100 protein-coding genes, 1 tRNA gene and 6 pseudogenes (1 of these 107 cut by a window edge) are annotated in these 112960 nt (G+C 67.7%); 45 read left to right on the forward strand and 62 right to left on the reverse strand.

Annotated features, from left to right (window positions below; translation table 11 throughout):
* A pseudogene (locus MKL11_RS11330) lies at positions 1 to 929 on the forward strand (glycosyl transferase); the annotation flags it as partial.
* Between the two features lie 46 nt (positions 930 to 975).
* A complete protein-coding gene (locus MKL11_RS11335; protein WP_243943294.1) occupies positions 976 to 1770 on the forward strand; it encodes an ABC transporter permease in 795 nt (264 codons plus the stop codon).
* Positions 1771 to 2106: 336 nt separating this feature from the next.
* Here MKL11_RS11335 and MKL11_RS11340 read toward each other — a convergent pair whose 3' ends face one another.
* The 3 genes and pseudogenes from MKL11_RS11340 to MKL11_RS11350 form a co-directional block, all read right to left on the reverse strand.
* Positions 2107 to 2490 (reverse strand): HNH endonuclease signature motif containing protein, encoded by a 384-nt coding sequence (locus MKL11_RS11340; protein ID WP_243943297.1) that lies wholly within the window; start codon positions 2488 to 2490, stop codon positions 2107 to 2109.
* Complete coding sequence (locus MKL11_RS11345; RefSeq protein ID WP_243943299.1) at positions 2490 to 2762, reverse strand: hypothetical protein; 273 nt, start codon at positions 2760 to 2762, stop codon at positions 2490 to 2492. The genes MKL11_RS11340 and MKL11_RS11345 overlap by 1 nt, the downstream gene beginning before the upstream one ends.
* Positions 2763 to 3784: 1022 nt before the next feature.
* Positions 3785 to 3943: pseudogene (locus MKL11_RS11350) on the reverse strand (IS3 family transposase); the annotation flags it as partial.
* 705 nt (positions 3944 to 4648) lie between these two features.
* Between MKL11_RS11350 and MKL11_RS11355 the strand changes: the two are divergent.
* Together MKL11_RS11355 and MKL11_RS11360 are read left to right on the forward strand one after the other, a co-directional pair.
* Positions 4649 to 5539: a hypothetical protein gene (locus MKL11_RS11355; RefSeq protein ID WP_243943301.1), complete on the forward strand. Its 891-nt coding sequence runs from the start codon at positions 4649 to 4651 to the stop codon at positions 5537 to 5539.
* Entirely contained in the window at positions 5515 to 6045 is a 531-nt protein-coding gene (locus tag MKL11_RS11360; protein ID WP_243943303.1) for a hypothetical protein, read from the forward strand. The genes MKL11_RS11355 and MKL11_RS11360 overlap by 25 nt, the downstream gene beginning before the upstream one ends.
* A 203-nt stretch (positions 6046 to 6248) precedes the next feature.
* Here the strand turns inward: MKL11_RS11360 and MKL11_RS11365 are convergent, their stop codons facing one another.
* Positions 6249 to 6599: a hypothetical protein gene (locus tag MKL11_RS11365; protein WP_243943305.1), complete on the reverse strand. Its 351-nt coding sequence runs from the start codon at positions 6597 to 6599 to the stop codon at positions 6249 to 6251.
* An 849-nt stretch (positions 6600 to 7448) separates the two neighbouring features.
* Positions 7449 to 8693 carry a capsule biosynthesis protein gene (locus MKL11_RS11375; RefSeq protein WP_243943307.1) on the reverse strand — a complete coding sequence of 415 codons (1245 nt, stop codon included), beginning with the start codon at positions 8691 to 8693 and terminating at the stop codon, positions 7449 to 7451.
* 716 nt (positions 8694 to 9409) lie between these two features.
* Between MKL11_RS11375 and MKL11_RS11380 the strand changes: the two genes are divergently transcribed.
* Positions 9410 to 9826: a restriction endonuclease gene (locus MKL11_RS11380; protein ID WP_243943308.1), complete on the forward strand. Its 417-nt coding sequence runs from the start codon at positions 9410 to 9412 to the stop codon at positions 9824 to 9826.
* 367 nt (positions 9827 to 10193) lie between these two features.
* A complete protein-coding gene (locus tag MKL11_RS11385) occupies positions 10194 to 10598 on the forward strand; it encodes a response regulator (protein WP_243943310.1) in 405 nt (134 codons plus the stop codon).
* 266 nt (positions 10599 to 10864) lie between these two features.
* Here the strand turns inward: MKL11_RS11385 and MKL11_RS11390 are convergent, their stop codons facing one another.
* From MKL11_RS11390 to MKL11_RS11400, 3 genes are all read right to left on the reverse strand, one after another.
* The gene (locus tag MKL11_RS11390; RefSeq protein ID WP_243943312.1) at positions 10865 to 11383 is read right to left on the reverse strand and encodes a MucR family transcriptional regulator; all 519 of its coding nucleotides are present in this window, start codon (positions 11381 to 11383) and stop codon (positions 10865 to 10867) included.
* 437 nt (positions 11384 to 11820) lie between these two features.
* Positions 11821 to 12084 carry a hypothetical protein gene (locus MKL11_RS11395; RefSeq protein WP_243943314.1) on the reverse strand — a complete coding sequence of 88 codons (264 nt, stop codon included), beginning with the start codon at positions 12082 to 12084 and terminating at the stop codon, positions 11821 to 11823.
* 10 nt (positions 12085 to 12094) lie between these two features.
* Entirely contained in the window at positions 12095 to 12412 is a 318-nt protein-coding gene (locus MKL11_RS11400) for a hypothetical protein (RefSeq protein WP_243943316.1), read from the reverse strand.
* A 366-nt stretch (positions 12413 to 12778) separates the two neighbouring features.
* On the opposite strand from MKL11_RS11400, the gene MKL11_RS33075 reads away from it, so the two are divergent.
* Positions 12779 to 12901, forward strand: coding sequence for a hypothetical protein (locus MKL11_RS33075; protein WP_279600430.1), 123 nt, complete (start codon positions 12779 to 12781; stop codon positions 12899 to 12901).
* Between the two features lie 118 nt (positions 12902 to 13019).
* Here the strand turns inward: MKL11_RS33075 and MKL11_RS11405 are convergent, their stop codons facing one another.
* The 5 genes from MKL11_RS11405 to MKL11_RS11425 all read right to left on the reverse strand — a co-directional run bounded on the left by MKL11_RS11405 (position 13020) and on the right by MKL11_RS11425 (position 21217).
* Complete coding sequence (locus tag MKL11_RS11405) at positions 13020 to 14249, reverse strand: EAL domain-containing protein (RefSeq protein ID WP_243943318.1); 1230 nt, start codon at positions 14247 to 14249, stop codon at positions 13020 to 13022.
* Between the two features lie 463 nt (positions 14250 to 14712).
* Positions 14713 to 15072 (reverse strand): DUF3307 domain-containing protein, encoded by a 360-nt coding sequence (locus tag MKL11_RS11410; protein ID WP_243943866.1) that lies wholly within the window; start codon positions 15070 to 15072, stop codon positions 14713 to 14715.
* Between the two features lie 125 nt (positions 15073 to 15197).
* Positions 15198 to 17969: a VCBS domain-containing protein gene (locus tag MKL11_RS11415; RefSeq protein WP_243943320.1), complete on the reverse strand. Its 2772-nt coding sequence runs from the start codon at positions 17967 to 17969 to the stop codon at positions 15198 to 15200.
* A gap of 508 nt (positions 17970 to 18477) precedes the next feature.
* Positions 18478 to 20655, reverse strand: coding sequence for a CHASE2 domain-containing protein (locus MKL11_RS11420; protein ID WP_243943322.1), 2178 nt, complete (start codon positions 20653 to 20655; stop codon positions 18478 to 18480).
* A gap of 148 nt (positions 20656 to 20803) precedes the next feature.
* Positions 20804 to 21217, reverse strand: coding sequence for a hypothetical protein (locus MKL11_RS11425; protein WP_243943324.1), 414 nt, complete (start codon positions 21215 to 21217; stop codon positions 20804 to 20806).
* Between the two features lie 143 nt (positions 21218 to 21360).
* On the opposite strand from MKL11_RS11425, the gene MKL11_RS11430 reads away from it, so the two are divergent.
* Together MKL11_RS11430 and MKL11_RS11435 are read left to right on the forward strand one after the other, a co-directional pair.
* Positions 21361 to 23115 (forward strand): type I secretion system permease/ATPase, encoded by a 1755-nt coding sequence (locus MKL11_RS11430; protein ID WP_313900745.1) that lies wholly within the window; start codon positions 21361 to 21363, stop codon positions 23113 to 23115.
* Positions 23115 to 24470 (forward strand): HlyD family type I secretion periplasmic adaptor subunit, encoded by a 1356-nt coding sequence (locus MKL11_RS11435; RefSeq protein WP_409565845.1) that lies wholly within the window; start codon positions 23115 to 23117, stop codon positions 24468 to 24470. Before MKL11_RS11430 ends, MKL11_RS11435 begins: the two co-directional genes overlap by 1 nt.
* A 424-nt stretch (positions 24471 to 24894) precedes the next feature.
* On the opposite strand, the gene MKL11_RS11440 is transcribed toward MKL11_RS11435, so the two are convergent.
* From MKL11_RS11440 to MKL11_RS11460, 5 genes and pseudogenes are all read right to left on the reverse strand, one after another.
* Positions 24895 to 25404, reverse strand: a complete 510-nt coding sequence (locus MKL11_RS11440; protein WP_243943326.1) for a DUF4142 domain-containing protein — start codon at positions 25402 to 25404, stop codon at positions 24895 to 24897.
* A gap of 286 nt (positions 25405 to 25690) precedes the next feature.
* Positions 25691 to 26095, reverse strand: a pseudogene (locus MKL11_RS11445) (integrase core domain-containing protein); the annotation flags it as partial.
* 447 nt (positions 26096 to 26542) lie between these two features.
* Positions 26543 to 26632, reverse strand: a tRNA-Ser gene (locus MKL11_RS11450).
* Positions 26633 to 26769: 137 nt separating this feature from the next.
* Positions 26770 to 29037: a glycogen debranching protein GlgX gene (gene glgX, locus MKL11_RS11455; protein ID WP_243943328.1), complete on the reverse strand. Its 2268-nt coding sequence runs from the start codon at positions 29035 to 29037 to the stop codon at positions 26770 to 26772.
* Positions 29038 to 29194: 157 nt separating this feature from the next.
* Entirely contained in the window at positions 29195 to 30172 is a 978-nt protein-coding gene (locus MKL11_RS11460; protein WP_243943330.1) for an ABC transporter substrate-binding protein, read from the reverse strand.
* Positions 30173 to 30406: 234 nt separating this feature from the next.
* Between MKL11_RS11460 and MKL11_RS11465 the strand changes: the two genes are divergently transcribed.
* The 8 genes from MKL11_RS11465 to MKL11_RS11500 all read left to right on the forward strand — a co-directional run bounded on the left by MKL11_RS11465 (position 30407) and on the right by MKL11_RS11500 (position 37611).
* Positions 30407 to 31183, forward strand: coding sequence for an IS5 family transposase (locus tag MKL11_RS11465; protein WP_243943872.1), 777 nt, complete (start codon positions 30407 to 30409; stop codon positions 31181 to 31183).
* A 215-nt stretch (positions 31184 to 31398) separates the two neighbouring features.
* Positions 31399 to 32826: a phosphomannomutase gene (locus MKL11_RS11470; protein WP_243943332.1), complete on the forward strand. Its 1428-nt coding sequence runs from the start codon at positions 31399 to 31401 to the stop codon at positions 32824 to 32826.
* Between the two features lie 81 nt (positions 32827 to 32907).
* Positions 32908 to 33243: a hypothetical protein gene (locus MKL11_RS11475; RefSeq protein WP_243943334.1), complete on the forward strand. Its 336-nt coding sequence runs from the start codon at positions 32908 to 32910 to the stop codon at positions 33241 to 33243.
* Between the two features lie 64 nt (positions 33244 to 33307).
* Complete coding sequence (locus MKL11_RS11480; RefSeq protein ID WP_243943336.1) at positions 33308 to 34060, forward strand: FkbM family methyltransferase; 753 nt, start codon at positions 33308 to 33310, stop codon at positions 34058 to 34060.
* A gap of 50 nt (positions 34061 to 34110) precedes the next feature.
* Complete coding sequence (locus MKL11_RS11485) at positions 34111 to 34395, forward strand: hypothetical protein (protein WP_243943338.1); 285 nt, start codon at positions 34111 to 34113, stop codon at positions 34393 to 34395.
* Positions 34396 to 34583: 188 nt separating this feature from the next.
* Positions 34584 to 35615 (forward strand): TRAP transporter substrate-binding protein, encoded by a 1032-nt coding sequence (locus MKL11_RS11490; RefSeq protein ID WP_243943340.1) that lies wholly within the window; start codon positions 34584 to 34586, stop codon positions 35613 to 35615.
* Positions 35612 to 37252, forward strand: a complete 1641-nt coding sequence (locus MKL11_RS11495) for an acyl-CoA synthetase (RefSeq protein WP_243943343.1) — start codon at positions 35612 to 35614, stop codon at positions 37250 to 37252. Before MKL11_RS11490 ends, MKL11_RS11495 begins: the two co-directional genes overlap by 4 nt.
* 200 nt (positions 37253 to 37452) lie before the next feature.
* Positions 37453 to 37611, forward strand: coding sequence for a hypothetical protein (locus MKL11_RS11500; protein WP_243943344.1), 159 nt, complete (start codon positions 37453 to 37455; stop codon positions 37609 to 37611).
* Between the two features lie 13 nt (positions 37612 to 37624).
* On the opposite strand, the gene tkt is transcribed toward MKL11_RS11500, so the two are convergent.
* From tkt to MKL11_RS11550, 10 genes are all read right to left on the reverse strand, one after another.
* Positions 37625 to 39616 (reverse strand): transketolase, encoded by a 1992-nt coding sequence (tkt, locus tag MKL11_RS11505; protein WP_243943346.1) that lies wholly within the window; start codon positions 39614 to 39616, stop codon positions 37625 to 37627.
* A 155-nt stretch (positions 39617 to 39771) separates the two neighbouring features.
* Entirely contained in the window at positions 39772 to 41664 is a 1893-nt protein-coding gene (locus tag MKL11_RS11510) for a TRAP transporter large permease subunit (protein WP_243943348.1), read from the reverse strand.
* Between the two features lie 13 nt (positions 41665 to 41677).
* On the reverse strand, positions 41678 to 42694 hold the full coding sequence (locus tag MKL11_RS11515) for a TRAP transporter substrate-binding protein (protein WP_243943350.1): 1017 nt from the start codon (positions 42692 to 42694) through the stop codon (positions 41678 to 41680).
* A gap of 202 nt (positions 42695 to 42896) precedes the next feature.
* Positions 42897 to 43778, reverse strand: coding sequence for an NAD(P)-dependent oxidoreductase (locus MKL11_RS11520; RefSeq protein WP_243943352.1), 882 nt, complete (start codon positions 43776 to 43778; stop codon positions 42897 to 42899).
* Entirely contained in the window at positions 43769 to 44791 is a 1023-nt protein-coding gene (locus MKL11_RS11525; RefSeq protein ID WP_243943354.1) for a transketolase family protein, read from the reverse strand. Before MKL11_RS11525 ends, MKL11_RS11520 begins: the two co-directional genes overlap by 10 nt.
* Positions 44788 to 45651 carry a transketolase gene (locus MKL11_RS11530; RefSeq protein WP_243943356.1) on the reverse strand — a complete coding sequence of 288 codons (864 nt, stop codon included), beginning with the start codon at positions 45649 to 45651 and terminating at the stop codon, positions 44788 to 44790. Before MKL11_RS11530 ends, MKL11_RS11525 begins: the two co-directional genes overlap by 4 nt.
* 10 nt (positions 45652 to 45661) lie before the next feature.
* Positions 45662 to 46411 (reverse strand): SDR family NAD(P)-dependent oxidoreductase, encoded by a 750-nt coding sequence (locus MKL11_RS11535; protein ID WP_243943358.1) that lies wholly within the window; start codon positions 46409 to 46411, stop codon positions 45662 to 45664.
* A gap of 211 nt (positions 46412 to 46622) precedes the next feature.
* Positions 46623 to 47519, reverse strand: coding sequence for a LysR substrate-binding domain-containing protein (locus MKL11_RS11540; protein WP_243943360.1), 897 nt, complete (start codon positions 47517 to 47519; stop codon positions 46623 to 46625).
* A 71-nt stretch (positions 47520 to 47590) separates the two neighbouring features.
* The gene (locus tag MKL11_RS11545) at positions 47591 to 47881 is read right to left on the reverse strand and encodes a hypothetical protein (protein ID WP_243943362.1); all 291 of its coding nucleotides are present in this window, start codon (positions 47879 to 47881) and stop codon (positions 47591 to 47593) included.
* A gap of 116 nt (positions 47882 to 47997) precedes the next feature.
* Positions 47998 to 48447 (reverse strand): hypothetical protein, encoded by a 450-nt coding sequence (locus MKL11_RS11550; RefSeq protein ID WP_243943364.1) that lies wholly within the window; start codon positions 48445 to 48447, stop codon positions 47998 to 48000.
* Positions 48448 to 48764: 317 nt separating this feature from the next.
* Between MKL11_RS11550 and MKL11_RS11555 the strand changes: the two genes are divergently transcribed.
* From MKL11_RS11555 to MKL11_RS11565, 3 genes are all read left to right on the forward strand, one after another.
* Positions 48765 to 49346, forward strand: a complete 582-nt coding sequence (locus tag MKL11_RS11555; RefSeq protein ID WP_243943366.1) for a hypothetical protein — start codon at positions 48765 to 48767, stop codon at positions 49344 to 49346.
* A 116-nt stretch (positions 49347 to 49462) separates the two neighbouring features.
* A complete protein-coding gene (locus MKL11_RS11560) occupies positions 49463 to 49732 on the forward strand; it encodes a hypothetical protein (RefSeq protein WP_243943369.1) in 270 nt (89 codons plus the stop codon).
* A 144-nt stretch (positions 49733 to 49876) separates the two neighbouring features.
* The gene (locus tag MKL11_RS11565; RefSeq protein WP_243943370.1) at positions 49877 to 50140 is read left to right on the forward strand and encodes a hypothetical protein; all 264 of its coding nucleotides are present in this window, start codon (positions 49877 to 49879) and stop codon (positions 50138 to 50140) included.
* Between the two features lie 104 nt (positions 50141 to 50244).
* Here the strand turns inward: MKL11_RS11565 and MKL11_RS11570 are convergent, their stop codons facing one another.
* The 7 genes from MKL11_RS11570 to MKL11_RS11600 form a co-directional block, all read right to left on the reverse strand.
* On the reverse strand, positions 50245 to 51141 hold the full coding sequence (locus tag MKL11_RS11570; RefSeq protein WP_243943371.1) for a dihydrodipicolinate synthase family protein: 897 nt from the start codon (positions 51139 to 51141) through the stop codon (positions 50245 to 50247).
* Between the two features lie 127 nt (positions 51142 to 51268).
* Positions 51269 to 52270, reverse strand: coding sequence for a branched-chain amino acid ABC transporter permease (locus tag MKL11_RS11575; protein ID WP_243943373.1), 1002 nt, complete (start codon positions 52268 to 52270; stop codon positions 51269 to 51271).
* A 9-nt stretch (positions 52271 to 52279) separates the two neighbouring features.
* Positions 52280 to 53182, reverse strand: a complete 903-nt coding sequence (locus MKL11_RS11580) for a branched-chain amino acid ABC transporter permease (protein ID WP_243943375.1) — start codon at positions 53180 to 53182, stop codon at positions 52280 to 52282.
* A gap of 294 nt (positions 53183 to 53476) precedes the next feature.
* Positions 53477 to 54697: an ABC transporter substrate-binding protein gene (locus tag MKL11_RS11585; protein WP_243943377.1), complete on the reverse strand. Its 1221-nt coding sequence runs from the start codon at positions 54695 to 54697 to the stop codon at positions 53477 to 53479.
* 44 nt (positions 54698 to 54741) lie between these two features.
* On the reverse strand, positions 54742 to 55452 hold the full coding sequence (locus tag MKL11_RS11590; RefSeq protein ID WP_243943379.1) for an ABC transporter ATP-binding protein: 711 nt from the start codon (positions 55450 to 55452) through the stop codon (positions 54742 to 54744).
* Complete coding sequence (locus MKL11_RS11595; RefSeq protein ID WP_409565852.1) at positions 55445 to 56212, reverse strand: ABC transporter ATP-binding protein; 768 nt, start codon at positions 56210 to 56212, stop codon at positions 55445 to 55447. The genes MKL11_RS11590 and MKL11_RS11595 overlap by 8 nt, the downstream gene beginning before the upstream one ends.
* A gap of 73 nt (positions 56213 to 56285) precedes the next feature.
* Complete coding sequence (locus MKL11_RS11600) at positions 56286 to 56984, reverse strand: GntR family transcriptional regulator (protein ID WP_243943383.1); 699 nt, start codon at positions 56982 to 56984, stop codon at positions 56286 to 56288.
* Between the two features lie 176 nt (positions 56985 to 57160).
* Here MKL11_RS11600 and MKL11_RS11605 point away from each other — a divergent pair.
* A pseudogene (locus MKL11_RS11605) lies at positions 57161 to 57349 on the forward strand (hypothetical protein); the annotation flags it as partial.
* A gap of 1098 nt (positions 57350 to 58447) precedes the next feature.
* On the opposite strand, the pseudogene MKL11_RS11610 reads toward MKL11_RS11605, so the two are convergent.
* The 12 genes and pseudogenes from MKL11_RS11610 to MKL11_RS11660 all read right to left on the reverse strand — a co-directional run.
* Positions 58448 to 59251: pseudogene (locus MKL11_RS11610) on the reverse strand (biotin-dependent carboxyltransferase family protein); the annotation flags it as partial.
* A gap of 12 nt (positions 59252 to 59263) precedes the next feature.
* Positions 59264 to 59593: a carboxyltransferase domain-containing protein gene (locus MKL11_RS11615; RefSeq protein ID WP_409565846.1), complete on the reverse strand. Its 330-nt coding sequence runs from the start codon at positions 59591 to 59593 to the stop codon at positions 59264 to 59266.
* 38 nt (positions 59594 to 59631) lie between these two features.
* Positions 59632 to 59781 (reverse strand): annotated as a pseudogene (locus MKL11_RS33540) (carboxyltransferase domain-containing protein); the annotation flags it as partial.
* Positions 59778 to 60539, reverse strand: a complete 762-nt coding sequence (locus tag MKL11_RS11620; protein WP_243943385.1) for a 5-oxoprolinase subunit PxpA — start codon at positions 60537 to 60539, stop codon at positions 59778 to 59780. The gene MKL11_RS11620 and the pseudogene MKL11_RS33540, both read right to left, overlap by 4 nt.
* A gap of 51 nt (positions 60540 to 60590) precedes the next feature.
* The gene (locus MKL11_RS11625; RefSeq protein WP_409565847.1) at positions 60591 to 61298 is read right to left on the reverse strand and encodes an ABC transporter ATP-binding protein; all 708 of its coding nucleotides are present in this window, start codon (positions 61296 to 61298) and stop codon (positions 60591 to 60593) included.
* Positions 61288 to 62031, reverse strand: coding sequence for an ABC transporter ATP-binding protein (locus MKL11_RS11630; protein ID WP_243943387.1), 744 nt, complete (start codon positions 62029 to 62031; stop codon positions 61288 to 61290). Before MKL11_RS11630 ends, MKL11_RS11625 begins: the two co-directional genes overlap by 11 nt.
* A 4-nt stretch (positions 62032 to 62035) precedes the next feature.
* Positions 62036 to 63076 carry a branched-chain amino acid ABC transporter permease gene (locus MKL11_RS11635; RefSeq protein ID WP_243943389.1) on the reverse strand — a complete coding sequence of 347 codons (1041 nt, stop codon included), beginning with the start codon at positions 63074 to 63076 and terminating at the stop codon, positions 62036 to 62038.
* A 1-nt stretch (position 63077) separates the two neighbouring features.
* The gene (locus tag MKL11_RS11640; protein WP_243943390.1) at positions 63078 to 63956 is read right to left on the reverse strand and encodes a branched-chain amino acid ABC transporter permease; all 879 of its coding nucleotides are present in this window, start codon (positions 63954 to 63956) and stop codon (positions 63078 to 63080) included.
* A gap of 117 nt (positions 63957 to 64073) precedes the next feature.
* Positions 64074 to 65318, reverse strand: coding sequence for an ABC transporter substrate-binding protein (locus MKL11_RS11645; RefSeq protein ID WP_243943392.1), 1245 nt, complete (start codon positions 65316 to 65318; stop codon positions 64074 to 64076).
* A gap of 40 nt (positions 65319 to 65358) precedes the next feature.
* Entirely contained in the window at positions 65359 to 66168 is an 810-nt protein-coding gene (locus MKL11_RS11650; protein WP_243943877.1) for a putative hydro-lyase, read from the reverse strand.
* A 107-nt stretch (positions 66169 to 66275) separates the two neighbouring features.
* A complete protein-coding gene (locus MKL11_RS11655; protein WP_243943394.1) occupies positions 66276 to 67172 on the reverse strand; it encodes a LysR family transcriptional regulator in 897 nt (298 codons plus the stop codon).
* A 537-nt stretch (positions 67173 to 67709) separates the two neighbouring features.
* A complete protein-coding gene (locus tag MKL11_RS11660) occupies positions 67710 to 68141 on the reverse strand; it encodes a hypothetical protein (RefSeq protein WP_243943396.1) in 432 nt (143 codons plus the stop codon).
* A 97-nt stretch (positions 68142 to 68238) separates the two neighbouring features.
* Here MKL11_RS11660 and MKL11_RS11665 point away from each other — a divergent pair, with 97 nt between their 5' ends.
* Positions 68239 to 74379 carry an autotransporter outer membrane beta-barrel domain-containing protein gene (locus MKL11_RS11665; RefSeq protein ID WP_243943399.1) on the forward strand — a complete coding sequence of 2047 codons (6141 nt, stop codon included), beginning with the start codon at positions 68239 to 68241 and terminating at the stop codon, positions 74377 to 74379.
* A 610-nt stretch (positions 74380 to 74989) separates the two neighbouring features.
* Here the strand turns inward: MKL11_RS11665 and MKL11_RS11670 are convergent.
* Positions 74990 to 78721, reverse strand: a complete 3732-nt coding sequence (locus MKL11_RS11670; protein ID WP_243943401.1) for a vitamin B12-dependent ribonucleotide reductase — start codon at positions 78719 to 78721, stop codon at positions 74990 to 74992.
* Between the two features lie 514 nt (positions 78722 to 79235).
* Between MKL11_RS11670 and MKL11_RS11675 the strand changes: the two genes are divergently transcribed.
* Both MKL11_RS11675 and MKL11_RS11680 read left to right on the forward strand, forming a co-directional pair.
* Positions 79236 to 79652 carry an NADH:ubiquinone oxidoreductase subunit NDUFA12 gene (locus tag MKL11_RS11675; RefSeq protein WP_243943404.1) on the forward strand — a complete coding sequence of 139 codons (417 nt, stop codon included), beginning with the start codon at positions 79236 to 79238 and terminating at the stop codon, positions 79650 to 79652.
* Between the two features lie 210 nt (positions 79653 to 79862).
* The gene (locus tag MKL11_RS11680; RefSeq protein WP_243943406.1) at positions 79863 to 80519 is read left to right on the forward strand and encodes a DUF2155 domain-containing protein; all 657 of its coding nucleotides are present in this window, start codon (positions 79863 to 79865) and stop codon (positions 80517 to 80519) included.
* Here MKL11_RS11680 and aat read toward each other — a convergent pair.
* The 4 genes from aat to MKL11_RS11700 all read right to left on the reverse strand — a co-directional run bounded on the left by aat (position 80516) and on the right by MKL11_RS11700 (position 84324).
* On the reverse strand, positions 80516 to 81196 hold the full coding sequence (gene aat / locus MKL11_RS11685; RefSeq protein ID WP_243943409.1) for a leucyl/phenylalanyl-tRNA--protein transferase: 681 nt from the start codon (positions 81194 to 81196) through the stop codon (positions 80516 to 80518). The two genes, MKL11_RS11680 and aat, sit on opposite strands and share 4 nt — an antisense overlap.
* 88 nt (positions 81197 to 81284) lie before the next feature.
* The gene (gene accC, locus MKL11_RS11690; protein ID WP_243943418.1) at positions 81285 to 82637 is read right to left on the reverse strand and encodes an acetyl-CoA carboxylase biotin carboxylase subunit; all 1353 of its coding nucleotides are present in this window, start codon (positions 82635 to 82637) and stop codon (positions 81285 to 81287) included.
* Positions 82638 to 82893: 256 nt separating this feature from the next.
* Entirely contained in the window at positions 82894 to 83367 is a 474-nt protein-coding gene (gene accB / locus MKL11_RS11695) for an acetyl-CoA carboxylase biotin carboxyl carrier protein (RefSeq protein WP_243943420.1), read from the reverse strand.
* A 159-nt stretch (positions 83368 to 83526) separates the two neighbouring features.
* On the reverse strand, positions 83527 to 84324 hold the full coding sequence (locus MKL11_RS11700; RefSeq protein WP_243943422.1) for a DsbA family protein: 798 nt from the start codon (positions 84322 to 84324) through the stop codon (positions 83527 to 83529).
* A 135-nt stretch (positions 84325 to 84459) separates the two neighbouring features.
* Here MKL11_RS11700 and MKL11_RS11705 point away from each other — a divergent pair, with 135 nt between their 5' ends.
* Complete coding sequence (locus tag MKL11_RS11705) at positions 84460 to 85119, forward strand: DUF1345 domain-containing protein (protein ID WP_243943424.1); 660 nt, start codon at positions 84460 to 84462, stop codon at positions 85117 to 85119.
* 76 nt (positions 85120 to 85195) lie between these two features.
* Entirely contained in the window at positions 85196 to 86350 is a 1155-nt protein-coding gene (locus MKL11_RS11710) for a pyridoxal phosphate-dependent aminotransferase (RefSeq protein ID WP_243943429.1), read from the forward strand.
* A gap of 4 nt (positions 86351 to 86354) precedes the next feature.
* Here the strand turns inward: MKL11_RS11710 and MKL11_RS11715 are convergent, their stop codons facing one another.
* Positions 86355 to 87053: an HAD family hydrolase gene (locus tag MKL11_RS11715; RefSeq protein WP_243943431.1), complete on the reverse strand. Its 699-nt coding sequence runs from the start codon at positions 87051 to 87053 to the stop codon at positions 86355 to 86357.
* 128 nt (positions 87054 to 87181) lie between these two features.
* Here MKL11_RS11715 and MKL11_RS11720 point away from each other — a divergent pair, with 128 nt between their 5' ends.
* The 7 genes from MKL11_RS11720 (at position 87182) to MKL11_RS11750 (ending at position 93905) form a co-directional block, all read left to right on the forward strand.
* Positions 87182 to 87646, forward strand: coding sequence for a hypothetical protein (locus MKL11_RS11720; RefSeq protein WP_243943440.1), 465 nt, complete (start codon positions 87182 to 87184; stop codon positions 87644 to 87646).
* A 130-nt stretch (positions 87647 to 87776) separates the two neighbouring features.
* Positions 87777 to 88490, forward strand: a complete 714-nt coding sequence (rpiA, locus tag MKL11_RS11725) for a ribose-5-phosphate isomerase RpiA (protein ID WP_243943442.1) — start codon at positions 87777 to 87779, stop codon at positions 88488 to 88490.
* Positions 88491 to 88520: 30 nt separating this feature from the next.
* Positions 88521 to 89099, forward strand: coding sequence for a DUF2059 domain-containing protein (locus MKL11_RS11730; protein ID WP_243943443.1), 579 nt, complete (start codon positions 88521 to 88523; stop codon positions 89097 to 89099).
* Positions 89100 to 89305: 206 nt separating this feature from the next.
* Positions 89306 to 90559, forward strand: coding sequence for an O-antigen ligase family protein (locus tag MKL11_RS11735; protein ID WP_243943444.1), 1254 nt, complete (start codon positions 89306 to 89308; stop codon positions 90557 to 90559).
* A complete protein-coding gene (gene gor, locus MKL11_RS11740; protein WP_243943445.1) occupies positions 90556 to 91938 on the forward strand; it encodes a glutathione-disulfide reductase in 1383 nt (460 codons plus the stop codon). The genes MKL11_RS11735 and gor overlap by 4 nt, the downstream gene beginning before the upstream one ends.
* Before the next feature lie 55 nt (positions 91939 to 91993).
* Positions 91994 to 92314: an RNA polymerase sigma factor region1.1 domain-containing protein gene (locus tag MKL11_RS11745; protein ID WP_243943446.1), complete on the forward strand. Its 321-nt coding sequence runs from the start codon at positions 91994 to 91996 to the stop codon at positions 92312 to 92314.
* A gap of 208 nt (positions 92315 to 92522) precedes the next feature.
* Positions 92523 to 93905 carry a class II 3-deoxy-7-phosphoheptulonate synthase gene (locus MKL11_RS11750; RefSeq protein WP_243943447.1) on the forward strand — a complete coding sequence of 461 codons (1383 nt, stop codon included), beginning with the start codon at positions 92523 to 92525 and terminating at the stop codon, positions 93903 to 93905.
* Positions 93906 to 93952: 47 nt separating this feature from the next.
* On the opposite strand, the gene MKL11_RS11755 is transcribed toward MKL11_RS11750, so the two are convergent.
* Entirely contained in the window at positions 93953 to 96826 is a 2874-nt protein-coding gene (locus MKL11_RS11755) for an EAL domain-containing protein (RefSeq protein WP_243943448.1), read from the reverse strand.
* A gap of 298 nt (positions 96827 to 97124) precedes the next feature.
* On the opposite strand from MKL11_RS11755, the gene MKL11_RS11760 reads away from it, so the two are divergent.
* Positions 97125 to 97418 (forward strand): plastocyanin/azurin family copper-binding protein, encoded by a 294-nt coding sequence (locus MKL11_RS11760; protein ID WP_313900747.1) that lies wholly within the window; start codon positions 97125 to 97127, stop codon positions 97416 to 97418.
* Positions 97419 to 97655: 237 nt separating this feature from the next.
* Here the strand turns inward: MKL11_RS11760 and MKL11_RS11765 are convergent, their stop codons facing one another.
* Positions 97656 to 98942: an efflux RND transporter periplasmic adaptor subunit gene (locus tag MKL11_RS11765; protein ID WP_243943452.1), complete on the reverse strand. Its 1287-nt coding sequence runs from the start codon at positions 98940 to 98942 to the stop codon at positions 97656 to 97658.
* A gap of 93 nt (positions 98943 to 99035) precedes the next feature.
* Positions 99036 to 99740 (reverse strand): sulfate transporter family protein, encoded by a 705-nt coding sequence (locus MKL11_RS11770; RefSeq protein WP_243943454.1) that lies wholly within the window; start codon positions 99738 to 99740, stop codon positions 99036 to 99038.
* 127 nt (positions 99741 to 99867) lie between these two features.
* On the opposite strand from MKL11_RS11770, the gene MKL11_RS11775 reads away from it, so the two are divergent.
* From MKL11_RS11775 to MKL11_RS33545, 3 genes are all read left to right on the forward strand, one after another.
* Entirely contained in the window at positions 99868 to 101217 is a 1350-nt protein-coding gene (locus tag MKL11_RS11775) for a flavin monoamine oxidase family protein (protein WP_243943456.1), read from the forward strand.
* Positions 101218 to 101307: 90 nt separating this feature from the next.
* On the forward strand, positions 101308 to 101940 hold the full coding sequence (locus tag MKL11_RS11780; protein ID WP_243943458.1) for a cyclic nucleotide-binding domain-containing protein: 633 nt from the start codon (positions 101308 to 101310) through the stop codon (positions 101938 to 101940).
* A gap of 128 nt (positions 101941 to 102068) precedes the next feature.
* A complete protein-coding gene (locus MKL11_RS33545; RefSeq protein WP_409565849.1) occupies positions 102069 to 102536 on the forward strand; it encodes a GIY-YIG nuclease family protein in 468 nt (155 codons plus the stop codon).
* Here the strand turns inward: MKL11_RS33545 and MKL11_RS11790 are convergent.
* Positions 102487 to 103485 (reverse strand): 2-hydroxyacid dehydrogenase, encoded by a 999-nt coding sequence (locus MKL11_RS11790; RefSeq protein WP_243943460.1) that lies wholly within the window; start codon positions 103483 to 103485, stop codon positions 102487 to 102489. The two genes, MKL11_RS33545 and MKL11_RS11790, sit on opposite strands and share 50 nt — an antisense overlap.
* Before the next feature lie 362 nt (positions 103486 to 103847).
* Here MKL11_RS11790 and MKL11_RS11795 point away from each other — a divergent pair, with 362 nt between their 5' ends.
* Positions 103848 to 104411 (forward strand): SH3 domain-containing protein, encoded by a 564-nt coding sequence (locus MKL11_RS11795; RefSeq protein ID WP_243943469.1) that lies wholly within the window; start codon positions 103848 to 103850, stop codon positions 104409 to 104411.
* Positions 104412 to 104443: 32 nt separating this feature from the next.
* Complete coding sequence (locus tag MKL11_RS11800; RefSeq protein WP_243943471.1) at positions 104444 to 104869, forward strand: DUF2267 domain-containing protein; 426 nt, start codon at positions 104444 to 104446, stop codon at positions 104867 to 104869.
* A gap of 93 nt (positions 104870 to 104962) precedes the next feature.
* Here MKL11_RS11800 and irr read toward each other — a convergent pair whose 3' ends face one another.
* Positions 104963 to 105478 (reverse strand): Fur family transcriptional regulator Irr, encoded by a 516-nt coding sequence (gene irr, locus MKL11_RS11805; protein WP_279600432.1) that lies wholly within the window; start codon positions 105476 to 105478, stop codon positions 104963 to 104965.
* A gap of 223 nt (positions 105479 to 105701) precedes the next feature.
* Between irr and fabA the strand changes: the two genes are divergently transcribed.
* The 5 genes from fabA to MKL11_RS11825 all read left to right on the forward strand — a co-directional run bounded on the left by fabA (position 105702) and on the right by MKL11_RS11825 (position 109189).
* Entirely contained in the window at positions 105702 to 106238 is a 537-nt protein-coding gene (fabA, locus tag MKL11_RS11810) for a 3-hydroxyacyl-[acyl-carrier-protein] dehydratase FabA (protein ID WP_243943473.1), read from the forward strand.
* Between the two features lie 143 nt (positions 106239 to 106381).
* On the forward strand, positions 106382 to 107608 hold the full coding sequence (gene fabB, locus MKL11_RS11815; protein ID WP_243943475.1) for a beta-ketoacyl-ACP synthase I: 1227 nt from the start codon (positions 106382 to 106384) through the stop codon (positions 107606 to 107608).
* Positions 107609 to 107667: 59 nt separating this feature from the next.
* Positions 107668 to 107790 carry a hypothetical protein gene (locus MKL11_RS33080; protein WP_279600433.1) on the forward strand — a complete coding sequence of 41 codons (123 nt, stop codon included), beginning with the start codon at positions 107668 to 107670 and terminating at the stop codon, positions 107788 to 107790.
* A gap of 193 nt (positions 107791 to 107983) precedes the next feature.
* Positions 107984 to 108814 (forward strand): enoyl-ACP reductase FabI, encoded by an 831-nt coding sequence (gene fabI / locus MKL11_RS11820; protein ID WP_243943477.1) that lies wholly within the window; start codon positions 107984 to 107986, stop codon positions 108812 to 108814.
* 126 nt (positions 108815 to 108940) lie between these two features.
* Positions 108941 to 109189: a flagellar protein gene (locus MKL11_RS11825; protein ID WP_243943479.1), complete on the forward strand. Its 249-nt coding sequence runs from the start codon at positions 108941 to 108943 to the stop codon at positions 109187 to 109189.
* 11 nt (positions 109190 to 109200) lie between these two features.
* Here MKL11_RS11825 and MKL11_RS11830 read toward each other — a convergent pair whose 3' ends face one another.
* From MKL11_RS11830 to MKL11_RS11845, 4 genes are all read right to left on the reverse strand, one after another.
* Positions 109201 to 109917 (reverse strand): YoaK family protein, encoded by a 717-nt coding sequence (locus MKL11_RS11830; RefSeq protein ID WP_243943481.1) that lies wholly within the window; start codon positions 109915 to 109917, stop codon positions 109201 to 109203.
* Between the two features lie 350 nt (positions 109918 to 110267).
* Positions 110268 to 110654: a hypothetical protein gene (locus tag MKL11_RS11835; protein ID WP_243943483.1), complete on the reverse strand. Its 387-nt coding sequence runs from the start codon at positions 110652 to 110654 to the stop codon at positions 110268 to 110270.
* 107 nt (positions 110655 to 110761) lie between these two features.
* Complete coding sequence (locus MKL11_RS11840) at positions 110762 to 110995, reverse strand: hypothetical protein (RefSeq protein ID WP_243943485.1); 234 nt, start codon at positions 110993 to 110995, stop codon at positions 110762 to 110764.
* A 149-nt stretch (positions 110996 to 111144) separates the two neighbouring features.
* Entirely contained in the window at positions 111145 to 111777 is a 633-nt protein-coding gene (locus tag MKL11_RS11845) for a carboxymuconolactone decarboxylase family protein (protein WP_243943486.1), read from the reverse strand.
* Positions 111778 to 111929: 152 nt separating this feature from the next.
* Between MKL11_RS11845 and hrpB the strand changes: the two genes are divergently transcribed.
* A protein-coding gene (gene hrpB, locus MKL11_RS11850; RefSeq protein WP_243943488.1) for an ATP-dependent helicase HrpB crosses the window boundary here: on the forward strand, positions 111930 to 112960 show its 5' end (the start). It continues 1423 nt past the right edge of the window; the window shows 1031 of its 2454 coding nt (coding positions 1-1031); the start codon lies at positions 111930 to 111932; its stop codon lies beyond the right edge, outside the window.

Consider the following 112960-nt stretch of genomic DNA (forward strand, 5'->3'; position numbering starts at 1 on the left):
ACGACTTCTCGCCGGTGTGCCACCGCAACCACCTGGTGATGCCGGACGGGCGCTATTGCGGCCTGGCGCCGGTGCCGGTGTGCCGGGACTGCCTGGCCGCGGACGCGGACGGCTACGAGGAGCCGGACCCGGCGGAGCGCCGGGCCGCATTCGGGCGGTTTTTGGCCGGTGCGGCGCGAGTGTTCGCGCCGTCGGCCGACACGGCGGGCCGGATCGGGGCGGTGTATCCGGATCTGGCGATCACGGTGCGGCCGCATGTCGAGCACGACCGGCGCGTGCGATCCACCGCCCTGCGCAGACCGGGCCGCGTGCGCCGGGTCGCCGTGCTGGGTGGAATCAGCATGCCCGAAGGTGGCCTTCTGCTCCAGGCCCTGGCCGCAGACGCGCTGAAAAGGAATCTACCGCTGCGGTTTGCGATCGTAGGCTTCTCCGATCCGACACTCACGGATGGCCTGAGGCGGGCCGGCGTCACCGAGACGGGCCGCTACTCTACCGACGACCCGACGCTCGATCGGGTCGCCCGGGCGGCCCTGCAGATCGCCGAGACCGGGCAACACTGGGCGGACGATGAGATCCTCGACCTCCTGCCGATGGCTTCCGCCGACTTAATCCTGCTACCGGCGATCTGGCCGGAGACTTATTCGTATACCCTGACCCTGGCTCTGCGAACCGACATGCCGGTGGTGGCCTTCGACCTCGGCGACCAGGGCGACCGGCTGCGCGCCCATCCGAAAGGCCACGTCCTGCCCTACGCTCTCGCCAGACATCCAGGGACACTGAACGACCAACTGATGGCGATCGACATCTCGGTCGGCGGGCCGATCTCCGCGCCCGCTCAAGCGGCCGAATATGAGGACCTGATGGGCGACTACTACGCCCTCGACAACGTAAGGCAGGTCCCTTCGGCACATCCGAACAACGCACTTTAGCCCAGTTTTTCGACGAAGCAGGCGGAGAAACGCAGAGGCCACCCCGATGTCCGCTCTCCTCACGGCTCAAACACAGAAGAGCCCGGTCGAGTCCTATCTGCACGTCCTGCACGCTCTGATTCTGCGCGACATGCGCACGCGTTTTGGAGCGTCGATTTGGGGCTATGCCGTGGTGGTTCTATGGCCCTGCGTCCACGTCTTCATGTTGATCTCGATCTACACATTCCAGAAGTTGGCTGCGCCCCTTGGCGATAGCAGGCCGCTATTTTTCGCTACGGGCGCGGTCCCCGTCCTGGTTTTTCAATATATCTCCCGGGAAGTGATGAAATCCGTCATCATGAATCGCCCGTTGACGTACTATCCTCAAGTTAAGCTTTTTGATTTAGTTTTCTCCCGCATACTGGTCGAAATTGTTACCGGATTTCTGGCTCTGCTTGTCGTTACCTCAGTATTAGTTGTCTTGGGTACAAACCCTATCCCAGCAAATCCGATCGCTGCTGTTTCTGGCTACGTGGCCGCGATCATTTTAGGGATTGGCGTCGGGACAATCAATGTCGCGATCATAGGGTTTTTTCCCGGATGGATGATCGGCTATGCGCTTTTTAGTATTATCATGTATGTGTCGAGCGGAGTCATGTTTCTGCCAAGCTTCATGCCTGATAAGGTCTATTATTGGATGAAATTTAATCCGGCCCTGCAATGCGCGGAATGGGTACGGTCAGCCTACTATCCATATGCCGGCATTCAAGTGGATTATTTATACGTCATTATGTTTGGCCTGACTTCAGCAAGCATCGGCCTTCTGCTCATCAAGCACGTAGTTAGCAAACTTAATTCTTGATTGACCGAGAGATCATGCAAATCGGAGCTCGAATTATTTCAGATCGAAAGCATGAGTGCAAAGCATCTCAGGTGCTTCTGCGGTCAAACGCATTTCGCATGGGCGATCAGTCCGACCGCACGCTTCGGACATCAGGGGGCAAGTGCCTCCGAAAGGACGCGGATCATCGTCCTCAAATCTATCTTGCCGGACGGAACGCTATGGCAAATCGCTGGACCGGCAGGACAGTCGCTGATCTGGCCCGGTCCAAAAGATCGGTTAGGTCAAATTAGACCTCACCATACCGATAATCACGCGGCTATCTGTGGCGTGAAGTGGGCGGGAGCACTATTGGTCTTACTTATCTAGCCTTTCGCCTGTGTCCCTGCGGACGACCCCACCACCGATCAGCCGCTTGAACGGGCTGGCCTTGCCGCCCGGAAGTGAGCGGCGATGCGCATCCGTGATACCTGTATGTCGGTCGCGTACTCGGCGTAGCCGCGCGATCACTCCGACGTCGACCACCGTCTTGGCCGCATGACAGGGCTTGCATAGCACCTGACAATTTTCGAGCGACGCGTCCTCCGTCAATGCTGCTGGCACGATGTGGTCGTAGTGGAACCGCCCGACTTGCAGGGCGCACGGACAGTGGCTGCCGTCGGTCAGCACACCCTCACACCGACCCTCCGCTCGGGCGAGGGCCGCGCGCAGCACCGCTTTGCTGAATTCCCGGCGGGGCATCACACCCCTCCTGCGCCGGCGGTCGCGATCAGTCCACTCAGGTCTGTCGCGATCGCCGCGCGTTCAGATCCGGTCTCGGCCAGCCGGTAGGCGTGCAGCTCGCACGCCCCGCGTGTTGCGCAAGCGGCGAGCCACCCGAGAAAACCGGGATCGCCGGCTTGGCAGACGCGAACAGCGACAATCGAAGCCTGTCCCTGCTCGTTGCGGCGCACTGCCAAGACGACCGCAGGATCTTCAGCGACGAGATCAACGGTGTCGAGCGGCTGGACCACAACGACATAGCGTCGGCCCGAGTGCCCCCGCCAAGCGCTCATGGCGAGGACAGGGGCGCCACGGAGGCCCGCGCTCGTGCGTAAGCGCTCCTCACGGATCGTCGAGCGTGCCGCTCGGTCTGACTTTAGCTCGCGCAGTGCGGCTGCCCAGGAGATGCTGCGGTTTGACATGGCCGCCCTCACGCCGAGAAGGAGGAGGGCGGTGCCAAGTACCGGTTCGATACCCAGCAGCAGCGCGGACTCAGGGTTCGGCAACCGAGCGGTGATACGGGGCGGGGGCGGGGGAAATCGGGGATATGCATGGCACCCATCGAGTTCGCGGCAGGATCGGCCCCGCCACTGCCCCGACCCCGCACGCGGCCCAGTAGGCCTGCAGGGTAATGCCATCCATTGAATGTCTCGGTCCGGTCGCGGACAGCGTACCTCAGTCGGCCGGAATGATGGCACTCATGTTGGTCACCATTCTGCCGTTGAGCTACAGGTTGCCATACCGGTCATCCGTCTCCTGGTGTGGAGCGGCAATGAATAAGCGCACTCAGTCTGAGGCTCAGATCTGATTACTGCGAAGGCCTCAGCGATGTCCGATAGCGCCGCAGCACCGGTTAGCCGCCCCCTTTGCGTGCAGCCAGATATGCATGACAGTCTGACATTTCTCATGATGTTTTCTCATTCTGCATCGTAGAAGCTGGCTGCTTCGTGGCACGATGAGTAGCGCTCCATTCGACCGAGCAGTCCAGTCGAATATGACCGCCGCGATAAGGAATATTCCAGCGGCGATCTGATCGGCCTTATCGACCCAAAATAATCCGCACTTAGGTCCTGCCTCTCACCGAAACCGCTTGCTCAGTCCAGACGACCACCATCAATCGATCAATTCCGATCGGCTTCAATCGAGCCAGGGTGCGGCGCGAGAGTTACAAGCCCCGGCATGGGCACACCCCCCATTTCTCTGTCCAACGGCAGCGTTCACGAGAGCCGACCGCAGAATTCGCCGGCGTAACCTTGGACCGTCAGGGTCAGCCCACCGCCAGGTACGGCCAACCTTCCCGCGTCCAGATGCAGGAAATGTCCGCGCCCCATTTCTGATCAGGCCGAGCTGCCGTGAAGTCCTGATCGAGGCGGTTGCGCGGGACCGGGGAGGCGTGGCCGCTGTCCGTCGCGCGCCGGGGGCGACGCGGTTGCGCGGGAACGACTAGGACCGCGAGGCTGAGGCACCCCAGACCGGGCTGCCCGAGGTGGCGCTAGGGGCACTAGCTCGGCGCTGGAGCGGGAGAGATGACGCAGTCTCTGCAGCCGAGATTGCCATACTGAGTGTTATTGCAGGGCGAGAATGAGGTTCCGGACAGCTCCGCAAAACATACGTAAAAACCTTATTCTCAGCCCTCGAATCAGATTTTTATGGGCCAATCAACGATACAGGCTGTGGATTGCTCTGATTAACCGTATTTTTGGTTTGTATCCGCAATGATTATAACTTCTGGTCTGAGATCAATAGGAATTGAAACGAGATACAGCAATGAAATACGTAGGTATATGCTCTTGCTTTGCAATAGCGCTTAGTTCCTGCAGTCCCGCTTCGGCCGGGAATGGAAATGCTCTCGCCGGCGGGTGGAACGGCGAGATATCTGGAAGTGCGCTACGCTTGGCCCCTGCGACCGCACCGGCGACCCATGGTAGCCCATCCTCTGCACCAGCCTTTGTCAGTGGAAGCTCTGGCGGATCCCTCTTCGATTTTGGCTTTGGAGGCAGCTCAAGTCATAGCTCAGGGGGCGCGCCTTCACCTGAGGTCAACGCCATGCTCGGCTTGATGCTGGCCGGCAGCACTGTGGCCTTCCTGCGCCGTAGGAAGAGCGGCAAAGCCAAGTCAGCAGCGTGATGAGCCTGGCGTGGTCGAAGTTCTCACACGGTGCGCGTCCGCCAGCCTGATCGGAAGGGCACGCGCGCTAACCTCGTTCCTTCCCGTCCACACCGCCAGTTGGTCTCTGCTGGTGTTCTCGGCTGGTACTGTCCTATCGGCCGTGCTGCAGCGGCACCTGCTCGAAGAGACACAGACCACCCAGCATCTGGTCGAGTTCAACGTCGGCGAGGCGTTCGGGCTCGCCGCGATCCTGTCGCTGATGCTCTCTGGCCCGCATAAGATCCCGACGCTGGCTGGGTCCGATATCGCCGTCCTGCTGCTCTCCGCGCTGGCGTGGTTCGTGCCGGAGCAGCACGGCGTCTACCTCGCCATGACGCTCGCCGGATCGTGGTTTCTCCTGAAGAGTCGCTCCCACCCGCGGCTGGCCGGCATCGGCCAGATCTGGTTGGCTCTGTCTGTCTACGAACTCTGGGGCAAGCTCCTCTTCAAGATCGCCTACCAGGCGATCGAGGTCATCGAAGTGGGCATGATCTACAGGGTTGGACGCCTGTTCTACACCGATCTCGGTGTCGAGGGGGCGAGCCTGAGCGTTCGGCCGGATTGGTCGATCGTGATCCTCGAGGGGTGCTCGTCCTTTCACAACCTCTCTCTGACGGTGCTGATCTGGCTGTCCATCCTGAAGATCGCCGAGCAGCCGGCTAGCCAGACGGCGTTCCGCGCGCTGGGAATGAGCGCCTGCCTGGTCGTCGCGATCAACCTAACGCGCATCTTGCTGATGGTGCCGTCGCGCGAGACCTTCATCTTCTGGCATGACGGCGCAGGATCGTCCGTGGTGGCGCTAGCCTCCGTGCTGGCAGCCATCGCCCCTATCCTACTGGGCGCGGAGAGGCGCACATGCCCGCTCAGCCCGCGAACCTGACGCCCTGGGCACGCAGCGGCCTGGCCCTCCTGTGCCTTCTCATGGCTGTCTCGGTCGGGGTGCGGATCTACGCATACCGGCAACAGTCGGTGAGCGGCACGGCGGTCCGGGAAGCTGCCGGCGCCCCCGTGGATCTCGGCAAGGGCGTCCTGTTACCGCGCTCGGTCGCTCAGCATCGCAGCGTGCAGGTCAGCTCATGCCGAGAGCCGGCGTCTGTCGAGTTCGTGCAGGCCAGCCCCTACGGGTCCGACCCGTCGCTCCTGGGCGTACCTCGCCCTAACGATCACGTCTTCTACGTTTATCGCGGCTGGAACCTCGGCAGCCGCTTCGCCACGGCCAGCCTCAACGCGATCTACTTCACCCGTCGGGCCTATGCCCGACTGGCGATGCAGAAGCTCCCCGCGACGGACGACATGGCCGTCAAGATCATCGTGCCAGCGGACTGCGATGCCTCACCCGACGACGTGCTGGCGGCGTTGAGGCGTGAGGCGCGTTCCTCGGATTGATCGGGCTCGGGCGATCGGCTTCTGCGCCTCGCCCCACACTGGCGCGCCACCGATGAGCCGTCGGCAAACCGGAGCGGCTGCGCCGAGACTGCGTCAACGGTGATCATGGGAGAGCCCCCGCGCTGAGGCGGCCGCGGGAACGTCGTCGCGGCTGCCGATGCGGTGCTCATCGATTTGCTGGAACGTGCCTGCCGCTGTATCCGTCAGGTCCCGATGCGCATGTCAGCGCGCTCTCGCGCATCATCCTCAGCGGCCGGGATCCCCATCAGTACGCGCGAAGGATGGGTATGCACGATCCGAACGTTTTTCGGCGCCCAGGTGCGCCCCAGGCAAACAGCGTAGATCCAGCGATCCCATAGATTTTTGTTTTGATTGTTGAGCGATCTTTGCCTTTCTTTAGCCTTAGCGTTAAATTTCCTAGTCTCTTCAGCCTTTTCGTCGCTATTTATATCAGAACTGATTCCCCGATTGTCTCGCCGAGGCTGTGCATGCTGTGCGACAGCCGGAAATGAAAAATCACAGATCAGAAGCGAAATCAGTATCACAGTGCGCATCAGATGCTCCAAGAGCCTCGTTGGCACCCCCTTGTTGACGCTGTGACGAAGCTGGAAACTGAGAATTTTCAAGCGATACGAAAATAACGGCGCGAAATCACCATTCGCCAATGGGGCGCTGTAGCAGGTGAGAAGCTACGACCTGCGCTTCGCTGCGCCAAAGCTTCTACATCTCGCCAAGCGCCAACTCGCTATCAACGGGTGATCGTCGCCATGCTGCAGGCCAAGGAATCGGATGCCATCGCCCAAGTGCGGGCTCTGGCGTGCTATTGTCGTACGAGCTTCGGTTCCGGCTTAGCGGTTCGCACGAGGCCCTGGATCCCCCGCAGAGGACGACCCGCCGTCTCGGCGATCTCAGCCTCATGCTGCTGGATGAGATTGCAGGCCGGCTGATCGCCATCCAGGCCGCTAAACCCTCCATCAGCATACGCCGGTTCGAGGCCGGGCTGCCATCCTCGGAGACGACGACGAACAGGACGGAGCCTCGCTCTTGCGGGAGTGACTTTATGCGCTCGGCCATGTCGGGCTGATATCCGTCCGAGCCCACGCGGTTAGGTCACTCCGTGGGCTGAACCAACAAACTGAATGGGCGCTGCCGCGGTTTGAGAGAAAGAATATCCCCGTCACGATGACAGGTTGGATTGAGGGCCAGCGGGCATTCCCGGCTCAAGCTCTTGGCCCAGACATCAGTGGTAACATCATGTGGCGGGCGATGGTTTGTTGCTCAGGGCGGCGATGCTTTTGACCATCGGCGTGTTTGCACATACGATTAAGGCGGCTGCCAAGCATTACGCGACACAGATGCTCGCTCCAATGGACTCCGCCCAAAATTTAACCGAATCAAATTTATCAGCTCATCATTGTCTTGCGGACGAACACCGCGGCGGCAAATAAGACAGCAGATCCCGCGGCGACCAGGCTTATCATCAGAGCACGCCGGGGTTCCGTGGCAGAATTTGCCTTTACCGGCGCGGTGATCATATTAAAAAACTGAGGCTGCCGAGCGACCAAAATGCGTGCCCGGTCATAGGCCTTCCGAACCTCTTCGGCGTACTTGATCGCCCCCTTCCGTTCGTGTTCGAGAGCCTCGAACTGCGTCAGCGCGCTGGCGAGCTGACGTTTCTGGTTCGGATCCTGCCCCGTGGCTTGCCGCTCGATCCGAGCGATGTTGTCGTCGAGATCCCTGATCTGCTGCTTGATATCGATGATCCGGCGGGATTCAGGTCCGAGATCCCGCTGGCCGATCGAGAGTTGGACGGCCAAGTTGATGCGGGCACCTCGCAACTCTGAGACGAGCTTCAGGTTGGCCTCGTTCGATTTTTCAGCGTCGAGCAGACCTTCGCGATTGCGCAGATCAGTCTGGGCGATTTCCAGCTTGGCGACGCGATCCTGAGCGATCTTCAGCTCGCGCGTGCTCTCGACCAAGGCATCCTCACGCGCCGGCATGCTGAGGTTGCCCAGCATCCGCTCGGCATCGTTCAGGATCGCTTGCGTGATCGCCAGCGACTCGTCTGGATCGAAGGCCTCCACCGTGAGCCCCATGATGCCCGAGGCCGACTCGACATCGATGGACACCCGCCGCTTCCAGTAGCGAAGGGCTTTCTCGATCGGCTCTTCAGGATCGAGGCGGGACGCGAAATCGACGCTGTTGCGTCCGAACCACTCGCGGATCGGCATCTGAGCCTCCATCGCCTCCAACATCGGCCGGCTCAGGATGTATTCCTGGGTGATCAGCGTGTCTTGCGCGATCGTCGAACTCACCACGCCGGCATTGGTACCGACAGCATCGGGGGCCGCCTTGTCGGCCGTGCCAATCGAGGGGCGGATGGCGAACTTCACCTCGGTCACGTACCGATCCGAAGCGATGAGGCCATAGTACAGAGCGCCAGCCAGTGTCGGCACTACGAAGCAGACCGCGAACAGGATCAGGATCCAAGGATCGCTCTTGACGTGGCTCTGGTAGGACGTGACGCCCTTCTTACGGTCCCGAAAGCTCGGCACGTTTGGGAACTGGCGCAGGACCTTGGCGATCGCCCTCTGATTCTGAGAGGAGGCGACGGGCTTTCCGCCGACCTTCCGAGCTTCCATATTCATGGACCAGTCCCAGGCGCTGGCGGACCGCGAAGTGTCGAGACTGAACCGGATACCCGGCGGCCTCTGTGCAGTTGCGTGCGTGGGCACTCCCATCAGCTCGCGGCGAAAGCATGTCGGCCACGGCGCTGTCGGATCAGGCTGTCGGCATGCCTCTCCAAGCGCGAGCGGTAAGAGGACGCCACTTCGCGGAACCTCAGCTGCGATCAGCTCAAACACTCCGTATCGAGGCCGATCGAACCGAGACAGCCTCAGGGCGATCAGAGATCGCACCGCCTGAGGCTAAGAACATATCCGACCAAAGGATTGATTTGCCATCGCATAAACACAGGCGAGCAGCTTGGAACGAGTTCGAAACAGACATTTCCGATTCATATAACTGGCTGATAATTGAAAATCTCATCAGCTAATAAAGTCTCGCCGCTATGTTCGCGTCGTGTCTGACCCTATGGGTGGTGGCAGCTCTGCTGCTCATCACCTACCTCTACCTGCACGCCCGCACTTCCACAGCGTGACGCGAAACATTGCGCCCGGACGCCTAGCGCCTGGTCATCGAATGCAGCTGGATGGAACGGCACGCCAAGAGCCGAGCGGAGTTCAAGATGCGCTGGGGCATGGAACTCAGACAGCGGTACAAACTATCCGTCTCCCGCCCCCTCCGGATCATTTTCAGGTTCAGTAGCTTCCAACGCGCGCTGCACGCTGAGTCTCAAGGGATCATGGACGCCGAGATCGTCTCTTGGACCTTTCTCGATCACGCGAGTTTCTCCCCGGCGAGCTACGCGGCCCTGACGCTGCGGTGCCTGAAGGCGATGGGCTGGCGACTCGACCATCAGGACCGGGAGCATTTCGTTCTCCTCCATGATCGCAGGCGCGTCGTCGTCCGGTTTGAGTGGACGGATCGGGACCTCGAATGCCTCGCCGTCCACGAAGTCGCGACGGCGGCCCAGCATAACAGTTGCCAGGCCGCCTGCGTGATCACCAACGGCCGCTTCAGCGGCGCGGCATCCGCCATGGCGGCAGAATTCGGCGTGGTCGCGCTGCACTGCTCGCAGCTGGACCTCCTGACGCCGCAACGCGCACCTGCGCCGATGATCCGACCGACGTCGAGGTCTGATTTACCTCTCGCGGCCTGATCGCGGGTCTGCCAGAATCTGCGCGGGGCAGGGCGGCCGGTGAGATCGGCCATTCCGCCGTCATTCGGCGGCGAGACACCGGTGCGCCTCGCACCGCCGCTTCGCGTCGGGTGCTCGGTGACACCACCCGATACGGTTCGCTGACCTCGCTCTGGCAGGCAACGCCAAGAAGGTTATGCGTAGCCGCACCTACCGTATCGGCCGGTCAGCACGATCAAGCGCACGCTATGGGCTGGCGGCGCGACCGCAGATGGTCGATGCCTCGTACAGATTTTCACAAGACTTGCCCTCTACGATGGCCCGATTCAGACGGCGGTGGGCCAGGTCAGCGCGCCCTCTCGAAGGCGCGCCTTCGCCTCGAGAGTTCATGCCTTATTCCGGCTTTCCGCCCGTCCTCCTCGTTGACGATGTGCCGATGATCATCGAGGTCGTGCGTGCCGTGCTCAGTCAGCTTGGCTTTCGCGACATCGATGCGGCGTCCGATGGCACGGCGGCCCTCCAGTACCTGCGGCAGCGCCGCTACGGCCTAGTGCTGTCCGACTGGAACATGCTGCCGATGACCGGGTACGAGCTGTTGCGCCACGTGCGCACCGATCCGTCTTTGCGGGAGACGCCGTTCGTGATGATGACGACGCAGGCGCAGGCCGATTGCTTCCCAGCCGCGCGCCGGGCTGGCGTGAACGCCTGCTTGATCAAGCCGTTCACGCCCTCGAAGCTGCGTGAGACGATTATCGCGGTGTGTGGCAATGCTCGACCGGATGGTACGGTTTAGGCACACTGATCTGCAGCTCGACACGAGCCTCATCGCAGCCTTCGTTGACTCGCCCCCCCTGGATCCTGCCAGCGACACGGCTCGAAGCCCGAACGCCAGCAGAGTAGTGTACTACCCTCTCTTGCGAGGAACACGCCGGCCACACGTGAACAGGGCGAACACGGCGGCCGTCGCGCTCGCGAACGGGAGCCGGTGTGTGCTCGACCGTCGCGATAGGCCGGAAAAGGGCAACGTCGGCGGAAACGGGCGGCCCGCTCTCTCTGACCTCAGGCGTCAGTGGTTTCCTTGGCCTTGCGCGGCCGACCCGCGCGCTTTGGCTTCTCTGAGACGGCTGCCGCGGGTGCAGCGGTCTTCGGGGCGACTTTCTTGCGCTGCTGACCGAGGCCGAGGCTCTTGGCGAGCGCCGAGCGCTGCTCGGAGTAGCTGGCGGCCGTAGACGGGTAGTCGCGCGGCAGCCCGTAGCGCTCCCGGTACTGCTCGATCGTCATGCCGTTGCCGGTGAGGTGGCGCTTCAGCGTCTTGTACGGCTTGCCGTCGATGAAGCTGATCAGCGCGTCGGGGGTGATCGATTTCCGGATCTGCGACGGGGTCAGCCTCTCGACCGTTGGAGCCTCGGGTGCGCTGCCGTGGCCGAGCCCTGCCAGCGCAGCGTGCGTGTTGGCGATTAAGTTCGCAATCTCGCTCGGCTGCAGGTGATTATTCGAGACGTAGGCGGACACGAGGCCCGCCGTCAGCTCGATAAAATCGGTCGGTCCACGCTCGATCGTTTCCACGTTTTCGTCCACGAAATGCACCTACGTTCGAAGAAATCTGACACTGTGACGAGGGCGGATAGAAATCAATACAATTTCGGATGAATCACAAGTTATTGTGGGTGCGCAAGGTAGAGTCAATGTGCCGCCCCGATACCGGGAGTGCAGCTTAATTTCTCCCCGATCACGTTGTTGCGTTTTTCAAACGCGCCAAGCATCGGGCCGACAATCTAGAGTGGCGCCAACAGATAACCACAGCAGCTGAAACGAAAGGCCAACCGCGGATCGCTTGGCCGATCGACGACGGCGCCGCCCAGCTAGCGACCTACACCAGCGTGCTGGCCGACATCTTCCCCGTGAAGGGGCTCGTCGGCACGGGGCCCGATCGCCCGAGAGCGCACCTATCGGTCTAGTTTGACCGTGGAGATCCCGTAGCGAGGGCGTCGATCCATCATCAGCCGCCGGTGGGGTCAGTGCACCACCCTGCTGACGGCGGCACCAAACGATGCGAGCCCCTCCCTCTCGACGACCTCCATGAAGGCGCGGTAGGCGTCCTGCTCGGTCGCGAAACACCCCCGCCACTCGGTTGTACCGCTGGACATGTGGACGACGGCCAGCTGCCACGGATCTTGCGTACCCGCGAACCGATACATCTCCACGTCGACCGTCTCACCGTCGCGGGTGAACGAACCCGATAGGACGGAGTGCTCGAAGTCGCGATCCTCGTCTCCCAAGTCGGCTCCATCAGGGTCGCTTAACATCACTGAGGAACTGGCTCATGTGCACCACGACATCATCGCCGTTGCCCCCCGCCTCCGTGTCCCCTGGGGCCCCTTCAGCTTGGTCGGCGCGCTTGGCGATTTCCGTCAGAACCAGTTCCACCGACGGTGGCCACGCCACGCCCTTGTCCTGGAGCACCTGGGTGGCCTGGACGAGCATATAGAATTGCTTCGGCTGGATCGTCGTACCAGCGACGTGCTGGTCGAGAATGCGGTCAGCCAGCGCTGTCGCCAACCCAGCGACCTCGGCCAGCTTGTCGGGTGGCGCATCGGCGTCCGTCACATCAAAAAGCCCTTCGTGCGTTCGACATGACGCCTCGGTCTGGCTCTCTCAGGCGCTTCGCGCTGCCGCCAGCACGCCCGGCCGCCTTGTCTAATCGTAAGCGGTCGATCCCAGTGCATATCCACAGCGCCGCGTCCCGCTCCAATTTGCGCAGCGTCCTCCCGCTGACAAGTCAATTACGGCCCACGTAGATCAACGCGCGGAATAAGCGCATCCATCGCCGCGCGGCCGCATCCGTTCCCATCCATGTAACGGCTCTGACGGCCACCAGATGCAGCTCGCGATATATCCATCAAGATGATCACATCTGCCAAAGCAGATCCTCATCGATCTCATGATTTTCTCCCGTGAGGGGAGGCTGTGGCCATGACGATCATCGCCTCGATCAACGGGGTCAGCCTCGTGCGCGCTACGGAGATCGTTCAATCGGCGCGCGCTGATGCCACGCTCGAGCGCCGTCACGAACCTTACGCGGTCTCGATCGATTGAGATTGGGGGACAAAACCGCGGGGATAGACGGTTCCTAACTGGACAGCGCCATATCGTGGACATTCGCGTCCAACCCCAGTCAGTTTTTACTGTCAAATTTGCAATGAAAATTATTGCGCTACCGAGGCAAATCTACAATTAAATCTACAGCGTCCTCAAACTGCATGGGCTTACCGTAAAGATAGCCTTGGCCATACACACATCCCATTCTATCAAGCGCCTGGGCTTGTTCCGGCCGCTCGATGCCCTCCGCAACGACTGGCAGTCCCAGCTCGTCAGCGAGCCGAACAATCATCTGTATAATCTTGAAGCTTTTTGGATCGTCCAGCATCGATCTGACGAAGCCGCGATCGATTTTGATAGCCGTAGCAGGCAGCGTACTCAAATAATTCAACGATGAATATCCCGTCCCAAAGTCGTCGATAGCGACTCCAAATCCGTATTCACGGAGCTTGCAAAGGGTCGCGATTGAACGATCAGGGTCTTTTATCAGACCGCTCTCTGTGACCTCAAACCGTAGTGAGCTGGCTTCAAATCTTCCCTCCCGAACGAATTTCTCGAGCAATTCGAGAAACCCACCCTCAAAAAGATCTTGCGCCGCAATATTTAAGTTCAAAAAAAGCTTTTCGCGCCCAGTACCATCGGGCCTATTTACAACGGGCAACTGAGGAATCAGCTCGGCGACCATCCTCAAGGCGGCCAGCGTTAGTCGAGATATCAGCCCCGACGATTCTGCAACTGGGATGAACTCCGAAGGCGGGAGCAGGCCTCTTTCCGGATGCTGCCATCGCATCAGCGCTTCGAACCCGACGGTATATCCCGTATCGAGGCTCACGATCGGCTGGAAGACCATGAAGAACTCCGCCCGATCTATGCCCGACTGAATTTCCTGCTCGAGCCGCAACATTTCGATGGCTTCGCGGAAGTATGGGGATGGGTTGTGTGTGTCAGGGGGAGGCGGGCAGGCCGATCGTCCGCTCGCCCCCTCGAGCCGCGCAACCGTTGCCCGGTAGCGCTCAAGCACGACGCTCAAGCACATGCGGAGGATGGGGTCCGTCCCAGAAATTCGCCGCGCCAGTTGTTCTCGCGTGATGACGATTAAGACGCTGTCCGCGAGCGCCCGAACGGTGGCCGAGCGTTTTCCTCCATCGAGGATCGCCATCTCGCCGACGACCTCGCCTGGCCCGCGACACGCCAACACGAGATCGCCGTCCGAGCGCGTCGCAAAAATCTCCAGGCGCCCCTCCTCGATGAGGTAGGCGGCATCGCCCGAATCCCCCTCTCTGAAAAGAGTGACACCGGCGCAGAGGTGCACGCGATGCAATGACGGCGGCGACACGACGGGCACGATGACTCGCGGCTAGAGATCGACCAACCTAGTGCACTGATGCCGACGGACGCACCAAGGGCACAGAACTAACCAACTGCATTATATTAATAATTCTGGATGCGCCATGCACCATTTGAGAGCGTCAGTGCACTAGGGCGAAGAAAGCCTCACAGAAACCCCTAAAGGAACCATCCTACGGCGCGATCCGAGGACGCCTTGTTGAGGATCGATGCAGATGCCCGCAGCGCGAGGACGGCTATAGCATTCGATTGCTTTCACACGCAGGCGCGATTTGCAAAATCCAGTCGGGCTCGTCGGTGAGGCAGATCTGCATGTTCGGGCGGGCGCCCCTCAGCGGATTATCGCGCATGTCTAGCAAACCTAAATGTCGCCCGAGCATTGACGCGCCGTCTGCCAGACGGAAGGCATGCCGTTAAGAACCGGTAACGGGCTCGCCCCGACACGGCGGTGAGCGATGCGGTTAGAGCGCTACCATCAATAACGACAGGACGATATTTGTAGCCTGATGCAGGAATTGATCGAAGCCGATCAACCACCAGAACCGCACGTCCGTGATCGAGAACTGAAATCGATGTGCGCAGAGCGTCTTGCCGCGATCGATCAGCCAGTGGACGGTCAAATCGATCCCGCTCAACCACCATAAGCTTGGTCGAAATATCGCCACGATCGCCAAGGTGCCGAGGGCGTGTACCCCGGCATGAGCGGCGAGCGGGGGTCCCCAGCCACGCAGCCGCTCCTTACCACGCGCCATCCATTCGGTTTGGACCAAGAAGTCCGCGATGAAATGCTTGGCCGCCATCGCGGTCAGGAGGGCGCCCATCGTCAGCACGGAGCCGTCGGTCTCAAACAGTCGCACAGCTTGGCGCCCCGGGGGATGGAGGCGCAAAGCTATGTACGAAGGTGGTCAAGAAGCGCCTAACCGCCGAGGAATCGACGCGGACGCGCTCACACGATGTGAAGATCGCCAGCATGCGCCGTCAGCGCCTGCTTCGTGACATTCAGAAGGGTGAGGCTGTCACCCAGTGGGTCGGTGATGACGACGCCGCCGATGCCATCGTGGGCCGCCGCCAAGACGGCGCTGACGGAGTTGAACACGGCGTGGTCGAACTGAAGGACGTCCTTGCCGACGTCGAAGCCGTGGACGGTATCATGCCCGAATTGTCCGCGGAACACGAAGGTGTCGGGCCCTGCACCGCCGGTCATGACATCATCACCGGGCCCACCGATCAGCGCTGTTGGCCCATTGCCCGCGGTGAGGTGATCGGCGCCGTTGCCGCCGTCGAGAACCGTCGGACCGTTCGATCCGGACGAGATTTGGCCGGTCCCGTCATTGATCCCAGTCGCATTTACGTAAGTCATGCTCGGATCACCGACGGTAATCGTCAGGCTCGCGCTCGAACTTCGCCCCTGCTGGTCGGTGACGAAGTAGTTGAAAACGTCCTGTGCGACGGTGCCTGACGGCAGCGCGCCGGTATACGCGTGGTAACTATAGCTGCCATCGCCAGACAGCGTCAGGATGCCGTAATCGCCCACCAGGGGAACGGCGAGGGGACCGATCACTGGGACCGCTAGCCCGGTGTTGACGCTGGCGACGGCGATCACGTTCAGGCTTGCACTCGAGCCGTAGCCCGTGTCGTTGGCGAGCACACCGTGCTGCGCATCCACCGTGATGGCTCCCCCCTTGGCGACACCGCTGATGTCGTCCAGGGCGAACGGAGCCGGCGATACGGTCGCCGCTGCCCCCGCCAAGTGGATGACGACGTCCTGTGTGGCGACGCCACCATGGTGGTCGTCGACCCCGATTGACGAGGTCACACTGGCCGTCTGGCCGGCGCCGAGGAAGGTGAACGCCGCGTCCGCGAGATCGTAGCTCCAGGCGATAGAGCCCGCGTTCGTGCTACCGCCGGACGCTCCGATCGTGAAGGCATGCTCTAACACCGCGGTTTGCGCGGTGGTGAGGTTCAGGGTGTGGCCCGAGGCATCGAGCACGCTGATCGTCTGCGCGACGACCCAGGCCGTCGGACGATCCGTGAGATCGGGGTCGGTGAAGTGCAGGCTGCCCGCGGCGTGCTCGACACCCGATCCCACGGGGGTCGGCAAGCTCAAGGTCGCTCCGGGCGTCGCCCCCCCGTCGAACACCGGGGCATCGTTCACCCCGGTCACGGTCAGGGCGAGCGTGGCCGTGGCGGTGTGGCCGCTCAGGTCTCGCGCCGTGTAGGTGAAGCTGTCGATCCCGGTCCCGCCCGCGGGCAACGCGGCGGCGTGATCGGCGCTGTAGCTGTAGCTGCCGTCGCCGTGCACGGTCAGGTCGCCGTACTGGCCGGCGAGCGTCAGCGGACCGGATACCATCGCCACGCTCGCCCCACCGACGGGACCGGCGGAGGCGACCGAGGCCCCCGGGACGTTGGCCAGAAGGCCGTGGGCGGGATCGGCGTTCAACCGCGCGGTGGCGATCACCGCGCCCGCGGCGTCGGCCACGGAGAGCGGATGGTCGGGGGTCGGCACCGTTGATCCGGAGCCGACACCGACGGCCGTCCCGATCCCGGCCGACACGGAGCCTGTCACGCTTGGATCGGAGGGCTCCACAGCCGCGCCAACGACCGGGGTACTGAGATCTGCCGAGCTCGCAACCGTTTGTGCAGATGGTGTCCGCTCGGAAGGGGCTGTGTGCGGCTCAGATGCTGGGCTCTGTATCTCCGGACGTACCTGCACGCTCGCTTGCGGCTCCGAGACCGCAAGCGTCGCTGGCGCTGGGGCGGGGATTGCCGCCGCGATCGGCTCGACTTGGGAGGACGCAACCGCGCCACCCCCTAAGCTCGAAGCACCGGATTGCACAGACGAATGGGTTTCCGTGGCTGGCTGCGTCGGTATCTGGACGGCGGCGCCCGTCGAATGTAGCGCGGCCTCTTGCACCGTAGCGAGGCTCGTGGGGACGGTGACGTCCTGAGCCCTCGCGCCCTGCGCCTCTGTGGAGGCGAGAAGCGGCGTTCCCGTCGTAGGCTCGGCCTGGGCATGGTCACCGGGCGATCCCTGCTGTGTGGGCGCGGCCGGGAGCGGTATTATCGTCGGGGGTGCGACGAGGTTCGGGGGACTCGACGACCCCGCCGCCGGTGCGTGGGTCTGCGGCGGGGTTGAGGTCGGGCTCGGCGCGGTGACGAGGGGGGTCTGGACCCCGCTCGCGACGGTCGCGAAGACGCTCTTCAGAAACCCGGACTCGTGATCGGTCTCGACCGCGGTCTTCGCGACGCTGTTGATCGCGATCTGACCCTGCCCGTTCGGGGTCACGGTGGTGACCGTGGCGGGATCCGACACGGTAAACAGGACATGATTGGGATCGTCGCGGTCGAACACGTCGTAGCGTCCGGTATGTCCGTCCGGCTCGGTCATGACCGAGAACTTGACCGCTCCGTGATCGCTCGCGATCTCGACGTGCACCGCCGTCCCGCGAATGCCCATGGTGGCGGACGGGGTGACGACCTTCATGTCGCCCGACTTCGCGGTCTGACCGGCGACGAAGGTGATGATGCCTTGGACGAGGCTGAACAGGGCGCTGTTCCCGGCCGCCCCGGGCTGGAAGTTCATGCCATCGACGACCATCCGGGATTCGCCGTCGAGGTTGAACGCGGTCCCGTCGACGAAGGTGAGCCCGAGCTTGCCGCCGTCATCCGTCCGGACCACATCGCCTTTGAAGATCGGGTCGCCCGGGTGCAGCACCACCGTGACGCCGTTGCGCAGCGCCGAGGCGCCGCCGCTGGCACTCTCGACCCGGCCGATCGCCCTCGGTGCCTCCGGGGCGTTCTCGCCGACCACCCGAGCCTCCTGGGCGCCGACGAGGGAGGCGATCAGCGCGTCCGGAAGCAGAGCGCCGTCGGGCGAGCGCAACACGGGATGGGTGGTAGCGTCGAAGTAGTCGTGGATCACGACGCGGTGGTGTGCGTCCGACACGACGAGATCCGATTGGACACGCGCATAGCGCCCCTGAAACAGGAGCTCGGCATCGACCACGATGTCCGAACCGCTGCCACCCGGGTGTTCGACGACGCTGACCAGACCGAAGGCTCCGGACGATCGGGAGAGATCGGTCGGATCGTGTGTCGGCAGCATCGACGCCTCTGGAATTTGGCGACGGGACTCGTCGCCGTGTGTCACTCTGCCTGGCGCTGCTTAAGGATCCGGTGATGGCGCCGGCGAATCTCGAGGCGGCCCTTCCGGATCCCGGCGCGATTCAGGCGGCCCGGTTCAAGACCACGTCACTCTCGCCGGCGTCCAACCGGCCGGCATGGAACGCCGCCAAGGGGTCCTGGGGATCGTCGGCGTGCACCCGGCGCATCTGGTCGGATGCGCCGGGATCCCGGCGTACGAGCGCCGCGAATGCCGCATCGTACCGATCGAAATGGGCGGTATTCGCGCCGGTCGGGGCGACCACGGTATAGATCTCGGTCGCCACAGCCTTGCCTTTCAAGACGATCCCGCCGACCGCGCGGAAGCGCATGCCGGTGACCGTACCGGTTCGCTCGACGGTCGCCTGCGAGACGCAGATCGACGTGCCGAAGCGCTTGTTGATCGCTTCCAGCCGTGCCGCGGTGTTGATGGCATCCCCGTGGGCCGTGTAGTCGAAACGCCGCGCGCCGCCGAAATTACCCACGACCGCCGGGCCGGTGTTCACGCCGATCCGCGTCACGCCGAAGCCGCTCGTGTGCTGCGCGGCGAAGCCCCGCGCGAACGCATCGATCTCGAGGGCACAGGCGACCGCCCGGGACGCGTGGTCGGGTTGATCGAGCGGCGCGTTGAACATCACGTGGACGGCGTCGCCCACGATCTTGTCGATCGTGCCGCCGTGACGAAAGGCGACGGCGCACACACCGTCGAGATACGCGTTCAAGGCTTTGACCAGTTCGGACGGCTCGGAGCGCTCGGTAAAACTCGTGAACCCTTCGACGTCGGTGAACAGGAACGTCATCTCCCGCTCTTCCCCACCCAGTCGGAGCCCGGATGGGTCGCGCGCCAGGGTCTCCACGAGGTCGGGGGACAAATATTGTTTGAAGGCCGTCCGCAACGCGCGCGCCTCACGCTCCGCGACGTAGTGACGGGTGAGGGCGGCGGCCACGAAGGCTAGGGGGGGCAAACCCAGCAACAGACTGGCATCGATGAGCACGCCGCATCGATACGCGGCCCAGGCGGAGCTGGCCGCTCCCAGGACCACGGCGGCGAGGAGGCCGATGGACCAGCGCAGGCGCGCGACCGCGACGAGGCCTGCCGCCGCCAAGGCGCCAGCGACCGCGAGGACCGTCTCGATCGACCCCGCCCAGTACGGGCGAACCAGGATGTCCCCGCGCAGGATCTGCTCGATGGCGCCCGCGTGGATGTTCACCCCCGGCTCGAAGCCGTCGAACGGCGTCGCGCGCCGATCGACCAGGCCGAGGGCGCTCGCCCCGACCAGGACGATCCGCCCGGCGACCCGCTGGCGCAATGTCTCCCACCTCGTTGAATCGCGCCTTGCTGCGAGTACCTCCGCGGCCGACACGCTCGAGCGCTCGCCCCGCTCGGAGAAGCGCAGTCGCATCGAGCCGTCGGCTTCCAACGGGATCCTCCGGCCCGCGAATTCGAGATCATAGCCGACGATCGCCCCGGTCATGCCGGCGGATCGCACGCCCCTCAACAGGACCGGGGTCGATGGCGAATGGGCGAGGCGAAGGACGGACAACACCAGCGAGGGTATCGGCGCATCCTCCAGCTTGAGGACGAGCGGCATGCGCCGGATGATCTCGTCGGTCTCCCCGGCGACCATGAAGCTCCCTTGATCGGCGGCGGCCAGCTCAAGCGCCGGCAGATTCCGGATCGCCCCGTAATAGGGCGGGAGAGCCTCGAGTTGGGCCGCGTCCTGACGGAGGAGGCCACCTGCCTTCGGTCGCCCGGCCCCGTTCGGGTCCCGGATCAGACCGAAGCCGGCGACGACGCGACCGCGGGCGAACACACGCGCGAGAACGTCGTCGTTGTCCGGCAGCGGTCGACCGATCGCGCCGTCGGACCGCACCACGGCGAGACCGAGCCGGGAGGTCCAGTCGGCCGCGAGGCGACGGGGGGAGGTGCGATCGGCCTCCGAGAAGACGATGTCGAGCCCGATCGCACGGGCGTCGATGTCCTGCAGGATCTCGATCAGCTCCGCCACAGTATCGCGCGGCCACGGCCATTGCCCGATCTCAGCCAGCGACGCGTCATCGATGTCGATCACGACGACGTCGTCCCGGCCGCCATCGGAGAGCGGGCGACCGGCCCCCCGCTGGAGTGTGTCGAAGGCCAACGCCTGCAACCGGAGAAACGGGGTCGGGTAGGAGGCGCGTGCTCCAAGAACGGCGAACGTCACCGCCAGCGCGGCGAGCACCGGCGACATCCGCCGGATCATGGGCCCTCTCCCCAAGGAGCGGTGAGCTTTAAAAAAGAGTCCTTGCGGCATCCCTGGCACCGTCGATGATAGGGGATCGTTTGGCCCGACCGGCGTGCTCCTTCGCCTGGACGGGTGAGGATCATCGGAAGCGCGCGATCGCCTAGTCCTAGTCCGGGACGATCAGGCGGGCGAGCAGGATCCGTTGCAGGGACCGCACCCCGATGCGCCGATGCTGTGAGCCGGCGACCATCTGTCGAGGATGCTTGTGAGGCTTGGCGGCGCCGGATCTCGCGGTCGCGGCCTCTGCGACGGCTCCGGCACCCGAGCGATCGACCGTCGGTGGGATGCGGACGTGAACGACGGGCAGGCAACCGATGCAGATCGAGCGGATGATCCGCTCAGCTGAAACCTGCTGGCGCGCCTGGAACGCATCCATCCGCGCCTGAGCGGCTCGATTCGCCTCCGTGAGACCTCCGCGCTCGATGGCACTCGCGCACCACCCGACCTCGTTACCGAGGAACGCGGTGAGGGTGAAGACGGCTAGCAACGCCGTCGCTCGTGGCACTGAAATACGGAACATGGAGCCGGCTCATCGCGACAGGACCATATTCCGTCCCTAAACCCGGATTTTCACAACACGGTTAATAGTCCATTGATCTTTGCTACTCACCACCGGAAGGGGTCGACGAGGGTCGTCGGCGGACCGAATTTCGGGGTGGGCCGGTGTCTAAATCGCATGTCGCCTGTGAAGTCTCCGGGGCGCTCAAGCGCTGTCGCGCGGGCTTCCTCGGCGTCGCGTTGCTGAGCGGTCTCATCAATCTGCTCATGCTGACCGGCTCGTTCTTCATGTTGGAAGTCTACGATCGGGTGCTGCCGAGCCGCTCGCTACCCACCCTGGTCGGTCTGATCGCACTCGCGTTGCTCCTCTACGCGTTCCAAGGGGGGTTGGAGATCCTGCGCGGTCGCATCCTGGCCCGCGCCGGCGCGCTGCTCGATGAGACCCTGGGCCAACGCGTCCTCGAACTCATTCTGCGGGCCCCCCTCAGGACGCCACCGGGCGTGGTCCCGTCGGATACGACGACGCTCGGGGAAGGCCTCCTGCCGCTGCGCGATCTCGATACGCTGCGCGCCTTCCTGAGCGGATCAGGTCCCGGCGCCCTGTTCGATCTCCCGTGGATACCGGTGTATCTCGCCGTCTGTTTTCTATTCCATCCTCTGATCGGCGCTGCGGCCTTGGCGATGAGTGCTGTGCTCGCGGCCATCGCCCTGTTGTCGGAACGCGCGACCCGCGGTCCCCTCCAGGCGTCGACCGCTCATGGCGCCGTCCGCCTCGGACTGGCCCAAGCCGGGCGGAGGAACGCCGAAGCCGTGGCCGCGCTCGGAATGCGCGAGCGCCTCGTCGCCCGCTGGTGCCGCGTCAACAGCCGCTACGGGACGACGGTTCTGACGACCACCGACATGACCGCTCTCCTCAGCCACCTGGCTCGGACGCTACGCACGGCGCTTCAATCCGGCGTTCTGGCGATCGGTGCTTGGCTCGTCATCCGCGGGGAGGCGAGCGGCGGGATCATCGTCGCCGCCTCGATCCTCGTTTCACGAGCGCTGGCCCCTGCAGAACTCACGATCGCCAATTGGAAGGGCTTCGTCGGAGCACGCCAAGCCTGGGGACGGCTCGCCGCTGGATTGGCGCGCGTTCCCCCGGAGGCTCTTCCGCACCGTCTGCCCGCCCCCGCGGCCAACCTGTCCGTCGAGGACGTGAGTCTCGTGCTGCCCGGCACCGGGCGCTGTGTGATCCAGGGCGCGACCTTTTCGGTGGGGGCGGGACAGGGCTTGGGGATCATCGGCCCGTCCGCGTCCGGCAAGTCGTCGCTGGCCCGGGCCCTCGTCGGAGTGTGGCCGCCGATGCGCGGCGCAGTCCGTCTCGACGGTGCGAGTTTGGATCAGTGGACGAGCGCGAGCCTGGGGGCCCACCTCGGCTATCTCTCCCAGGAGGTCGAGTTGTTCGCCGGTACGATCGCTGAGAACATCGCTCGGTTCGAGCCTGATGCGCCGCCTGAAGCCGTAGTCGAAGCCGCGCGTTCCGCCGGTGTCCACGAGCTGATCTTACGCCTACCGCGCGGCTACGATACCGCGCTCGGGGAGGGGGGGACGGGTCTGTCGGCCGGACAACGCCAGCGCATCGGCTTGGCGCGGGCGCTCTACCGCGATCCGTTCCTGGTGGTCCTCGATGAACCCAACGCCAATCTCGACGCCGAGGGAGAGCTCTCGCTGACCCGCGCCATCCTCGGGGTGCGCCTGCGCGGCGGTATCTGCATCGTCGTCGCCCATCGCCCCTCGGCGCTGGCCGGCGTCGATATGGTCCTCGCGGTAGCCGACGGACGCGTACGGGCGTTCGGGCCCAAGGATCAGGTGCTCGCGCGCGTCCTGCAACCGGGTCCGGTTCCCGACGAGACAACTCCGCTCCGGGAGGTCGCTTGATGAGCTTAGGATCCGCCCTCGCACCCGAGATCCATCTCGGGGCACCACTCGAACCGGGCTACGCCACCGCTCGCTCGATCCGAGCCCATCTTCTCGTCGGCATCGGCCTGTCGCTGGCTCTCGTCCTGGGGATCGGCGGCTGGGCGTCCGTCACGCAGATCGCCGGCGCGGTGATCGCGCCGGGCCAAGTGGTGGTCGAAACGGATGTGAAGAAGGTCCAGCACCCGACCGGTGGGGTCGTCGGCGCGCTCTATGTCCAGGACGGCACGCACGTGAAGGCCGGCGACGTGCTCGTGCGCCTCGACGAGACGCAGACCCGCGCCAACCTGGATATCGTGCTCAAGGCGTTGGATGAGCTCGCGGTGCGTCGGGCGCGCGACGAAGCCGAGCGCGACGGTGCGACGGCGCTCGCGATCCCGCCCGGCATCGCCACGCGGGCGGCGAGCGAACCTGACGTTACCCATCTGCTCGAGGGTGAGACGCGGTTGTACAGGGCCCGCTTGGCCGGCCGCGAGGGGCAGCGCGCGCAGATGCGGGAGCGCGTCAATCAACTCAGGGAAGAGATCGCCGGGCTGATCGAGCAGGCCGCCGCCAAGACCCGTGAGATCGCGCTTATCAAGGATGAGCTCTCAGGCGTTCGCGATCTCTACGCCAAGAATCTCGTCCCCCTGTCGCGCGTCACGGCACTCGAACGCGATGCGACACGCTTGGAAGGGGAGCGGGGCCAGCTCACGGCCTCCACCGCGTCGGCCCGCGGGCGGATCGCCGAGACGGAGTTGCAGATCCTCCAGATCGACGGCGACATGCGTACCGAGGTCGGCAAGGATCTGGGCGAGATCCGCGCGAAATGGTCGGAACTCGTCGAGAAGCGCGTCGCCGCCGAGGATCTGCTCAAGCGCATCGAGTTGCGAGCACCGCAAGACGGCACCGTGCACCAGATGAGTGTCCACACGGTCGGCGGCTTGGTGACGCCGAGCGAGCCCGCCATGTTGATCGTTCCCGACGCCGATCGGCTGCTGGTCGAAGCCCGCATTCAGCCGTACGACATCGACAGCGTCCACCTCGGTCAGCGGGTCCTGGTCCGGTTTCCGGCGTTCAACGCCCGTACAACCCCAGAGATCGACGGCGAACTCACCCGCGTTTCCGCCGATATCAGCCAGGATGCCAAGACAGGCGCGAGCTTCTACACGGTACGCATCGCCCTCACCGCAGAGGATCTCGCACGTCTCGGCGGGGTGCGCCTCGTACCGGGAATGCCGGCGGAAGCCTACCTTCAGATCGGCGAACGTTCGGCGCTGAGCTATTTGATCAAACCACTCTCGGATCAAATTACAAAGGCATGGCGCGAACGTTAGTGTGACCCTGACCCAGCAAACTGGTCCGCGCGGAGCGCAAGTTTTCCGGACATCCTGAACCTTGAAGGAGCGCGGATGCCATGCCACGCAGACGCTTCACGAACGAACAGATCGCCTTTGCCCTGCGGCAGGCGGAGAGAGGTACAGCGCTCCCCCGATCGGCGCGATGCTGGGCCACGCCGGGCACGACGTCACCTCGCAGTACATCCGCCATCTCGACGCGATGTTGATTGCAGCGGCGGATCGGGTCGCGATGCAGAACGCGCGGGAGCGATGAGCGACACCGAGCAGCAGTCCGGCTCCACGAGATGACCAGAATGGGTTCGCAGCGTCGGCGGGCCAGTGAATAGTCTCGGCCGAAGGCTGGGCGAGCCATGATGATATGGCTGCCCGGCCGGTACACGTTCCGCTATCTCAAGCGCCCTCAGTTCGTCTTGGCGCCGAGTTCGCCGAGGTGGCGTTGAACGATGCGATGGGTCTCGGCGGCAAAGGCCTTGAGGTCCGGATTGGTCCCGCCCTTGGCTTCCTTCGCGAAGGCGGCGCCGTCCGCGTCGTGGATCGCCTTCATGTCCTTGACATAGGCGGAGTCGAACGCCGCACCCGACAGGCCTTTCATCCGATCGAGCCGACCCTGGAACTCGGCGTTGAGCGTGTCCGGGAAAGACAGACCCGCGCCTGTGGCGATGGACTTCAACTTGTCGCCGACAAGGGCGTGGTCGTGAGACTCGGTGTTGCCCTGGTCCTTGATGTCCTGTCGGGCCCCTTTGCTCTCAGCGAGCTTGCCCAGTTCGACCTCGTACATTCCACCCTGCGAGACCTTAGCGACGAAGGCTTTGTCCTCGTCAGAGATGGTCGCAGCCCCTACCGCGGCGACGCTCACGAGCGATAGGGCGGCGGCGAAGCAAAGACGTGTAGCCGATTGACTGTAGGGCATGGGATGGAGCTCCTGTGGCCCGCAATAAAACCGGAGTCGAAGGTATACGATGCATCACGCTTCGGTGATGCGTTTATAAGATACATTCAGGCCTTCAATGCTGATATCGATGATGCGACCCCAGCGACCAGGATGAAGGCACCGTGCACGGTTCGGTTTTGCCGCAGTAGCCCTGCGCCGTGATCAGCAATCCGCCTGGATCCAACCTCCGCAAAACTGCCGATGTCACCGATGACGAGATCACCGCCGTGGTCGATACGGTGCTGGCGGACCTCGCGACCGAGGCCTAGCCACTGGCGAAGGGCCGGATCCTCGACTTGGTGGCAGCCGTGGCCAACTGACCTGACCGGTATTTTGGACCGGGCCTGCTGAGAAGCTCCTGCATGGTGACGGCCATGGATAGCCGGAAGGCCAGATCCGGCACGCTGACAGGCGCGGGCGGACGATCGCCCAGCGACGAATGCGGTCGGACGCGGTTGTATGTGTTCTGCCATAGACCGATCACGATCTGCGCCTCCTTCAGCGAGTTAACGATCTCCTGGCGCAGGCACTCGTCGCGCAGCTTGCGGTTGAAGCTCTCGCAAGACCCGTTCTCCCACGGCGAACCGGGAGCGATGTACTGGATCTGCGAGCCAGTTTTGGCGACCCATTTACACAACGCATTCGAGACCATCTCGGGGCCATTGCCGCAGTTGAAGCGCCTGTTGCGCGCCCGGTCGCAGCCGGAGGCGACTGGGCCGCGCCCGCCCTGACCGTCGGAGCCTGGAAAACCCGGGCCGAAGCGATCCGCCACGCGCGGAAGCAGGCCGCGTCCGAAGCGGCGGAAACCCATCGCCGGCGCGAGGCCGAGGAGGCCGAGAAGCAGCACCGCATCCGGCTCGACGCCCTGGCGCGGCGCGGCGATGCGGTCTGGCCCCAGATCGAGGACGAGATCAAGCGCCGCAGCCCGAACGGCTACGCAAAAGCTGCCGACCTTTTGTCAGACCTGAAAATTCTGCCTGCCGAACGCGGCTCGACTGCGGATGTCGACACGCGCCTCTCCGAAATTGGTGAGCGGCACGCCCAGAAGGGCCGCTTCATCGAACGGCTCACGGCCGCGGGGCTATAGGCGCAAACCGTCGCGTCAGGGCAGTCTAGATGGCGGAGGGAGCGGGATTCGAACCCGCGATACGGTTTCCCGTATACACACTTTCCAGGCGTGCGCCTTCAACCACTCGGCCACCCCTCCGGCCGCGGACAGGGCGCCCGGGCGCTCAGGCGCCGGGCGCGACCAGGGCCGCGCGGTGGGGTGCTGTTAGCCGGGTGCGCCGCCGGGCGCAAGGTAATGGTGCCCGGGCGGGACGAAAACCGTCCCGCCCGCTCGTTTTACGCCTCGGGGTCGAGGTGGAAGTGCACGCTCTCGACATTGGCGCGCTCGAACGCCTGCATCACGTGCTGGTAGGAGCGCTCCATCTCGGTGGCGTCGTCGCCCGGGGTGTCCTCGGGTTTGAGCACGAACATCAGCAGCGAGCGCCCGGTCACGTCGTAGCCGGTGCCGAACGAGAAACTCTCCACGTCCTGGCTGTCGGGCAGGTTGGTGTCGAGCAGCCGGGTCCAGGCCGCACCGCCCACCGATTCGGGCAGGGTGAACGTCACCAAGTCGTGGTGGGCGTTGAACATGATCAGCAGGGTCGCGTCGCCGCCGCGGCGGTGCAGGCCAGTGGCCTGGGCGCGCCCGTCGAGCTGGACCGCGAAGGCGCGCGCGCCGCCGTCGGACCAGTTCTCGCTGGCCATCTCGCCCCCGTCCGGGCGCAGCCAGGTGACGTCCTTGACGCCAAATTCCTCGTCGTAGCCGCCTGTGAGGAAGCGTCCGCGGCTGAGGATCGGCAGGGCGTTGCGCAGGATGACCAGGCGCTGGGTGAACTCGGCGAGATCCCGCTGCTCGTCCCCGATCGCCCCCCAGTCGAGCCAGGAGACTTCGTTGTCCTGGCAATAGGCGTTGTTGTTGCCGTTCTGGGTGCGGGCGAATTCGTCGCCGGCCAGCAGCATCGGGGTGCCGCGGGACAGGAACAAGGTCGCCAGCATGTTGCGCATCTGGCGCAGGCGCACCGCCTTGATCTCCGGGTCGTCGGTGGGGCCCTCGACGCCGTAATTGTTCGAGAGGTTGTGCGAGTGGCCGTCGCGGTTGCCCTCGCCGTTCGCCTCGTTGTGCTTCTCGTTGTAGGCCACCGTGTCGTGCAGGGTGAAGCCGTCATGGGCGGTGAGGAAGTTCACCGAGGCCCAGGGCTTGCGGCCGCGCTTGTCGAACTTGTCCGCCGAGCCGGAGACCCGGGCGGCGAGGTCCGGGAGCAGGCCGGGATCGCCCCGCCAGTAGGCGCGCACGTCGTCGCGGAACCGGTCGTTCCACTCGGCCCAGCCGGGCGGGAAGCCGCCGACCTGATAGCCGCCCGGGCCGCAATCCCACGGCTCGGCGATCAGCTTGACGTTGTTGAGCACCGGGTCCTGCCGGCAGGTGTCGAGGAAGCCGCCGCCCTCGTCGAAGCCGTAGGGCTCGCGGCCGAGGATCGTGGCGAGGTCGAACCGGAAGCCGTCGACCCGCATCTCGGTGGCCCAGTAGCGCAAGCTGTCGGTCACGAGCTGCAGCACCCGCGGATGCGACAGGTTGAAGGTGTTCCCGGTGCCGGTGTCGTTGATGTAGTAGCGCGGCTCCCCCGGCATCAGCCGGTAGTAGGAGGCGTTGTCGACGCCCTTGAACGACAGGGTCGGGCCCTTCTCGTTGCCCTCGGCGGTGTGGTTGTAGACCACGTCGAGGATCACCTCGAGGCCGGCGCCGTGGAAGCGCGAGACCATCTCCTTGAACTCGGAGAAGGCGAAATCCGGCACCGCCGCGTAGCGCCGGGCGGGGGTGAAGAACGAGATCGTATTGTAGCCCCAGTAATTCACTAGGTTCTTCTGCTGCAGGTAGTCGTCCTGCACGAAGGAATGCACCGGCAGCAGCTCCACCGAGGTGACCCCCAGGCTCTTGATGTAGTCGAGCACGTCCGGGGTGCCCAGGCCGGCATAGGTGCCGCGCAGCTTCTCCGGCACCCGCGGGTCGAGCTTGGTCATGCCCTTGACGTGGGCCTCGTAGAAGATCGTCTTCTCCCACGGCACATGCGGCTTGCGGTGCCGGCCCCAGGTGAACGCCGGGTCGATCACCCGCGAGCGGCGGTTGAACGGGGCGCTGTCGCGCTCGTCGAAGGTCAGGTCGTCGCCCGATTCCATCTGGTAGCCGAACAGGGCCGGGTTCCAGGTGATCGAGCCCACCAGTCCCTTGGCGTAGGGGTCGATCAGCAGCTTGTTGTGGTTGAACCGGTGGCCGGCCTTGGGCTCGTAGGGGCCGTGGACCCGGTAGCCGTAGATCGTGCCGGGCCGCGCATCCGGCAGGTAGCCGTGCCAGATCTCGTCGGTGTATTCGGGCAGCGCGATCCGCTCGATCTCGCGCTCGCCCTGGTCGTCGAACAGGCAGAGCTCGACCTTGGTGGCGTGGGCCGAGAACAGGGCGAAGTTGACGCCCAGCCCGTCCCAGGTGGCGCCCAGCGGATAGGGCTGGCCTTCCTGGATGCGCGTGCGGGTCGCGCGGGACGAACTTGTCGAACGGGTCGGGTCGGCCATGGGAGCTCCGGTGCTGGCAGCCCGGAACGCCGGCCGGAGCGCCGCGGGACGCCTCGGCCGGTGTCCCGGACTGCAACGCAAACGTCCCGGGCACAGCGAAGCTCCCGCCGGGGCGGGTGATTTTTGCGGTGCGAATTGGGGGGCGGCGGGGCCCGCCTCAGTTCGCGTTCGGGGCCGGCGCGGTGAAGCTGCGGTCGAGGACGCGGCTCACGTCGAGCCGCTTGCCCAGGATGCCGTAGCGGGTGGCGCGGTCGGCGGCCTCCTGGACCTCCTGCACCACGCCGTCGTCGATCCCGATCGGGCTGGTCCGCTGCGCCGAATAGGCCGCCAGCAGCACGTTCTCGGGCAGGCGGGTCAGCGCGGCGGTGCTCCTGGCGTATTCGGGAAGATGGTCGAGCGACCAGAGCCGGGCCCTGTTCAGGCGCTCCAGCAGGTCCTGCACGGCGGCGCGCTTGGTGGCGATCGCGCTGTCGGAGGCGACTACGAACGTGATGGTGGGCGTCAGCCCCTCGCCGTCGGCGATCACCCGGGCCTTGTCCTGGAGGGTCGCGAAGGAGACGTAGGGCTCCCACACCGCCCAGGCATCGACCGAGCCGGCCACCAGCGCCACCTTGGCGTCCACGGGGTTGAGCGGCGCGAAGGTGGCGTCCTCCAGCTTGATCCCCGCCTTCTCCAGGGTCGCGTCGATCAGGAACTGACCCCAGCCGCCGCGGGTGCCGGCCAGGCGCTTGCCCTTCAGGTCGGCGGCCGACCGGATCGGCGACTCCTCGCGCACCAGGATCGCCTGGCTCCGCGGGTCCGACTTGATGCCGCCGATCGCCTTGATCGGGGCGCCGGCCGCGTAGGCGGTAAGCAGCGACAGGTCGCCGGTATAGCCGACATCGAGTGCGCCGGCATTGAGCGCCTCCAGGATCGGCGCCGCGGCGGGGAATTCCGACCAGACGATCGTGTAGGGTAGGTCCTTCCCATAGCCGGAGATCTCGAGCAGCGAGCGGTTGCCGCCCTTCTGGTCGCCGACCCGCAGCACCACCGGCTCGGCCACGACGGCCGGGGCGGCCGACAGCACGAGGGCAGCGGCGAGCCAGGCGGCGGTGCGCCGGCGGGTGAGGCAGGGGGCGTCGGAGCGGAGGGGCATGAGGCCTGTCGTGTGGCTCGGCGTAGCGTGCGCGAGTGGTCCAGCGGAGCGGCGAAGTCTATGGACGTGTCCTCCGCGCACAAGGAAACGATGATCTGTATTGCGAGCGGATCGAGTGAAGGTGTTTCGCGCGATCGGCTCCAGCGAGAAGATGGATGTCGTTGCGGCGCGGTGCTCGTCTGCAGCGTGTTAAGAACTGGATGCGGCGTCGGTGTGTTATGGGGATGAGCCTGGATCGCCCCCTATCCGTCCGACGGGTCCGATGAGGAATGGGCGCTGGTGCGGGAGAGTTCGGGACAGCGCGACCATGAGTTGCGCGAGGTGTTCAACGGCCTGCGCTTCATCGTGAAGACGAGGGCGCCGTGGCGGTTCATGCCGCACGACTTGCCGCCGTGGGCGGCGGTGTACCAGCAGACGCAGCGCTGGCTGGCTGCGGCGTGCTTCACCGATGTGGTTGGGGATCTACGGGCGGTTCTACGGATGGCAGGGGATCGCAAGCCGGAGCCGTCGGCGGTGATCCTGGACAGCCGGACGCTGCGACCCTCGCCCGAGAGCGGCGAGCGGTCGGGCTACGACGGGGCCAAGCGCAAGCGCGGTTCGAAGGTGCATCTGGCGGTCGACACGCCAGGCCACGTGGTAGCGCTGCATGTCACCCCGGCCGATGCCGACGATCGCGGCGAGGTCAATCGCCTGACCGGCGCGGTGCAGGCGGAGACGGGCGGCACCGTGGAGACCGGCTTCGTCGACCAGGGCTATACCGGTGAGCGAGCAGCCGAGGCGGGCCGGGCGCACGGGATCGCCCTGGAGGTGGTCGAGGCGCCCGAGGCCAGGCGCGGCTTCGTGCTGCTGCCACACCGCTGGGTGGTCGAGCGCTCGTTCGCCTGGGCGACGCGCTATCGACGCCTGATTAAGGATTACGAGCGTTATGCCAGCACGCTGGCAGGACTTCACAGGGTCGCCCTCGTCTGCCTCATGCTCAAACAAGCCGGACGACTGATGACAGGTTCATAACACATTTTATGGCTGACCAGCGCAGTCAAACAGGCTGGGGAAAAAGGCCGAACGTCTCGCCCGGCGAACGAAGTAACGGCGATCGGGGGCAGGCATGAGGTTGAGGACGGCATCCGCGTCGAACCTCACGGCCTTGACCGCAGACGTTGTGAAGAAGCACGATTCACGGCATCAGTCGTCCGAGCACATCTAGCGCTGAAGCCGATGGAAACGCCGTGAGCAGCTTGAAATTCGGGACGAGTGGCTTGCGGGGTCTCGTAACGGATCTCGTGGGCTGGCCGAGCTACGCATACACCAGCGCGTTCTTTCGATCCGTCTCGGCGGGAGAGGGGCGCCGCCAGGTCGTGATCGGTCGGGACCTCCGTGACAGCAGCCACGGCATCGCCGCGACGGTGGCGCGTGCTGCGGCGGCTTCCGGCTTCGAGGCGATCGACTGTGGCGCCCTCCCGACCCCGGCCCTCGCGCTCGAAGCGATGCGGCGCGGCGCCTATGCCGTCATGGTCACCGGCAGTCACATCCCCGAGGACCGCAACGGCCTGAAATTCTATCGGCCCGACGGTGAGATCACCAAGGACGACGAGGTCGCCATCCTGGCAGCCCTGGGGGATGTCACAGCCGTCGGCGAGATGCCGACATTGGCTGCGGCACCATCGGAACCCGGTGCTGTCGAGCGCTACCATCGGCGCTACAGCGAAGCCTTCGCGCCCGAGATCCTGAAGGGCCTGCGCATCGCGGTCTACCAGCAGAGTTCGGTCGCGCGCGACCTGCTGACCGATCTGCTCGCCAGCTTCGGGGCGCACCTCACGCCGATCGGCCGGTCGGAGACGTTCGTGCCGATTGATACCGAGGCGCATCGGCCCGAGGACATCGCGTTCATCCGCGAGGTCATGGCGTCCGGCGACTTCGACGCGCTCGTGACGACCGACGGCGACGCGGACCGGCCCCTGGTGGCCGATGGCGCCGGGCGGATCGTGCGCGGGGATGTGCTCGGGCTGATCACCGCCCGCTACCTCGGCGCCGATACGGTTGTGGTGCCGGTTACAGCCGGTTCGGCGCTGGAGCAATCCGGTGGCTTCGGCCGGGTCGTGCGCACCAAGGTCGGCTCGCCCTTCGTCATCGCCGGCATGGAGCAGGCGACGGGAGCCGGGGCGCAGGCCGTCGTGGGGTTCGAGGCGAATGGCGGCTTTTTGCTCGGATCGGATGTCGCCCTCGGGAGCCAGATCCTGCCCGCGCTGCCGACGCGGGACGCGGTACTGCCGATCCTGGCCGCACTCGCGGCAGCGCGCGCGGCCGGTACGTCGCTGGCCGATCTCGTGACCTCGCTCGATGCCGGGGAGATGGCGAGCGACCGGCTTCCGAACACGTCCTCGGAGCGAAGCGGCGCCTTTCTCGAGCGCCTCCGCGAAGAGGCCTTCCGAGGCGAATTCCTCCGGCCGATCGGTTCGCCGCAATCGGTCGATGAGCAGGATGGCATCCGAATCGGGCTCGACGGCGGACGGTCGATCCATTTCCGGGCCTCGGGCAACGCTCCGGAACTGCGATGCTATGCGGAGGCCAAGACGGCGCGGGACGCCCAGGATCTCGTCCGCTGGGGTCTGACGGCAGCGGCGGCCGCCATGACGGAACAGGCCGGACGATCGTGACGATCGTGACAGCCAGTGGCTGCGTCACGATCGGTTCCCGCATCCCGGCCTGATACCGCTCCGGGCCTCAGAGACTGTCCTATGACGAAGACCCCCGTCCACGACATCGACACCCACTACATGCGCCGGATCCAGCAGCAGCAGATCGAACTGGCGCTCATCAAGGGTGAGCGCGACACGGCCGTGCGGGACCGCGATCTGGCGCGGGCCCATTCCGAGGCCATGGCCAAACTGGTCGATGCCGTGCTGGCGAGCCTCCGGCCCTACGGGTTCAGCCGCAAGCGCTTCGTGTTCGCCATTCGCAACGCGGCGCGCGCCATCCCGGACCGAGAGCCCGATTCACTCCAGCACGCCGTCCTGTTCGACGGCTCGAACCGGATCCTGGGGGGCCAGCCTTCCGGCAGCCTCCGGCGCTGAGCGCGCACAATCCGAACACGTCCCCGTATCGATCGATCGCAGTCAACAGGTGGAACACAGGTCCATGGATGTCGAGCTCCTGACAGTGTTCAACGCCTTGATCGATCTCAGGAACAATCTGGATACGGAGTCCCATCTCCTCAGCGCCGAGATCGAATTCCTGGCCTTCGCCACGAAGATGGCCCCGTACTCCAACGCCCAGCTGCTGCAGGACCTGTGGGTCCTGTACGAGCTGAAGGAGAAGCGGAACGGCTATTTCGTCGAGTTCGGCGCCTGCGACGGCGTCAGCCTCAGCAATACGCTCCTGCTCGAGAAGACCTTCGGCTGGCAGGGCGCCCTCGCGGAGCCGGCCCGGGCTTGGCACGCGGCGCTCTACAACAACCGCAACTGCTACATCACCGACAAATGCGTCTACAGGACCGACGGGGTCGAGGTGCTGTTCAACGAGGTCGATATCGGCGAGCTGTCGGGCGTGAACGACTTGGTCGAGGGCGATTTCCACGCCCGGTTCCGCCAGGAGGGTCTGCAATACCCGGTGCAGACGATCTCCCTGGAGCGCTTCCTCGCGGAGGCCCGCGCGCCCAAGCACATCGACTATATGAGCCTCGACGTCGAAGGCGGGGAGTTCGACGTGCTGCAAAGCTTCGATTTCACGCGCCACGACATCGCCTTGATCAGCGTCGAGCACAATTTTTCGGACAGCCGCGACAGGATCCATGCTCTGCTGACTGGGCTGGGATACCGTCGGCGGTTCCGACAACTGTCTCTTTTCGACGATTGGTACGTGCGTCCCGATCTCGTCGCCGCGCACGCCTGACGGAGCCCTCTGTCGTGTCCGCGCAGACAGCGATCGAAATTCTCGATTCGATGTTCGACCTGTTCAAGCAGATGGGCAGCGGCATCGCGCTCGATCTGCAATGGCTCGCGATCGCGCGGCGGCTCCAGCAGGTGCGCGCGGAAGTCGTCTGGTCGGCCGATCTAGCCTTCGTGGCGACGAAGCTGAAGGCGCATGCTGCCCACTACGCGACGACCTATCAGCCGCACGGGGGATCGGAGCGGATCCGGAAAGCGAACGCCGACACGCTCGACAAGGTCGTCGCGCACTATTCGATCCTGCGCGCCCATCTGGAGCAGCAAGTGCCGGCCTCGTAGGCTTTGGATCGGGTCATCCGCCGCGCTGCCGCCCTGACAAGTCGCCCACTCCGACAGCCGAGCCGGAACGCCCCCGTTGACTGGGGCCGGACAGCGGCTATCGAAGCCTCAAGACGCAGAGAGTCCGCGCACGAACGTGGACCCTGAGGAAACGCCGGGCCCCCGTGCCCATGCTAGGAGGGCCGCCCATGTCGTCGCCATTCCACCTGTCCCGCCGCCGGTTCCTGTCCGCCGGTTCGACGGCGGTCCTCGCCGGAACCGTGGCGATGCCGCACGTGGCCCGGGCGCAGCGGGCGGACTTCACCTACAAATACGCCAACAACCTGCCCGACACGCACCCGATGAACATCCGCGCCCGCGAGATGGCGGAGGCTCTGCGCGTCGAGAGCGGCGGTCGGTTCGATCTCAAGATCTTCCCCACGAGCCAGCTCGGCTCGGACACCGACACGCTGAGCCAGCTGCGCTCCGGCAGCGTCGAGTTCTTCACGATGTCGCCGCTGATCCTCTCGACCCTGGTGCCCAACGCCTCGATCAACGGCATCGGCTACGCCTTCCCGGATTACGACGCCGTGTGGCCGGCGATGGATGGGGAACTGGGCGCCTGGGTCCGCCAGCAAATCGCCAAGGCCAACCTCGTGGCCATGGAGAAGATCTGGGACAACGGCTACCGCCAGACCACCTCCTCGACGCGGCCGATCGCCAGTCTGGACGACTTCAAGGGTTTCCGGATCCGCGTGCCGGTCTCGCCGCTCTGGACCTCGATGTTCCGTGCCTTCGACGCGTCGCCCGCCTCGATCAACCTCAACGAGACCTACTCCGCCCTCCAGACCAAGATCGTCGAGGGCCAGGAGAACCCGCTGGCGGTGATCGCCACGACGAAGTTCTACGAGGTGCAGAAATACTGCTCGCTCACCAACCACATGTGGGACGGCTACTGGTTCCTGGCGAACCGCCGCGCCTGGGAGCGGATCCCCGAGGACCTGCGCACGATGGTCGCCCGGCACATCAACGCGGCCGGGATGAAGGAGCGGGCCGACGTCGCCAAGCTCAATGCCGGCCTGCAGGACGACCTGACCAAGAGCGGCCTCGTGTTCAACAAGCCAGATCCGGAGCCGTTTCGCGACAAGCTGCGCAAGGCCGGCTTCTATGCCGAATGGAAAGGCCGCTACGGCGAGGAGGGCTGGTCCCTCCTGGAGAAGGCCTGCGGGAAGCTCGCATGAGCGGCCCGGCGGGACCGGCGCCGCGCGGCGGCGTCGCGCCCTGTTCGCGGCGGGTGATGAACCTCGCCCATTTTCTGCGCCGGGCGGCCCGACGCTGGCCCGACGCGATCGGCCTCGCCTGGGGCGACCGGAGCTGGAGCTGGGGCGCCCTCGATGCCCGGGTCGACGCCATGGCGGCGGCGCTGGCGGCCCAGGGCGTCACCAAGGGCGACCGGGTGCTGGTCCAGGCCCGCAACGGCAACCAACTGTTCGAATCGATGTTCGTCTGCTTCCGGCTCGGCGCCGTCTGGGTGCCGACGAATTTCCGGCAGACGCCCGCGGAGGTCGCCTATCTCGCCCGCGCCAGCGGCGCCTCGGCGCTGATCTGCGGCACGGAGTTCCCCGACCACGCCGCCGCGATCCGCGCGGCCGCGCCCGAGCTGGGGCTGGTGGTCGAGATCAGCGGCTCCGCCTTCGGGCTGGATTACGACGCTTTGGTCACCGAGCACGCGGGGGAGGCGGCCCCGACCGCCGATGTCCTGCACGACGACCCGTGCTGGTTCTTCTTCACCTCGGGTACCACCGGCCGGCCGAAGGCGGCGGTGCTCACCCACGGCCAGATGGCCTTCGTGATCACCAACCATCTCTGCGACCTGATGCCGGGCACCACGGAGGCCGACGCGTCCCTGGTCGTCGCGCCGCTCTCGCACGGGGCCGGCATCCACCAGCTCGCGCAGGTCGCGGCCAGCGCCAAGACGGTGCTCACCGGCGGCGCACGCCTGGACCCCGCGGAGGTCTGGTCCCTGGTGGAGCGGTGGCGGATCACCAACCTGTTCACGGTGCCGACCATCGTGAAGCTGATCACCGAGCACCCGGCGGTCGCGGCCCACGACCATACGAGCCTGCGCCACGTGATCTATGCCGGCGCGCCGATGTACCGGGAGGACCAGAAACGGGCGCTGCGGGCGCTCGGGCCGGTGCTGGTGCAGTATTTCGGGCTCGGCGAGGTGACCGGCAACATCACCGTGCTGCCGCCCCGTCTGCATTCCGCCGAGGACGGGCCTGGGGTGAAGGTCGGCACCTGCGGGTTCGAGCGCACCGGCATGCAGGTGCAGATCCAGGACGGGGAGGGCCGGGAATTGCCGGCGGGCGAGACCGGCGAGATCTGCGTCTGCGGCCCGGCGGTGTTCGCGGGCTACTACGACAACCCGGACGCGAACGCCGCAGCGTTCCGCAATGGTTGGTTCCGCACCGGCGATCTCGGCCATCTCGACCCGGAAGGGTTTCTGTTCATCACCGGCCGCGCCTCCGACATGTACATCTCGGGCGGGTCGAACGTGTACCCGCGCGAGACCGAGGAAAAGCTCCTCAAGCACCCGGCGATCGCCGAGGCCGCGATCCTGGGCGTGCCCGACCCGGCCTGGGGCGAGGTCGGCGTGGCGGTCTGCGTCACCCGGCCCGGGGCCGAGATCGGCGAAGCCGCGCTGATCGCGTGGCTCGCCGGTGAGGTCGCCCGCTACAAGCTGCCGAAGCGGGTGTTCTTCTGGGACGCGTTGCCGAAATCCGGCTACGGCAAGATCACCAAACGGGCGATCCGCGAAGGGCTCGAGGCCCGCGGCTGCCTGCCCCTCGACGCAGGTTCCGCTGCCGAACGGTGAGGGCGCGGACGCCTGCATTCGCTGCACTCCACCGGCCAGATACAGCCTCCAGACCAGCTCAATGAAGATTCCGTTTGCGCTGCATGCTTTCGCTGCATGGCAGGCCGCTTGAGAACCCCCTGACGCGCGATCCCGGGCGGGCGCATATTGCACCGCAGCAACCGGGCGCATGGCCCGGTCCTCGTTCGGGATTAGGCACGATGGCGACCCTCGCGTATCTCGTTGGCTTTCGCACCGAGCGCTCGCTCCTCGGCCAGGTCGCCGACCGCCTCGAAGGTGCGTTGAAGCGCGTCGCCAACGGTCGCTATGCCGAGCAGCGCGCGCGCATCGCGCGCACCGGCGGCGCCGGGATGATCTGACCGACCGTTAGCCTCAACCCAGGCGCGCCCGCGCGGCCTCCACCACCGCCTCGGCGGTGATACCGAAGTGGCGGAACAACGCTTCGGGCGCGCCCGACGCGCCGAAGCCGGTCATGCCGACGAAGCCGCCCTCCTCGCCGATCCAGCGGTCCCAGCCGAAGCGCAGGGCCGCCTCAACGGCGACCCGGACCGTGTCCCGCGGGATGACCTGCCGGCGATAGGCCTCGTCCTGCGCCGCGAACGCCTCCCAGGACGGCATCGAGACCACCGCGGTCGGGACGCCCTCCGCCTGCAGCACGTCGCGGGCCGCGAGCGCCAGCGCCACCTCCGAGCCGGTACCGATCAGCGTGACCCGCCGCGTCCCCTCGGCCTCCGCCAGCACATAGGCGCCCCGGGCGCTGCGATTTTCAGGCCCGCCCGGCTGGCGCAGGGCCGGAAGCGGCTGCCGGGAGCAGATCAGCGAACTCGGCCCGTGCCGGTTGGCCAAAGCCATCGCCCAGCATTCCGCCGTCTCGACCGCATCCGCGGGGCGCAGCACCAGCATGTTCGGGATCGCCCGCAGCGAGGCGAGGTACTCCACCGGCTGGTGGGTCGGGCCGTTGCGGCCGATGGCAATCGAATCGTGGCTGTAGACCGTGATGACCGGCAGGTTCATCAGCGCCGCCATCCGCAGGGACGGGCGCATGTAATCCGAGAAGACCAGGTAGGTGGCGCCCACCGGCACCAGGCCGCGATGGGCCGCGATGCCGTTCATCATCGAGCCCATCGCGTGCTCGCGGATGCCGTAATGCAGGTAGCGCCCGGAGCGGTCCTGCGCCGTGAAGGCGTGGAGATCGCCCTTGTGCCGGGTCGGGCCTTCGAGATCCGGGGCGCCGGAAAACAGCTCCGGGATCGCGTCCGACAGGGCGGCGACGATTTCGGCGGAGACCTCGATGCTCGGGCGGGCCGCGCCGGCGGCGGCGAAGCGGTCGCGTAAGGCGCGGAGCGCATCGCGCCACGTCTCCGGCAGCCGGCCGGCGCTCACCCTGTCGAACTCCGCCCGGACCGGGGCGGGCAGGGCCTCGCGCCGGGCCTGCCAGGTCGCATAGGCCGCGCGGTTGCGCTCGGCGACACCCCTGCGCCACGCCGCAGCCACATCGTCGGGCACCGTGAAGGCCGAATGGTCCCAGCCCTTCGCGGCCCGGGCCTCGGCGAGATCGGTCTCGAACACCCGCCCGCCATGGGCGCCGCGCTGGCCCTCCAGCCGGGGCAGGCCGCGGCCGATCACCGTCCGGCAGGCAATCAGGGTCGGGCGCGGATCGGCCTGGGCCAGAAGGATCGCCGCGGAGACGGAGTCGACGTTGTGGCCGTCCGCGTCGATCACCTGCCAGTCGGCGGCGCGGAAGCGGGCGCGCACGTCCTCCGAGATCGACAGGTCGGTGGCGCCGTCGTCGGTGATCCGGTTGTCGTCCCACAGGAAGGTCAGCTTCGACAGGCGCAGGTGCCCGGCGAGCGAGATCACCTCGTGGGCGACGCCCTCCTGCAGGCAGCCGTCGCCGACCAGCGCGTATGTGCGGTGATCGACGAGTTCGGGGCCGAACTCCGCGGCGAGCTTGGCCTCGGCCACGGCCATCCCGACGGCGTTGGCGATGCCCTGTCCGAGGGGTCCGGTGGTCGCCTCGATGCCGAGCTCGGGGGCGATCTCCGGATGGCCGTGGGTGTGCGAGCCGAGTTCGCGGAAACGCCGGATCTGCTCCATGGGCAGGCCGGCATAGCCGGCGAGGTGGAGCGCCGCATAGAGCAGCATCGAGCCGTGCCCGTTCGAGAGCACGAAGCGGTCGCGGTCCGGCCATTCCGGATCGGCCGGGTTGCACTTCAGATGACGCGTGAACAAAGCCACCGCGATCTCGGCGCAGCCGAGGGGCGCGCCGGGATGCCCGTCCCCCGCCCGCTCGATGGCGTCGAGGGACAGGAAGCGGATCGCGTCCGCCATCCGGGCGGTGAGGGCTTCTTGGGTCTCTGGCATGGCGGTGGCTCGGCGTTCAGGCGTGCGTCGGGGTTTCCAAAGGGCGTGCCCTTTGGCGGGTGATCAGGGCAGCGCCCTGATGCAGCGGACTTCGCTATTCAGCAGGCCTTGCCCTGCACCCACGAAAGGTCTCGGACCTTTCGAATCCGGGATTTTCAGAGGAACCCGATCGAGAACCAGGGGACCAGGATGATGACGACGAGGCCGATCAGGAGGGCCAGGATGTAGCCGACGATCGGGCGCATGCCCGCGTCCGGGTGGATCCGGCTGATCGCGCAGGCGGCGTAGTAGCCGACGCCGAAGGGCGGGGCGAACAGGCCGATGCCCATCGCGAGGATCACCACCATCGCGTAGTGGACTTCGTGCACGCCGACCTGCCGGGCGATCGGGAACAGCAGCGGGCCGAACAGCACGATGGCCGGGATGCCCTCCAGCACCGAGCCCAGCACGATGAACGCGCCGGCCGACACGAACAGGAAGCCGACGGCGCCGCCGGGCAGGCTCTTCATCGCCACCGCCAGGGTCTGCGAGAAGCCCGACTGGGTCAGCGCCCAGGCCATGCCGGTGGCCGCGCCGATGATCAGCAGGATCGCCCCAGACAGGGTCGCGGTCATCACCAGCATCGGGTAGAGCCGCCGCCAGTCGAACTGGCGGTAGATCAGCAGACCCGCCAGCACCGCGTAGACGATGCCGATGGTCGAGACTTCGGTGGCGGTGGCGATGCCCTCGACCACCGCGAAGCGGATCACGAAGGGCAGCGCCAGGGCCGGCACCGCCACCAGGAGCGACCGGCCGATCACCCCGCCGGAGGGCCGGGCGACGTGGCTCAGATCCTCCCGGCGGTAGCGCCACCAGACCAGCGCGCAGAGGGTCACGGCCAGGACCAGGCCCGGCAGCAGGCCGCCGGTGAACAGGGCCGTGATCGACACGCCGGTGACCGAGCCGATGGTGATCAGCACGATCGAGGGCGGGATCGTCTCGGTCTGCGCGCCGGTGGTGGCCAGCAGCGCCACGAGGTCGCCCTCCTTGGCGCCCCGCGCCTTCATCTCGGGAAACAGCACGGGTGCGACCGCGGCCATGTCGGCGGCCTTCGAGCCGGAGATGCCCGAGACGAGGTACATGGCCCCGACCAGCACATAATGCAGGCCGCCGCGGACGTGGCCGAGCAGCGAGGCCAGGAACCCGACCATGGCCCGGGCCATGCCGGTCATCTCGATCAGCAGGCCGAGGAACACGAACAGCGGCACCGCGAGCAGGATCAGGTGGCTCATGCCCTCGTCCATGCGCCCAACCACCACCATCGACGGCGCGCCGGTGGTGAGCGTGATGTAGGCGTAGGTCGACAGCCCGAACGCAAAAGCGATCGGCACGCCGGAGAAGACCAGGGCGCCGACGCCGAGGACGAAGAACAGCAGCAGGTTGAGGTTGCCCAGGCCCGCGAACACGGGCTGCAGGGCGACGAGCCCGGCCGCGATGGCGCCGCCCAGGGCGAGCGCCCCGACGGTGAGGCGCCAGTCGGCGGTCTCCAGCAGGCGGATCAGCGCGACCAGGAGCATCAGGCCGAAGCCGATCGGCAGGGCGGCGGCGCGCCAGGCGTTGTTGAGCTCCAGCGCGGGGGTCTGGACGAAGCTCTCCTCGCTGGCGAACTCGAAAGCCGGCTCCAGCAGCAGCGCCACGAAGATCAGGCCGGCCACCAGGGCGACCGTCTCCAGGAAGGCGCGCAGGCGCGGGCCGCACATCGCCACGATGGCGGTCATGCGCATGTGCTCGGCGCGGCGGAAGGCGACCACGGCGCCCAGCATGGCGAGCCACAGGAACAGGATCGCGGCCAGCTCGTCCGACCAGACCAGCGGCTCGCGGAACACGTAGCGGCTGACCACGCCGCCGAACAGCACGCCGATCTCGGCCAGCACCAGCAGCGCCGCCGGGATCTCCACGAGGTAGCCGAGGGCCGCGTCCAGCTTGCGCAGCCAGCTCCGGGCGCGGAGCGGCGGTCCCGCCAGCTCAAGCCCTGCCGCGCTCTCGACGGCCGCGATGTCGATCTGCATGGCGTCCCGTCCCTCAGGTGAGCTTGCCGGACACGTCTTCGAGATGCGCCCACGCCGCATCGCCGTACTTGGCCTTCCAGTCCCGGTAGAAGCTCGTCCGGCCGAGCGCCTCTCGGAAGCGCGCGCGGTCGACATCGACGAAGGTGATACCCTTGGCGGTGAGGCTCTCGCGTAAGGACAGGCTGAGCTTGGCGACATCCGCGCGTTGGTCAGTGCCGGACCGGTCGAATTCGCGCGCAACCGTCTGGCGCAGATCCTCCGGCAGGCGCTGCCACGCGCGTTTGTTGCCCAGGATCCAGTAGCCGTCCCAGACATGCCCGGTGAGGCTGCAGGATTTCTGCACCTCGTAGAGCCGGGCCGTGGCGGTGATGGCGAGCGGGTTCTCCTGGCCCTCGACCACCTTGGTCTGCAGCGCGGAATACAGCTCGTTGAAATTGATCGGCGCCGCACCGGCATCGAGCGCCTTGAACAGCGAGGTCAGCATCGGCGCAGGCGGCACGCGGATCTTGAAGCCCTTCAGGTCCTCGGGCGTCCTGATCTCGCGGGTCGAGGAGGTGATCTGCCGGAAGCCGTTGTCCCAGACCTTCGAGATCGTGAGGATCGGCGTCTTGGCGATCTCGGCCCGGACGTAATCGCCGAGCCCGCCATCCATCGCCGACCAGACCGCGTCGTAATCCTTGAACGCGAAGCCGGTGTTGGGCAGGCTTGCGGCCGGCACGAAGGTGGCGAGGATCGAGGTCGCGAGGTTGAAGAACTCGACGCTGCCGTTGCGCACCTGCGCCAGCAGGTCGGTGTCGGAGCCGAGCTGGTTGGCCGGGAACAGCTTGATCTCCAGGCGCCCGCCGGTCGCCTCGCGGATCCGGTCGAGAGCCTCCTGCGCCCGGACGTTGACCGGATGGGTCGGGTCCTGGCCGGTGGCGAGCTTGTAGGAAAACTCGGCGGCCTGCCCGCGCCGGGTCAGGTTGCCGAAGACCGGAACGGCGGCCGCACCGGCGAGCAGGCTGCGGCGGCTGAAACGCGTGTCGCGCATGATTTCACTCCCTGGGTCGTTCCGAGCCGCGCGATCCCCGCCGTTATCCGGTCATGTGGATCGTGCGCCCCTCCGTTATTCGGCCCTGGATACGGGTCCCGGTGCCGTCTTCGTGCGTCTCGCGCGCCGCTTCTTCTCCGGCGCGGATCATCCGAGGTCCACGGCGCGCGGACAAGCCGCGCCGGCCCGCAAGCCCCTACATTTACGTGCCGTTGAGCGCGCGATAGGCGCGCACAACCTGGCTGTCGTCGACCGCGCCGTCGCCCCGGCCCGAGGTCGAGACGAAGAGCTGATGGGCCAGCGCCGCGAGCGGCAGGGCCGCGCCGGCGCTGCGGCCGGCCTCCAGCACGATGCCGAGATCCTTGACGAAGATGTCGACCGCGCTGGTCACCTCCGGCTCGGCCTCCAGCATCCGGGGCCCGCGGTCGCGCAGCATCCAGCTCGACGCCGAGGAGCCCGAGAGAATTTCCAGCACCACCGCGCAATCGACCCCGACCCGCCCGGCCAGGGCCATCGCCTCGGCGGCGGCCGCGATGTGGACGCCGCACAGCAGCTGGTTCACCGCCTTGACGGTGGCGCCCTGGCCCGGCCGCTCGCCGACAACGAAGATCCGGTCGCCGAGCGCGTCGAGGACCGGGCGGATCGCCGCCAGCGTCGCGGCTGGGGCCGCGGCCATGATCGTGAGCTTGGCGGCCTTCGCCCCGACGACGCCTCCCGAAACCGGGGCATCCACGAACCGGCGGCCGGTGGCGCAGACGCGAGCTGCGATGGCCTCCACCGCCCCCGGCGGACAGGTCGCCATCAGGACGACGATCCCGTCCGGGGCGAGGGCGTCGAGGGCGCCTTGCGCGAACAGCACATCGTCGGCCTGAGCGGCGTTCACCACCATCAGCAGGAGCGCGTCGGCGCCGTCGGCTGCCTGCGCCAGGGTCTCGGCCGGCTCGCCGCCTGCGGCCATCAGGGCCGCGCGGCTCTCCGGCCTGATGTCGTAGCCGCGCACCGAAAAACCCGCGGCGACGAGGTGGCCTGCCATCGGCAGGCCCATGGCGCCGAGGCCGACGAAGGCGAGGCGGCTCACAGCCATCCGCGGATGCTCCGCGCCATGGCGGCGGCCGAGATCCCGTAGCGGTCGTGGAGCGTCGGCAGGGCGCCGGCGTCGAGGAACTCGTCCGGCAGGCCGATCTGGCGGAAGCCGCGCTCGGGCATCGTGCCGTTGCGCATCAGCAGGCCGGCCACCGCCTCGCCGAGGCCGCCGATCACCGTATGGTTCTCGGCCACCACCAAGAGCCGGCCGCCGCGCCGGGCCTCCTGCAGGATCGTCGCCTCGTCCAGCGGCTTGATCGTCGGCACGTGCAGCACCGCCACGTCGATCCGGTCGTCGCGCAAGGCGTCCGCCACCTCCAGCGCCCGCATGGTCATCAGGCCGGAGGAGACGATCAGCACGTCGCGTCCGTCGCGGATCGTCTTGGCCTTCCCGAGCTCGAACGTGTAGCCGTACTCGTCGAGCACCAGCGGGACATTGCCGCGCAGGAGCCGGAGGTAGACCGGCCCCTTATGGGCGGCCATGGCCGGCACGACCTGCTCGATCTCGTGCGCGTCGCACGGGTCGATGATCGTGAGGTTGGGCATGCCGCGGAAGATCGCGAGGTCTTCCGTCGCCTGGTGGCTCGGGCCGTAGCCGGTGGTCAGGCCGGGCAGGGCGCAGGCGATCTTGACGTCGAGATTCTCCTCCGCGATCGCCAGGCAGATGAAGTCGTAGGCCCGCCGCGCCGCGAACACCGCGTAGGTGGTGGCGAACGGCGTGAAGCCTTCCCGGGCAAGCCCCGCCGCCGCGCTCATCAAGAGCTGCTCGGCCATCCCCATCTGGTAGAAGCGCTCGGGATGGGCCTGCGCGAAGATGTGCAGATCGGTGTATTTTGACAGGTCCGCCGACAGGCCGACGATGTCGGGCCGCGTCTTGGCGAGTTCGACCAGGGCATGGCCGAAGGGCGCGGCCTTGGTGCGCTGCCCGGGGGCGGCCAGCGAGGCGATCATCGCCGAGGTCTTCAGGCTGCCGCCCTCGCGAGGGGCAGGCTTCTCGTATTTCGAGCGTCTCACCGCACCCTCCCTTCGTCCAGGATCGCCAGCGCCCGCTGCCATTCGTCCGGCTCGACGCGCAGGAAGTGATTGCGCTCGCGCGCTTCCAGGAACGGCACGCCCTTGGCCATGCGCGTGTCGCAGATGATGATCCGGGGTTGCGGCCCCGGATGGTTCCGGGCGGCGTCGAAGGCGGCCACCAGCGCGTCGATGTCGTTGCCGTCGACCCGCTGCACGAACCAGTTGAACGCCTCGAATTTCGGGGCCAGCGGCTCGAAGTTGAGCACCCCCGTGGACGCGCCGTCGGCCTGCATGCCGTTCACGTCGACGAGGCCGATCAGGTTGTCGAGCTTGAACGAGCCCGCCGACATCGCGGCCTCCCAGGTCGAGCCCTCGTCGAGCTCGCCGTCGGAGAACAGGTTGTAGACGACGTTCTTCGAGCCCTTCCGCTTGAGGCCCAGCGCCATGCCGACCGCGATCCCGAGCCCGTGGCCGAGGGACCCGCCGGTGATCTCCATGCCGGGCGTGTAGGCGGCCATGCCGGACATCGGCAGGCGGCTGTCGTCGCCGCCATAGCTCGTCAGCTCGTCCTCGGAGATGATCTCCGCCTCGATCAGCGCGGCATAGAGGGCGATGGCGTAGTGGCCGATCGACAGCAGGAACCGGTCGCGGCCCTCCCATTCGGGATCCTCGGGCCGGTAGATCATGGCGTGGAAGTAGCTCACCGCCAGCACGTCGCTGATGCCGAGGGCCTGGGCGATGTAGCCCTGGCCCTGGACCTCGCCCATGCGCAGGGCGTGGCGGCGGATGTGGTAGGCGCGCTCGCTGAGCGGGACGTTGGAGCCCGCGCGGGGCCGTTCGGTCGGTGACGACGCGGTCATGGCGCTGCCCTCAATGGATCAGCATGCCGCCGTTCACGTCGATCACCGCACCGGTGATGTACGCGGACAGGTCGGAGGCGAGGAACAGGCAGGCGTTGGCGACGTCGTCGGCGACCCCAAGGCGCCCGAGCGGGATGCCCTTGGCGATCTCGACCTTGAGCTCAGGGGTGAGCTTGCCGCCGGTGATGTCGGTCTGGATCAGGCCGGGCGTCACCGAGTTCACCCGGATCCCGTCGGGGCCGAGCTCCCGAGCCATGGCCTTGGCGAGGCCCAGCACGCCGCCCTTGGCGGCGCTGTAATGCGGGCCGCCGAAGATGCCGCCGCCGCGCTGGGCGGAGACCGAGGACATGCACACGATCGCCCCCGAGCCCTGGCCGCGCATGCCCGGGATCACGGCTTGGCTCATGTAGAGGGTGCCGCGCAGGTTCACGTCGGTGACCGCGTCGTAGTTCTCCGGCGCGATCTCCATGATCTTGAGCGGCTGGGTGATGCCGGCATTGTTGACCAGCACGTCGATGCGGCCGAGGCGCGCCACGATCTCCTCGGCGGCGCGGGAGCAGGCGGCCCGGTCGGTCACATTGCAGGCGAGGCCGATATGGCCGGCCCCGATGTCGCGGGCGGCCTCCTCGGCCTGGCCGGCATCGAGGTCGAGCACGGCGATGCGGGCGCCGTACTGCGCGAACAGGCGCGCCGTGGCCTTGCCGATGCCGCGGGCGGAGGCCGCCCCGGTGATCACGCAGACCCGATCGTTCAACAGCATGGGACCCTCCCGGCGTTCCGCGCTGGTGCGGAATCGAAGCCTGTCGTCGCGACGGAGGCGACCGGCCGGCGACCGCGATCCGGGGATCGGGAGCCTTGCGGTGACGTTTCCTCGCGTCTTGTTCGTTGCGGCGACATTGGCCCGGGGCGGCCTTCGCGACAAACGCGAATTCTGCATCCGCAGGTGACTGAGATTCACCTGTTTACGCGTTTCAGGCGAGCTCGGTGTCCAGCTCGATCGCGAGTTCGCCGGCGAGCCAGCGGGCGAAGACCCGCAGGGGCGCCCGGCGGCGGGCATCGGCCGGGCAGACGAAATGGTGGCCGGTGTAGCGGATATCCTCTGCCCGTCCGGCGAGCGGCGCGACCAAGCGGCCGGCGGCGATCTCCCGCTCCGCGAGGCGGGTCGATTCGAGGGCGACGCCGAGCCCGTCCGCGGCGGCTGCCAGGGCGAGAAAACTCCGGTCGAACCGGATGGCGGCGGTCGGCGGCGGGGCGAGCCGGTTGCGCTCGAACCAATGACTCCAGCGCACCTGCTTGTTGTCGCTCTGGATCAAGGTCTGCGCGAACAGGTCGGCGGGACCGGCGATCCGGGCGGCGCGCGCGGGATCGCAGAGCGGCGTCACCGTCTCGAGCCCGAGCGGCATGCGCACCAACCCCTCGCCCCGGGGCGGGCCGTAGACGATGTCGGCGTCGAACTCGTCGGTGATGAAGCGGGCGTAGTCCATGCCGGCCGCCAGGCGCACCTCGAAGCCCGGATGCTCGCTGAGAAAGCGCGCCAGCCGCGGCGCCAGCCACTGGGCGGCGAAGCTCGGCGCGCAGTGCAGCCGCAGCAATTGCGGCCCGCGGTTCGCCACGAGGTCGAGGCCGCGGTTCAATTCGGCGAAGGCCCGGCCGACATGGTCGCACAGGGCCTCGCCGGCCGGGGTCGGGGTGATGCCCTGCCCGATCCGCTCAAACAGGGCGACGCCGAGGGACTCCTCCATCTTGCGCACGGCGTGGCTGACCGCGCTCGGCGACAGGTTCAATTCGCCGGCCGCCGCCTTGAACGAGCGTCGCCGCGCGGCGGCTTCGAAGATCCGGACGGCGGACAGGGGAACGGGCGGACGCATTCGAAGCAGAATGGGCCCGGGCTAACCGTGCTGGCAATGGCCGCGAAGCAGACCCCGCCGAACGGCTCGCCTCAAGCCGCCAGAGCCGTTCTGACGTCCCGGCCCTGCGCCTGATCCATGATCTCGCCGATCCGCTCGCCGACGGCGATGGCGATCTCCGCCGAGGCCGCGCCTTCCGAGCCCTGCTGGCAGATCCGGGTGAGGACGTCGGTCACGCGCTGTTCCATGACGGTCAGGATGGCCGCAGCGGCCGCGGGCTGTGCACCTCGGAGCACGGCCGCGAGATCGCAATAGGCGTCCTGGAGGAGCCGCAGCGTCAGGCGCTCGACAGCCTGTTCGTCTTCCGCCTTCAAGGCACCCATGCCACGCCTCCCTCGGGTCGCTCGATACACGGTGGGGCGGACGCGTTAACGGCGCGTAAACCGGCCGCGCCGCGCGACGCGATCGGCTAACCATGCCGGATCGGGGCAACCCGGGATCAGCACCCGGAGCAGATGCCGCTCGCGGCATCCCGACCGCCCTTCAACAGGCGGTCCATCATTGCCTCGCGGTCGTAGGTCGGCGTCGCGACACCCGTCGATGCCGGCCTGCCCGCCGAGGCGAGAACCGGCGGCTTCAGGAGTTCGCCGGGGCGCAACGCTTCCCAGGTCATGCGGCTGCGCCGGGACGTATCCAGGGCCGCGTTCGGGTTCAGGCCGCGCGGCTCTACCGCGGCGACCGGGACCGTCATGGTCCCGGGAATGACGATGCGCGGCAGGTCGACGACCGATTCGACTTGCGCCTCCGGAACCACCGACACCGGCTCCACCGGGGCGGATAAAGCGGTGCGCGGCAATGCGCTGTAGGCGGTCGGAACGTTCGGCAGACGCGAGCACGCCCCCGCCAGCAACACCAAACCTAAAGTCGCAATCCGCTTCACAGAGATCATGTGCGCCCAGATGCAAGACCCGGCCGAAATCTCCGGCCGCAAGACACTGAATTAATCACATATTAAGCCGTTTGTCCAATCGACCTCTGGCAACATGACTTGCGAATAGCGTGAAACCATCGATTGATAACCGAAAATCAGGCAATGATCTTGGGAAGCTCAAATCCGGGCATCCGAAGCATCGCCGGTACGGGCGGCCCGAAACCGCGCCCTTGCCATACGTATTGAGTACCGAAGACCCAAGAAAATGGTTTGCTCGACCGCGCCCTCGGGGCAACAAGAAGCTTGGCGGCGCTGGACCGTCGCCGAGATGGGTCATGAAGAGCGTTGTACACTCCTTGGCAGCCGCGCTTGCTGCATTCGCCGTCGCGTTGCCGTCCTTGAGCGCGGCCGCCCCCGCGAGCCCGACCGCGGGCCAACCCGGTACAGGCGTCGATCGCAGCGCGCTCATCGCCGAGCGACAGCAGCGGACCTGGCAGCAGCTTTCGGGCTCCATCTGCACCGGCTGCATCACCGCGGCCAACCGCGTCGCGCCCGTCAGCTATGACAAGCCGAGCCTGATCGCGCTGGCGCAGCCGGTCCCGCGCCTTGAGACGGTCGCACGCCGCCCCCGGGCGACGGTGCGGCTCGCCCAGCTGCGGAAGCGCTACGCCCGGCTCCAGCGGCGCGACCGCCGCAGGTTCGCGGTACGGGCGCATCCCCTCCGGCTGGCGAAGCGCCTGCATCCGCGGAAACTCGCGCAGTTCCACACGGCGCCGGTCACATGGCCGGTGGGGTCGATGCCGGTCGCGTACCGGTTGCTCGAGCGTCCCGTCGAGCAACCGTGGGTGCCGCAGGACGATAACCGGTGGCATGCGACGATCCTGCCCGCGTCGTCTCTGCACCCGCGGCGATCCTGATACGCTGCGGAGCTGCGCTCCGCCGCATTTCGGGATGGGCCCCGAAACGCCGCACGGCAGCCGGGGAGGGGGATTGAACCCCGCCACCCGCATCACGTTGTGCGGGTGGAGCCTCCATGACCGTCATCCGCCTCGTTGCCGCCGGCCTCGCGGTCGTGTTCAGCCTCAGTGCCGCGCGGGCGGCGGACGGCGATCTCACCGACAGCATCGACCGGCCTACCGCGGCCGAGCCGGTTCAGGATGCCGCGGCCAGCGCCGCCGACGCGCGGCCCGCCGCGGTGACCCTGCCCGAACAGCGGGTGACCATGCCGGCGCCGGTACAGAAGCCGTTGCCGCCGCTGAAACCCCTGCCGAAATGGGATCCGCACGTCTGCATCGGCTGCTGAGCGCTTCCCGATGCGGTCGGCATCGGTTCGTCAGCACGGGCTCAGCAGAGGCGACCTGATGCATCAGGTCGCTGGCTCCGGGCGGAACTCGGCGACGTCCGAACACGTCGACTCGGTGAACCCCAAACCCTTGAGAGCCTGACCATGCGCGCCCTTCTCCTCGCCGGCCTCTGCCTCTCTCCGATCGTCGCGACCCCCGTCCTGGCGCAGGTGCAACAGGGCAATTCCAACGCGGCCAACCAATCTATGGAATACAACAGCCAGATGCGCTCCCTGCGGCAGGAGCAGACGACGCAGGGCAACACCCTCCAGATGAACATCGAGCGGAACCAGGCCGCGACGCCGGCCCCCAATACCGGGCCGAACGCGATCGGCCCGATCGGTGGCGGCACCGGCGTCGGCCGCTGAGCCGGCGGCTTGTCCCAAACGATCGCAGGATCGCAGATTAACCGCCCCGGAAGGCCGACGCGGTGAACCTGCCAGGGTATCCGTCTGCGGATTCCCGGCAGCCGTCACGCCGCCGCGGGCAGGGCAGGGCGGCTCTCGATCGCCTCGCGCACGACCGCCTCGACCTCGGCGCGCCGAGCGCCGGACAGGGGCTTGCGCGGACCGCGCACGTGCTCGGTCGAGTTGATCGCGAGGGATTCAGCGAGCTTGATGTTCTGGACGAGATACGTCGAGACATCGAGGTCGAGGAGCGGCCGGAACCAGCGGTAGATCGCCAGCGCCTCCTTGATGCGGCCCGCCTGCATCAGCCGGTAGATCGCCACCGTCTCGGAGGGAAAGGCGCAGACGAGGCCGGCGACCCAGCCGCAGGCGCCGACCGCGAGGGCTTCCAGGGCGAGATTGTCGACGCCGGTCAGGACGGCGTAGCGGTCGCCCAAGCGGTTGATGATCTCGGTGGTGCGGCGGATGTCGTCGGAGGATTCCTTGATGGCGACGAAGCGCGGATCTGCGGCCAGGTCCTCCATGATCTCGGGGGTCACGTCGACCCGGTAGGCGACGCGGTTGGAATATATCATCACCGGCAGGTCGCCCGCGGCCGCGACGGCCCGCAGGGCCTCGACCGTCTCGGCCGGGTCGGTGTGATAGATCGGGCTCGGCACCACCATGAGGCCGCTGGCCCCGGCCTTGGCCGCCTTGGCGGCGAGGTCGCAGGCCTCGCGGGTGCCCGCCTCCGACACGGTCAGCAGGGTCGGCTTGCCCTGGGTGACCGACTGGGCCCGCTGGAGCACTTCGATGCGCTCGTCGTGGGACAGCATCGGCCCCTCGCCGAGGGATCCGCAGACGATGATGCCGTCGCAGCCCGCCTCCATCTGGAAGGCGAAGCAGCGCTCCATCTCGGCATGGTCGAGGCTGCCGTCGGGCTTGAACTTGGTCGTGACGGCGGGGATGACACCTGTCCACATGGTCGATTTTCCTTTTGTGTCAACGCGTTGAACAGCACCGCGCCTGGGTTGCGCGGCCATGGCTTCGCCCACGCCTCGCGCGGCGCGGCGGCGAAATCGGCCTGCCCGTCGGGGCAGGGGGCGCGGCTCAGGCCGCCTCGACGGCCGGTGCCTCCGCGCGGGTGGCGGTCAGGACCGGACGCGTCTTGCCCCGCTCGGCCCGGCGGCGGCGCAGGTGCAGGAACTCGCCGACGATGCCGCGCCGGAAGAACGAGACGCAGACGATGAAGATCAGGCCGATCACCACGGTCACGAGGTCGCCGATGGTCGCGAGGTAGTTCTGCAGCCCGACCACCAGCCCCGCCCCGAGCAGCGGCCCGAAGATCGTGCCGACGCCTCCGAGCAGAGTCATCAGCACCACCTCGGTCGAGGTGTGCAGCGAGACGTCGTTGAGGGAGACGAGCTGGAACACCAGCGCCTTCATCGCCCCGGCATAGCCGGCGATCGCCGCCGAGATCACGAAGGCCAGGAGCTTGAACCGGTCGGTGTCGTAGCCGAGCGAGGTCGCCCGGGCCTCGTTGTCCCGCACCGCCTGCAGGATCTGGCCGAAGGGCGAGTGGACCACGCGGTCGACGAACAGGAAGCCCGCCGCGAACAGCGCCAGCGTCACGTAGTACATCACCGTGTCGGAGGAGAGGTCGAGCCCGAACAGGCTGCCGCGCGGGATGCCCTGGAGCCCGTCCTCGCCGCCGGTCCAGCGGATCTGCACCGCCAGGAAGTAGACGATCTGCGAGAGCGCCAGGGTGATCATCGCGAAGTAGATGCCCCGCCGCCGGATCGCGAGGCCGCCGATGGCGAAGCCGACCAAAGCCGCCGCGGCGACGCCCGCTCCGAACGCCGCCGGCATCCCCAGCGGGTGGTTGCCGAAGCGGATCATCAGGGCGCCGGTGACGTAGCCGGCGCTGCCCAGGAAGGCGGCGTGCGCGAAGGACACGAGCCCGGTGAAGCCCAGGAGCAGGTTGAAGGCGCAGGCGAACAGCCCGTAGCACATCACCTTCATCACGAAGACCGGGTAGATCAGCCCCGGCACGAACGGCACGACCAGGGCAAGCCCGATCAGGACCAGAAAGATCTTGACGGTGTTCGACATCGGCTCCCCTCAGGCTTCGCGGCCGAACAGGCCGGCCGGACGCACCAGCAGGGCCAGCGCCATGATGACGAACACCACCACGGTGGAGGCCTCGGGGTAGACCACCTTGGTCAGCCCCTCGATCAGCCCGAGGGCGAGGCCGGTCATCATCGCGCCGAGGATCGAGCCGAGGCCGCCGATCACCACCACGGCGAAGACGATATTGAGCAGGTTGCCGCCCATCAGCGGCGTCACCTGCATGATCGGCGCGGCCAGCACCCCGGCGATGCCGGCGAGCGCCACGCCGAAGCCGTAGGTCAGGGTGATCATCACCGGCACGTTGATGCCGAAGGCCTGGAGCAGGCGCGGGTTCTCGGTGCCGGCACGGAGATAGGCACCGAGCTTGGTCCGCTCGAACAGGTACCAGGTGCCGAAGCAGATCAGCAGCGAGGCCACGACCACGAAGACGCGGTACTTCGGCAGCAGCATGAAGCCGACATCGACCGGCCCCTGCAGGATCTCCGGTGGCTCGTAGCCCTGGCCGGAGACGCCGAACGCGTACCGGAACGCCCCCTCCATCACCAGAGCAACCCCGAAGGTCAGGAGCAGGCCGTAGAGGTGGTCGAGATGGTAGAGGCGGCGCAGCAGCGTGCGCTCGATGACCATGCCGAACAGGGCGACGCAGAGCGGCGCCAGCACAAGCGCGACCCAGAAGTTGATCTGGAAGTCCGGATAGCCGAGCCAGGGCCCGATTTGGGTCAGACCGATCCAGGCCAGGAACGCGGCCATCATGAACTGCGCCCCGTGGGTAAAGTTGATGATGTTGAGCAGCCCGAAGATGATCGCGAGCCCCATGCTCAGCAGGGCGTAAAAGCAGCCGCCGATGAGGCCGATGGTGAGCTGGGCCATGAAGGCCTGGAGGGTGATGTCCATGGCGGGGTCACCGGCGAGTTTGAGGGATCGGGCGGTCTTTTGGGGGATGCGCCACAAGGGCTACGACTACACAGGGTGGAGGCACAGTCGCTCTTGCAGGGCTCGACGTGCCCCCCTCTCCCGAGCGGGAAAGGGTTGGGGTGAGGGGCCAGGTCTTTCCGGAGATGTCGCATCCCTCACCCTGTCCCTCTCCCGCACGGGAGAGGGGACCTTCGCCTTCCACGCGCAACGATGTGACGGCGTCCGCCATGCAACCTTTGTCGCTCGGTGCCACCAGGGGGAGGGTTTCTCGCCTCAGCCCTTGGCGTTGAGCGGGCAGGAATCGGACGGCTTCGGGAACACGTCGTCGCCCTTCAGGACCGATCGGACGTTGTAGAAGTCCCAGTCGCGCTTCGATTCCGCCGGCTTCTTCACCTGCAGGAGCAGCATGTCGTGGACGAGGGCGCCGTCGGCGCGCAGCTTGCCGTTGCGGATCACCGCGTCGTCGATGGTCATGGTGCGGAGCTTGGCCATCACGGCGCCGGCCTCGTCGGTGCCGGCCGCCGCGATCGCCTTGAGATAGCTCAGCGCCGCCGAGTAGACCTCCGCCTGCGAGGCGCTCGGCATACGCTTCATCTTGGCGAAGTATTTCTCCGCGAAGGCGCGGGAACGGTCGTCGTAATCCCAGTAGAACGCTTCCGTGAGGTACATGTCCTGGGCCTTGGCCAGCCCGAGGCTCTTCACGTCGGTGATGTAGGTCAGCAGTGGGGCGATCACCTGCTTGTCGCTGCGCCCGATGCCGTACTCGGCGGCCTGCTTGACGGCGTTGACCGTGTCGCTGCCGGCATTGGCCAGCGCGATCACCTGCGCGCCGCTCCCCTGCGCCTTCAGCATGAAGGAGGAGAAGTCGCCCCCCGGGAAGGGGTGGCGCGAGACGCCCAGCACCTTGCCGGCCTCGGCCTCGACCACCGCGGAGGCATCCTTCTCGAGGGAATGGCCGAAGGTATAATCGGCGGTGACGAAGTACCAGGTCTTGCGGCCGGTCTTCAGCAGCGCCTTGGCGGTGCCGGCCGCGAGCGCGTAGGTGTTCACCATCCACTGCGCATTGAGCGGCGAGCACTTCTCGTTGATCGCCGCCATGGCGACGCCGGCCGAGAGCATCGTCACCCGGTTCTTCTGCTTGGCGATCTCCATGACGGCGAGCGCCGTCGAGGAGGTCGGGAAATCGGCGATCATGTCGACCTTGCCCTGGTCGAACCATTCCCGTGCGAGGTTGGCGGCGATGTCGGGCTTGTTCTGGTGGTCGGCCGCGATGAGCTCGACGGGGGCGTTCAGGACCTTGCCGCCCATCTCGTCGATGGCGATCTGCGCCGCTACGGCCGAGCCGCGCCCGGTGAAGTCGGAATAGATCCCCGACAGGTCGTTGAGGATGCCGATCTTGACGACGCCGTCGCTGATCGCCTCGGCGGCGAGCGCCGGGAGGGCCGCCGACGCGAGCGACGCGCCGAGCACGTAACCGATGAACCGTGACCGCATGTTCCTGGCCTCCTGTTCGTCCCGACTGTTCAATCGTGCAGGCCTCACACGCCGAGCAGGCGCCCGACCTCGGCCTCCCGGGCCGCCACTTCGTCCGCCCGGATCTCGGCCGCGACCCGCCCGTGCTCGATCACGTAGTGGCGGTCGGCGAGATGCCGGGCGAAGTGGAAGTTCTGCTCGACCAGCACGATGGTGAAGCCCCGGCTCTTGAGCAGGGCCACCGCCCGGCCGAGGGCCTCGACGATGACCGGGGCGAGCCCCTCGGTGATCTCGTCGAGCAGCAGGATGCGGGCGCCGGTGGTCAGGATGCGGCCGAGCGCCAGCATCTGCTGCTCGCCGCCCGAGAGGCGGCCGCCGCCGCTATCGGCCCGCTCGGCGAGGTTCGGGAACAGCGCCAGCACCTCGGCCACGGACATCCCGTCGGGCCCGAGGCGGGGCAGGAGGGTGAGGTTCTCCTGCGTGGTCAGCGAGCGGTAGATGCCGCGCTCCTCCGGGCAGTAGCCGATGCCGAGCCGGGCGATCCTGTGCGTGCTGAGCCGGATCGTCTCCTGCCCGCGCACCCGCACCGAGCCGGCGCGGTGGTCGGTCAGGCCCAGGATGGCCTTGAGGGTGGTGCTGCGCCCGGCGCCGTTGCGGCCGAGCAGGGTCACGCACTCGCCCTCGCGCACCGTGAGGTCGATGCCGTGCAGGACGTGGCTCTCGCCGTACCAGGCTTCGAGCCCGCAGATCTCCAGGGCGGTGGCGGCTTCAAGCATGTCCGCCCCCGAGATAGGCCGCCTTCACCCCGGGATCGGCGGAGACCGCTTCGTAGCTGCCCTCGGCCAGGATCTCGCCGCGCTGAAGCACAGTGATGGTATCGCAGAGATCGGCCACCACCGACATGTTGTGCTCGACCATCAGGATGGTGCGGCCGACGGCGATCCGCCGGATCAGGCGCTTGATCCGGTCGACGTCGTCGAGGGCCATGCCCTGGGTCGGCTCGTCGAGGAGGAGCAGGGGCGGATCGAGGGCCAGCGTCGTGGCGATCTCGAGGGTGCGCTTGCGCCCGTAAGACAGGTCCGCGGCGTTCGTCTCGGCGTAGTCCGCCAGGCCGACATCGGTCAGGAGCGCCATGGCCCGGTCGTCGAGGACGGACAGCGACCGGATTGAGCGCCAGAACCAGTACTGCGTCCCGAGGCGCCGCTGCAGGGCGACGCGGACGTTGTCACGCACGCTCATGTGCGGGAAGGTCGCCGAGATCTGGAACGAACGCACGATCCCCCGCCGGGCGATGGCCGCCGAACTCTCGTGCGTGATGTCGGTGCCCTCGTAGAGGATGCGCCCGCCGGTCGGCGTGTGGACCTTGGTCAGCAGGTTGAAGAACGTGGTCTTGCCGGCACCGTTGGGGCCGATGAGCGCGTGAATTGCATGGCGGCGGACCACGAAGTCGACCCCGCGCACGGCCGTGAAGCCTCCGAATGCCTTGGTCAGCCCCTCCGTCACCAATGCGTGCTCAGCCACGACGCCCTCGCCGATTCGGTTTTTGTAGATTGTATAAAATCTGCAAACACGTCAAGGCCTCTGTTCCGCGGCGTCTGCGGGGAGCCCCTCACCCGGACCCGGCATGGGCATGCCGATAGATCGCCACGAGCGAGACGGCGGCATGCGCGATATGAGCCCTCAAGAGGTCGGCCGCCTCGGAGATCCGGCCGGACTCGCAGAGCGCCACGATCTGCGTGTGCTCGTGGTCGGCGCGGGCGGTGTCCCCGGAGGCGGACAGCTGGAGCCGTGTCGGGCGGTCGCAATCCTGGAGCAAGCCGGCGACGATGCTGAGGGAGCGGGGGCGATCGGCGTAGCGCAGCAGATCAAGGTGGAAACTCCGGTTCAACTCGCCCCACCGGTCGACCTGACCGGCCGCGAGCGCCGCGCCGTACCCGTCGGTCAGGCTGCGCAGCCTCCGGTAATCCGCCTCGGAGAAGCGGCGCGCCGAGAGCGCCAGAAGCGGCGGTTCGAGCTGCTCGCGCAGACGAAAGATGTCCTCGACCTCCTCCACGGACAGGCCGGTGACGACGGCCCCCCGATGCGGCACGATCCTGACCAGCCCCTGGGCCTCCAGCTGCAGCAGCGCCTCCCGGACCGGGATGCGGCTGATGCCGAATTCCTCCGCCAGCGCGTCCTGGCGCAGCTGGATTCCGGGCGCGAACTCGCCGTTCAGGATGCGCTGCCGGAGCGATTCGGTGACCGCCGCGGAGACGGTCTTGTGGCGCAGGCGGTCAGGGGCGGGCGGCGGGGAAGCCGGAGCGGGCATAGGCACCTCGAAACGAGGGTAGATTTTATCCGGAAATGCTGCGTGGCGACAAACAGGGTGTTCGGAGTCAGGCTTGGGGTCTTGTTATGAACCGGATACGGGGTTGGAGCGTTACGGGGACGTGCCTGGCTCGCTTCTCCTAATCGATTCGGCATATCCGATGGCGCCGCTGAGCGGTGGAGCGATCCTTCGCTTAGGTGACGCGCTGTCGGCGCTTGGTCAAGAACTACGAGCGATACGCTACCACTCTTGCAAAATTAGTCATCGTTGCCCTCGTCTGGCTCACGATCAAACGAGCCGCAAGACTGATGAGAATTTCAAAATACGCTCGAGATCGTAACACTAATGCGTATGAGCAGGCTTAAATTCATGTAATAATGTAAAGCTTGCTCGTGGAAACTGTTCCCGAGCCGCCAGCCATAATTCCAGAATCACATTCACAACGACATATGGCTTGATCGGAGCTGTTACAGCATGGCCGAACATAAATGCCACAAATCATCGCTTCAAGTTTCGTATTAGCCGTCTCAAGTCAATAAACACCACTAATTTTATCAATCTGGATATAATCTAAATTGCACAATTCAAACACAACGGCACCATCTAAACGAGACTAAAACTGTGTTTCGGCTTGCGGAATTTCATATTTTCAGAATGCTCCGAACGCCTCGGGATGCTTATGCAGCCTCTCCAGACATATCTCGCCAAATGCAGCCGCATTGGCACCGGTCAAACAAATAATCTTTGAGTAATGAGTTCACGGTTCAGTGCTCATGTCGAAGGTTCTTGTCCGAGAGATGGATTCGTTACGGGACATAAACGGGCAGGGTGGCAACGTCCACTTCATCAAGTCTACCGCTCAAAAGCAAATCGGTAGAAAGTCACTCATCCCGATCATTGGGAACCACATCTCTACACCGCAAGAGACGCACTTCAGTTGGTCTGCCCCTCAAAAACGACGCATGCGTCGAACCTATAGCCGCGCGATACCGGTTATCGGGTTGCTTTCCCGACACTTATGATCGGCAGCTTCGGCCGCATGTAAGCCGCAGAGATCGCTGTCGGCATTTCCCGAAAGCGGATGTTCGTGGGCCATCGGACAACTTCGGCTTGGGGCTCAAAGCCGAACGGCCGGTTCTGCACCCATTGGCGAGCCAACATGGCGTAGTCTGGTCGACAGCCGTCCGACGGTTTCGGATCGGCGAGCCGCCGAACCGGACGGAAGGATGTGGTCCTCTGCCCTGTGAACGGCCTGAAGTGGGGAAGGCGACGGCGGACGGCCGCGTGGCAGCGCGATCTCGCTTCGGAACGCGGCGGCGGCACACATGCGTCACCGAGCTGAGACACGCCTATCGATGCCCGTGCCCCCAATCCCGCCCGTCGGTGACGCCGTCGACGAGGTTGAAGCCGAGCAGGACCGGCGCCCGCGGGACCGGGCCGCGCAGGAATTCCACCTCGGTGCGTCAGGCCGCTACCGCATCAGCGATCGATACCGCCCGGAAGGCGATCCGCGCAATGTCGCGGACCTGAGCCAGCCGCCCAAGATCGGGTCCGATCACGGTGGCGATCTTCGGATAGCCGCCGGTGGATTGCCGGTCGGCGATCTGGATGATCGGCAGGCCGATGCCCGGCACATGGATCGCGCCCATCGCCACCCCGCCGGAGACGATGTCGTGCCCCTCCGCGTGCAGCAGCGGCGCTCCGTCCAAGAAGCAGGCCATGCGGTCGCAGCGCGGCGAGACGGTCCAGGGACCGGCGAGGAAGGCGGCGATCTGTCCGGGAGCGAAATAGTCGTTCTGGGGCCCAGCACCACGCAGATCGTGTCCGGAGCGCGAGTTGAGCCAAGGGGCGATCAGCCTGTGGGGTGCGTGCTCGCCAGGGCGGCTAAGCATCACTGGGATCCGGTCGCTCGCGGCCGACCCACGCCCGTTGAGACCGCCGACGCCGGAGCGCGTGTGGGTCGCCGGGGAGCCGAGCACCGGGGTGGGATCGAGCCGGCCCTGGACGGCCAGGTAGCCCCAGGACCCGGTGTCTCCGGCGCGCACGACCAGGCTCCGGCCCGGCTCCAGCGTGAGCGCGACGGCGGGCGGCAGCGGCGCGCCGTCGAGGGCGATGCGGAAGCCCGTCGAGGCGAGCGCAAGGCCGAGGGGGCCGCCCTCGACCGCGACCGTAACTCCGCCGTTGGAGATCTCGACTGCCGCCGCGTCGAACATGTTGCCAGCCGCCCGATTGGCGGTGGCGTACATCAGCGGGTCAATCGGCCCGGCGGCGGTGAAGCCTCAGCGCAGGGTACAGTGCCGGCCGCCGTCCTGCAGGGTGATGGCAGGGCCGACGGCCTCGACGATGAGAGCGCTCATGCAGCGACGCCCTTCCGAGCCGCGGGCTGCCAGCGCGTCGAGGGTTGCCGCGTCCACCAACTCGAACCGGATCGCGTCGCCGGCCGCCACGAAGAAGCTCTCGGCGCGCTCTGGAGCGTAAAGCCGGGACGGGGTAGCGCCGGCCACGTACCAACCGGTGGGCATCGGCACGGTGGCGATCGCGGCGAGGCCACCGCCCGCGACCAGGGCGTTGCGCGGGTGCGGCGGGCGCGGGCTCGCGCGCCTCGGCATCGCGAGGTTGCGAGGTCGTTCGGGAGACCGCCGAGATTGGCGAAGCCCGGAGCAAAGCCGTACATGTAGACCCGGTAGGTCGCCCCGGCATGGAGCGGGACCACCACCTCGGGCGACAGCCCGGCACGCCTGGCGAGTTCGACGACATGGGCCGCCTCGCCCGCGTCGAGGAGGCGGGGGACGCTCATGGCCGGAACGGGGCGAGCGTCACGCCGCCGGCCTCCAGAACGGTACGGACGGCACGCGCAGTGGCCACCGCGTGGGTGGTGTCGCCATGGACGCAGATCGAACGGACCGGCGTCGGCAATTCCCGGCCCGACGCGGTCAGGATGATGCCCCCCTGCACCATGCGCAGCACCCGGTCGGCAGCCGCATCAGGGTCCGTGACGAAGGCGCCGGGCTGGCTGCGCGGGATCAGCAGCCCGTCCTCGGTGTAGCCTCGGTCGGCGAAGATCTCCTGGTGGACCTCGAGCCCCGCGGCCTCTCCGGCTGCCACCTGCGCGCTTAGCGCGATGGCGAGCAGGGCGAGGTTCGGATCGACGGCCCTGACCGCGCGGGCGACCGCGTCGGCTACCGAACGCTCCTCAGCCGCAATGTTGCCGAGCGCTCCGTGCGTCTTGACGTAGGTGATGCGGTGCCCCGCATAGGCGGCGAGTGCCTGGGCTGCTCCGACCTGATACGCCACCAGCCGCTCAATCTCGTCGGGGCTGAACGGAATGCGGCGTCGGCCGAAGCCCCACAGATCGGGGAAGCCCGGATGCGCGCCGACTGCGACCCCTCTCTCCTTCGCCAGGGCGAAGGTGCGGGCCATGATCTCGGGATCGCCCGCGTGCAGGCCGCAGGCGACGTTGGCCGAGGTGACCACGTCGAGGATCGCCGCGTCGTCGCCGCAGGCATAGGCGCCGTAGCCTTCGCCGAGGTCGGAGTTGAGGTCCACGCGGGTCATCGCCCGTTCTCCTATCTTACCGTGTACCAGCGAGGCCGGCACGGGCTGCTCTCAGATTCCGAGATAGGCCCGCCGCACCTCCGGATCGTCGCGCACCTGCGCTGCCGGCCCGGAGAGGATGACGCGCCCGGTCTGGAGGACGTAGGCGCGGTCGGCGATGGCGAGGCTCTCCGCGAGCCGCTGCTCGACAAGCAGAACGGTCACGCCGGCGTCGCGGATCACCGTGACGGCGGAGAAGATCTCGTCGACGAGCTTGGGCATGATGCCCTGCGAGGGCTCGTCGAGCATCAACAGGCGCGGGCGGGTCATCAGCGCGCGACCGATGGCCAGCATCTGCTGCTCACCGCCGGAAAGGGTCCCGGCCCGCTGCGGTAACCGCTCCTTAAGCCGGGGAAACAGTGCGAAGACCCGTTCCAGCGGCGCCTCACGGTCGGCCTTGCTCCGGTGCAGGTAGCTGCCGAGCCGCAGATTGTCGGCGACCGAGAGGCGCGGGAACAGGCGCTTGTTCTCGGGCACGTAGGCGACGCCGCGAGCGGTGATGCGGTGGCCGGGGAGCCCATCGAGGCGGGCGCCATCGAAGCGTACGGCGCCGTCGCACGGCCGCTCGAGCCCGGCGATCGACTTGAGCAGTGTCGACTTGCCCGCGCCGTTGGCGCCGGCCACGACGACGATTTCGCCCTCGGCCACGCCCAGCGACACGCCCTGGATCGCGAGCAGGCCCTGGTAGGCGGTGGAGAGTCCATCGACTTCAAGCAGCACGGTGCCGCTCCCCGAGATAGGCTGTGATGACCCCGTCGTCCCGCACCACGTCAGCCGGCAGTCCCTGGGTCAGGACGCTGCCGAGGTGGAGCACCACGGCCCGGTCGACGAGCGGCATCACCACTTCCATCACGTGCTCGACCATGATCACGGTCACGCCCGTAGCCGCTACGCGCCGGATCAGCGCGACACCGGCCTTGGCCTCGGACGGTGTGAGGCCGGTGAGCACCTCGTCGAGGAGGAGCAGGCTCGGGCCGGTGGCGAGCGCGCGGGCCACCTCCAGGCGGCGCTTCTCGGGCGGCGTCAATTCGCCGGCCACCGCCTCGGCGCGGTGGGTCAGCTCGACGCGCTCCAGGGTGTCCAGGGCGGCGCGGCGGGCGGACGCGGCGGTGGGGTGGCGGGCGAGCGCGCCGACCGTGACGTTCTCCAAGACGTTCATCGAGTCGAAGGAGCGTGGCACCTGGAAGGTGCGTGCGATGCCCCGGCGGCAGCGCTCGGCCGGCGGCAGTCTGGTGATGTCGGTCCCCTCGAACAGAATGCGCCCCTTGCTCGGGCGGTAGACACCCGAGATCAGATTGAACAGGGTGGACTTGCCGGCCCCGTTCGGACCGATCAGCCCCAGGATCTCGCCTCTGCGCACGTCGAGGGTCACGTCGCGGTTGGCGACGAGGCCGCCGAAGGCCAGCGTCACGTCGTCGACGCGCAGGATCGGGCCGCTCGGGTCCGGGCTCACGGGATCACCCCTCCTCGTTGCGCGCTGCGCGCGTACGCTTGAACAGGCTGAGCACGCCCTCGGGGCGGGCGATCGCCACGACCATCACGAGACCGCCGTAGAAGATCAGATCGATGCCGCTGCCGGTGCCACCCAGATAGGAGCGGCTGATCTCGGTGATCGGGATGAGGATCGCCGCACCCACCAGCGCGCCCCACAGGGTGCCGACGCCGCCGAGCACGGCGGGCAGCGCGAAGAGGAGGGAGAAGCGGAAGCTCATCACGCTCTCTGGATCGATGTAAGAGACGTAGGACGCGTAGAGGCCGCCGCCGACCGCGGTGAAGAAGGCCGAGATCGCCGCCGCCGCCATCTTGGAGCGGAACACCTCGACGCCGAGGCTCTGGGCGGCGGCCGGGTCGTCCTTGACCGCGCGCCAACCGTAGCCCCAGCGCGATTCCGCGACGCCGAAGGTGACGAGCCAGGTCGCGACGAACAGGCCGAGGGCGAGATGGGCATACGGGATCTTGTCCCGGGCGAACTGGAGGGTTGCCCAGCTATCCGGATTGAACGGCCACTGCACGCCCATCGCCCCCCCGACAAAGTCCCAGTTCTGCACGAGAAGCAGCCCGGCTTCGGCGATGACGATGGTGGCGATCGAGAAGTAATGGCCGCCGAGGCGGAAGCAGGGCCAGCCGATGGCGAGGGCCACCAAGGCCGCGAGCATTGCCCCGAGCCCGAGGCCCAACCACGGCGACACGCCGTACGTCACGAACAGGATGCTCGTGGTATAGGCGCCGATGCCGAAATACAGGGCGTGGCCGAGCGAGATCTGTCCACAATAGCCGCCCAAAATATTCCAGCTCTGCGACAGGGCCGCGTAGAGCAGGGTCAGGACCAGTACGTTCTGGAGGTAGACGTCCCGGATCGCGTAGGGCAGCGCGGCGAGGCCGGCGAACACGAGCGCGCCGACGTAGAGGCTGCGGCGGCGCTTGGCCGCAAAGCGCCGGGCAGCGTCGTCCAGGCCCGGGGAGACCGCGGGAGCGGCAATCAGGGGCGTGCCGGTCATGTCAGAGCCTCCCGAACAGGCCCTGGGGCCGCACCAGAACCACGAGAAGATAGAGGGCGTAGACGCCCACCGACTTCATGGAGGGCGGCAGAACCACGGCGGTCGCCGCCTCGACCAGCCCGACGATCAGGCCTGCGGCCAGCGCGCCGAAGACGCTGCCGAAACCGCCGAGCGCCACCGTTACGTAGGCGATCAGCGCGAAGGCGCCCCCGACGCCGGGATGGATGTAGTAGAACACGGTGAGCACGGCGCCCGCGAGACCGACGAGCGCCGCGCCGAGCCCCCAGCCGAGGGCGAAGATCCGGTTGCGGTCGATGCCGACCAAGGCGACGGCGCCCTGATCCTCGCGGGTCGCCTCCAGGGCCCGACCGAAATCGGTCCGCGTCATCAGGAGGAACAGGCCGCCGAAGGCCGCCAGCGAGACCAAGGCTCCGAAGACCTGCGGCCAGGGCAGGTAGACGCCACCGAGGTCGAGGGTCTTCCCTCCGAGCCAGGAACCCTGGAGGCTGCGGTAGTCCGGTGTGAACAGATATTGCGCCACGCCCTGGAGCAGGATCGCCAAACCGAAGGTCGCGAAGATCTGCACCATGCCCTGGTTGGCCTTGGCCCGCATCGCGAAGCGGACCACGCCGAAGTAGATGGTGCCGCCCAGCACGAACATCAGCGCAGCGACGAGCGGCATCAGCACGATCGGATCCAGCCCGGATACGAAGACGAGCCCGAAGGTCGCGTACATCGCGAGCATCAGGAATTCGCCGTGGGCGAAGTTGACCACGTCCATCAGGCCGAAGATCAGCGACAGGCCGACCGCGACGAGGCCGTAGATCAGCCCGGTGAGCAACCCGCTCGCCAGCACCTGCACGAGGGCTTGCATCGTCATCGGCGTGATCCCACGCAGGTCCGAGGAAGGGATGATCGAGGGCTGATCGGGCTCACGCGCGGGCGCTCGCTCCGCGCGTGGGGGGCGGCGAGCATGCGCCGAGCGCGATCCGTTCAATCAGACGTTCATGGGCCAGATCGCCGGGGCGACGGCGGCGGCTTCGGGAAACACTGTCACGAACTTGGTGCCGACGTACTGGATCAGGACCGGCGTCGCGTCAGGGTTCTGGCCGCCCGCGTCGAAGATCACCGTCTTCCAGGGCATGATCGTGCGCGTGCCGGGAATGTCGGTCGCCGCGAGGGCCGCGCGCAGCTTGGCGCCGTCGGTTGAGCCGGCACGGTTGAGCGCGTCGGCGAGCACGAGCATCGCCGTGAACTGCCGCGAGGTGTTATCGTTCAGGTCTCGATCGGCGCGCTTCCTGTACATCGCGTTGACGACGCCGACCGAGGGGCGCTTGGCGGCGAGGTCGAGGGAGAAGCTCGCGCGCGAGATCAAGCCCTGGAGCTTGTCGCCGACCGCATCGTACACGGATTTCTCGGAGAATCCCGCCGCCTGGGCGATGATGGCCTTCGGCTTGTAGCCGAGTTCGCCCATCGTCTTGGTGAGCAGGATGGCATCGTTGGTGTAGCAGGTCGGCAGCAGCACGTCGGCACCCGCGGACTTGAGCGCCTGTACTTCCGCGGTCAGCGAGGGCGAGTTGCTCTTGTATTTCACGTCCGCGGCAATCTTGTAGCCGCGCTCATTCGCGAGCTTGCGCTGCACGTTGGACGAATCGATGCCGTAGATCGTGTCCTCGTAGAACAGGGAGACCGAGTCGATCGTCTTGCCCTGCTTCCGCAGGCCGTCCATGAAATCGAACATCGCCGCGGAGAACATCTCGTCGTTGGCGGCCGGGCGGAAGAAGTACTTCAGGTTCCGGCGGCTCAGGCTCGGCGAGGAGGAATCGGCGCAGACGAAGGGCACACCGTAGCGCTCGCACACCGCGCTCACGGTTGCCGAGACGCTGGACTGGTAGGCGCCGACGATCGCGATGACCTTGTCCTGGGTGATCAGGCGCTCCGCCTCGGCGCGGCCCTTCTGCGGGTCGCCCTGGTGGTCGGCGATGACGAGGCGGATCTTGGCGCCACCGAGCCCGTCGAGGCCGGCGCCCTTGGCGGCGGCCAGGTCGAGGTCATGGTTCTCGTTGATTACGTCGAGGGCCGTCTCGAAGGCGCGGCGGGCATCGACACCGTTCTGGGCGCTGGCACCGGACAAGGCGTAGAGCACGCCGACCACCGCCTCGTCGGCGGCCGTTGCGCGGTGGGACCCGAAGCCCGCGAGCGCCAAGACGCCAGCGGCCAGAACTTCGCGACGACGCAGCATGGGGCGTTCTCCAAAGGGTACGGGAGCCGGAATGCGGGATTCACGCCATCGCGAATTCGGTGTTGAGCCGGTCGGTGATGAGCATGCAGCCCGGCGCGTGGGTGATCGCGAAATCTGGGCGGGCCGATGCGATCACCGACTGGGGGGTGACGCCGCAGGCCCAGAACACCGGAATCTCGTCATCGCCGATCCGCACCGGGTCGCCGTAATCGGGAGTGCCGAGGTCGTGGATGCCGATCAGGTCTGGCCGGGCGAGGTGGACGGGCGCGCCGTGCACCCGGGGATAGCGGGCGGTGATCTCCACCGCGCGGATCGCCTGCGCCGGGGTGAGCGGGCGCATCGAGACCACCATCGGCCCGGCGAACGGCCCGGCCGCGACACACGGAATGCTCGTCCGGTACATCGGTACGCGCACGCCCATCTCGACGTGGCGCAGGGGCAGTCCGCCTTCGACGAGGGCTGCCTCGAACGAGAACGAGCAGCCGATGACGAAGGCCACGAGGTCGTCGCGCCAGAGGTCGGCGACCTCCGTCCGCTCCCCGACCACGGCGCCGTCACGCCAGACGCGGTAGCCAGGTACGTCGGTGGCGAGATCGAGGTCGAGACCAAGGTCCGGGATCGTGCGGCTGCCGGGTCGCGACTCGCCGATCACCGGGCATGATTTCGGGTTGCGCTCGGCGAACAGGCGAAAATCGTCGGCCAGCCGCTCGGGAAAGACCGCGAGATTGCCCTGGACGTAGCCGTCGGCGACGCCCGCCGTGCTGCCGGGGATCCTCCCATCGCGGCAGGCGAGCCGGCCCTCGCGGCCGCTCCACATTGCCCGAGCCGTCGGATCGCTCGCGGACATCATCGCCGTGGACGCCATCACCGACCTCCTCTGCCTTCGTATGCGGCAAGCCTATCTGATGGGCACTAGAGATCGAATTATCTTTTTTCATCGAAATCCATAAGTTTGACTTATGGATTTCGACACCAGGCGACGGCGATACTGCGGGCGATCTTGGCGGCCGCCGCCGCGAGCCGGTTATCCGGTACGTTCTCGTAGGTTGCGGTGAAATCGATGTCCGGAAGGCACACGGTCGTGTCGACGACGCGCAGACGCCCATCCGCCAGCTCGTCGCGGACGGTCTCGGCCGGGATCACTCCGACGCCGATGCCCTCCACCGCCATGCGTACGATCGTCGAGAGCGAGGCGCTGCTGTAGAGCCGCGGCGGCGGCAGGTTCGAGCACGCCAGAAGCTCGCGCAGCTGGGCGTAGGGATTGGTGTTCCGTGGATAGGTGATCACAGGGTGCCGCACCAGTTCTGCCAAGCCGATCTCGCCGTCGCCGAAATCGAGGCCGGGCGCGGCGATCCAGGCTATCGAGAACCGGCAGAGAGGGAGGTTGATCAGGTCCGGCGCCGTGATGGGCCCGACGAGGAAGGCGAGGTCGAGCTCGTGGCGTGCGAGGGCGTCGCGCATGTTCGGGGAAACATCGACTGAGAGGTCCACGGCCACGCCGGGATAAGTCCGGCTCATCGCCTCAATGAACCGCATGAGCCACGTGTGGACCAGGGTCTCTGATGCGCCGAGCCGCAGCACTCCGGTCGTCGCGGCGGGATTGGCGATGGCGTCCATCATCTCGGTGCGCAGGCGCAGGAATCGCTCGGCATAGCTCAGGAGTTCACGACCCTTGGGCGTGAGGACGACGGCCCGGGCACCGCGCTCGAAAAGCGGCAGGCCCAACTCCCGTTCCAGCGCGGCGATCCGCTGTGAGACCCCGGGCTGCGTCATGTTCAATCGCTCGGCCGCGCGGCTGAAGCTGCCGAGGGTGGCGGCCCAGTAATAGACGTCGAGGCTCTTCAAGTCCGGCATGGCGGTTCGGATGCAGGGCGTGGGCCGTTCAGGACGGGCACCCTACGCACAGGTGCGATGGAATACCCACGTCGTCGGCCTGTCCATAAATCTGTTCCCGCCGCGACGCGCCTGACCATCGCGACCTCCGCGACCTGGATGCCGCCAGACCGATCAGTCAGCGTCGAAACCTTCATGATCCTGCCACCCACACCGTGGGGAACTGCGTCGGCGAGCCCCGATGCGCGATCCAGCCTTTGAGAACAAAAGCAGTTGTGGCCCGCCTCTGCTCGTCCCGCAGCAAGCGCGGTTCTGGATGCCAGCGAGCGGAGTTTAAAATCAAATCAAGCAACGCGTCAGGACCTTAAAGCTAAAGTCCCGGTAGTACCGCCAGCTCCAACCTGTGGACTGAGCGTCAGCGACGTCCGCTTCGGAGATGTCTGTGACGTACCTCGAATGACCGCGATGGCCGCAAAGCCGTCATGCGTCGTGATCCAAGCGGACGGCCGGTTTCTCGACGTGGCTTCCCGAAAGCAGTCCAGCAGTAACCCGTCCGTTTCAGTCATCCGAATTTTTCTCAACAGCCCATGAAATCGGACGTTCTGACAAAATATAGATTTTTATCAGCATAAAATGCCCAAATATCGGAAACATTGACACCTGAGTTGTAATATTAATTACAAAATTGCCATATCGAACCAACAAAATGTCTGATGCTTGCTGATCTGTAAGGCTGCCGTTGGTGAAATCCGTCATAAAATCTTCATTAACCGTAGCAATGAGAGGTTGATCTTGCGTCGAAGACATGTCGATGCATGGCGATCCGATGCGCCGAAGCCCCTGACTTTCCCGATGATGGCTAAGCGTTTTTGCAAAGCCATGCGGGCGATGAGCCTCATTTCCGATGTCGTTCCTGCAAGCCCAACCGTCCGTCCCAACCTGCGATCGGAAGATCCGCGACGGGGGCCAACTTTCGGTCACGACCGTCACCGTCGTGGCGCTGCTCTTGGGTTCGACCGCGCATGGCGCCGAGCGACCTCGGCCTCAGGTGACGATGGGCGTCGACGGCCGAAACGGCGAAGCCAATGTGCTTTCGTCGAACGTCGCCGCGACACGCGGTCAGAACGGCGGCGACCTGAGCTTGATCGACATCGATACCGCCGTCGCCGGAAGCGACGGCGCCGCGACGATCCAGAGCGGTTCGGTCGGTGGGAAGGGGGGCCGGGGCGCGGCGATCGTCGGATTGGCATCCGTTCCCGGCGCCCGCGGCGGTCGCGGCGGTTCGGTCGCGGTGACGCTCGGAGAGGACGTGGCCGGGCGGGGCGAACAGATCACCGATGGTGCGCAGACGGACTTCAAACCGATCCCCCGGTTCTGGGTTTATTCCAGGGGCGGAAACGGCGGCGACGGCCAGAAGGATGTCGGCGGCGGCGGCGATGCCGGGTCGGCCAGCCTGACTCTGTCGTCGCGGGTCTCGACCGAAGGGCAGGCCTTTCTCGGGGTCCGGGTCAGCGCGGTCGGCGGCAATGCCGGCTTCGGCGGCACCGACGCGGACCAGACCGCGTCCAGACGGGGCGGTTCCGGCGGTCCGGCCGCGCTCACGGTGACGCGATCCGGCCAGGTGATCACCGACGGCGTCGGGGCGACGGCCGTGATCATCGAATCCATCGGCGGCGCGGGCTCGATCCGCGGCAGCGGCACATTCTACAGCAACCCGTTCGTGACGCAGGGTGGCGAAGGCGGCACCGCGCGTCTCGACATGTCCGGGACGATCAGGACTTCCGGCGACTACGCCCTCGGCGGCCTCGTCCAGAGCATCGGCGGCGACGGCGGGAGCCAGCCCGATGCCGGTGGGCAGCCCGGTGCCCGGGGCGGCGACGGCGGTACGGTCACGGTGAACCAACGCGGCACGATCGTCACCGAGGGTGATTACGCCCTCGGCCTGGTCGCACAATCCGTCGGTGGCCCGGGCGGCGAGGGCGGCGGCAGCGTCTTCGGCGGCGGCAAGGGCGGCAATGCCGCCACCGGCGGCGCGGTGACCCTGACCAACAACGGCACGGTGACGACGTCCGGCGCGGGGGCGACCGGTCTCGTGGCACAGAGCATCGGCGGCGGCAGCGCCCTTTCAGCTCTGCCGCTGTCAGCCCTCGAAGTGGTGTCCAAGACCATCGGCGGCGGAGCCGGCGGCATCTCGTACTGGTTCGGCCGCGGCGGTGCCGGTGGCACGGGGGGCACGGGCGGTCCTGCCACGATCATCAACGACGGGGGCCGGATCACAACCGAGGGCGAGACCGCTTTCGGGGCCCTGGCGCAGAGTATCGGCGGCAGCGGCGGCACCGGCGGCGGCGCCTTCCCGGCGGGCGCCTTCTTCTCGGTCGGCCTCGGTGGGAGTGGCGGCGGCGGGGGCGATGGCGGCCTCGCCCGCTTCACCGGCCTGGGCGGCGCGATCGAGACCGGCGGAGACGGATCGACGGCCGTGCTGGTGCAGAGCATCGGCGGCGGCGGCGGGGTGGGCGGCGACGTCAAGAGCGTCGCGGCCGGCGCAGTGATTTCGGCCTCGGTGGCGATCGGCGGCAGCGGTGGGAAGGGCGGCAACGGCGGCGAAGCACAGATCGACAGCAGCACGACCGTGACCACCGCCGGTTACGCGGCGAACGGCCTGTCCGTCCTCAGCATCGGCGGCGGCGGCGGGGTCGGGGGCGTCGCAAGCGCGACGGCGATCACGGCGCCCCTGGTGACGCCGAGCGGCAAAGCGCTGCCGAGCTTCGCCTTCTCGGCCGCGATCGGCGGCTCGGGCGGGGATGGCGGAAACGGCGGCACCGCGGGCGTCGTCAATACCGGCCCGGTCACGACCTACGGCAACGCGGCAATGGGCCTTCTGGCCCTGAGCGTCGGCGGCGGTGGCGGCATCGGCGGCGATGCGGCGGCCTATGCGCTGGCGGTCGCGCCGCCCGGCGAGATGGCCGTGTCCGTGTCAGCGACGCTGGGCGGTACGGGCGGCGGGGGCGGCAATGGCGGCACCGTGAAGGTCGAGAACCGCGGCGTGGTGCAGACCTCGGGGGACGGTGCCTTCGGCATCGAGGCCCAGAGTATCGGCGGCGGCGGCGGCAATGGCGGTGGCGCTACCGCGACGAGCAACAGCATCAGCCTCCGGCGGAACATCGACGTGTCACTGGCCATCGGCGGCACCGGGGGCGGGGGCGGCACCGGCGGCACGGTCACCGTCACGCAGGCCGGGACCATCACGACCGGTGGCACCTACGCCGCCGGCATTCTCGCCCAGAGCATCGGCGGTGGCGGCGGCAACGGAGGCACGAGTTCGACCCTGGCGGCCCCCGGCTTCTCCCTCGACAAGACCGTCAACGACCTCCTCGGCAAGCTTCCCATCGCCGATGCCCTTACGGTGACGACGACGATCGGCGGCGGGTCCGGCACCGGCAACCGCGGCGGCCTCGTCACGGCCACGAACCAGGGCGCGATCACCACCAGAGGTTCGGATGCGCACGGCATTGAGGCGCAGAGCATCGGCGGCGGCGGCGGCAATGGCGGCGGCGCGTCGGGGTCGGCCGCGGGCAAGCTCGCCGTCAGCCTGAAGCTCGGCGGCAAGGGCGGTATCGGCGGCGGCGGCGGGGACGTGGCCGTCACCAACACCGCAGCCGGCGTGATCACCACCTGGGGCGACGGTTCCCACGGGATCCTCGCACAGAGCATCGGCGGCGGCGGCGGCACGGGCGGCAGCATCGCCGCGCGCGCGGACTCCGATCCCGACGCCGTGGGCGCGCTCTGGCAGCAGATCAAGCAGGCGATCGGTGTCGCCGATTACGAAAAATGGGCGAAGGACAAGAGCAACAAGGACGACAAGAGGGCGCTCGACCAGTTTCTCAAGGACATCAAGACCAGCGATACGTACAAGAGCCTGGCCGACAAACTGAAGAATTCGGATTTCGGCAAGGCGCTCAAATCCTACAGCGGCAGCATCAACGGCTACCTGGACGCGCAGAAAAAGGGCGCCGCCAAGCTGCGCGATCTTTCGCTGACCCTGGCGCTCGGCGGTGATGGCGTGCAGGGCGGGAGCGGCGGCACGGTCTCCATCGAGAATGCCGGCACGATCGCGACGCGGGGCATCGGTTCCCACGGCATCGTCGCGCAGAGCATCGGCGGGGGCGGCGGTCAGGGCGGGCTCTCGTTCGCAGAGGCCACCAATAGGGCCAACGGCACGGTGACGCTCGGCGGCTCGGGAGGCAGCGGCAACACCGGCGGCACGGTCAAGATCGTCAACACAGGCCTCGTCGCCACGGCGGAGGACGCCGCCTACGGCCTCTACGCGCAGAGCATCGGCGGTGGCGGCGGCAATGGCGTCGCCGGCGGCGTCGCCAACAGCTCCGCGAATAAGGGCCTGACCCTCAACCTGACCGTCGGTGGGTCCGGCGGGACCGGGGCGCATGGCGGATGGGTCCAGGTCGAGAATCGCGGCACGGTGACCACAACCGGGACCGAGGCGCATGCCGTGGTCGCGCAGAGCATCGGCGGCGGCGGCGGCAGCTTCTACGCGCCGTCCGCCGAGACGGCCGACGCGCAAGGCGATACGCCCGCGGCGGAGGACGGGACGGCAGCCTCCGGGAAGGGGCAAACCAAGCGCGACACCAAGAGCGACGCCCAGGCGCTGACAGACGCGCTGCTCTCGGCGCTCGATATCGAGCGGATCGCCCCTCCTGAGGATCCGGCCGGCGTGTCAGAGAAATCCGGAAGCCTGACGCTCGGCGGCTCCGGACGCATGGCGGGCAACGGCGGCAGCGTGACGGTCGTCCAGTCCGGCACGATCGCCACGAGCGGCTTCGGAGCCGTGGGTATCCTGGCCCAGAGCATCGGCGGCGGCGGCGGCCTCGCCTCGGTCGCGGCCGGCCCGGGCGGCCACAGATACACGTTCGGGATCGGCGGCGCGGGGGGCGCCTCGGGGAATGGCGGTCCGGTCACGGTGAATCTCACCGCGGACGCGCAGGTCTCCACCACCGGAAGCGCGGCGCCGGCCCTGCTGTTGCAATCGATCGGCGGCGGCGGCGGCTATGGCGGCGCGCATCAGGTGATGGGCTACGCGGTTCCCTATGCGCTTCGGGACGGGTCCAGCGGCGATGGCGGGGCCATCCGGGTGACGCTGGACGACGGCGCCGTGATCCGCACCACCGGCGCGCAGTCCCACGGCATCCTGGCCCAGAGCCTGGGCGGCGGCGGCGGCCTGCTCCTCGACCTGTCCGGCCCGGCCATTTCGGCTTCGGCGGCGTCGGGCCAGAGCAGGCCTGGCTCCAGCGGACGGGGCGGCGACATCGACATCAGGTCGACCGGGTCGATCATCGCGTCGGGCCTGGATGCCTACGCGATCTTCGCGCAATCCGGGGTCCAGCGCACCGACGGCAGCCTCGAGCCCGACCCGGCCCGGGGCGGCCGGATCAGCATCCGAGTGGACGGACTCGTCACCGGCGGCAGCGGCCCCGGGGCGGCGATTCGCGTCGATGGCGGTCGCTACACCACGATCGACATCGATCAGCGCGCCGTAGTCAGCGCGGCCTCGGGCCGGGCCATCGTCGGTGCGTTCAGCGCCGGCGAGATCAACAACCGTGGCACCGTGATCGGCAACGTGGACCTGGCCGGCGGTCAGACAGGGGGCGTCACCTTCATCAACGGGGGCTTCCACAACACGGGTGCGACGTCGGCGATCCTACGCACCGGGCCCGAAGGCGTCATCGCGCTGGGTCCGAACGGCCGCCTTAACAACAGTGCCATCCTCGACATCGGCGGGGTCGGTGCGCTCGCCCGGGCGACCGTGACCGGCGATTTCGAGCAGAGCGCCTACGGGCGCCTGCTGGTCGACATCGCACCCCTGGCGCCGCAGGGGGCCCTGCGCAGCGACGTCCTGACGGTCACCGGCACCGCCTCCCTGAAGGGCGTGGTCGAGCCGCATCTCATCGACGGGCTGCTGCCCGGCCGGTACACCTTCCTGCGGGCCAGCCAGATCATGGATGCCAGCGCCATCGCCACCGGCGGAAGCACCCACTCGGGCGCGGTGCCGATCTCCTGGGCGCTCGTGTCGACGGGCGACAGTATCGCCTTGACCCCACAGGCCCATTTCACGGCGCCTCTGGGCGTGACGCTCACCTCGGACCAGCGCAGCGTCGCCCAGGGCCTGCAGGACGCCTGGGACGGCAACACCACCAAGCTCGGAACCCTCTACGGACGCTTCCTCTCAGTCGACAGCCAGAAAGCCTATGCCGCCGCCCTGGACGAGTTGAAGCCCGAATCGAACCAGGACATCCTGACCGACCGGACGCTCGACACCCGCAAGGGCCTCCAGCGGGCCATGAGCTGCCCGGCCTTCACCGGCACCGGCACGCTCCTGCGTGAGGGCGACTGCGTCTGGGGCCGCATCACCAGCGCCCACACCACCCAGTCCGCGACCGTGGACGACGGCGGCTACCACCAGAGCGCGCTCAGCTACCAGAGCGGTCTCCAGACCGAGTTCGCCCCGGACTGGTTCTTCGGACTCACCGGCGCCTATACCCGCGCCATCCAGAGCGACCCGGACCGGATCACCGGGACGACCAGCGATGCCGGCGACGTCTCGGCCGCGCTCAAGCACCAGATCGGCCCCTGGCTCCTCGCGGCCTCGGCCAATCTCGGCTATTCCTGGGCCGACAACAAACGGTTGATCGACTTCGGCGGCATCACCGCGACGGCGCGCAGCAAGTCCGGAATCTTCACCGCGGGCGGGCGGTTGCGGGCGAGCTATCAGGTCCTGTTCGGGGACTGGTACCTCAAGCCCTACGCCGATCTCGATCTGCTCTACAGCTACAGTCCGGCCTATTCCGAGACCGGCGCACCGGGCTTCAACCTCGACATGCGCCCGGTCGCCAAGACGCTGGTGGCGTTCAGCCCGATGCTGGAGATCGGCGGCCGGATCGACCTCGACGACGCGCGCTGGGTCCGGCCCTTCGGCACGCTGGGCGTGACGCTCCTTTCAGACGACCACTTCACGGGCAAAGCGAGCTTCCAGGGCACCGGCGCACTCGGGCTGTTCGCTACGGAGTCGGCGATACCCGATCGGCTCGGCGAGCTGGGACTGGGTTTCCAAGTCAGCCTCGGTGGCGGCATCGAGGTAACCGGCGAGTATCAGGGCCAAGTCGGCGACCACTTTCTCTCGCATGCCGGGACCGCACGCATGCAGCTTCGGTTTTGAGGGCCGGGCATGGTTGGATTTAAGGCTGCCGATGTCATCCCCCAGGGCACGCCTGCTCCACGGCGACTTGGTATGCTCGCGGCTTACGTCACCTCGTGGCTCGGCCAGACCCGAGCCCTGCCCGCGTAGTACTTGTCGAGCGCTATCGTCAGACATCCAAAAGGATTCGACGACGACGGCCGAGCACGCGGACCCGAATTAGGCCAAGGGCCGAAAAAAGGCCGTTCCGGTCGCGCACAGCCGCGGGGGTTTCGAACTCCTGCGCGATGCGGACGACATCTTCCTGCCGAGCAAGCTCTTTCTCGCGTCGGGCTCTGTGACGTCAAAGGTGTTGGGCGGCGGCATGGCTCGCTCGGTATGTGCAGCCCGAATTTGGCGGGATACGGCACGATGTCAAATGAGCAGATCCAATCGAAGCGTAAATGGCTTACGAAAACCGCCGTCGAAATTTGTGCGTCCACATACACGAACGAGAGAAGGGCGCGAAGCTTTCGCATCGCGCCCTTCCAGAAAGCAACTCTATGCTTCGAAGCGACCTAGACTATGGTTCTCTAGGTCGATTCTATGCTTCGTTTCACAACACGCTACAAAAAAAGTCGCGGCGCAACCGCTACGAGCAGCCTGTCGTGCCACCGCACGTGTCGCACTTCAGGCATGTGCCGTTGCGGACCAGCGTAAAGTTCGCGCATTCGGGGCAGGCCTCACCGACATAGCCCTTCATCTTCGCCTCGGCGCGGCGGTCGGCGACGGTGCGCTCGGCCTTGGCGAAGGGGAGGGTGTCGGCGATCGTTTCGGCCTGGGCGGCCAAAGCCGGCTCAGCCTTCAGCGCCGAGGTGCCGTGGATCGCGTGGACTGTCCCGCCGGCTGGGGCCGACTGGCCGGTGCTGGCGGCGCCGACGCCGACCGTTCCGCCCGCCGGGCCGCCCTGGATCAGGGTGAGCCGGTCGGCCGAGCCGCGCAGCAGGCCGCGCGAGACCACCGAGGAGGCCGGCGCGGGCTTGGGGCCCTCGCGGGTGGTGTCGGCCGCTTCGCCGCCGCCGAGCACCGTGCCGCCGATCTCGGCGGGGCTGACATGGGCGAGGTCGGCGCGGCCGAGATACGACACCGCGAGCTCGCGGAACACGTAGTCGAGGAGCGAGGTCGCGTTCTTGATCGCGTCGTTGCCCTGCACGAAGCCGGCCGGCTCGAACCGGGTGAAGGTGAAGGCCTCGACATACTCCTCGAGCGGCACGCCGTACTGGAGGCCGAGCGAGATCGCGATGGCGAAGTTGTTCATCAGGCTCCGGAAAGTCGCGCCCTCCTTGTGCATGTCGATGAAGATCTCGCCGAGGCGGCCGTCGTCGTACTCGCCGGTGCGCAGGTAGACCTTGTGGCCGCCGACCACCGCCTTCTGGGTGTAGCCCTTGCGCCGGGACGGGAGCTTTTCCCGCGACCGGATGTGCTCGACCCGCTCGATCACCCGCTCGACGATTTTTTCCGCGACCTGGGCAGCGCGGGCCGCGGCCGGAGCCTGCAGCACCGCCTCCAGGGCATCGCCGGCCTCGTCGTCCTCATCGGCGATCAGGGCGGCGTTGAGCGGCTGCGACAGCTTCGAGCCGTCGCGGTAGAGGGCGTTTGCCTTCAGGGCCAGGGTCCAGGACAGGCGGTAGGCCGCCTTGCAATCCTCGACGGTGGCGTCGTTGGGCATGTTGATCGTCTTGGAGATCGCCCCCGAGATAAACGGCTGGGCCGCCGCCATCATGCGGATATGGCTCTCCACCGAGAGGTAGCGCTTGCCGATGCGACCGCACGGGTTGGCACAATCGAACACCGGGTAATGCTCGGGCTTGAGGCCGGGGGCGCCCTCCAGCGTCATCGCCCCACAGATATGGGTGTTGGCGACCTCGATGTCTTTCTTGGAGAAGCCCAGGAACGGCAGCAGCTCGAAGGTCGGGTCCGACAGTTTCTCGACCGGGACCTTGAGGGTCTGGGTCAGGAAGTCGTCGCCGAGCGTCCAGCGGTTGAACACGAACTTGATGTCGAAGGCCGATTTCAGCCCCTTCTCCACCGCGGCGATCTTGTCGTCGGAAAAACCCTTGGCCCGGAGGGTCGTCGGGTTGATCGCCGGGGCCTGGCCCATGGAGCCGTGGCCGACCGCGTAGGCCTCGATCTCGGCGATCTCGGATTCGCGGTAGCCCAGCGCCCGCAGAGCGTCGGGGGCGGCCTGGTTGATGATCTTGAAGTAGCCGCCGCCGGCGAGCTTCTTGAACTTCACCAGCGCGAAGTCGGGCTCGATGCCGGTGGTGTCACAATCCATCACGAGGCCGATCGTGCCGGTCGGCGCGATCACGGTCGTCTGGGCGTTGCGGAAGCCGTGGATCTCGCCCAGCTGGAGCGCTCGGTCCCAGGCCGCGCGGGCATGCGTGCCGAGATTGTCCTGCGGGATGTTGGCGTGGTCCAGGGGCACCGGGGCGATGCTGAGGAACTCGTAGCCCTCGGCCTCGCCGTGGGCGGCGCGACGGTGATTGCGGATCACCTTCAGCATCGCGTCGGCATTGTCGTCATAGGCCGGGAACGGACCGAGCTCGGCCGCCATCTCGGCCGAGGTGGCGTAGGCCACGCCGGTCATGATCGCGGTGAGCGCGCCGGCCAGCGCGCGGCCCTCATGCGAGTCGTAGGGCAGGCCCATGGTCATCAGAAGGCCGCCAATATTGGCGTAGCCGAGGCCGAGCGTCCGGTAGCGATAGGACAGCTCCGCGATCTCCTTGGACGGGAACTGCGCCATCAGCACCGAGATCTCGAGCACCACCGTCCAGAGGCGGTTGAGGTGCTCGAACGCCTCGACGTCGAAGCGCTTGGCCTGCCGGTCGTACAGCGTCAGCAGGTTGGCCGAGGCCAGGTTGCAGGCGGTGTCGTCCAAGAACATGTACTCGGAGCACGGGTTCGAGGCCCGGATCCGGCCGCCCGCCGGGCACGTGTGCCAGTCGTTCATCGTGGTGTTGAAGTGCAGCCCCGGATCGGCCGAAGCCCAAGCCGCCTCGCCGATCTTCTCCCAGAGGTCGCGGGCCTTCAGGGTCTTGGCGGTCTTGCCGGTGGTGCGCTGGGTCAGGTGCCAGTCGGCGTCGGAATCGACCGCCCGCAGGAAGTCGTCCGTGAGCGAAACCGAGTTGTTCGAGTTCTGGCCGGCGACCGTCAGGTAGGCCTCGGAATCCCAGTCGGTGTCGTAGACCGGGAAGTCGATCTTGGTGAAGCCCTGACGCGCGAACTGTACGACGCGCTTGATGTAGGCGTCCGGCACGGAGGCCTTGCGGGCGGCCTTGATCTCGCGCTTCAGGGCCGGGTTGCGCTCGGCATCGAAGCAGGCGTCGCCCTCGGCCTCGCACTGGGTGCAGGCCTTCATGACCAAACCGAGATGCTTGGAGACGACCTTGGAGCCGGTCACCAGGGCGGCGACCTTCTGCTCCTCCTTCACCTTCCAGTCGATGAACGCCTCGATATCCGGGTGGTCAATATCGACGATCACCATCTTGGCCGCGCGGCGCGTCGTGCCGCCGGACTTGATCGCGCCGGCCGCCCGGTCGCCGATCTTCAGGAACGACATCAGGCCTGACGACTTGCCGCCGCCGCCAAGCTTCTCGTTCTCACCGCGAAGCGCGGAAAAATTCGAGCCGGTGCCGGAGCCGTACTTGAACAGGCGCGCCTCGCGGACCCAGAGGTCCATGATGCCACCGTCGTTGACGAGGTCGTCCTGCACGCCCTGGATGAAGCAGGCATGCGGCTGCGGGTGCTCGTAGCTGGAGGCCGAGCGGGTCAGCTCACCGGTGCGGTAATCGCAGTAGAAGTGACCCTGGCTGGGGCCGTCGATCCCGTAGGCCCAATGCAGGCCGGTGTTGAACCATTGCGGGGAGTTCGGCGCCACCATCTGCTTGGCCAGCATGTAGCGCAGCTCGTCGAAGAACGCGGAGGCGTCCTCCTCGGAGGAGAAGTAGCGGCCCTTCCAGCCCCAGTAAGTCCAGCAGCCGGCGAGGCGATCGAACACCTGCGTGGCGGAGGATTCCGAGCCGATGCGCTCTTCTTCCGGCAACGCGCTCAACGCGGCCTCGTCGGCGACCGAACGCCAGAGGAACGACGGGACGTCATTCTCCTCGACCTTCCGGAGGCGCGCCGGCACGCCGGCCTTGCGGAAATATTTTTGGGCCAGCACGTCGCTGGCGACCTGGCTCCAGCTCTCCGGCACGTCGATGCCGTCCAGGCGGAAAACGACGGAGCCGTCGGGATTGCGGATCTCGCTCAGGGCCTTGCGGAACGGAATACCCGTGTAGGGCGACTGTCCGGCCGTGGTGTAGCGACGCTCGAACCGCATGAAACACACCTCTCCCGTCGGGACACGGATGTCCCGGCCCCGCTCGACGCGGGGACGATGCCCATTAAGGGGGTCGCGTTCGCCCGCCCCCGGGAACCGGGCACGCGGCGAGTCAGCGAAGATGAATCAGAGGCGGTCGAACCTGCCGAAACGCACCACAGCGGCGGCGCGACCGATGCAGAGACATTACCGCCGCCATCGCTCTCACGTCAACAAGTGGTGTGCAGCCGGCCGGTTCCCCGCTAGATGTTGTGCTGGCAACCAAAAGCCTGTGGATATCTGGAGCGACTCGGATAAGTGCCCTTCCGGCATTCGGGATTCCGATCGGAAAAATTTTCGATCCACACCCCTAAGTAGAGGCGCGACATTGGAGCCCGCGAATACGCCGCAGCTGGCGGAGACGGGCGTTGCGGCACAGCGACAGTTGGGCCGAACCGCTGGACTCGAGCGCGCGTGCTCACCATAACGGCGTCACGAGGCGCCCGCGCGGCGCGGCTTGAAACCGGGACCGGCGATGGCGCTGAAGGACACTTTGCTGCGCGTCTTCACGTGGTGGAACGGCCAGACCGTCTCGCTGGCGCTCCAGACCGCGCGCACCGGCATCTTCGTCGGCGAGGATGATTTCGGAAACAAGTATTACAAAGCCGAAGGTGCGCTGATCGACCGCTCGGTCGGCTCGGAGCGGCGCTGGGTGGTCTACAACGGCTACGCCGACGCCTCGAAGGTGCCGCCCGGCTGGCGCGGCTGGCTGTGCCACAACGTCGACCTCGCCCCGAGCGAGGAAGACTACACGCCGCGACCCTGGCAGCAGCCCCACGTCGAGAACCAGACCGGGACGCCAAACGCCTACCGGCCGCAGGGCTCGCAGCTGTCGTGGGGCCAGCGGCCGGCCGCGACCGGCGATTACGTGTCTTGGACGCCCGGCGAGTAGGCTTGCGGCCCCGGCGCCCTTTTGCCGCCACCGTTCCGGTGTTCACCTCGGAGCCATCCGATCCGACCGCCGCACCCGTGACGGCGCGACCGGCCTCCCTCTAGAGCCTCGTCCCGGATCCGGGCCGGTGCCCTGGGGTCCTTGTCTCGCATCGTCGCCTGCCGAAAGCCGGCCGCCCGCTTTCATGACGATGCTTTAGGGGTCCGAGCCTTGAGCCGCACCAAAGCCCTCGCACGCCCCATACTGGCCCTCGGTCTGGTCGCCGCCATCGGCGCCGGCCCGGCCACGGCCGACAAGATCAAGAATCCGACCGCGGTCTTCTCCGGCCTCGACAAGATCACCGGCCGCATCGTGTCCTTCGAGGTCGCCGTGGACGAGACCGTGCAGTTCGGGTCGCTGCAGATGACCCCGCGGGTCTGCTACACCCGTCCGCCGACCGAGAGCGCCAAGACCACGGCGTTCCTGGAGGTCGACGAGGTCACCCTCGACAACAAGTATCGCCGGATCTTCACAGGGTGGATGTTCGCGTCGAGCCCGGGCCTGCACGCGATCGAGCACCCGATCTACGATGTCTGGCTGGTCGACTGCAAAGGCGGCAGCGACGTGATCGCCGAGGCGAAGGAGCAGGAGGACGTGCCGGCGGTGGCTGCCAAGCCCGAGAAGGCGAAGCGCCCCGGCCGGGATGCGACCAAGACCGCCCAGCAGCTCAACGCCGCGGGCCAGGTCGATGTCGAGGGGCCGCGCGGCGTGCCGGTGCAGCCGCGCCAGAAACCCTCGCGCAAATTCTTCCCGTCGAACGAGGGCCCGGCCCCGGCCCCGCCGCCCCCGCCGCAACCCCAGAACCTGTTCGACGCGATCTTCCGCTAGGTCTCGGCGGCGCCCAGCGCCGCCAGCACCCGCGCGCCCGGCACGGAGCCGTCGCAGGGCCAGACGTTCCAGTCCGCGATCTCGTCTAGGGCGCTGGCGAGCCTCCGCTTGTAGACGTGCCGCGGAAGCTCTTCGGCGCCGAACTGCGTGAGGTGTTCGGTGACGAACTGGGTGTCGGCGAGACGGTAGCCGCCGGCGCGCAGGCGGGCCATCAGGTGGACGAGGGCGACCTTCGAGGCGTCGCGCACCTCGTGGAACATGCTCTCGCCGAAGAACGCCGCCCCCAGCGAGACACCGTAGAGGCCGCCGACAAGGCGCCCCTCCGCGCCCGCATAAACCTCGACCGTGTGGACGTGGCCGATGTCGAACAGCGCGCCGTAGAGTTCGCGGATGCGGCCGTTGATCCAGGTCTTCTCGCTGTCCCGGCGCGGAGCGGCGCAGCCGCTGATCACCCCGTCGAAATCGGTGTCGCAGCGGACCTGGAACTGGTCGGACCGCACGGTCCGGGCAAGGCGCCGGGATACCCGGAACCCGTCCAGCGGCAGGACGCCGCGCGCCCGCGGCTCGACCCAGTAGAGGGTCGGGTCGGTCGCATCCTCGGCCATCGGAAAGATGCCCGCCGCGTAGGCCTTCAGCAGGATCTCGGGTGTGATGTCCACGCGGGTCGGATCGTGCATGAAGCGAGTGTCGCGCGGCGCCGATCCAAATGCCAGAGCCGGCACCGGACTTGATCGCCGCAAGCGCGAAGCCTGATCCCGCCCGGCCTCAGACCTTCATGCCGCCAGCGTCCAAGAAGTGCTCAAGCCAGTGAATGTCGTAGAGGCCGTTCTGGACGTCCGGGTTGCGGACCAGGGTGCGGAACAGCGGCAGGGTGGTGTCGATGCCGTCGATCACGAATTCGTCGAGCGCCCGGCGCAGGCGCATCAGGCACTCGTTGCGGGTGCGGCCGTGGACGATCAGCTTGCCGATCAGCGAGTCGTAGTGCGGCGGAATCCGGTAGCCCTGGAACGCCGCCGAGTCGACCCGGACGCCGAGGCCACCGGGGGTGTGATAATGGGTGATCTGGCCGGGGGAGGGCCGGAAGGTCTCGGGATGCTCGGCGTTGATCCGGCACTCGATGGAGTGACCCTCGACCTTGATGTCGGATTGCGAGACCGAGAGCGGGCCGCCCGAGGCGACCTGGATCTGCTCGATCACCAAGTCGATCCCGGTGATCATCTCGGTGACCGGATGCTCGACCTGGATGCGGGTGTTCATCTCGATGAAGTAGAACTTCCCGTCCTCGTACAGGAACTCGACGGTGCCGGCGCCGAGATAGCCCAGTTCCTTCATGGCGTTGGCACAGATGCCGCCGATCTCGGCGCGCATCGATTCGTTGAGCGCCGGCGAGCCGCCTTCCTCCCAGACCTTCTGGTGGCGGCGCTGAAGCGAGCAGTCGCGCTCGGCTAGGTGCACCGCGCCGCCGCGCCCGTCGCCCAGCACCTGCACCTCGATGTGCCGGGGCTTCTCCAGGTACTTCTCCAGGTAGACCGCGTCGTCGCCGAAGGCGGCCTTGGCCTCGGACCGGGCCATGCCGATCGCCTGCTCCAGATCGGCCTCGGTGCGGGCGACCTTCATGCCCCGCCCGCCGCCGCCGGCCGCCGCCTTCACGAGGACGGGGTAACCGATCTCGGCCGCCACGCGCTTGGCCGCGTCGGCATCCTCGATGCCGCCCTCGGAACCCGGGACGCAGGGGATGCCGAGCTTCACGGCCGTCCGCTTGGCCTCGATCTTGTCGCCCATGGTGCGGATATGCTGCGCCTTGGGGCCGATGAAGCCGATCTGGTGATGCGCCAGCACCTCGGCGAAGCGGGCATTCTCAGACAGGAAGCCGTAGCCCGGATGCACCGCATCCGCCCCGGTGATCTCGCAGGCCGCGATGATCGACGGGATGTTGAGATAGCTGTCCCGGGCGGCGGGCGGCCCGATGCAGACGCTCTCGTCGGCGAGCCGGACATGCATGGCATCCGCATCGGCGGTGGAATGGACCGCCACGGTGGCGATCCCGAGTTCCTTCGCCGCCCGCAGGATGCGCAGGGCGATCTCGCCGCGGTTCGCGATCAGGATCTTGTCGAACATCGAACCCTTAGAACATCGTGGCGACCGGAATGGATCGCGCAGGACGATCTATCCTCTTGTTGCGCAGCGTTTTCCAGGGCCGAAGCGAAAGCCGGTCCGGCGGAAGACGCCCAAATCCCCCTGCGGCGAGGCGATCACCGCCTCGTCGCGGGACGCGGACCGAAGCGCGGAGCGGACTCACCGCCCGGCACTTCGCGAAAAACTCCGTCGTCGCATCGTCGTCCGGACGCCGGCCGAAGCCGTCCGGGAGGATGCGTCAGGCGATGACGAGCAGGGCCTCGCCGAACTCGACCGGCTGGCCGTCCTCGACGAAGATCGCCGTGACCGTGCCGGCCCGGGGGGCCACGATCTCGTTGAAGGTCTTCATCGCCTCGATGAGGAGCAGCTTGTCGCCGGCCTCGACCTTCGAGCCGACATCGATGAACGCCTTCGCCTCGGGGGAGGGGCGCAGATAGGCGGTTCCGACCATCGGCGACGGCACCGAGCCGGCTTGCGCGCGGGCGGGCTCGGCCGGGGCGAGGGCACCGGTCGGCGCAGCGGCCGCCGGTGGGGGCGCCACGGCGGCGATGGGCGCGGGCGCCGCGACCTGGACGCTCACGGGCTCGAGGCGCCGCACGACGCGAATGCGCAGATCGCCCTTCTCGACCTCGATCTCGGACAGGCCGGTCTCGGTGACGAGGTTGGCGAGTTCGCGCACGAGCTCGGAGTCGATGGGATCGTTCTTGGGCATCCGGCCTTCTTCGTATCGCGCAGCGGCGGTCGGTTCATCCGGCATGCGCGCTGGCACTCGATCACAGCCTCATGGCTGGCGGCTCTTAGACGAAGGCGGCCCGCCGCGACAAGGCCGCGCAGTCCGCCATCCGCCGGTGGGTTGGTCCGGCCCGACGCCTCAGCAGGAGGCGTGGCCGCATTGGCGCACATCCGCGATAGTCTTGCGGATCGGATCGACGCCGACGGCGCCGGGAATCACCTCGTCGCCGACGATGAAGGCCGGGGTGCCCGAGAGGCCGAGCCGGTCGCCGAGCCCGCGATTCTCGCTGAGCGCGGCCTTCACCTCGGGGGACGCCATGTCCTTCTGTAGCTTGGTCGTGTCGACGCCGAGGTCCTTGGCGACCTGGATGGCGCGGGCGCCGTTCACCCGGCCCTTGGTCTCGAGCAGTTTCTGGTGGAACTCGAACAGCTTGTCGCCCTTGAGCTGCTGGCGCACCGCGACCGCGACCTGGCTCGCCTCAAGCGATTCCGGGCCCAGAACCGGGAAGTCCTTGATCACCACGCGCAACTTCGGGTCGGTCTTGATCAGGGTCTGCACGTCGCCCAGGGCCTTGCGGCAATAGCCGCAATTGTAGTCGAAGAACTCGACCAGCGTGACGTCGCCCGTCGGGTTGCCGGCGACCACGTCGTGCGGGCCGTTGATGAGGGCCTCTCGGGCCTCCTTGAGGGCCGCACTTTGGGCGAGGCGCTGCGTCTCCGCCTGCTGCTTCTCGGCCTCGGCCAGAGCCTCCTGCAGCACCTCCGGATGCTTGATCAGGTAGTCCTTGACGATCGCCTCGATGCCGGCGCGCTGCGCGTCCGTGAACGGGGCGGCGGCCGTGGGCCCGGCGGATTGCGTGGCGTCCTGCGCCGAGGCCGGGACGGCGGCGAGACCGAGCGCCAGGGCCAGCGCGGGCAGGGTGCGGTTGAAGAGCATGGATCCTCGCTTGCGCGGCAAGCCGGCCCGCGCGTGGCGCGAGCGGTAGAGGCTGGGTTAGGCGTTTTCGCGGCGCCGGGTCAAATCACGTCCCCGGCTCGCGGATTCCGCCCGCCGCGCGTAACCCGGTTCGTCATGCCCAAGCTGTTCCGCGCCTTCTGGCTGCGTCCGCACCTGCTCTGCGCGATCATGGTGGCGATCCTCGCCGCCCTGCTGGCGCCGGGCCTCGATCCGGGGATGCGCCTGCTCACCGGCTGGTGCGCCGGCGTGATCGTCCACGCCGTCCTGATCGTGCGGCGGGCGACGGGACAGACCCGGGACGCCATGCGCCGCGAGGCCGCCCGGCTCGACGACAGCGCCGGGGTGATCACCGTCTTCGCCCTGCTCGCAGCCGCGGCGAGCCTCGGCTCGGTGGCGGTGCTGGTGGTCGGCGGCCGCATCGCCGGAACCGGCGAGCGCTTCGCCCTGGCGCTCGCCGGAACGAGCCTGCTCTGCACCTGGGTGTTCGTGCAGATGATCTTCACGGTGCATTACGCCCACGTCTATTATGGCGCGGAGGACGAGGCCGGCGCCGAGCGCGGCGGCCTCGATTTCCATGGCGAGACCGAGCCGGATTTCTGGGACTTCTTGTACTTCACCGTGACGATCGGTGCGGCGGCGGCGACCTCGGACACCAACCTCACCAGCAGGCGGATGCGGCGGATCGCGACGGTACAGACCATCGGAGCCTACCTGTTCAACACCGGCATCCTGGCACTCGTGGTCAACATGGCCGCCGGCCTCGCGCCGCACTGAGGCCGGTTGAGGCCGGGGCCGCCAGGGTCTAACCCCGGCGCTCCGCCGACTCGCCCTCGCGCCCCGTTAGGACCGCATGATCTCGATCTCCCGGCGGGCCGCCGCCGTCCAGCCGTTCCTCGCCATGGACGTCATGGCCGCCGCCGCCGCCAAGGCCCGGCGCGGCGACGACGTGGTGCGCATGGAGGTCGGCCAGCCCTCGGCGCCCGCACCTCGCGCGGTGATCGCGGCGGCGCAGGCGGCCCTCGCCACCGGCCGCGTGCCCTATACCGAAGCGCTCGGCCTGCCGGCCCTGCGCGAGCGCATCGCCCGGGATTACGCCGACCGCTACGGCGTCGCGGTGAGCCCGGAGCGGGTGGTGATCACAACCGGCTCCTCGGCGGGCTTCGTGCTCGCCTTCATGAGCCTGTTCGATGCCGGCGCCCGGGTGGCGGTGCCGCAGCCCGGCTACCCGGCCTATCGCAGCATCCTGGCGGCACTCGACCTCATGCCGGCCCCGATGGTGCTGCGCGAAGAGGACCGCTTCGCCCCCACCGCCGCCCTGCTGCGGGAGACTCATGCCCGCGCCCCGGTGGCCGGCGCCCTGGTGATGAGCCCGGCCAACCCGTCCGGCACGGTGATCACGGAAGACGCGTTGCGCGACCTCTGCGCGGCCACCCGCGCGCTGGGCCTGCCGCTGATCTCGGACGAGATCTATCACGGCCTCAGCTACGGCGTGCCGACCGTCACCGCCCTGCGGTTCGATCCCGACGCGGTGGTGATCAACTCGTTCTCGAAATACCACTGCATGACCGGATGGCGCGTCGGCTGGATGGTGGTGCCGGAGGTCCTGGTCCGCCCGATCGAGCGGCTGGCGCAGAATCTCTACATCTCGGCGCCGTATCTCTCGCAGGTCGGCGCGCTGGCGGCCTTGGACGCATCGGAAGAACTCGACGCGGTGCGCGACGGCTACGCCCGCAACCGGGCGATCCTGCTCGACGCGCTCCCGGGCCTCGGCCTCGGGCGCGTGCACCCGGCCGACGGCGCCTTCTACCTCTACGCGGACGTGGCAAACCTCACCAACGATGCCACCGGCTTCTGCCGAAGGATGCTCGACGAGGCCAATGTCGCAGCGACGCCGGGGCTCGATTTCGACCCAGATCTCGGCCACCACCACGTCCGGTTCTCGTTCGCCGGGTCCGAGGCCGAGTGCCAGGAGGCGGTGGCGCGGCTGCGGACTTGGCTGCGCTGACGCGTCAGGCTGCCTCGACCGGCACCAGGGCGCGGACCGCCTCGGCGAGGTCCGAAAACTGCTCGATCACCCGGTCGGGCCCGAGCTCGGTCACCGGCACGTCGGTGTAGCCGAAGGTCACCGCCACCACCGGGATTCCGGCGGCCTTGGCAGTGTCGATGTCGGTGCGGGAATCGCCGACCATCACGGCCCGGGCCGGGTCGCCCCCGGCGCGCTCGATCGTACCGGTGAGGTGGCTCGGATCCGGCTTGTAGGCCGGGAAGGTGTCGCGCCCGCAGATCGCCGCGAAGCGGTGGCCGATCCCGAGCAGGCGCAGCAGCTCCACCGACTGGCCCTCGAACTTGTTGGTGCAGACCGCGAGCCGGAAGCCCGCAGCCTCCAGCGTATCGAGTGCCTCGACCACGCCGGGATAGAGGTGCGACGTGTCGGCGAGGTGCTCCCCGTAATGGGCAATGAACGCCTCGAACAGCCGCTCGTGATCCTCCGGCGAGAGCGCGCGGCCCTCCGCCTCGAAGCCGCGACGGATCAGCGCCTTGGCGCCGGCCCCGATCAGGCCGCGGGCCTGGGACAGGGGCAGCTCGGCCAGGCCCTCGCGCTTCATCAGCACGTTGAGGGTGCCGATCAGATCGCCCGCGGTCTCGGCCAGAGTCCCGTCCAGGTCGAACACGGCGATCGGCGGGCGGGTCGTCGGTTCGGGGGGCATCCGGTCGGGCTCCTGTTGGGGTCCGGCCTCGCTAAAGCCGCCCGGTGCCGCGGGCAAGGCGGCGCGGCGCCCCACACTCGCCCGAAAGCCCAGCGAAAGGCGAAGGGCGACAGCTCCCGGATCCCTTGATGAAACCGTCCCTGCCTATCCTCGCCCTCTGCCTCGCGCTGGCCAGCGCGCCGGTCGCGGCGGCCTCGTTCGAGTTCGTGCCCGCGCCGCAGACCGACCTGAACCGGATGTACCGGGTCGACAAGGTCACCGGAGAGGTGACCTCGTGCCAGTACGGGCTCCAGGAATCGGCCGGCGGCATCGGCCAGACCGTCTGCTTCGGCCCAGGGGAGGGCGCCGGCGCACAAACGCCGTCGGAATACGGCCTGGTCGCGAGCCGCCACACCCGCGAGGCCGGCGTGTTCCGGGTCAATTACCGCACCGGCGAGATGAGCATCTGCTTCGTGCTGGTGAAGAAGGAGCAGGTGGTCTGCACTCAGCAGGCCAAGCCCGGCGCCGAGGCGGCCTCGGACGCGCCCCTGACCGGTCCGTCTCCCGGCCGGGCCGGGGCCAGCGCCACGCCGGCACAGGGCGGCCGCTTTTGAAGCTCGCCATCCCGCGGAAGCGTTCCGGTCCGCCCTGCGGCGTGCTAGGGGCCGCGCGAGTCTCTCAGGAAGCCCGGCTGCATCGCATGCGCGCCCTCTCGATCCCCTTCGCCGACCGGACGGCCCGGCCTTGAGCGGGCCGGACCTCCGCCGAGCCGCGGCCGCCCGCGCCCTCGCGCTGATCGAGCCCGGCATGCGGCTCGGCCTCGGCACCGGCTCGACCGCGGCTTCCTTCGTGGCCCTGCTCGGGGAACGGGTCCGCGATGGGCTCGACATCGTCGGCGTGCCGACCTCGGAGGCGACGCGGCTGCAGGCCGAGGGCCTCGGCATCCGCCTCGCGACCCTCGACGAGTTGCCCGAGCTCGACCTGACGATCGACGGCGCCGACGAGGTCGACGACCAACTGCGCCTGATCAAGGGCGGGGGCGCCGCGCTCCTAAGGGAGAAGATCGTCGCCTGCGCCAGCCGCCGGATGGTGGTGATTGCCGATGCGGCCAAGCATGTCGTCCGGCTCGGCGCCTTCCCGCTGCCGATCGAGGTGAACCTGTTCGGCCTCGCCGCCACGCACCGCGCGGTCGAGGCGGCCGTGGCTCGGGTGGGCTGCTCCGGCACGGTCCGACTGCGGGTCGATCCGGCCGGCAAGCCGATCGTCACCGATGGCGGCCACCACATCCTCGACGCCCATCTGGGCGCCATCCCCGATCCCGACGCCCTCGGCGCCGCCCTCTGGGCCGTTCCGGGGGTGGTCGAGCACGGCCTGTTCCTCGGCATCGCCGACGCCGCGATCCTGGCGGCTGACCAGGGCGGGCAGGCCGAGGTCACCATTCTCGGCAGCTTGGTCTGAAGCGCCATATTCCTCGCAGGAACGTTCAGCATGTCCCGACGCCTCACCGCCGCGCTCGGCCTCGCGCTTGCCGCGGTCACGATTCTTCCGCACGCGGCCTCGGCCCAGGCGAACAAGCCCGCCGCCGCCAAGCCTGCACCCGGCAAGCCGGCCGCGCAGCCGAACACCCCGGCCGCCGCGACGCCGACCTTCTCGGCAAGCCACCTCGCCTTGGCCCGCGAGGTGATGCTCAGCTCCGGCATCGCCCGCTCGTTCGATTCGGTGCTGCCGGCCTTCGCCGACCAGATCCGCAAGCAGGCGGTGACGCGGCCCGAACTCGCCAAGGATCTCGACGAGGTCTTGACGTCCCTGCAGCCCGAGATGGAGCTGCAGAAGCAGCGCATGATCGACATCGCCGCCCGCACCTACGCGGCGAAGTTCCCGGAGCCCGAGCTGAAGGAGATCGCGACCTTTTTCCGCTCGCCGGCCGGCAGGCACTACGTCGAGGCGCAGCCGCAGCTCCTCGACGAGATGGTGGGGGAGATGCAGGACTGGACGCAGGAAGTGTCCGAATACGTCATGGTCCGGGTACGGGCCGAGATGGGCAAGCGGGGCCATCAGCTGCAGTGAGGGCGCTGTCGTCGGATCGACCGTCGCGCCTCTGATCTCAGCCCGCCCATTCCTACCCTCACCCTCATCCTGAGGTGCCGGAGCGCAGCGAGCCTCGAAGGAGCCCTCCAGGGATCGCAGAGCCTTCTGGAGGGCTCCTTCGAGGCTCGCTGCGCTCGCACCTCAGGATGAGGGGGTTGTTTGGATAACGGTTGCCCTGGACCCTTATGCGAGCGCCATCAAACGGCCCGGCAGCGTCTGAAGAGCTCGCCAGCCGCCTCTACGCGGCGGGTGCGGCCCTGCTCGCCGTCCTGCCGCTGGCGATGGTGCTCGCCAACCGGTCGAGCCCCGCCGTCATCGGCCTCGCCGCGCTCGCTTTCCTGGTCGGACGCGTCTTCGAGGATCGCCGCACCCTCGCGCCACGCCTCCTCAGCCCCCTCCGACAGCCGCTCGGCCTCGCGGCACTCGCCTGCCTCGCCTGGTGCCTCGTCTCCTTCGCCTGGACGCCCTTCCCCCACGCGTCGCTGCGGGTGCTCGGCGAGTTCCTGCCGATCCTCGTGGGGGCCTATCTGCTAGCCTGCCTCGCCCCCGGCCGGATCCCGGCTTTCGCGCCGCGCCTCGCCGCGGGGGCGATCCTGCTGGCGGGTCTCGTCATCGCGGTCGATCTCGCCTCCGATCTTGCCTTGGAGCGGGCGCTCGGGCACCGGGTGGCCGCCTTCGTCCACAACCGGCCTGCCCTGACCCTCGATCTTCTGGCCGGCCCGTTGGCCCTCGTGCTGTGGCGCGCCCGCGCCCGCGGCCTTGCAGTCGCCACCCTGGCCTTCGCGGCGCTCGGCGTGCTGCGCTCGATCAGCGGCGCCGCCCAGCTCGGTCTCCTGGCCGGGGCTGGCCTGTTCTCCCTGGCCCAGTTGCTGCCGAGGCGGATCGGGATCGGTCTCGCGGGGCTAGGTCTCGGCTTTGCCGTGGCGCTCGCACCGGTGGAGGGCGACCTGCTCGCCAAGGTCATGCCGGAGGCGGCGCATGAGCACCTGGTCCAATCCTCGTCCCGGGCGCGGGTCGCCATCGCCCGCAGCTTCGGCGCCGCCGTCGCGGCCGATCCGTGGCGCGGGGCTGGCTACGGCACCAGCGCGCGCTTCGCCGAGACGCCGGTGGCCGGGAGGGTCGCGCCGGAGATGCGGGTCCTCCTCGGCGTCGGCCACCCGCATAACAGCTTCCTGCAGGTCTGGGCCGAGCTGGGCTTGCCCGGCGCGCTCCTCGGCGCACTGGTCCTGATGCTGATGCTCGGCCGGATCGCGGCCATGCCGCAGCCCGACCGCGCCGCGGCTCTGGGCCTCGTCGCCGGCGCAACGGCGATCGCGTTCGTCGAGCACAATGGCTGGGCGGCGTGGTGGACGGCCGGGCTCGGCGCTGCCATCACCTGGATGCGCGAGGCTGCAATGTCCCGCGCGGACACGAGACCCGAGATGGACGGCCCCGCATGAGCGCCTACGATGTCGACCTCTTCGTCATCGGCGGCGGTTCGGGGGGCGTCCGCGCCGCCCGGATCGCGGCCGGCTACGGCGCCAAGGTCATGCTGGCCGAGGAATACCGGGTCGGCGGCACCTGCGTGATCCGCGGCTGCGTGCCCAAGAAGCTGATGGTTTATGCCGGCCGCTTCGCCGACGAGTTCGAGGATGCAGCCGGCTTCGGCTGGACGGTCGAGCGGACACGCTTCGACTGGAGCATCCTCAAGCAGCGCCGCGACGCCGAGGTGACCCGCCTCGAGGGCCTCTACGACACCAACCTGATGCGCGCCGGCGTCGAGATCGTGCCCGAGCGCGCCGTGATCGAGGATCCGCACACGATCCGCCTGCCGGGCTCGAACCGGACGGTGCGGGCCGAGCGGATCCTGATCGCGGTCGGCGCCCATCCGGTGAAGGAGCCCGCGGTGCCGGGGATCGAATGGGCGATCACCTCGAACGAGGTGTTCGAGCTGGAGAGCCTGCCCGATCGCATCCTCGTGATCGGTGGCGGCTACATCGCGGTGGAGTTCGCGGGGGTCTTCGCGGCGCTCGGCAGCCGCACGACCCTGCTCCACCGGGGCGACAGGCTGTTGCGCGGCTTCGACGACGAGGTCCGCGACGCCCTGGCCGAGGCCTACGGCCGACGCATGGACCTGCGGCTCGGCCGCACGCTCACACAGATCGACCGGCGCGACGACGGCCTCTGCGCCCGTCTCGACGACGGCTCGGAGATTCTCTGCGACCAAGTGCTGGTGGCTACCGGCCGGCGCCCGAACGTTACCGGGCTGGGCCTGGAAAAAGTCGGGATCGAGACCGACGCCGCCGGGGCGATCCCGGTGGATGCCTATTCGCAGACCCCGGTCCCGTCGATCTACGCGGTGGGCGACGTCACCAACCGCGCCAACCTGACCCCGGTGGCGATCCGCGAAGGCCACGCCTTCGCGGACACGGTCTATGGCGGCAAGCCGTCCTGCGTCGATCACCGGCTGATCCCGACCGCGGTTTTCTCGACCCCCGAGATCGGGATCGTCGGCCACACCGAGGCCGCGGCCCGGGAGATCTACGGCAGGATCGACGTCTACAAATCGCGGTTCCGGCCGATGAAGGCGACGCTCTCGGGGCGCGAGGAGCGGATCCTCATGAAGGTGCTGGTCGAATGCGCCAGCGACCGGGTGGTCGGCGTCCATATCTTCGGCCACGATGCCGGCGAGGTGATCCAGGCGGTCGGCATCGCCGTCACCATGGGCGCCACCAAGGCGGATTTCGACCGCACCATCGCGGTCCACCCGACGGCCGCCGAGGAACTCGTGACCATGCGGGTGCCGGAGGTGACCAAGCACCCGGTCGGCGTCGGTTAACTTCCCCGCGTCGCGGGGGTCTCGACGCGGTGCGCGACCGAGCCATATCAGGGTCATGGGCAAGCAGGGCGCAGGCAAGGGCAATCGCGAGGACGACGCGCACGCGCGGCGTCAGGCGATCATCGACGGCCTGCTCGCCGATGCCTTGCGGCCGGCCTTCACCTATCGGGTGCCGAGCCACGACGCCCTGCCCGCCGACATCCGCCGGGCGATCGACCGGCTGCTGGCCAAGGCCGAGACCCAGCGCAGCCGCTGCCTGACCTACGACGACCTCGAAGAGGCCCTCCCGCCCCGCGACGTCTCCGCGGAGGATCTGGAGGCGATTTTCTGGATCCTCGCTGAGCATGGGATCGAGGTCGAGGACGGCGAGGCTTGAGGCCGGGCCGATCTCAAGACGTCGCCCGCTGGAGCGGCGATGAACCGTTCGTCGTGAGCTGAGCTCAGCCTGACCGCACCGCGACTCTGCTTCAGGCTCCTGCCAGCCCTCAGGAATCCGCCACTCGCAAGCATCCGGGAACCTCTCTATAAGCCGCGCTTCGCGCGTCATGCGCGATCGCACGACGAACGTGCGCGGAGATGAGGTCATGGCCGAGCGTTGGACACCGAAGAACTGGCGGACCCTGCCGATCCAGCAGGTCCCCGCCTATCCGGATTCTGCGGCGCTGCAGGCGGTCGAGACCCAGATCGCGAGCTTTCCGCCGCTGGTTTTTGCCGGTGAGGCCCGCAAGCTGAAAGCGGCGCTCGCGCGCGTCGCGGCGGGCGAGGCGTTCCTGCTCCAGGGCGGCGACTGCGCCGAGAGCTTCGACGAGCATTCGGCCGACAACATTCGCGATTTCTTCCGGGTGTTCCTGCAGATGGCGATGGTACTCACCTTCGCGGGCGGCTCGCCCGTTGTGAAGGTCGGGCGCATCGCCGGGCAGTTCGCCAAGCCGCGCTCCTCGCCTACCGAGACCCTCGACGGCGTGAGCCTTCCGAGCTACCGGGGCGACATCGTCAACGGCATCGGCTTCACCGAGGAGGCCCGCATTCCGGACCCGCGCCGCCAGCTCGAGGCCTACCGGCAATCGGCCGCGACCCTCAATCTGCTGCGCGCCTTCGCCACCGGCGGCTACGCCAATCTGGAGAACGCGCATCGCTGGATGCTGGGCTTCGTGAAGGATTCGCCGCAATCCTCGCGCTATCAGGATGTCGCCGGCCGCATGACCGACGCGCTCGACTTCATGCGGGCGATCGGCATCAACCCGGAGACGCATCCTGAGGTCCGGACCACCGATTTCTACACGAGCCACGAGGCCCTGCTGCTCGGCTACGAAGAAGCGCTGACCCGCGTCGATTCCACCACTGGCGATTGGTACGCCACCTCCGGGCACATGCTGTGGATCGGCGACCGCACCCGCCAGCCGGACCACGCCCACGTGGAATACGCCCGCGGGATCAAGAACCCGATCGGCCTGAAATGCGGCCCGTCCATGCAGGCGGACGGCCTGATCCGCCTGATCGACCTGCTCAACCCGGAGAACGAGCCCGGCCGGCTCAGCCTGATCTGCCGGTTCGGCGCCGACAAGGTCGGCGAGCACCTGCCGGGCCTGATCCGGGCGGTCGAGCGGGAAGGGCGGTCCGTGGTCTGGATCTGCGACCCGATGCACGGCAACACCGTCGCGGCCGGCCGGTACAAGACCCGGCCGTTCGACCGGGTCATGCAGGAGATCGAGGGCTTCTTCGGCGTCCACCGGGCCGAGGGCACGATCGCGGGCGGCATCCATCTCGAAATGACCGGCAAGGACGTGACCGAATGCACCGGCGGCGCCCGGGCGCTCACCGCCGACGATCTGCAGGACCGCTACCACACCTACTGCGACCCGCGCCTCAACGCGGAGCAGGCGCTGGAAGTGGCGTTCCGCACGGCCGAGCTGGTCAAGGCCGAGCGCAGCCACATCGAGCGACCGCGCCTCGACGCGGCGGAGTAGGGCGCGCCGCAAACCCCTCCCCCTAGGCGGGGGAGGGACCACTCCGGTCAGGCGATCGCCCGGGTCGGCCCGTTCCAGCGGCGGATCACCTCGCCCACCTGGGAGACCGGCACCGGGCGGCTGATCAGGTAGCCCTGGACCTCGTCGCAGCCCTCGGCGCGCAGATGCGCGAGTTGAGCCTCGGTCTCCACGCCCTCGGCGGTGGTGGTCATGCCGAGGCTGGAGCCGAGCCCGATCACCGCCCGGACGATGAAGTCGGTCCCGTCCTTCACGCACAGATCGCGCACGAAGGACTGGTCGATCTTGATCTTGTCGAACGGGAAGCTGCGCAGGTAGCTCAGCGACGAGTAGCCGGTGCCGAAATCGTCCATCGAGACCCGCACGCCCAAGGCCTTCAGGCTGTGCAGGATCGCCGTGGTCGCGCCGGGATTGGCCACCAGCACCGATTCGGTGATCTCCAGCTCCAGCCGGCGGCCGGGCAGGCCGGTCCGGCGCAGGGCCTCGCGCACCGCGGTGACGAGGCTCGCGGAGGTGAATTGGACCGCCGAGACGTTGACCGCGACCTTGAGCCCGTCCGGCCAGCGGGCGGCCTCCTCACAGGCCCGGCGCAGCACCCATTCGCCGAGCGGCACGATCAGGCCCAGTTCCTCGGCGATCGGGATGAACTCGGCGGGGGAGACGAAGCCGCGGGTCGGGTGGTCCCAGCGCAGCAGGGCCTCGAAGCCGCAGATCCGGTCCGCGGCGAGGCTGTAGATCGGCTGGTAGTAGACCTCGAAGGCCTCGCGGGCGAGCGCGTCGCGCAGGTCGCGCTCCAGGATCCGCCGCGCCTGGAGACGGGCATCCATCTCGGGCTCGAAGAACCGGAACGAGCCCCTTGCCTCGGTCTTGCCCCGGTCGAGGGCGACCTCGGCGTTCTTCAGGAGCTTCTCGCAGCTCGCCCCGTCGCCGGGTGCCAGGGTGATGCCGATGGTCAGCCCGACGCTGATCTCGTGGCTGCTCAGGCTGTAGGGCGCACTCAGCACCTCGATGATCCGGCGGGCCAGAACGGCGGCCTCCTCAGGCCGGTCGATGTTGCGCTGGACGACGATGAACTCGTCGGCGCCGAGCCGGGCGACGCAGTCGATCTCGCGTACGCAAGCCGTGAGCCGCTCGCCGACCGCGGAGAGCAGCTCGTCGCCGACCCCATGCCCCAGCGTCTCGTTGACCGGCCGGAAATCGTCGAGGTCGATGGCGAAGACCGCGAAGCCCGAATCGCGCCCGGCCTGGGCCACCGCCATCTCGATCTGCTGGCCGAGCGCCTCCCGGTTCGGCAGGCCGGTCACCGTGTCGTGGTGGGCCAGGAAGGCGATGCGCGCCTCGGCACGGCGGCGCTCAGTCACGTCCTCGTAGGTCGCCACGAAGCCGCCATCGGCGGTCTCGCGCCGGTCGATCGAGACGGTGCGGCCGTTGCTCAATTCCTGGAATTGCGTGTGCCAGGCGCCGCCGCGATGCGCCTCGTGCTCCTGGCGGAGGAGGGCGGCGAGGTCGCAGCCCGCGTGATTGCCCGCCGCGAGGCTGACCGCCAGCACGTCCTGCGCCGACATCCCGGGAACGATGGCATCGGCGGGCAGGCCGTAAATCTCGCTGTAGCGCCGGTTCACCACCATCAGGCGATGCTGCGCGTCGTACAGGCAGAGGCCCTGGGACATGTTGTCCAAAGCCGCATCGAGCCGGAGATTGGTCTCGGTCAGCCGATCCTCCTGCTCCTTGAGCAGGCTGATGTCGCTGCACACGGCTACGAAGCCGCCCGACTGGGTGGCGCTGCGGCTCACTCGCAGCCAGCGCCCGTCGGCCAGCCGGATCTCACCGTCGCGGGCGAGCGCCCGGAAGCATTCGTCGAGGGTTTTCGAAACGGATCCCTCGGAGGCGCGCGCCAGGGACACGCCGGCCGCGATCGCCTCCTCGAGCCCGTGGAAGAAACGTAGGGCCTGAACATTGGCCAGCGCGATGCCGCCTTCGGCATCGACCACCACGACGCCCTCGCGGGAGGTTTGGAGCGCGTCCGTCACCAGGGCCTCGGCGACCCGGCGCTGGCTGACCTCGCGCTGCATCATCGCGTGGATATTGTCGCGCATCACCGCCATTGAGCGGAGCAGGCTGCCGAGTTCGTCGCGACCGCCGGCCGGGATGCGGTCATCGAGGCGTCCGCTGGCGATCCGCTCCGCCGCCACGGAGGCATCGGCGAGGGGTCCGGTGATGCGGCGGTTGAGCAGCCACGCGATCAGCGCGCAGGCGAACACCGCCAATCCGGCCACGATGGCGTTGACGTGCATCTCCCGGGCGACGAGCATCCGGGCGGCCTGGCGGAAGGTGAAGCCGTCGCCCGCCGTATAATTGACCAGGAGATCGATCTGGCTGTCGACCGCGTTGGCGCGCTGGTCGAGGGCGTCCCAGCGCTCGGGCCGGGCGGTCGCCGGATCGAGGCCGCGGCGCATCTCCTCCCAGGCGGCCACGGCCGCCTGCACGGCGCCGGCCGTGCGCACCGACCGGTCCGACTGCGAGCGCTCGACCGCGATGGTCAGGTCTTCGGCCAGCGTGGTCGAGAGTTCGGCGATCTCCGCATCGAGCTTGGCCGCCTCGGCGGCGTCGCGGACATGCGTCCGGCGCGCGAAGGCGCTGCGCATCTTGGCGAAATCCGCCGCGGTCGCCCGGGCGTAATTGATCGACATCAGCGACTCGTCATAGGTGCGATTGACGAGCACCCCGACATGCGAGATCGCCACCACGGCGTAGAGTCCGAGCGCACCGGAGAGCAGGCTCATGCCGAGGAAGGCGACAAAGATCCGGCCCCGGATCGTCGTGGACAGGCCCGTGATACCGCGCACGATTCGCATCGGACCCGAAGGCGCCAGCTCGTCCGTCGCTCTCTCGGGGTCTCGCATCGCACCGGGCCGCCGTGTGACAGGTCCAGCGAACCGTAATTGCCACATGTTAAGACGCGATTAGCCGGGCCGATTATCGACTCGACTTATAGATAGCGGCTTCGGCGCCTCGCTCGTCTCGGAAACAGCCGAATGCGCTGGAAGACGAGCGATCTCGAAAATGATTTCTCAATAAAATCCGGGATAGATTGCTTCGATCAGCCCGAGGAACAACATGTCCCCCGCAGCGACAAGTATGCCGGCATCGCTCCGCTGGAGATCGGCCCTCCCGGCAGCACTCGCCCTGGCTCTCGGGCTGGTGTGCGGCTTGATCCTGGTCGGCGATCTGGAGGCTTCCGGGCTTCTGGTGTCGCAGAAGGGCCGCGCGTTCCAGCCGGGCAACCTCGCGATCAGTCGGGGCGAGACGGTGATGTTCGTCAACGACGACAGCGACCTGCTGCATCACGTCTTCGTCGAATCGGACACTTTCAACTTTGATTCCGGCGACCAGGAGCCGGGTAGCCGCACCCCCGTGACCTTCACCGAGCGGGGCACCTTCCAAGTGCTCTGCGGCATCCATCCGAAGATGAAACTGGTGGTGCGGGTGAATTGAGACCCGTTTGACATTGCGATCCCAGTCGAACGACGCCTGGATCGCGGGAGATCCAATATCCCTCCCCCATCCCGAGTTGCCGAAGCGTAGCGGAGGCCTCCGGCAATCGCAGGGGTCTCTGGAAGACTCCTTCGAGGCCCGCCGACGCAGGCAACTCAGGATGAAGGCGTCGGGTTAGTGAGGCGCCGATCAGTTCGAGGCGTCGCGGGGCATCTCAGATCGACCGCTTGGGAGCGATCACCGCTCCGCCGCCCGGATCGGCTTGGCCTGTGGGGCGGGTTTCACACGCTCGATCGTCTGGCCGTCGCGCAGCTCCGGCGGCGGGCTGAAGACGATGTGGCTATCGGCAGCCAAGCCGGATTCGAGCTCGAGGGTCCGGCCGAGATCGCGCCGCACCCGGATCGTCCGCCACGTCACCGTGTCGTCGTCACCGACTTGAGCGACCTGCAGCGTATTGCCCTTGAACACCGTCGTCTCGGCGGGGACCGAGACGCTGTCCTCGGTGCGCGGAATCTTCAGCGTCACGGTGGCGTAGAGCCCCGCTCGCAGGGCCCGATCGGGGTTGGGCACGTCAACCTGCGTGGTCAGGGTGCGCGAGCTGGTATTCAGAGCCACCGAGCTGCGCTCGACGAAGCCGCCGAAAGTACGACCCGGAATCTGCGGCACGCTGATCTCGGCCTGAACGCCCGGCTTGACGCCCACGGCATCGTTCTGCGGCACGTTCACGGTGATGCGCAGGATGCTGTCCTGGTCCATGCTGAGCAGCGGCGTGCCGCCGTTGTCCGCCTTCACCAGATCGCCGACATCGACGTTGCGGGTCGTGATCACGCCGTCGAAGGGCGCGACCACGCGCTCGAACGCGGTCAGCGCCTTCAGGCGGTCGACCGCCGCCTCCTGCGACGCGATATTGGCGGTGGCGACCTTCACGCCCGCCTCGGCGGCCGCCAGGGCCGCGGCCTGTGAGAGCACGCCCGCCTGTGACGTGTCGGCGTTCTGGCGCGAGGCCCACCCCTGGACGGCCAGGGTCGCGGTGCGGTTGTTGGTCAGGTTGGCGAGGTTGACGTTGGCGCGGGCCTGCTCGACCTGCGCCTGGGCCTGGAGCAGCTGTGCCTTCAGCTGGCCGACCTGCGCCTCGGCTTGGGCCCGCTGCTGGTCGAGATCCGGGGCGGCGATGCGCAGGAGCAAGTCCCCGGCCTTGACCCGGGAGCCGATATCGACTCGTCGCTCGGCGATGTAACCGGTGGCACGCGCCGCGATGGACGCGGTGGTGAAGGGCTGCGTCTCGCCCGGCAGCATGAGGTCGAGAGGGCCGTCCGCCCGCTCCGCCACCACGGTGCGCACCTGCGGCACCAGGGTCTTGATCCGCTCCAGCGTCGCAGTCGCCTCGACATCCCGCTGCCAGTGGTTGTAGGCGCCGTAGCCGAGCAGGCCCAGCGCGATCAACCCCACCAAGACGAACGGGCCCTTGCCGGGCGGCGGGGGGATGTCTTTGGGGTCGCCCTGCGCTGCGTCGTGCGCCTTCATCGCTCGGCTCTCCGCCCCGAATGCCGCCGGGTTCTAGCCAAGGTAGCCGCGGGAGGCCGCGACGACCAGAGCGAGCTTCGACGCATGCGCCCCCTATCGCATGGCCGGGCCTTCCAACCGCAGGCGCCCGCTGAGCCGCTTGTGCAGGTGGACCATCAGGGCGATCCCGAACAGCGGCGTCAGCAGGTTGAGGATCGGGACGATCATCAGGGCCGACATCAGGCAGCCGGCGCTGAGCGTGCGCAGCGCGAAGGTCCGGCGCATCTCGGCCGCCTCCGGGAGGGGTCGGAAGCGGGCCGCCGCCATCTCGAAATATTCCCGGGCCAGCAGGTAGGCGTTGGCGCCGAAGAACGCCGCGATCCCGATCACCGGCACGAAGAAGATCACCAACGCCGCCAGGTTGACGAGCAGCGTCACACCCGCGAAGCGGATCGCGTAGAACATGGCGGTGCCGAGCGGCATCGGCCGGCCCGGCGGATCGTTCGGGAAATCCGTGCGCTCGACGATCGCGGCGGCATCGTCGAGAAAAAAGCCCGCCACCAGGATCGAGATCGCCGGCATGAGATAGGCCAGCACCACGAACAGGCCGAACCCGGCGAGGTAGTAGGCGAGGCTGTCGAGGATCGGGTACTGGGCGGAGATGTGGTGGCTGGCCTGAAAGGCCTGGACCAGGCGGGTCAGGCCGAGCCAGAGCAGGACCAGCAGCCCGAGCGTCAGGCCCAGGGACTTCCACAGGATCGCCCGCAGGGGCGGGGAGAAGGTCTGGCGCAAGGCCGCCGTTGCGGACTCGACGAGCATCGGGCGAGGTATCCGGCTAGCGCTGGAGGCGGCGCGGCAGCGTTGTGAAGGGGTGCGGCCACCGGCGCAAGGCCGGGCGCCGCCGCACCAGGGCCAGCGGACAGGAGCGCGCGTGCAGGATGGCAGGATGACGGCCTCGACCTCGACGACATCGCCGCGGACGTCCGAGCCTCGCTCGGCGGACCCGCCGCGCGCGCCCGACTACCGGCCGCGCCTCGCGCCGCTGCCCGAGGACCCGCAGGTTCTGGTGATCGGCGCCGGCGCCGCCGGCATCGGAGCGGCCCGGACCCTGGTGGAGCGGGGCGTGCGGGCCGCCGTGCTGGAGGCCCGTGACCGGATCGGCGGCCGGGCCTTCACGGTCTCGATCCGCGGCCACGCCCTCGATCTCGGGGCGCACTGGCTCCATGCCGGACCGATCAACCCGCTGGTGTCTTTGGGCCGGGCGCGCGGCGAGCGCCTGAAGCTGGCGCCGCAGGAGAGTCACGTCTGGGTCGAGCGCCGCCGGGGCCGGCCCGACGAGATCCGGGCCAATGCCAGGGCCTTCGACCGGGCCGACCAGGCCATGACCCGCGGCGCGGCGCAGCAGAGACCCGACCGGCCGGCCGAAAGCGCCCTGCCGCCAGGCCTCGGCCCCTGGGGATCCCGAGTCGCGCAGGTGCACGGGCTGGTCTCGGGCCGGCCGCTCGGCGAGGTGTCGCTGCACGACTTCCCGAGCCTCGAATACAGCGAGAACTTCTTTCTGGCCGGGGGCTACGGCAGCTACCTCGCTCGACTCGCCAACGAGTTGCCGGTGGCGCTCTCGAGCCCGGTGACGCGTATCGACTGGTCGGACAAGCGCGTGCGCGTCGCGACGGCCGATGGCACCGAGTACCGTGCCCGGGCGGTGATCGTGACGGTGCCGGTCATGGTGCTGCGCGACGGGCCCACCTTCTCGCCGCCGCTGCCGAACGCGGTCCGGGCGGCGATCGACGGCTTCTCCACCGGACTCTACGAACACGCGGTGCTGCACTGGCCGTCGAGCCCGTTCCGGGGCCGGGACCGGCTTGCGGCGATCCACGGCAGCCGGCCGTCGCCGGCCGGCCTGCTCACCCGGATCGACGGCACACCGTTCCACTATTACGAGCTCGACGTGCACGAAGCCGAGGCGCTCGACGCTGCCGGATCGGGCCCCGACGGCGTGCGCCGCCATGTCCGGGCGGTACTGGCCGAGCAGTTCGGCCGGGCGCGGCTGCGCGACCTGACTATCCCGGCGGTGAGCGCGTGGCGGCACGATCCCTGGTCCCGCGGCTCCTGGGCGGTGGTGCCCCCCGGCCACGCGCCGGCGCGCGAATTCCTGCACACGCCTTTGGCGGATACGGTCTGGTTCGCCGGGGAGGCGCTGTCGCGGCTGCAATGGGGAACGGTCGGCGGCGCCTACGAGGAGGGCACTCGCGCCGCCGAAGCCGCCGCCGAGCGTATCCGCGCAGGCACAGCCTGAGCGCCGCGCGCGCCGCTCCGGCCCGCGCGCCTTGCCGGAGCGGAGCGGGACGGGCATCCCGCTGACGCTGGCAGGATGGTGGAGGCGCGCGTGGATTGGATCGAGGCGATCGGCTATCTCGGCACCGCGCTGACCATCTCGGCCTCGGCGATGAGCACCATGATCCCGCTTCGGATCATCTCGCTCTGCGCCAGCTGCGCCGTGATCACCTACGGGATCCTGATCGGCAGCATACCGGTGGCGCTCACCGAGGCGATCCAGATCCCGTTCAACGCTTACCGGCTCTGGCAGATGCTGCGCCTCGTGCGCGACGTCGAGACCGCGGCCGACGGCAACCTGTCCCTCGAATGGCTCCGGCCGTTCGGGTCGCAGCGCCCGTTCGGGATCGGCGAGGTGGTGTTCCGCAAGGGCGATCTCGCTGGCGAGATGTACTACGTCGAGAGCGGCGCCTTCCGGATCCCGGAGGTCGGGATCGAGGTGCGCAAGGGCGGCATCGTCGGCGAGCTCGGCCTGCTCGCGCCGGGCAACACCCGGACCGCGTCGCTGATCTGCATCGAGGGCGGCAACGCACTGTGCGTCTCGTATTCCGACGTGAAGCAGCTCTATTACCAGAACCCGGAATTCGGGTTCTATTTCCTGAAGCTGACCAGCGAGCGGCTGTTCCAGAGCGTGCGGAGCGAGACGCCGACGCAGACCTTGGCGGCGGAAGGAGATTTGCTATGATTCACCGCTTGAATCATTTCGATCGCGAACATCGCACCTTGTCTTTCCGGGGCTCGCCTCAGGCGAAAACCCGGAACCCATAACCGCCAAGGCTGCCGAAAATAAGCGCCGTGGGCTTCAATTTGTAAGTGAAACCGACCAGGCAGGTCCGCCGTGGCGTATCACGTCTACCTGCTCGCCAGCCGAAAGCATGGCACCTCTATGTCGGCGTCACCAACGATCTCGCCCGCCGAGTCCACGAGCATCGGATCGAAGCAAGTCGGGGCTTTACAGCGACCTACGGCGTGACGCGGCTGGTCTCATATGAATCATATACTTACATCGCGGAGGCGATCGACCGGGAGAAGGCACTCAAGAAATGGCGCCGCGACTGGGAGATCCGGCTGATCGAGGATTTCAACCCGGACTGGTCGGACCTCTCCCCGACCCTGAGCGGCTGGACCGGATCGTTGGCCGACGCGCCCATCCGGCCGCGTCGGCGGCTATGGGTTCCGGGTTCCGCTGCGCGGCCCCGGAAAGACAAGGATGGCGTTCTCGAGCCTGCGCTCAGAGCATGCTCGGCAGGATGCGGTCCGGCGGGCGGTGGCCGTCCATGAAGGTCTTGATGTTGATGATGACCTTCTCGCCCATGTCGGTGCGGCTCTCGTAGGTGGCCGAGCCCATATGGGGCAGCAGCACGACCTTGCCCTGGCGGGCGAGCTTCACCAGGCGCGGGCTCACCGCAGGCTCCTGCTCGAACACGTCGAGGCCGGCCGCCGAGACGTCGCCGGCCTCGATCAGGCGGGCGAGCGCGTTCTCGTCGATCACCTCGCCGCGGGCGGTGTTGACCACGATCGCCTCGGGCTTGAGCAGCTTCAGGCGCCGCGCCGAGAGCAGGTGGTAGGTCGCCGGGGTGTGCGGGCAGTTCACCGACACGATGTCGACCCGGGCCAGCATCTGGTCGAGGGATTCCCAGTAGGTCGCGTCCAGCGCGCCCTCGATCGCAGCCGGCACCCGGCGGCGGTTGTGATAGTGGACCTGCAGGCCGAAGGCGCGGGCGCGCTTGGCGAGCGCCTGGCCGATCCGCCCCATGCCGACGATGCCCAGCCGCTTGCCGGTGATCCGTCGCCCCAGCATCCAGGTCGGCGACCAGCCGGTGGTCCAGTCGTCGTCCGGGATGATCCGCGCGCCCTCGGTGACCCGGCGGGCCACCGCCAGGATCAGCGCCATGGTCATGTCGGCGGTGTCCTCGGTCAGCACACCGGGGGTGTTGGTGACCGTGATGCCACGCTCCAGGGCGGCGGCCACGTCGATATGGTCGACGCCGTTGCCGAAATTGGCGATCAGCCGCAGGTTTGGGCCGGCCTGAGCCAGCAGCCCGGCATCGATCTCGTCGGTGACGGTGGGGACCAGCACGTCGGCCTCGCGCAGGGCCGCCGCGAGGGCGTCGGCCGGCATGGCGGCATCGTCGGGACTGAGGCGCACGTCGAACAGCTCGCGCATCCGCGTCTCGACGGCATCCGGCAGGCGCCGCGTCACGACCACCAGCGGCTTGCGCTTCGACACGTCTCTCTCCCCGTCAGCCTCGCGGCCGTGTTGGCGATCCCTGCCCGGTGGATCCCGATCCGGATCCCCGTCGGCAAGCGTCCGTTAACCGAACTCGGCCAGACAGGTCGGGTGCGAGGCACCGGTCCCGGAGCCTGTTCCGACCCATCGGCCTCTCTACCAGAGGTGGGCCGGAACACAATCGGATGCCGGTTCGATCCGCGCACCGATGGGCCGCGATCGCGACGTCCCGGGCCCCGTTGGCATCACCTCGAAAGAAGATTGCCGGTTCCCGGGACGATCGGAATCAAGATCCGGAACCCGAGCGGATCGGCCCGAAGCGGGTCCGCCCGGCATCGTTTCGTCGAGAAAGGGAGAAGACCATGCGCGCGTCACGCCTGAGCTTCGCCGTCGCGGCACTGCTGCTGACCGGCCTCGCCCCCGCGGCCGCGGCCCCACCGCCCACCATACCCGAGACCGGCACCGGCCCCGTGACCAAGCTGCCGCTGCCGCGCTACGCCAGCCTCAAGACCGACCGCGTCAACCTGCGCGAGGGGCCCTCCAAGGATCACCGCACCCTCTGGGTGTTCCAGCGCGCCGGCCTGCCGGTTGAGATCGTGGGCGAGTTCGAGACCTGGCGGCGGATCCGCGACTCCGAGGGCACCGAGGGCTGGGTGCTGCACTCGCTGCTCTCGGGCCGCCGCACCGCGATCGTCAATGCCGGCCCCGACAAAGGCGCCGAGAAGGCCGCGATTGCGCTCCGCGCCAAGGCCAATGACGGCGCCGACGACGAGGCCCGGCTCCAGTCCGGCGTGATCGGCAGCGTGAAGAGCTGCACCGGCACGTGGTGCCGCCTGATCGTGATGCTGCCCAACCGCCGCGACGTCGACGGCTACGTCCGCCAGAACCGCCTCTGGGGCGTGTATCCGAACGAGGTAGTCGAGTAGCGAGCCCCGTCAGAAAAGCTGGCCGGACCGAGATGACCGTCCCCCGTGAGTACGCTGCCGCCTCCCGCGACTTCGAGAACTTCCTGATCGCGGCACGCGATTCCCTGGGATGCGAAACCACACATCGCGCCTACGCGGCGGTGAGGGCCGTTCTCCTGGTCTTCCGCCGCCGCCTTTCAGCGAGCGACGCCGTACGATTCGCAGGGGCGTTGCCGCCGCTGCTGCGAGCTCTCTTCGTCGACGACTGGAACATGGACGAGGCGGTTCTGCCCTTCGGCGACCGGGCGAGTCTCACGCGGGACGTTCAGGCCATCCGCATCGATCATAACGTGGCGCCCGGAGACGCCATTGCGGCCGTCGCACGCGCGATTGCGCATCACGTCGACCGGGGGCGGTTCGAACGCGTGCTCGCAACACTTTCGGATGCCGCCCAGGCTTATTGGAACATCGAGGTCTGATCGCCGCCACTCGGACCCAATGCGCGAAGGCGCAGCACCGCTTCGCGGCCTGTTTCGGGCCCAGGCTTACCGCGACGGACCATCCCGCCCAGATCAGCTCTGACGACGTCCAGTTGACCGGGCCCGGCGGAGACGGACGATCACCTCGACGCCGGCGATCTCCATGCCCTCGGGGGCCTCGGGCAGGGAATCGACCGTGATGCCGCAATCCGGCATGTCGATCACCTGGTTCTCGTCCTCGAGGTAGAAGTGGTGGTGCTCGCTCGGGTTCGTGTCGAAATAGGCCTTCGACCCATCGAGCGCGAGCTGGCGCAGGAGCCCGGCCTCGGTGAACTGGTGAAGCGTGTTGTAGACGGTGGCCAACGAGACCGGCACTTTGGCGCGCATCGCCTCGTCGTACAGCATCTCGGCGGTCAGGTGGCGGTCGCCGCGGCCGAACAGGAGCCAGCCCAAAGACAGGCGCTGCCGGGTCGGACGCAATCCGGCCCGGCGCAAGCGGTCGCGCAAGTCCGACAACGGACAGCCGCGGCGCGGCATTCCGTTGGCTTCCAGCTGGGGGGCGGGCACCCGGCCGTTGAGGATCGCCTGAAGGGGCAGCAGTTCGGACATTTCGGGACTGAACGCTCGACGAGGACCCTGAAGGAATGGGATTCGCCTTACTATATGGAAGTGGCCATGCGGTCGCAACCCGAGCCGCCTCGCACCCCCTCCGAAGTCGTTGATGGCTTTGAAGGAGCTGCGCCTCGTGCTAACCCGCGCGCCGAATGACCGGGTGCCTCTCGAGCATCCCGTGCCCGCCCGCCAAGAGAGTCCAGAGGAAACAGCCACATTCATGTCGCAAGACGCCGAGACGCCAGCACCGGCCGCGAGCCGCAAGTCGCACTATTCCTACGAGGATCTACTGGCCTGCGGGCGCGGCGAACTCTTCGGTGCCGGGAATGCTCAGCTTCCGCTGCCGCCGATGCTGATGTTCGACCGGATCACCAGCATCGGGCAGGAGGGCGGCGCCCATGGCAAGGGGCACGTGACCGCCGAGCTCGATATCCGCCCCGACCTCTGGTTCTTCCCCTGCCACTTCCAGGGCGACCCCGTGATGCCGGGCTGCCTCGGTCTCGATGCCCTGTGGCAGATGCTGGGCTTCCATCTCGGCTGGCTGGGCTCGCCGGGCCGCGGCCGAGCGCTGGGCGTCGGCGAGGTGAAGCTCGCCGGCCAAGTGCTGCCGACGATGAAGAGGGTGGTCTACAATGTCGATGTGAAGCGCGTCCGCCAGGGCAAGCTGGTGCTGGGCATCGGCGACGGCTGGCTCGAGGCGGACGGGGAGCGTGTCTACCAGGTCCAGGACATGCGGGTTGGCCTGTTCCAGAGCTGACCGGACCACGCCTTCGAGGGCATGTTTCGCACCCGACCGGCAACGCCGGACGCCCTCGGCAGTTGAGATTATACCCGCGTCACCTTAGCTGACCGGGACGCGGCCCGGGCGACCGACGCCGCGACGGAGGAATCGTCACGACCATGCGCCGCGTCGTCATCACCGGGATGGGTATCGTCTCGTCCATCGGAAACAGCACGCAGGAGGTACTCACCTCCTTGCGCGAGGCGCGCTCGGGTATCGCCCGCGACGCGAGCTATGCCGAGCACAATTTCCGCAGCCAGGTCTCCGGCCGGCCCAGCCTCGATCCCGAGGGCGTGGTCGACCGGCGCGCCATGCGCTTCCATGGCGGCGGCTCCGCCTGGAACCACGTGGCGATGGACCAGGCGATCCGCGATTCGGGTCTTGAGCAGGCCGAGATCTCCCACGCGCGCACCGGCATCATCATGGGCTCGGGCGGTCCCTCGACCCGGGTGATCGTGGATGCCGCCGCCATCACCAACGACAAGGGTCCGAAGCGGATCGGCCCGTTCGCGGTCCCGAAGGCGATGTCGTCGACCGCCTCGGCGACGCTGGCGACCTGGTTCAAGATCCGCGGCGTCAACTATTCGATCTCGTCGGCCTGCGCGACCTCCAACCACTGCATCGGCAATGCCGCGGAGATCATCCAGGGCGGTCGGCAGGACATCATCTTCGCCGGCGGCTGCGAGGATCTCGACTGGACCCTGTCGAATCTGTTCGACGCCATGGGCGCCATGTCGTCGAAGTACAACGACACGCCAGCTCGGGCGTCGCGCGCCTACGACGCCAACCGTGACGGTTTCGTCATCGCTGGCGGCGCCGGCGTGTTGGTCCTCGAAGAACTGGAGCACGCCAAGGCCCGTGGCGCGCGGATCTACGGCGAGGTCGCCGGCTACGGCGCGACTTCGGACGGCCACGACATGGTCGCCCCGTCCGGCGAGGGTGCGGTGCGCTGCATGCGCCAGGCGATGGAAGGCCTGAAGGGCGCGCGGATCGACTATATCAACCCGCACGCGACCTCGACCCCTGTCGGCGACGACAAGGAGATCGAGGCGATCCGGGAGGTGTTCGGCCGCGGTGAGGATTGTCCTCCGATCTCCGCGACCAAGTCGCTCACCGGCCATTCGCTCGGCGCCACCGGCGTGCAGGAGGCGATCTACAGCCTGCTGATGATGCAGAACCGCTTCATCTGCGAGAGCGCCCATATCGACACGATCGATCCCGCCTTCGCCGACATGCCAATTCTGCGGGAGCGCCGGGACGACGCTAAGCTCGGCCACGTCCTGACCAACTCCTTCGGCTTCGGCGGCACCAACGCCACGCTGGTCCTGAAGCACGTGGACGCTTGACTGTGTCATCTCGGAACCACCGCGGCCGGGACGACGTTTACCGTTCGTTGGATAGGGTGGTGACGATGGGTACGTTCCTGATCGGAGCGCTGGGCGGCCTGATGATTGCGGGCTGCGCCGCGATCTACGCCAAGCAAGCCGTGATCGAGGAAGCGCGTTCGCATACGGACGGGTATTTCTAGGCCGCGTTTCCACCTTGCAATGAACGCCCCGCCCATAGGCGGGGCTTTTTTTTGGCCGCTGGCGACGCCGGCTTAGTTTGGAACCCGCGCCAAGCCGCGTTAAGGCACCACCGTCGCGATCCGGTTTATTCAACCCCATCGCGGCCCGTCCCCGTTTCCCGGGGCGGCGTGCTCGTACGGAATGTGAGTCGGCATGACAGGTTTGATGGCGGGCAAGCGCGGCCTGATCATGGGCGTCGCCAACGATCACTCGATCGCCTGGGGCATCGCCCGGACCCTCCACGCCCACGGCGCGCGGCTCGCCTTCACCTATCAGGGCGAGGCGCTCGGCCGCCGCGTCGCACCGCTGGCGGCGCGGCTCGAGTCCGATATCGTGCTGCCCTGCGATGTGGAAGACATCGCCTCGGTGGACGCCACCTTCGCGGCGCTCGACGAACGCTTCGACGGCGACCTCGACTTCGTCGTCCACGCCATCGGCTTCTCCGACAAGGCGCAGCTGAAGGGCCGCTACGTCGACGTCACCACCCGCGAGAACTTTGCGCGGACCCTGACGATCTCGTGCTTCTCGTTCACCGAGATCGCCCAGCGCGCCGCCAAGCGCATGAAGAACGGCGGCTCGCTGCTGACGCTCACCTACGGTGGCTCCACCCGGGTCATGCCGAACTACAACGTGATGGGCGTGGCCAAGGCGGCGCTCGAAGCCTCGGTGCGCTACCTCGCGGGCGATCTCGGCCCGGACGGGATCCGGGTGAACGCGCTCTCGGCCGGCCCGATGCGGACGCTGGCCGGTGCCGGCATCGCCGACGCGCGCCTGATGTTCAACCACCAGCGGGCCCACGCTCCGCTGCGCCGAACCGTCAGTCTCGACGATGTCGGCGGCTCGGCGCTCTACCTGCTGTCGCCGCTCTCCGGCGGCGTCACCGGCGAGGTCCATTTCGTCGATGCCGGCTTCAATATCATCTCGATGCCGCGCCCCGACGTGCTGCAGGCTCAGGACGAGGCCGGCGTCGTCGGCGATGCCTGACGCCCGACATGGCGGGACGCTTGGCCATCTTCGCACGCGAATGGGCTGCGATGCCGCGCATTTGAGCGTTCCGCGAAACCGTTGCCTCGCATCTCCGTGTCAGGGTCCCCGGAAGGAGATCCGATCATGATCGATGCGCTTCAGACTGCGACAGCCGGCATGACCCGGGCGACCGACCGGCTCGGGAATGCGGCGCAGAAAGTCGCGGAGATCGGCGCCCCGGCCGGGGACGCGGCACTGCCGCCCGCCGCGCAGGTCGACCTGTCGAGCACCGCCGCGGATTTGGTCGAATCGCGGACATCCTTCGCGCTGAACGCCGCGGTGGCGCGCACCGCCGACCGCATGAGCGGCCAGCTCCTCGACATCACCGCCTGACCGCGGCGCCATCACTCGGCCGGGGCCGAATGGCGGGCACCGATCGCCGGGGCGGCCAGCAAGGCCAGGATCACGGCGGCGGCGAACAGCAGCCCCACGCCGATCGCGCGATAGGCCACCACGCCGACGAGACCGCCGCCGAGGAACGCCCCGACCGTCATCAGATGGAGCCGCAGCTTGTCGGGGTCGTAGCGCTTGGCCCGGGGATCGCCGGCTTTGCGGTCCAGCCAGCGCGCGAGCTCGATGCCGATATCGGTGACCATGCCGGTGACGTGGGTGGTCCGCACCCGGGCATCGGTGATCTTCGTCACCACGGCGTTCTGCAGGCCCAGGACGAAGCTGAGGCCGAACACCAGGGCTTCCCCCCGGGCGGGCTCGGCCAGCGGCAGGGCGAGGAGGCCGATCGCGACGAGCAGACAGGCCTCCGCGCAGATGCTGTAGGCATAGGCGCCGTAGGCCGCATGGCGCCGCCGCCGGCGGATCAGCAGGGTCGAGGTCGCGGCGCCCAGCATGAACAGGACGACGAGCAGCAGCGCCTTCACGGCCAGGATCAGGTCGCCGGTCCCGGCCCGGTCGGAGATCGCCGAGACGTTGCCGGTCATGTTCGAGGCGTAGAAGCCGACGGCATAGAACCCCGCCGTGTTCAACGCACCGGCCACCGCCGCCAGGGACCAAGAGAGGTTGAGGTCCGCCGCGAAGCTGCGCGTCTCGCCTTCATGGACAAGCATGGATTCGCCGATGCCGTTGGATCAGTGCCGACTCAGAGCCTCTCACAAAACGCTTTCTGCACCGTCATGCTCAGAGAGAAACACCCGGTGACGGGGCGTTTTGTGAGAGGCTCCGAGCCAGCAAACGTAACCGACGACGCTGCGGTGGAGTACGCGGACACGGCGCAGGCGAGACCTGCATCGCTTGGGCAAGCCTCGCACCGCAAACTCCACGGGGCGGGGTCGGCAAAGGCCGCGGGCCCGACGATGCCGGCGGCCCCACCCAGTGGCGGCGCCGTCCGCACCGATCCGAGCGGCCCGTTCGGCGATTTAGATCTTCACGATCGTCTCGTCCCGGTGCCGGACCCGGTTCACCAGCCGCGGTAGTGGCGGCCGTACCCATAATCGTCGTCGCTATCCGCATCGTCGCGCCAGCGCCGATGGCCGTAGCCGACCGGCACGCGCTCGTAGGTGACGACCCGTCGCGTCGCGTAGACCGGCTCCCCGTCCTCGTAGGCGCCATAGACCGGGCGCGGCCGGACGACCACGGGTGTCGGCCCATAGCCGTCATACGGGGTGCCGTAGGAATGGCCGTAGGCGGGGGCGGCCTGGGCCGCGGCGCCGATCAGCACGCCGGCCGCCAGGCCGCCGATGATGCCGGCCGCGACGGCGCCGCCACCGCGCGCCTCGGCGGCCGTGGACGCGAGGGTCCCCGCGCCGATCAGCGCGGCGGCCGAGAGCACAGCGATCCGTCTCATGACCTGACTCCGAATGAAGCGCGGGACCATTGGGGCGATCCCGATCACGCGAGACAGAATGCCCAGGATTGCCTGCATCGACGCTGACGCGGACTTGCAGCCACCGTTCAGCTTTCGGCCTTGCCAGCGGCGACCGGAGCTTCCCGGATGTAGCCGCGCGAGATCAGGCGGCTGCGCTCGCGGGTGCGCCGCTCGGCGTCCATCAGATCGGACAGGGCGTCGGCGATGGCGCAGCGGAGCGCGATCCCGGCATCGCCGCCGGCAATGCCGAGATAGGCGCGGCTGATCGCGTCGACGGGGCAGCCGTGGTTCGTCTGTGCGGCAATCGCCTGGGTCAGCATCGCGTTCTCCTTCGTTGCGCCCGGAACGAAGAGAGAACAAGGCAGAAGGGTTAACGTTTCGTCAACGGTCCGATCGGGGCCGCCTCAACGGCCCGTTAACCCTGTGGATAACGGGGGCCCCGCTGCCTGCCAGCTGTGGAGAACCCTGTTTAGTCCGGCAGCCGCGGCAGGCGCTGGCCATCCTCGGGAATCGGGTAGCGCGCCGCGTTCAGCTCCATGGCGAGCAGCGTGTAGTAGCCCGAGATCGCCGCCAGATCGACGATCCCGGCCTTGCCGAACCGGGCCTCGGCCTTGGCGTAGGTCGTGTCCGAGACGCGCTTGGTATCCTGCAATTCGGCCGTAAACGCGTACACGATGGTCTCGTCGTCGCTCATCGCCGCCGGCCGGCGTCCGTCGCGGATCGCCGCGATGATCTCGGGGGCGATCCCGGCCTTCTCGGCGATGGGGGCGTGGACGTACCACTCGTAATCCTGCGTCCAGCGCCGTGCGGTGAGCAGGATCACCAGTTCCGACAGGGTGGTGCCGATCTTCGGCTTGAACCGGAGGTAATCGCCCATCGACCGGGCCAGGGTCATCACCTCGGGCGAGTGCATCAGCGGCTCGAACGGGCCGAACGGGGGCTTGCCGCGGGCCTGCGTGAACGCCTCCGCCGCCTGCTTCTGCTCCGGCGTGTAATCCTGCGGCGGGATGGTCGGCAGGCGGTCCTGCGCATCGGCAGCAGCCGACAGGGCAGGGGCCAGGACGGCGAGCGCCACAGCGAGGGCGGCGGGACGGATACGCATCGTTTCACTCCCAGATTGTTGGGAGCACGTTCGCGCCGACTTGCGGTTCCTGCCAGAGCACAACGCCCCAATCGGTATCGATCGCGCGACGGCGTCACGCGCCGCGGCCGGGCGGTTGCGCCTGGCGCCTGGCCGGGCCATCAGCGGAGGTGATGGCCGGTCCCGTTACCGCGCTGCCGATCGAGGCGGCGCTTCCCGAACTGCGCAGCGCGCTCGCCGCCCGGAACGCCGCCGTGCTGGTGGCGCCCCCCGGCGCTGGCAAAACCACGCGCGTCCCCCTCGATCTGCTCGATGCGCCTTGGCTGGGGGGACAGAAAATCATCCTGCTGGAGCCGCGCCGTCTGGCGGCCCGGGCCGCCGCCGCCCGGATGGCGCAGACCCTGGGCGAACCGGTCGGGGGCACGGTCGGGCTGCGGGTGCGGCTCGGCTCGAAGATCTCGGCGCGGACCCGAATCGAAGTGGTGACCGAGGGCGTGTTCACGCGCATGGTCCTCGACGATCCGGAACTCGCGGGCATCGGCGCGGTCCTGTTCGACGAGTTCCACGAGCGCTCCCTCGACGCCGATCTCGGCCTGGCCTTCGCGTGCGACGCGCAGGGCGGGTTGCGCGAGGATCTGCGCATCCTGGTCATGTCGGCGACCCTGGATGGTGCCCGGGTCGCGCGGCTGCTGGGCGACGCCCCGGTGATCGCCTCCGAGGGTCGGGCTTTTCCGGTGGAGACTCGCTACGCCGAGCGCGACCCGAACCGGCGGATCGAAGAGTCCGTCGCCGAGGTGACGCTGCGGGCGCTGCGGGCGGATCCGGGCTCGGTGCTGGTGTTCCTGCCGGGCCAGGCCGAGATCCGCAGGACCCACGACCTTCTCGCCGACAAGGTCGGGCCCGAGGTCCAGCTCGCCCCGCTCTACGGCGCGCTCACGCCCGCCGAACAGGACCGCGCCGTCGCGCCGGCGCCTGCCGGCACCCGCAAGGTCGTGCTGGCGACCAGCATCGCCGAGACCTCGCTGACCATCGAGGGCGTCCGGATCGTGGTCGATTCCGGCCTGGCCCGGGTGCCGGTCTACGAGCCGGGCCTCGGCCTGACCCGGCTGGTGACAGCGCGGGCGTCCCGTGCCTCGGTCGACCAGCGCCGGGGTCGCGCCGGACGGACAGAGCCCGGCCTATGCTGGCGGCTGTGGTCGGAGGG

The sequence above is a fragment of the Methylobacterium sp. J-077 genome (assembly GCF_022829365.1).
Classification (GTDB): Bacteria; Pseudomonadota; Alphaproteobacteria; order Rhizobiales; family Beijerinckiaceae; genus Methylobacterium.

What these genes read in the sequence shown, in the direction of transcription:
- MKL11_RS11335 (WP_243943294.1), top strand. Translation starts at nt 976, where the DNA reads ATGTCCGCTCTCCTCACGGCTCAAACACAGAAGAGCCCGGTCGAGTCC.
- MKL11_RS11340 (WP_243943297.1), bottom strand. Translation starts at nt 2,490, where the DNA reads ATGCCCCGCCGGGAATTCAGCAAAGCGGTGCTGCGCGCGGCCCTCGCC.
- MKL11_RS11360 (WP_243943303.1), top strand. Translation starts at nt 5,515, where the DNA reads ATGCCCGCTCAGCCCGCGAACCTGACGCCCTGGGCACGCAGCGGCCTG.
- MKL11_RS11365 (WP_243943305.1), bottom strand. Translation starts at nt 6,599, where the DNA reads ATGCGCACTGTGATACTGATTTCGCTTCTGATCTGTGATTTTTCATTT.
- MKL11_RS11375 (WP_243943307.1), bottom strand. Translation starts at nt 8,693, where the DNA reads ATGAATATGGAAGCTCGGAAGGTCGGCGGAAAGCCCGTCGCCTCCTCT.
- MKL11_RS11380 (WP_243943308.1), top strand. Translation starts at nt 9,410, where the DNA reads ATGGACGCCGAGATCGTCTCTTGGACCTTTCTCGATCACGCGAGTTTC.
- MKL11_RS11385 (WP_243943310.1), top strand. Translation starts at nt 10,194, where the DNA reads ATGCCTTATTCCGGCTTTCCGCCCGTCCTCCTCGTTGACGATGTGCCG.
- MKL11_RS33075 (WP_279600430.1), top strand. Translation starts at nt 12,779, where the DNA reads ATGACGATCATCGCCTCGATCAACGGGGTCAGCCTCGTGCGCGCTACG.
- MKL11_RS11410 (WP_243943866.1), bottom strand. Translation starts at nt 15,072, where the DNA reads ATGGGCGCCCTCCTGACCGCGATGGCGGCCAAGCATTTCATCGCGGAC.
- MKL11_RS11420 (WP_243943322.1), bottom strand. Translation starts at nt 20,655, where the DNA reads ATGATCCGGCGGATGTCGCCGGTGCTCGCCGCGCTGGCGGTGACGTTC.
- MKL11_RS11425 (WP_243943324.1), bottom strand. Translation starts at nt 21,217, where the DNA reads ATGTTCCGTATTTCAGTGCCACGAGCGACGGCGTTGCTAGCCGTCTTC.
- MKL11_RS11435 (WP_409565845.1), top strand. Translation starts at nt 23,115, where the DNA reads ATGAGCTTAGGATCCGCCCTCGCACCCGAGATCCATCTCGGGGCACCA.
- MKL11_RS11440 (WP_243943326.1), bottom strand. Translation starts at nt 25,404, where the DNA reads ATGCCCTACAGTCAATCGGCTACACGTCTTTGCTTCGCCGCCGCCCTA.
- glgX (WP_243943328.1), bottom strand. Translation starts at nt 29,037, where the DNA reads ATGGCCGACCCGACCCGTTCGACAAGTTCGTCCCGCGCGACCCGCACG.
- MKL11_RS11460 (WP_243943330.1), bottom strand. Translation starts at nt 30,172, where the DNA reads ATGCCCCTCCGCTCCGACGCCCCCTGCCTCACCCGCCGGCGCACCGCC.
- MKL11_RS11475 (WP_243943334.1), top strand. Translation starts at nt 32,908, where the DNA reads ATGACGAAGACCCCCGTCCACGACATCGACACCCACTACATGCGCCGG.
- MKL11_RS11480 (WP_243943336.1), top strand. Translation starts at nt 33,308, where the DNA reads ATGGATGTCGAGCTCCTGACAGTGTTCAACGCCTTGATCGATCTCAGG.
- MKL11_RS11485 (WP_243943338.1), top strand. Translation starts at nt 34,111, where the DNA reads ATGTTCGACCTGTTCAAGCAGATGGGCAGCGGCATCGCGCTCGATCTG.
- MKL11_RS11490 (WP_243943340.1), top strand. Translation starts at nt 34,584, where the DNA reads ATGTCGTCGCCATTCCACCTGTCCCGCCGCCGGTTCCTGTCCGCCGGT.
- MKL11_RS11495 (WP_243943343.1), top strand. Translation starts at nt 35,612, where the DNA reads ATGAGCGGCCCGGCGGGACCGGCGCCGCGCGGCGGCGTCGCGCCCTGT.
- MKL11_RS11500 (WP_243943344.1), top strand. Translation starts at nt 37,453, where the DNA reads ATGGCGACCCTCGCGTATCTCGTTGGCTTTCGCACCGAGCGCTCGCTC.
- tkt (WP_243943346.1), bottom strand. Translation starts at nt 39,616, where the DNA reads ATGCCAGAGACCCAAGAAGCCCTCACCGCCCGGATGGCGGACGCGATC.
- MKL11_RS11510 (WP_243943348.1), bottom strand. Translation starts at nt 41,664, where the DNA reads ATGCAGATCGACATCGCGGCCGTCGAGAGCGCGGCAGGGCTTGAGCTG.
- MKL11_RS11515 (WP_243943350.1), bottom strand. Translation starts at nt 42,694, where the DNA reads ATGCGCGACACGCGTTTCAGCCGCCGCAGCCTGCTCGCCGGTGCGGCC.
- MKL11_RS11520 (WP_243943352.1), bottom strand. Translation starts at nt 43,778, where the DNA reads ATGGCTGTGAGCCGCCTCGCCTTCGTCGGCCTCGGCGCCATGGGCCTG.
- MKL11_RS11530 (WP_243943356.1), bottom strand. Translation starts at nt 45,651, where the DNA reads ATGACCGCGTCGTCACCGACCGAACGGCCCCGCGCGGGCTCCAACGTC.
- MKL11_RS11535 (WP_243943358.1), bottom strand. Translation starts at nt 46,411, where the DNA reads ATGCTGTTGAACGATCGGGTCTGCGTGATCACCGGGGCGGCCTCCGCC.
- MKL11_RS11540 (WP_243943360.1), bottom strand. Translation starts at nt 47,519, where the DNA reads ATGCGTCCGCCCGTTCCCCTGTCCGCCGTCCGGATCTTCGAAGCCGCC.
- MKL11_RS11545 (WP_243943362.1), bottom strand. Translation starts at nt 47,881, where the DNA reads ATGGGTGCCTTGAAGGCGGAAGACGAACAGGCTGTCGAGCGCCTGACG.
- MKL11_RS11550 (WP_243943364.1), bottom strand. Translation starts at nt 48,447, where the DNA reads ATGATCTCTGTGAAGCGGATTGCGACTTTAGGTTTGGTGTTGCTGGCG.
- MKL11_RS11555 (WP_243943366.1), top strand. Translation starts at nt 48,765, where the DNA reads ATGAAGAGCGTTGTACACTCCTTGGCAGCCGCGCTTGCTGCATTCGCC.
- MKL11_RS11560 (WP_243943369.1), top strand. Translation starts at nt 49,463, where the DNA reads ATGACCGTCATCCGCCTCGTTGCCGCCGGCCTCGCGGTCGTGTTCAGC.
- MKL11_RS11565 (WP_243943370.1), top strand. Translation starts at nt 49,877, where the DNA reads ATGCGCGCCCTTCTCCTCGCCGGCCTCTGCCTCTCTCCGATCGTCGCG.
- MKL11_RS11570 (WP_243943371.1), bottom strand. Translation starts at nt 51,141, where the DNA reads ATGTGGACAGGTGTCATCCCCGCCGTCACGACCAAGTTCAAGCCCGAC.
- MKL11_RS11575 (WP_243943373.1), bottom strand. Translation starts at nt 52,270, where the DNA reads ATGTCGAACACCGTCAAGATCTTTCTGGTCCTGATCGGGCTTGCCCTG.
- MKL11_RS11580 (WP_243943375.1), bottom strand. Translation starts at nt 53,182, where the DNA reads ATGGACATCACCCTCCAGGCCTTCATGGCCCAGCTCACCATCGGCCTC.
- MKL11_RS11585 (WP_243943377.1), bottom strand. Translation starts at nt 54,697, where the DNA reads ATGCGGTCACGGTTCATCGGTTACGTGCTCGGCGCGTCGCTCGCGTCG.
- MKL11_RS11590 (WP_243943379.1), bottom strand. Translation starts at nt 55,452, where the DNA reads ATGCTTGAAGCCGCCACCGCCCTGGAGATCTGCGGGCTCGAAGCCTGG.
- MKL11_RS11600 (WP_243943383.1), bottom strand. Translation starts at nt 56,984, where the DNA reads ATGCCCGCTCCGGCTTCCCCGCCGCCCGCCCCTGACCGCCTGCGCCAC.
- MKL11_RS11615 (WP_409565846.1), bottom strand. Translation starts at nt 59,593, where the DNA reads ATGCCGAGGCGCGCGAGCCCGCGCCCGCCGCACCCGCGCAACGCCCTG.
- MKL11_RS11620 (WP_243943385.1), bottom strand. Translation starts at nt 60,539, where the DNA reads ATGACCCGCGTGGACCTCAACTCCGACCTCGGCGAAGGCTACGGCGCC.
- MKL11_RS11635 (WP_243943389.1), bottom strand. Translation starts at nt 63,076, where the DNA reads ATGACCGGCACGCCCCTGATTGCCGCTCCCGCGGTCTCCCCGGGCCTG.
- MKL11_RS11640 (WP_243943390.1), bottom strand. Translation starts at nt 63,956, where the DNA reads ATGACGATGCAAGCCCTCGTGCAGGTGCTGGCGAGCGGGTTGCTCACC.
- MKL11_RS11645 (WP_243943392.1), bottom strand. Translation starts at nt 65,318, where the DNA reads ATGCTGCGTCGTCGCGAAGTTCTGGCCGCTGGCGTCTTGGCGCTCGCG.
- MKL11_RS11650 (WP_243943877.1), bottom strand. Translation starts at nt 66,168, where the DNA reads ATGATGTCCGCGAGCGATCCGACGGCTCGGGCAATGTGGAGCGGCCGC.
- MKL11_RS11655 (WP_243943394.1), bottom strand. Translation starts at nt 67,172, where the DNA reads ATGCCGGACTTGAAGAGCCTCGACGTCTATTACTGGGCCGCCACCCTC.
- MKL11_RS11670 (WP_243943401.1), bottom strand. Translation starts at nt 78,721, where the DNA reads ATGCGGTTCGAGCGTCGCTACACCACGGCCGGACAGTCGCCCTACACG.
- MKL11_RS11675 (WP_243943404.1), top strand. Translation starts at nt 79,236, where the DNA reads ATGGCGCTGAAGGACACTTTGCTGCGCGTCTTCACGTGGTGGAACGGC.
- aat (WP_243943409.1), bottom strand. Translation starts at nt 81,196, where the DNA reads ATGCACGATCCGACCCGCGTGGACATCACACCCGAGATCCTGCTGAAG.
- accC (WP_243943418.1), bottom strand. Translation starts at nt 82,637, where the DNA reads ATGTTCGACAAGATCCTGATCGCGAACCGCGGCGAGATCGCCCTGCGC.
- accB (WP_243943420.1), bottom strand. Translation starts at nt 83,367, where the DNA reads ATGCCCAAGAACGATCCCATCGACTCCGAGCTCGTGCGCGAACTCGCC.
- MKL11_RS11700 (WP_243943422.1), bottom strand. Translation starts at nt 84,324, where the DNA reads ATGCTCTTCAACCGCACCCTGCCCGCGCTGGCCCTGGCGCTCGGTCTC.
- MKL11_RS11705 (WP_243943424.1), top strand. Translation starts at nt 84,460, where the DNA reads ATGCCCAAGCTGTTCCGCGCCTTCTGGCTGCGTCCGCACCTGCTCTGC.
- MKL11_RS11710 (WP_243943429.1), top strand. Translation starts at nt 85,196, where the DNA reads ATGATCTCGATCTCCCGGCGGGCCGCCGCCGTCCAGCCGTTCCTCGCC.
- MKL11_RS11715 (WP_243943431.1), bottom strand. Translation starts at nt 87,053, where the DNA reads ATGCCCCCCGAACCGACGACCCGCCCGCCGATCGCCGTGTTCGACCTG.
- MKL11_RS11720 (WP_243943440.1), top strand. Translation starts at nt 87,182, where the DNA reads ATGAAACCGTCCCTGCCTATCCTCGCCCTCTGCCTCGCGCTGGCCAGC.
- MKL11_RS11730 (WP_243943443.1), top strand. Translation starts at nt 88,521, where the DNA reads ATGTCCCGACGCCTCACCGCCGCGCTCGGCCTCGCGCTTGCCGCGGTC.
- MKL11_RS11735 (WP_243943444.1), top strand. Translation starts at nt 89,306, where the DNA reads ATGCGAGCGCCATCAAACGGCCCGGCAGCGTCTGAAGAGCTCGCCAGC.
- gor (WP_243943445.1), top strand. Translation starts at nt 90,556, where the DNA reads ATGAGCGCCTACGATGTCGACCTCTTCGTCATCGGCGGCGGTTCGGGG.
- MKL11_RS11745 (WP_243943446.1), top strand. Translation starts at nt 91,994, where the DNA reads ATGGGCAAGCAGGGCGCAGGCAAGGGCAATCGCGAGGACGACGCGCAC.
- MKL11_RS11750 (WP_243943447.1), top strand. Translation starts at nt 92,523, where the DNA reads ATGGCCGAGCGTTGGACACCGAAGAACTGGCGGACCCTGCCGATCCAG.
- MKL11_RS11755 (WP_243943448.1), bottom strand. Translation starts at nt 96,826, where the DNA reads ATGCGAGACCCCGAGAGAGCGACGGACGAGCTGGCGCCTTCGGGTCCG.
- MKL11_RS11765 (WP_243943452.1), bottom strand. Translation starts at nt 98,942, where the DNA reads ATGAAGGCGCACGACGCAGCGCAGGGCGACCCCAAAGACATCCCCCCG.
- MKL11_RS11770 (WP_243943454.1), bottom strand. Translation starts at nt 99,740, where the DNA reads ATGCTCGTCGAGTCCGCAACGGCGGCCTTGCGCCAGACCTTCTCCCCG.
- MKL11_RS11775 (WP_243943456.1), top strand. Translation starts at nt 99,868, where the DNA reads ATGACGGCCTCGACCTCGACGACATCGCCGCGGACGTCCGAGCCTCGC.
- MKL11_RS11795 (WP_243943469.1), top strand. Translation starts at nt 103,848, where the DNA reads ATGCGCGCGTCACGCCTGAGCTTCGCCGTCGCGGCACTGCTGCTGACC.
- MKL11_RS11800 (WP_243943471.1), top strand. Translation starts at nt 104,444, where the DNA reads ATGACCGTCCCCCGTGAGTACGCTGCCGCCTCCCGCGACTTCGAGAAC.
- irr (WP_279600432.1), bottom strand. Translation starts at nt 105,478, where the DNA reads ATGTCCGAACTGCTGCCCCTTCAGGCGATCCTCAACGGCCGGGTGCCC.
- fabA (WP_243943473.1), top strand. Translation starts at nt 105,702, where the DNA reads ATGTCGCAAGACGCCGAGACGCCAGCACCGGCCGCGAGCCGCAAGTCG.
- fabB (WP_243943475.1), top strand. Translation starts at nt 106,382, where the DNA reads ATGCGCCGCGTCGTCATCACCGGGATGGGTATCGTCTCGTCCATCGGA.
- fabI (WP_243943477.1), top strand. Translation starts at nt 107,984, where the DNA reads ATGACAGGTTTGATGGCGGGCAAGCGCGGCCTGATCATGGGCGTCGCC.
- MKL11_RS11825 (WP_243943479.1), top strand. Translation starts at nt 108,941, where the DNA reads ATGATCGATGCGCTTCAGACTGCGACAGCCGGCATGACCCGGGCGACC.
- MKL11_RS11830 (WP_243943481.1), bottom strand. Translation starts at nt 109,917, where the DNA reads ATGCTTGTCCATGAAGGCGAGACGCGCAGCTTCGCGGCGGACCTCAAC.
- MKL11_RS11835 (WP_243943483.1), bottom strand. Translation starts at nt 110,654, where the DNA reads ATGAGACGGATCGCTGTGCTCTCGGCCGCCGCGCTGATCGGCGCGGGG.
- MKL11_RS11840 (WP_243943485.1), bottom strand. Translation starts at nt 110,995, where the DNA reads ATGCTGACCCAGGCGATTGCCGCACAGACGAACCACGGCTGCCCCGTC.
- MKL11_RS11845 (WP_243943486.1), bottom strand. Translation starts at nt 111,777, where the DNA reads ATGCGTATCCGTCCCGCCGCCCTCGCTGTGGCGCTCGCCGTCCTGGCC.